A 114254-nucleotide genomic window follows, 5' to 3' on the forward strand; every position below is an offset into this window, starting at 1 on the left:
CGTACGATCATGACTGGGCAGAAATCGCCCACCAGTTCATGACGAAACCTCCCGAGCTGGGCAGTCTCACTGACCTGATAGTTGATGAGGGACAGGACCTCTCGCTGGGATTCTTTCGTATAGCCCGCTTCGTTGCCAAGAACATCACCGTGTTCGCCGACGAGAACCAGCAACTGCTCGAGCACCACACAACGCTGCGCGAGATCAAAAAAGCGATAGGAGCGTCCGAGCATCTTGAACTGCGCCGCAACTACCGCAATACCGCCGAGATCGCGGCAGTTGCTGCCAAGTACTACTCAGGAGCGCCGACCGGAATACCCGATCCTCCTGAGCGTCACGGTGACACGCCAACACTGAGGGAGTACGCGAATCTCAACGAGTTCGTCGAGTATGTAGCACGTTACGTGAAGGCGCGCACCAATCTCACAGTCGGGATCGCCTGCCCGAACCAGTCGGTCCAGAAGAAACTCTTCAACCGTTTGACAGCACGAAAGCTACCTATCCCGGTCCAGATGTACCTCTCCAACAATCGTGCTCATAGCGTCCTGAACTTCGGCGCACCCGCAGTCACCCTTGTGCATTACCGATCACTGAAAGGGTTGGAGTTCGATACCTTGTTCGTGCCAGAACTCCAACAGGTCACGATGGATCCGACCTCAGCCTCGACCCGCATGACCTTCTACGTCGTGATGTCCAGAGCGCGGGACGAACTCCACCTCTCATGGAGTGAATCCACCACCGCGCCAGACATCGTGGCTGACTTGAAAGGCTTGGTGCAGCTGAAGTGACGAACGATGATCAGTTAGACCTGGACGGCGTCGCAGGCAGCAACCGCGACCGGCCAGATCAGACTCCCACGGGCAGTCTCCGCGACGACTCACTCGAGTCGCCCGACGTGTATGTGGTCGCCGCACCGCAGCCGTTGACCGCCGATCAGGAGGTGGACGACAAAAAGACAACTTCTGACAACACCTCACCGGCCTCGGCCGACCAAGAGCAGTCGAGCGTGCGCGACGAAAGGCGCTCAGAGCTAATCGAATCGAAATCGGGCTCGCTGTTCTATCTAACTAACAGGATGAACCTCAACGGCGTGCTCAGCTCGCGGATGGTGGCTCCGATCGCCTCTTTCCAGAAGTACTACTCAGATCTTCTCGAACTCTGCCCGGGATGGGTGCCGCTGCTAACGGCCCCGCCACCTGTCGAACTCGTCGAGCGAGTGACGGTTGAGCGCGGAGCCGGGGCGCCCGTCATTGTCGAGTTTTCCGAGTCAGCGCTCCGAGGCGTGCCGCGCACCCAACCAGTTACATACGTGCAGGCCGCTCTGCTCTCCGATGCCACAGACATACACTTTCGGGACAAGCGAAGCCTTCGTGAGCACCAAGCCCGCGGATACGACAATGTTCACCCGCATGAGGACCTTCTGAAAGTCACCCCAGAACTGTTTGCGGCCAAAATAACTGAGGCAGTATCGATCGATGCGCCTGCAACACAATCCGTAATCGACTGGCAGCGCCTCGACCGAGTACGCGGGGCTATCAGCGCGGTTGTAGCTGCGGCCGATAGTGGTGAGGCGCTCGCCATCGCGGCAGCCGCCCTCGGAGCCCATGACTTGCCAGCCGACGTCACAATCGCGCCATGGCTCACTTGGAGCGCGCTCACCGGGGGCCACAGCGCCGTGGAAGGCGCGGATTCTCCACCAGCGGAGGCGGATTGGCTCGTCTTTCAATCGGCGTACAAGCTACTTTGCGAACAGGACCAGTCTCAGGCTTGGAGTCCATCGACAGTGCTCACCGATGTCAGCCGTGGGGTCATCGAAGCACATGCCACCGATGAGACCCGAGCAATCATCAATCGGAATCTGGAATACATTCGTCAGGTCATCGAGGTTGAGCGAGAGTTCGAACCGTTCCGCAGTACCGGCAGTCCTAACGTAGCCGCGAAGGGATTGCTGATGGCCCTGCTGCGTCCCGACCTCGGGCAGCTTCTGGCATGGCCCATAGAAGAATCAGGTGCCGACGAGCTCACGCGATCGGTGGCGGCGATAATGGCCGGCTGCTTACGGGGTGTCGCGCGAGAATCTACGACGTTCCGAAATGAGGCGCTCGACGACCTGACGGCGGACTGGGCCGTAAAGCAGGTAACCAGCCCGGCAGCGGGTTTCGGGCCAGCAACTTTCAGCTTCGACGACTCCAAAACTTCATTGGCAATACACGACCAGGAGCTGCGGACAAGCCCACCCCTCGTTCCCAATCCTGCCTTGCTCTATCAGAGCCTGAGCGAGGAGAAGCGATCATCAGCGCGTGTTAAGGTCTCGCGGCAGATGAATTGGCCTGTCGATCTGGTCATCGATTTGCCCGCGCAATCGGTTGTAGAACAAGAGGATTCGACGATCAGGATCACAAGCAATGCTCCTGTGACGATAACGAAATCAGTAAACGAAAAGACCTTCGTCGAACGCTTACGCCGGCTCACCGGTCGAGCGCGCAAAGCTGTCAACGTAGAACTCTCACAGCCAGACTGACATCATCTGTTCGGCGTCCTTGCGGGCCTTGCTGTCGGTCTACGACGCATCGCGTATCGCGACAAAGGCTCTCAATAAGCCCCTGGGGACCGCGGATACCCTTGAAAAGCAGTAGGTTCCAAGTGGCACTGACCCTTAAGGCTTCCCCGAAGCTCGTAGAATCCGTTAGATTGCGAACCGAATCGGAAGAGTCGGGCGAGAAGGTACTGCTGCTCGTAGTATTCGGACGCGGTGACTTCGTTTTGCGAGATAAAGAAAGGCGTGTGGCGCGAATGCACCGTCGTTTTGACCTCGATGAAGCGTTCGGCTCCATCATTGTCAAATGACCGCACGTCGTAACCCAGACCGTCACCTACCGTCTGCGAAACATGTTCAACTCTCCGCGCAAGGTCGCGAAGGCCAAGTGATTCCAGTCGCTGCTTCTCATAAGCCACCACTGCTTTCTCGCCGTTTAGCCCGAGCCGACGGCTACTCGCATCTCGTGACGCATAGTCCCGCTTGAAACCTGTCTTGCGCGGCAGCCAAGAGGATCTCTCAGGGGGATCGAATTTCGGCGGATCAACCCGCGTGAGGTCGACGACCGAAACAGACGCACGCGAAATAAGTTCGTCAGCACAACGATTTTCGAGCAACTCTATCTCCGAGTCAGCCGTCAGCTGTCTTACCACTTCATCCCTTAACCCGGCCTGAACGTTGCTCAGCGGCTTGTAACCGTCGATGAATATCCAGCCGCTCTCGGCGAGTACCGCACTGATGTTCTGGTATTTGCGCTCAACCGCGCCCGGGCTTCGATCGTCAAGAAGTCCTCGGAGCCTCGCATTTTCGTGCTTCTTGATGTAATCCACGCCGGCAAGCTCCAACTTAAGCATGGACAGATAGCTGGCGACGGTTGCCTCATTTTCCGCCTGAGACCAATTTCGTTGTGGGGCAGTCATACTCTCCTTCGCATCACCTCGTGGAATGCTGGCTGTTCCCGACCGAACATGTAATCGCATCCACCTCTTTCAACTCCCTCGGGATACGCCATGCCGTTGTGACACCTTCCCTTCTGACCCACCGATGGCAAGCCACTCAGAGTAGTCGCCTACACGCCCGTCGGTCCCTTCGCTGGCGGCAGACTGTTTTTTGGTCGATCCACAATAGGCTTATTGGATTTGCTGTCTTTGGCTTTGAATTGGACGACTCGCCCGTCGCCGGTTCTTGCCGTTGCGGGCGCGAAGATCGTGAAAGCGAGGATGATCTGTTCTGGCTGTTCTGTCGTCGTGATCGGATAGAGCAGGATTGCACCGCGGTCATCGGCGACATAAGAATCGATGCACGCGTCGCCATAGGTGGCAATGGCGCCAGCGACGCGCGCGGCGGCGAAACGGTGCTTGGGGTCGCTGATCGCACCAAAGAGCGGGTCTCGGCGACGTTGACGTGAGAAGACAGAGCGCTCGCCGATTACGTCGAGCGCTTGATGTGCGTTCCGCTGCGGTGCGATGAGCACCCAGTCGTGCACAAGATGCGGTGTGATCTCTTTCAGGTAGGCGAGATCGGGCCGGAATCGATCCCCTTCCCAGATCAGCTGTCGAAGGACCTCCAAGACCGCGGTCGATGACTCGATGCCGATGAATGCATCAAATTGTCCTGCAGCGGTTTTTTCCGCCACGGCCGGGAATGCCAACGTCTCCGCGGTATCGGCTTTGCCGAACAGCGGCGCCGCCACGGCGTAGTTTGCGGCGATTGCCTGGGGATCTTTGGGATAGGCGGTCGGCTCGATGGGTTGGCCTGGTGAGCGGCGGATGACCAGTTCCGCGTTGAACATTTTACTGGGCGCTGTAGGCGGGATGAGGTGCTGGCTAACCAGTGGAGGTATGTCGCGGGGCGTGATCTGGCGTTTGCCGTCGACCGGTTTGCTGTAGCGCTTCAACTCGTCGCGGAATGCCCGCTCGTCCAGCTCTGCGGCGGTGAACATCTCGTAGAGGTCGTGGGTCTTCTTGCCCTGTTGCACGGCGCGTCCGATAAACAACCGCACCAGATCGGTATAACCGCGCCGGAAGCCGAACCAGCGACCCATCTGTAAGAGAGCGTCGGCCCAGCCGGTGCGGCGCAGGTAATACGAGATGGTCAGGCCTTCGACGGTGAAGCCGCGGCTGAGTTTTGAGCCACCGACCAAGATTCGCCATACGGGCTGTGAGAAGTCCAATTTTTCTTGTTCGATGGTCGTGTCGCTATTAACTACGAGCACGGGGTTGCCGTTGCTTTTTTGAATGTTCTGAAGGGCGAGACCAATATATTTTTTGAGCTGTTCGTAGTTGTCGGGAAAAGGCATTTTCGGTGCTCGCGCCTCGTGCACGGGACGGAAGTCATCCTTGAGCAAATCTGAGAGGCGGGTTTTGGACGATCCGTCTGCATAACCTGCGCCAGCCCATAGCTTTTTAATCTGGTCGGCCAGAGCGGACATATCTTTCATCTTGACCGACTGATGGACGAGCATGGTGTGGTGCTCGAAACGTAGCGATGGTTTTCTGTCGGCTCGGAAAAGTTTGATGGCGCCGGTAAGTAAAAACGCGTCGAGTGCGCGCCTTAGTTCGGCTTCCTTGTCGTCGACAGTCTTGCCTTTGAGGTCGCGCACAAACGCTTTCTCATTAGAATTCGCGTAAGTTTTGTCGCTCTCATGCTCAAAGACGACGTCGAGGTCAAGGAAGTCGGCGCCGCCCATGTAATCGGCGGGACGGTCCAGACCGATCAGAAAATTTGTGGGGAAGATGTCGTCGATGTCGCTAGGGTCGACGAATACGTTGGCGAATGGTGTTGCGGTGTAGCCGATGTACTGTGCTCGCGGAAGTAGATTGAGCAGGGTGGTAATCTGTTCGTTGATCGCGGAACGATCCGGTTTCTCGTCTGCCCAATCGTCGGGATTAGTGGTGTTCAAGGAAGCTTGGTCCGACTCATCGTCGATAATAAGCGCGGGAATTTGGCTCAGGTTCATTTGAATTGATTTGAGATTTTTGTTCAGGTCTTCTAAAACAAATTTGTTTTTTTTCACCACAGCTAAGCGGGCGCTGCTGTTATAGAGGTTTTCTTTAGCGTAGAGTGGTTGCTGTTTGTAGGGTTTCTCGAATTCGAGGGCCGTGATACCTGCTTTGAGGTTTCGGTAGTCTGATCCGTGAGATGTCAAGCGTATGATGTCGGGGAATCCGTGTTGCGACGGCCTGAAACCGAAGGTCAGAAATTTCCCCGCAAGACGGTCGGGATCGGTGAGGTAGTCGACGTCTTTAGAGTCGTCCAGAGTTGCGGGATCAGCACCCAAATAGATGTTGTCGGTGCCGACCAATTCCTTATCAAGTCGGCGCTGCGTCTGCTGTCGGAGGATGTCGGTCATGCCTGCGAGGACAATGATCAGCCGGTAACCCGCGTCGATGGCTTTGGCGATCACTCCGGTGTAGTTGGCTGTTTTGCCGCTTTGTACGTAGCCGACAACGATGCCCTTGGCTTTTTGTCCTTCTGCTGGGTTGGTGGGGTCGGCGATCTGGCCGACGACATCTGACGTGGCCATATCGAGCTTACTAACGGCCTCGGCGTCCCAGCCGTGACTGAGCAGATATTTCCGGTAGGCGTCCCAGTAAAAGGTATGTGCCGCTTGGACTTTGGTGGTGTACCACGGTGCGATCGCCTGGTTTGTGATGACGATCGTCTCGTTGCTGATGCGCGGAAACACTTTGTCGAACGCCGCAGCGGTGATGTTGTCGAGTCCGAGGAGTGCGTAAACGCGGTCGCGGCGTTCATCGCTGTGGGCGGCGGTGTCGTCTGCCCAGGCGGGCGACTCGTCGTTATCCCAGACCGCGATAGCCATGTGAAGCAGTGTGCGCAGTTTGTCATCGATCCCGGCGGAGTCGAGGTAGTCGATGAGCGCCGCCGGCGAAACGTCAGGAGGCGGCGACCCCTTTCTGGCGTGAAACTCCGCGGTCTGGGTGAGCGATTCAGGTTCCTCGCCGTCCATGCTTTTGACGGCTTTGAGGTAGGCCTCGCAGAGGTTCATGGGGAGCTCTTTTTCTCAGTCAGGGCGTGTAGCACGTGCGGCGCATCGGGCGCCGGCGGCAATCCGTCCAGGCGGACGGTGTAAGAGATTTGCTCGACTCGATTCTCGGCTACCCCTGCGCCGGTGAGGCTTTCGGGCGTGAGCCGCGGAAACGTGTCGTCGACTCGGTAGCAGGCGGGCTGCGTGCGCAGTGTGAGTAGTTGGAAGGTGTTCGTGGGCTGGGTGTGACGATATTTCGCAGCAGAGATGCGCTTTTCGAATCGTGCCCGAAGTTCTGCGGGTAGCGCGCTGGAGATGCGCGCGATGAGATCGGGAAGGCGAGTGCCATCCGCTGCGCCGGCTCCTGTGACCTGTATCGACAGAAGCCAGAGCGGGCGCTTTGCGGTGGGCACCAGCTGGGTTATTGATCCGATCCAGTGCCGTCGTGTCTCGGCAGTCGTGGTTTTGACTTCGACGTCGTCGTCGACGAGTCCGAAGTCGTGTTCGTCATGCTCATCTCCTCCGCGCCAGGAATCGAGCGCGGTTAAGGCATCGGTCTGTTCGATAAGTGTTGCCAGGGTGAGTAATTCGCCCCACAGGCCGATCTCAGCGCTGTGCGGCATCCGGGACTGGGTGCTGAGAAGCTCGTGATAGGACGTGAGCGCGGTGTGCACCGCGTCTCCGAAAGTCAATGAATCGAGCTGCACAAGGTCGGCGACCTGACACAGCAGTGGGTAGCTTTCGCGGAAAAAGCCGGCGCCGCGCACACGCAGGAACGACCAGTGGTGTCCTTTGTCGAAGCGCCGGCCGGTATCGATGTGGACATAGTCGGCGATATCGGGGGGTTCCACTCCGTCCCAACTGATTTCGAGGCGTAATTCCTCATGAGCCGGGTCGGTGATCAGGCGTGTGTCGGGCGACCCTTCGATGATGTGGGCCGATAGTGCCTGTGTTGCAACGTATTCATCGAGAATCTCAAGTGGAAGGTGTCGCGCTGGATTCGTCACGGCAGTTCCTCCCGGGCGGCGGCGGTCAGTAGCGCCTGCCACAGCTCGAGACTGTCGCGTTCTTCGGCGCCGAGGCGTGAGCCGTGGAAGAGTCGCTCGACGAGAAGGAACAGCAATGTTTTGATGACCGGGTCATCGTTCAGTGACGACCGTTCTTGGTTGCCGGAGGGCGGTTTTCGATAGTTCTTATTCAGGCGGATGACGCTGTTAACGCGGTCGATCGAGAAGAACGTGTCATCGGGAAAATTCTCCCAACGCAGATCGACCTGAGCGAGACCGGGGATGGATTTCAGCTCGTGCTGAAAGGCTGCGCGTAGCTTTGGGGGCACGCCCTTGCCGAGCGGCGCGATCGGCGCGCGCTGGCGGGTCCGTTTGTTCGCCTGCCGGAAGGCCTCCGACGCCGCATCAACGTATTGTTCTAGGGTTGTGCCGTCGGAGGCGAGCGCGACCTGCATGGCGGTGGTGAATGCCGCCGCTGTCTCCACCCTTGTTTTCTCCGGATTCATCAGGTAGACACCGGAGTTCACGAATTTGTCCTCGAGGTCGATTCGAATTCGGGCCAGTTGCAAGGCTTTGCGTGGCACTTCCAGACCGTTCCAGCCACCGGCTTGAACAAGTCGGTCGCGGCGGTACAGGTAGAGGCCTTGGTGTCGCTCAGGCGCTTCGCCGAACAGACGAAACTGCGGTAGCTGGGAGCGGCCAGGCCAGATGTGGCACATCGCGCGAAGTGCGGTGCCCTGGATTTTTCCGCGGAGTTCCTTCGGGTAGGCGGTCCGACCGGTGCGCGGGTAGTCGAACGGATCGATGGGCTGGACCTCCATGAGAGGGCCGGTATCGCCGGAGCGCGCGTCTTGGACCTCAATTCCGATTCTGAGGCCCGAGCCGTTGATGATCCGATGGAAAATCAATCCGAGGTGCTGTTGAAGGCGGTTGAGCGCATCATAGATAAACCGTTGGGCAACATCTTGATTACTGCCTGACGGCACGCCTCTGAGCTGGTCCCACCTAACGACGGTGCGCATTTTGCGACCTTCGAATGGCCACGACTTGCTCAGCTCGTGTTCGCAGAATACGGCGTCGACGACGTCGATGGTGAACGATTGGCTGGCTTTGGCCTGGAGCCAACGCCGACCCACCGGGTCTGATTTCTTAGCGTGTGAGATCAGCGTCAGACTGTCTGCTTGCGAGAACGACGCGGCTTTAAGCCCCAGCCCGAAGTGGCCGAGCTCGGACTTTCCGTAGCGTCGCACACCGCCGAATCTCATAGCCGGATCGATGTCGGTTGCGCTGATGCCGCGTCCGTTGTCGACGATGTACAGCGAGGTCAGCCGATGCTTGTTGATCACGAATCGAATAAGGACTGCGCTGGCGTCGGCGTCGACGGAATTGTCGACGAGGTCGGCGATAGCGGTCTCGAGCCGGTGGTTACGGCTGATCGAGTCGACGACGTGGGGGTCCGGGGGAAGCCGGTGTGAGCCGCTGATGGGTATGTCGCGCTGCCAGTCCGGCTCGGAGGGCTGCGAAGTCATTCATTTGACTCAAGCACGCTAGTCCTTGTGGATGCAAGGACTTCCTCGCCGATTACGCCGTGCATCAAGGATCTGAACGCCATGATGATCCGGAACTCCGAGGCCTCTGTAACGCAAAGCCCGAATGTCTTCGCGTCTCGCTCTCTAGAAGTTGGTCATCGATCACCAGCCGAGTGATGAAGTTAGTCAAGGATCCGTCCTTGCCGCATCGCCGTGGCCAAGTGAGCTCATCAGCTAGCCCCGCCTGGATCTGGCAGGCGCGCCCCAATGTTTGGTCTCGAACGTTAATCGGAACTAGCAATAGGGATCGCGTGACACGGGCCGCACTCAATTGTCATAGTTTTTCCGGACGGTAGCGAAAGGACGAACGATTGACCAGGTGGCAGTGGGAGAAGCAGAGTCGCCGCTACGGCAATTACGGCAACGCCAACCAATGGACCGTGAATGCAGGTTTCGCCTCGCTGGCGCGCGAGAGCGCTCAGAACAGTAATGACGCCCGAATGGACGGATCGAAGGCGGAGTTGGTCTACACGTTCTTGATGCTCTCCGGTAAGGCGCGCACCCGCTTCGAGGAAGCACTGCGATGGACCACCGAACTCAGGCCCCACCTGACCGCGATGGCGGACGCGTCGGAGGGCGCGGTCACCGCGGGCCAGCTGCAGTCTGGACTCAAAGCTGTCGAGTCGTCGGATTCTCTTGCGCTGCTGCGTATCTCGGACTACGGCGCTCGGGGCTTGACCGGCCCCGAGTTCGCCGAGGGCGACGTCGCCGATTACGGCAACTTCATCAAGTTATGCCGCCTCGACCTGTACAGCGGCAAGGACCGAGCCGCCGGCGGATCGTTCGGCCTTGGCAAGGCTGTGTACTGGCGGTTCTCACGGCTGCAAACGGTTTTATTCAACTCCACGATTTCGGCCGCTGAAGCAGTGGATGGAAAGTTTCGTAACCGACTCATCGGCGTCAATCAGGGGGTGGTCCACCAACTCGACGGGGTGAATTATCAGGGCCGCGGGTTCTTCGGGGCTCCGGACGGCAACGGTGACGTCGCCTCGATCTGGCAGAACGACGACCTCGTCGCGCGGTTGCAGCTGGGCCGCACGGACGATCGTCCCGGCACGTCGGCCTTGCTGCTGGGTTTCTACGATCCCGACGAACCCGAGAAAGGTCTCGGCGACATTTCCGAGTTGAGGACGTTCGCCAAGAACCTCGGCGATGCGCTCGAGGAGGATTTCTGGCCGCTGCTCACGCGAGGACGCCTGACAGTCCGTATCGAGGTCAGCGACGGTGAGAAGTCCGTTTACGAGCGGACAGTGGATCCTGAGGACCGGTACACGGAGTTGACGCGCGCCTTGCGGAAGTTCGACTCCGGCGTCGTCGCCGACGAGCTGGATCAGGTCGGCGACGTAGTCGTCCGCGATGTGCCGATCACGGTGTCGGCATGCACCGACGCCCACGATCGCCACCCCAGTTTCGAGCACATAGCCAAATTGGTCGTGACATTGTCCGACGACCAACCGGACTCGCTGGAGAACAAGGTCTGCCTGTTGCGCCAGCCCGAGATGGTGGTCCAGACCATCGAGAAGAGCTTCGAGGGACGCACCTATCACGCATTCCTGTTGGCGGGCGCGGCAATTCACCCCGACAACCCGTCGTTGAATGAATCGCGGGCCGATGACTTCCTCCGGTTCGCCGAGCCACCGGCGCATGACCAATGGATCCCGCGCAGCGGGCGTAATAAGACCTCGCAGGCCAACCTGACCGCGCATTACCGGGCACCGTGGATTCCTAACCTTCGCAACATCCAGACCGCGATCCTCGATCGGTTGTTCACGCTGTTCGGCGCGCCTCCGGTGGCCGAAGACCAGCCTCCGAAAGCCATCTTCAATAACCTGGCTTTCCTGCGTGGCGACGCGGGTACCGGTGGACGCGGTGCCGCGGCGCCCCACAAACCCGATGTCCGGATCCAAAGCGCGCGAGTGGTCGACGGGGTCTGGCAGATTACGTTCGAGTTGCGGGCAAAGAACCGTCCCCAGGGCTGGGTAATAATCCCCAGACTGGCGTTCGTTGGTCTCGACGGGGGCCACGTCGACATCGGTTGGCAGACCTTCGACGTAGATGACCATGGCGAGGTGGATGAGCGGGGCGCCGTGATTCTGCGCGGCAGACCTCGGGGACGGATTCTGAATGCCACGGTGCGCGCGATGAGTGTGAGTGACCTGCCGATACCGGCGGCCGAATCGGCTATCGATGTGCGTGTGGCGCACGCCGACATCGCGCCCCCTGTGCCCGCTAACGGCGAGGCAGCCCAGTGACAAGGTTCGCGTGGCCGTCTTACCAGGATCCGTGGGAATGCATCGTCACCGGCATCGAACTCGATGGCACGGCGGGAGCAATCGAGATCAACGGTGACCACTTTCGCATTGATGCCTACGATGCGCCCTGGCAGCTGGCCGAGCTGGAAGTGGAGGTCTGCACCGGTGAGGCTCCGCCAGCCGGTCTAGCCGAGCTCAGAGCCCACGTGCTGCTGTCGTGTCCGGCCACTCAGGTTCGCCGTTCGTATCCGCTCACACTCAAGAGCACCAACTCGAACGTGACATTCACCGGGACACTGCGGATTCCGCGCAACGCGGTCGCTGGCAAAGCGGTTCTGACGGGTCAAGTCGTCGGCTCCTACGACGGGCGTGCGCGGGTCGTGGGGTCGACAGTCCCCTGGGGCTTGATCGTGGATAAAAGCGAGGCGCCTGAGCGGCCGGGGGTGCCGCCATTGAAGACGGTCTGGATCGACTTCGCGGACTCCGACTCACCCGCCGAGGCGCGCAGGCACAGCGAGGCGCACGCCTACGTAGATGTCGCGGCTTCGCCGCCTGTGCTCTATCTCAACAAGGGCATCGACGGGCTGCAGCTGCTGATCCTGTCCAACTCCGCCAAACTCGAACGGCGCCGACACCGAGACCTGCTGGGAGCGTCGATCGCTCGGTACGTCGCCGGCGCGTTGTTTCGTGCCGCGTCCGAACAGGTGATCGCTGACGGCCCGGACGAGCGGCCCGACGGGCCCGCCGATCGTGTGTTGCGCGATATGTGCGAGGCGGTCGCAGCGGAACTTACGGCCACCGAGACGGTGGGCGATCTGTACGAAGCCCTCGCCGAACTGCGAGAGGGAACTGCGGTCACCGCCTCGTTCTGGGCCGACGTCGACCTGGCCTTGGACCGCATGACCGGGCTGTCCGCGGCGATCGCCCGGATATGTGAGGAGGTCAAGCATGTCTGAGGTTCTACGCCTACTGCCGCGGAAGTTGGACGCCGATGAGCGCGCCGAGATCCTCGCGGACCACGAATCCGAACGGCTCTCGACACCGGTCGATCGGATGACCGGGCGCCCACCCGAGCTGGACAATCTCGACTCCTTGATGTCGTGGACTCATGAACGTCAGCGGGAGGCGGCGTGGCCGGATCGCGCTGTGAGCGATCGCTGGTTGGCGCCACGCATACACCACGCACTCAGACTCTTTCGCAACGAAGCCGCCGACCGCGGGGTGTGGCAGTGGGTCGCACTGCGCTACCCCTGGTACGTCGAATGGCGATGGAGCGACGCCAGCGCCGTCGTGGCCGAGGACAGGTGGTGGGGTCCGATTCACAAACAGGCGTTCGCCCGGCTCTGGTGGGGCGGAGAGATCTTTCGCGACGGCGCCGACTACCGCCCCGTCGAGCGCGCGTTCGTTCTACAGGACCTGCCCAACAGCTACCTACACCGCCCGGTGGTCCGCTGCCGATCGCTGGCGCTAGCGATCGTCGATCGACTGCACGATTCGCCGTCGACCAGCTCGCGGCAGGTCAACAAACTGGCGCGGACCCTCAACCTCGCGACGGCCGGATCGCCCCCTGAGGCTGAAACCGGCTATCAGAGCGACGATCTGGATTCTTACACCACGTGGGTGCTCTCCGAAAAAGACAGCGTCGCCGACTGGAACCCGCTGCCCTCCGGACCACCCGCCAGTGACACCACGGGGGCGTCTCGATCTGGTGGCGGCACCGTCGTCGATCGCGGATGGAAATACGCGGGCCTTCCCCAGAGCTAGCCGCGACGGTCGGGCCAATCTAGGTGGCCCTGCGGGCGTGCACGAGATCGCGAACTCTCTCGGCCGCCTGCCGCGGGTCTTCGTGTTCCCAGATACGAACACTGACCCACCCCGCCGCTAGCAGCTTGCTGTCGGTGTCGCGGTCGCGCGCTCGATTGCCGGCGACCTTATCCGCCCAGAACTGCGCGTTGGTTGCCGCAACAGTGTGGTGAGTTGGGCAGCCGTGCCAGAAGCACCCATCGAGGAATACCGCCACCCTGGCCCGGGTGAAGACTAGGTCGGCGGTACGTCTCACGGATGCCAGAGGACGGGCCGATACTCGGTAACGCAGTCCGAGCGCATGCACTGCGCGCCGCAGTGCCAGCTCAGGTGCGGTGTCTCTGCCCCTGTTTGACTGCATGCTGGCTCGCACCGCCGGCGATCGAGCCCACGAGTCCGCCACACGGCCAGATTAGAGCGGCGCGCCAAGCGTGTGCTGTCGGTGGGTTTGAATACGATACGGGCGTGGTGAAACGGTTGACGATGATCGACCTCTTCGCAGGTTGTGGCGGCATGACCGCCGGTTTCGTCGCGCACGACTTCGACCCGGTGCTGTCCGTGGAATTCAATCTGCATGCGGCCGCGACGTACGCCGCCAACTTCGGCGAGGACCACACGATCTGGGGCGACATCAAGTCGATTACCCGAAGCCAGATCCCAAGCGCCGACGTGGTGATTGGTGGACCTCCGTGCCAGGGATTCTCCAACCTTGGATCGAAGGACATTGACGACCCGCGTAATCAGCTTTGGCGCGAGTACTTAAGGATCGTCGGCATCGCCAGGCCGAAGGTGTTCGTCATCGAGAATGTCGATCGCTTCAAGAAGTCGCCAGAGTTCGCACTCCTGCTCGACGAGACGGAGAACGGTGCCCTCAAAAACTACACGTTGAGTTACGACCACCTGAACGCAGCCGACTTCGGTGTCGCCCAGCGGCGGATCAGAACCATCGTTATCGGTTCCCGTATAGGCCCTATAGAACTGCCGAAGGCTACCCACGCCAGGAATCCAGCTGCAGATTCCGCACTCCGGCGGTGGAATGGCACTAAGACGTGCATCAAGGGGCTGCCAGCCCGACCTTCAACCACCAGCTTGCCCGCAAGCACTACCAAGTTCTTCGGGGAGACAGTTCCCGGCATCTTCAAGGGACGCGACCTGCACATCGGCCGCAACCCGACGCCGCTGTCGCTGCAACGTTACGACCACGTTCCACCCGGTGGTGGGCGTTTCGACGTGCCCGATCACCTCCTGCCGCGATGCTGGCGCGAGAAGCGTACCGGCACAACGGATGTGATGGGTCGGATGCAGTGGGACTTCCCGTCGCACACGATCCGCACCGAGTTCTACAAGCCCGAGAAGGGTGCGTACCTTCACCCGCAGTGGGATGCGCGCGGGCGCAACCGGGTGAACCGGCCGATCACCCACTTCGAGGCGGCGCGACTGCAGGGATTCCCCGAAGACTTTTTGTGGTGCGGCAGCAAGATTGAGATCGCACGCCAGATTGGCAACGCGGTGCCGGTCGGCCTGGCCGATGCCATCGCGAAGCACCTCAAACCGCACCTATGAACCATCCGCGTCGTCCTCGACTCGACATCGGGTTTCCGCCCTCTGGCGACGCGCAACCCGATCCTGACTTGGAGCGGGTTCTTCACTGGTTCGCCGAACGACCCGACTGCGTAAGCAGATTCGGAATGTGCATTCGGACTGCACTCGATGAGGTAATTGATACTCCACGAACCCGGCGGTGGGATCTGCGGTCATGCGGCACTCAGGAAATGGCCTACGTCGGGGTGAAGCTTGAGCACGTCATCCGGGAAGAATTCGACCTTGGTCGGGTTCAGCCGAGGAAGCCTGATTACTGCATCGACGGCGTCTATGTCGACTGCAAATGGACAAAAGACTGGGGAAAATGGTCGATTCCGACCGAGGCCATCGGGCACATCTGCTTACTGGTCTGGGCGGCCGATCACGACCTTGAGATGGCGGTGGGACTAGTCCGCATCAGACGTGAGACGCTCACTGCCGGCAAGGGAAATAAAGACAGCAAGCGGAATATCAGGGCGGCAGCGAGAGACGAGATACGTTGGCTTACAAAGTCGAAGCTGCTCCCTGAGAACTTCATCCTGCATCTCCCGTCGCGAGATCGCGACGCGATCCTGAGTCACCGCGGCGGCGATGCGCGGGCGAGGGAGCTTTTCTCACGATGTGACGGCGTAATCATCAGGCGCCACACCCTGGAGTCGATTGGCCAGCAACGCGATGATATGCGCCGATTCAGGGGAGAGACCCGACGGCAGTTACGCGAAGACGGCTTCGAAGTCTTGAACGGGCACTGGAAGCCCAATCGAGCTCTAGCGGCGAGGCTCGGTGGCCCGGTTCCAACGAATAGTGACGAGTGGGTTTGTCTGCACGCCGATGGCTCGTCGCAACGTCGCTGGGAAGCCAAGCAGGCTGCGCGCAATGGAGCGGTGCGTTCAGATTTCAGTGACTCCCAAGAACCGAAACTCTTCAATCAAGAGTAATCGCCCAGAGCTTCCTGGTCGTAGTTAAACTGGACCAGGTTCGCTCCGAATGACCAGTCACCCACTCACCGACCAACCCTCCCCCGCCGCCACCAAGAGCATGAACGTCCGCTCCCCCTTGCCGGCCTTCGTCGTCAGCGTCAGCGGGTAGTACCCATCCCGCACCGACTCCGCCACCTTGATCGTCACCGTCGACGTTCCGGCCCCGTCGTCAGTGAATTTGCCCGACACCGACTCCACGGAAATGCCACGCTCAGAGGACTTTCCGCTGATCTGGTAGTCCGCCGGTCCGTCGATCATTCGCTGCACGTTGACCGTCACATCCGTCGACGTACCGGCGTCCATCGCGACCACCGAAGGCGAGACGTTGACCGTCACTGCCAGACTCCCCGCACCGAATGACGGCGGCGCTGAGGAAGCGGAAGTCCCCCACGACTTGTTCGGCTTCGGCGACAACGAAAACGCCAGCTCGCCGCCGCCAGCAAGCAGTAACTCCGGAAGATATGTCGTGTCGGTCGACCGACCGTCAATGTGCAGGCCGGAAATGTATTGCATCCGATGATGCCCGGACGCGCCGGGCGCGGAAACCCGGATGAATTTGTGTGCGGGCAGCGCGATTTCGACCTTGTCGAACAGCGGTGTGTTCACCGTCAACACGGACGTTCCAGGGACAAAGGGATACAGGCCCAGCGCCGACCAGACGTACCAGGCCGACATCGCACCCAGATCGTCATTGCCGGGCTCGCCGTCAGGCGTCGGACTGAACAGCTCGCTGCGCACCTTATCGACCAATTCCTGTGTCTTCCAGGGCCGCTCGATGTAGTTGTACAACCAAGGTACCGAGAAGTTCGGCTCGTTGCCGGCCCAGAGATACGGCTCCACCGGGCCGACATTCAGCTTCGAGGTGAAGGTGTCCAGTCGCTCCGAGACAGCCGAAGGCCCGCCAAGAGCGGTCACCAGGCCGGCGACATTCTGGGGCACGTACCAGACATACTGCTCGGCGTTGCCCTCGTCGAAACCGACCTGGCTGAAGCAACCCTTCCCCGGCGGCACCACCGCCGGCCCCTCGGGGAAGAAGCCCAGCGAGTTGCGTGGCTGGATGGAATGCGTGGTCGGATTAAACAGGTTCTGCCAGTACTGCGAGCGATCCTGGAAGTCGCGTGCGGCATCGGAATCGCCCAGTGCAGAGGCGAATTGAGAAATTGCGAAGTCGTCGACCGACCACTCCAGCGAGATCGACGCCGCGGGGAACGACCCGTGGCACGACGACGACGGCAACGGCAGATACCTGCGCTTCAGATAAATGTCGACCGCCGGCCGCTCGACGTAGCCGTTGCGGCCAACCCCGCCTTCGGTCGCCGCGTCGAGCATGAAGTGCAACGCCCGCCGGACGTCGAAGTCTTTGGCGCCGAACGCATAGAAGTTAGCGATCAGCGGCACCACGCTGTCACCGGTCATCTCCGCAGTCGCGGTGTTGGCCAGCGCCCACCGCGGGAACGACCCACTCTGCTCGGCATCGTTGACCAACGACTGCGCCATGTCGCTGGCCTCGCGCGGAAACACCATCGCCTGCAGTGCCGCCACCCCGCGGTAGGTGTCCCAATCGGAATAGTTCGCGTATTGGGTGTGGTCCGGCGGCACCTGATGGATCTCGCGGTCGAACCCGATGTAGCGGCCGTCGACGTCGTTGAACGTGTTGGGGTTCAACAGCGAATGGTAAAGCGCGGAGTAGAACGTGACGATGTCGTCTTCGGTGTAGCCCGCGACCCTGATCCGTGACAGCGCGTCGTTCCACTGCCGCGATGCAGCGGCGCGGATGTCGTCAAAACCGGCCGCTGCCTCGTCGAGATTCTTGCGGGCCCCGTCAATGTCAACGTACGACAACGCCGTTCGCACTTCCAGATCAGAACCGGCATCGAACTCGACATATCCGCCGCTGGATCCCTGGTAGCTCGAGTAGGCGCTGCGGCCCTCGGGGAAGACGTCGTAGCCATCCCAGGTGCCGAATGCCTTGAACGGCTTGCTGAACTTCATCACGAAGTACACCGTGTAGACGTTGTTCTTGCCGCAGAAGCCACCGCTGGTCGCCGATCCGGTGATCGTGGCGTTATCGTCGTCGATCTTGATGTTCGCGGCTGAGGTGCCGCCGAGCGAGCCGCCGGGTTGCACGAAGAACCGGGCCGCACGACCGCTCGGATAGTGGAACCGCCCCACGCCGGTGCGATTGGTGGCGGTGAGCTCGGCCGTCACACCCGCGGACGGCAGGCGGACCGTGTAGTAGCCGGGCACGCCGCGCTCGTGTCGGTCGTGCGCGATCTCCTCCGAAGCCTTCCACGGTTCCGAGCCGACGGGGCTGGTCGTCGGCAGCATCGAGATGTCCCCGAATGCCGGGCAACCCACCGAGGCGTGGGTCATGCTGAACCCGCTCGCGCGCCCGTTGGAGTGGCTGTAGCCGGCGTAGTTGCCGACGGTGTCCGGCGAATACTGGACCATCCCGAACGGCACCGACGGACCGGGGAAGTTGTTGATCTCGCCGACGGTTTTGCCGCCGTTGCCGGTGCCGATCAGGGTGTCGACGTGCTCGACCGGGTTGGCCACCATCGGCGGCGGCTCGTACGACGTGGGTGTAGCGCTCACCAGCATCGCGCTGACCAGCACGGCAGCAGCGATAAATGCCACGGCACCTCGACGTGACCGCATAACCGAATTCTGCTCCTTGGCGGCCGCTTCGTGTGGGAGGCAGACCGGTGGGGCGACCCAACCAAGCAGTGCAGAATTCACGTCGTGTCGGGACCGAACACAACGACGCGGGCGTAGCCCCCAACATGGACGCGCCTGACTATCCGGTCACGAACTGGGATTACGGGGTAACTAAATGAGGAAAGATCAAATCGCCCTCGCCGCGGAACTTCTCAACATGGATCCGGTGCTCGCCGAAAGCCGGGCCTACGACGCGCGGGACGGAATTATCAGAGTCTCCAGCGACATTCGAGGTCTGGGATCTGTACTCATAGGCCCTGATCTGTCGGCGATGTTTTTCCCGTCGTCGGTATTCCCGGAGCAGGCACTCGAAATTTGGGACACGGGCAAAAGGACACCGAGAGAATCCTTCGACGTCCTGCACGTTGGCCGAGACGGAACGCGCAGGCCGCCCAGTCGGGGCTAGGGACGACCCTCTGCTGAACACCGTCTAGCGGCGGTGGCGGCCGATGATTGGGCAAGGTGGCCACGTCGAAGCACCACTTCGGCCGGCAATCGCGCGCCCCGCCTGAAGGCATGAAAGTATCCGAATATGCGATCAAACATCACCCGGGTCGGCGCGCTGCTGGCCACCTTGATGCTGATCACGTCCTGCGGCGGTAACGACGAACCGGCCCCGGCGCCGAAAGCGCCTGCGGCACCGGTCTTGTCGCAGTCCGAGGCCACCGACATCGCGACTGAGGCCTACGCCTACGCCTATCCGCTCGTCACGATGGAATACACCCGCCGCGAATTCACCAACGTCCCCGCCGGCGAGGACGCCCGCGCTCCGATGGGCCAGTTCGCCCGCCAGCGCACCTACCCGACCGCCGCCTCCCACACCACCGCCGTCCCCAACGCCGACACCGTCTACACGCAGGCCTGGTTCGATGTCTCGAAAGAACCCTGGATCGTCACCGTCCCCGATATGGCCGACCGCTACTTCCTGTTGCCGATGTTGGACGCCTGGACCAACGTCTTCGCTTCGCCGGGCACCCGCAACGGCGGCGGCAAAGCCCGGACGTTCGCGATCACCGGCCCCGGCTGGCACGGGGCCTTACCGAAGGACGTGCTGGAGTACAAGTCGCCGACGTCGTTGGTGTGGCTTCTCGGCCGCATCTACTGCTCGGGCACCCCGGAGGATTACGACGCGGTGCACAAGCTGCAGGACGAGATCACGGCGACTCCGCTGTCGTCGTTCGGCAAGCCCTACCTGCCGCCGATCCCCCAGCTGACCGCATCGGTGGACATGACGACGTCAGTCCGCCAACAAGTGAATGCCCTTGGCGCGCCCGAGTTTTTCAAACTGTTCGCCCGCCTGCTCAAGACCAACCCGCCGGCCGCGGCCGATGGGCCGATGGTGGCCAAGCTCGCCAGAATCGGCATTGCCCCGGGACAGGACTTCGACCCGTCCAAGCTGCCCGCCGATGCGAACAAAGGCCTGGCTATGGCGCCAAAACTCGGACAGGACAACATCTCCGGCTGGCGCGAAGACGGCGTGGTCGCCGGTGACTTCGTCTTCAAGAACGGCTGGGCCTACACGATCAAAGCGGGCAGCTACGGCACCAACTATCGCCAGCGGGCCTTCGTCACCCAAGTCGGCGTCGGCGCGAACCTGCCCGAGGACGCCGTCTACCCGACCTCCGACGGCCCCGACACCAAGCAGAAGTACAGCGGCGCAACCAAATACACCATGCACTTCGACAAAGGTCAGCTACCGCCGGCGCGCGGATTTTGGTCCTTGACGATGTATAACGGCGACTACTTCTTCGTCGAGAACCCGCTCAACCGCTTCACGCTGAGCCCGCGCGACAAGCTGGTGCCCAACCCGGACGGCTCGACCGACCTCTACATCCAGGCCGACTCCCCCGGCCCGGACAAAGAGGCCAATTGGCTTCCCGCACCCAAGGATCGGTTCTCGCTGATACTGCGGCTCTACTGGCCGACCGAGAAGAAGCCGTCGATCCTGGACGGGACCTGGCACATCCCTCCGCTGAAGCCAGTCCCCTAAGACACTCGGGCGTCGACGAATTCGTTGCCGGGCACCAGATCGGCCACCGCATCGTCGGCGCTGCGGCCGTAGCCGGCCATCAGGTCGGCAGCGGGCGTCACAGTCACCTCGAAGCCGTGGCGGGCGAACCACTCGCCGACCCGTTCGCGGTCTTCGAAGTACCACAGCTCGTCAGTCCTGGGCACCTCGCGGTCCGTCTCCGTTTTGGCCAGCACCTCGCGCACCCGATCCATCCGCTCGCGCCGCTTGGCCCGCAAATCCTCGTCGTTGAAGGTCGGCCCCAGCGCCTCGACCGCTACCCGGCTGCCGGGAGCCGCCAGGTCGGCGATCCGCTCGAACAGCAGCTCCTGTGCCGCGTTCGGCAGGTACGGCATCAGCCCTTCGGCCGACCACACGCTCGGCTGTGACGGGTCAAAACCGGCCTCCAACAATGCCTTTGGCCAGTCGTGGCGTAGGTCGACGGCGACGGCAGTCCGGTTCACGGCCGGCTGCGCGCCAAGGTCGGTCAGCGTCGACAGCTTGAAGTCCAGCACCCGGTCCTGATCCAGCTCGTAGACCGTCACGCCGTCGGGCCACGGCAGTCGCCACGACCGGGCGTCGAGCCCCGCGGCCAGAATGACGGCCTGCGTGATGCCCGCCTCGGCCGCGTCGAGAAAGAACGTGTCGAAGAACTTCGTCCGCGAAGCCATGTAGCCAACCATCGCGTCCATCTGCAGCGGCAACTCGGGCACAGCCTCGACGACCTCGGCCGGTAGCTCTCCGCCGGCGTGCCAGTTCCACACCCCGTCGCCCGCGGCGTCGAGAAAGACCCGCGCGTACGGGTCCTGGATCAGCGGATCGGCCCGCTCGGTCTCCGAGGCGCGCGCCGATGCCACCCCCAGTGCCGTCGCGCCGACGCTTTCGGTGATTTCCCAGGAGTCGTTGTCCGTTCTCGCCATGACTCGAAACTACGTGAGTCGGCTAGGTAGTCGCTGTGCGTTGTCCCGGCAGCCACATCGGTCACTGGCTCTGGGGTGGGCAGCTCGGGCTGGTAACGACCTGGTGATATCGCATGTGAGCACGATTCCGGAACACTGTTGTGCCCGGACCCTGATGCGCAGGTGACAGCTGTGACTCAGCATGGCATCGAAGCGGCCCGCGACCCCCGGCAATCCGGCTATCGGCGGAGGTCACCGGTTATGTTGTCCGCGGAACGCTGACAGACGCCGGAGGTCGCCTCAAAGCATGCACGTCGACGGTCGCGAGGTCAGGGTTTCCGGCAGCCTGCTGCAGCCGCTGACTCGCCGTACCAACGACATGCTGCGGGTGGCCCTGTCGGGCGCGCTGCTGGCGGCCGTCATCACCAGCTCGCTGATCACCCGTACCCGGTGGGACGGGCTGGAGATGTCCATCTCCCGGATCATCGGGGTGCTGACGCCGACCCAGTCCGACATCGTCTACCTGGTCTACGGCCTCGCGGTGCTGGCGCTGCCGTTCATGATCCTGTTCGGTCTGATCCTGGCCCGGCAGTGGCGGCTCCTCATCCCCTACGCCGCCGCGGCCCTGATCTCCGTGCTCGCGCTGTCCATCACCGGCACCGGCCTGGCCGCGCCGCGGTGGCACTTCGACCTGAACGAGCGCCTGCGCACAGTCCTGGCCCAATTCCTCGACGACCCGCGCTGGATCGGCATGCTCGCCGCCGTGCTGACGGTGTCGGGACCGTGGCTGCCGGCCCGCTGGCGGCACTGGTGGTGGGCGCTGCTGCTGGCCTTCATCCCGATCCACCTTGTGGTCAGCGCGATCGTGCCGGCCCGCTCTCTGCTGGGTCTTGCGGTCGGCTGGTTCGTGGGAGCGCTGGTGGTGCTGGTCAGCGGGACGCCGGCACTCGAGGTGCCGCTCGACGGCGCGGTACGGGCGATGGCCAAACGCGGCTTCGCGGTCGACGAGCTGCGGGTGGTCCGCCCCGCCGGCTCCGGCCCGCTGGTGCTGTCGGCCGTCACCACCGACCCGGACGAGAACGCCGTTGTCGAGATGTACGGGCCGCATCAACGCAGCGGGGGCGCGCTGCGGCAGGCGTGGCGCATCATGCGGCTGCGCGAGAACGAGACCGCTCCCCTGCAGGCCTCGATGCGACGCGCTGTCGAGCACCGGGCACTGATGGCCATCGCGATCGGCGACCTGGGTGTCGCCAACACCACGACGATCGCGGTCGGCACCCTGGACCGGGGCTGGACGTTGTATGCGCACAAGCGAATTCGCGGCGGCCCGCTCAAAGAGTGCTACAGCTCGATACCCGCGGCCGAAGTGTGGGAGTCGCTGCGCAAGCTGCAGGACCATCAGATCGCGCACGGCGATCTGCGCGACAAAGAAATCACCGTCAGCAACGGCGCGGTGTTCTTCGGCGGCTTTGGCAGCGCGGAATACGGTGCCACCGACAACCAACTCCAGGGCGACATCGCCCAGCTGTTGGTGACGACGACCGCGCTGTACGGCGCCGAGGAAGCCGTCGCCGCTGCGATCGAAGTGCTCGGCCGCGACACCGTGTTGACCGCATCCAGACGGCTCACCAAAACGGCTGTGCCCAAACACGTCCGGAACTCAGTCAACGACCCGAAATCCGTCATCTCACGCAGCCGGGCCGCGGTGATGCGCCAAACCGGCACGGAGAAGATCAAATCCGAGACGGTCACCCGGTTCTCCCGCAGCCAGCTCATCCAGTTGGTACTGCTGGTCGCGCTGGTGTACGTCGCCTACCCGTTCATCAGCACGGTGCCGACGTTCTTCAACGCGCTGGGCAAGGCCAACTGGTGGTGGGCGCTCCTCGGTCTCGCCATCTCGGCCTCCACGTACGTGGGCGCCGCGGCCGCGTTGTGGGCCAGCGCCGACGAGTCGGTGAACTTCTGGCGTCTCTCGATTGCACAGGTGGCCAACACTTTTGCGGCGACTACAACGCCGGCCGGCGTCGGCGGACTCGCGTTGAGCACCCGCATCCTGCAGAAGAGCGGGCTCAGCACCACCCGTGCCACCACCGCCGTCGCGCTGCAGCAGTCGATGCAGGTGATCATGCACGTGCTGCTGCTGATCCTGTTCAGCACCGTCGCGGGCGCCGGAACCGACCTGTCGCACTTCGTGCCGAATTCGACGGTGCTGTACCTGATTGCCGGCGCGGCACTGGGCCTCGTCGGCGTATTCCTGTTGGTCCCCAACCTCCGGCGCTGGTTGTCGACGGCGGTGACACCGAAGCTCAAGGAGATCACCACCGACATCGTCGAGGTGGCGCGCGAGCCCAAGCGGATGGCGTTGATCGTGTTGGGCTGCACGGGGACGACCCTCGGTGCGGCATTGGCGTTGTGGACCAGCGTCGAGGCGTTCGGCGGCAGCACGAGTTTCGTCACCGTCACGGTGGTGACGATGGTCGGCGGCACGCTGGCTTCGGCCGCTCCGACGCCCGGCGGGGTCGGCGCCGTCGAAGCGGCCCTGATCGGTGGCCTCGCCGCGTTCGGCGTCCCGGCGGCCGTCAGCGTGCCTTCGGTGCTGCTGTATCGGGTCCTGACCTGCTGGTTACCGGTCTTTATCGGCTGGCCGGTGATGCAGTGGCTGACCCGCAACGACATGGTCTAGCTCACACCATGGCTGGAATTACCCGCCGGTAGGTTAGTCTGGTCTCAACGTCGGCATCATCAGCACGCTGACACGTCGTGGACTGCTCCGACATTCCATTCCAAGCTTTCTCGCGGCGATCGATTTTGCCCACCGGCAATCTCGCCACCTGTATTTCCTGATGCCCCGAAAGGCACTGTCTCACAATGACTTCTGTCTCCTTCGCTGAACTCGGCGTGCCCGAGCGACTGATCAGCAACCTGTCCTCGCGCGGTATCGACGCGCCCTTCCCGATCCAGATCGACACCCTGCCCGACACGATGGCCGGCCGCGACGTGCTCGGCCGCGGCAAGACCGGTAGTGGCAAGACACTTGCCTTTTCGATCCCGCTGGTCACCCGCCTCGCCACGGCGAAGCGGCGGCCCAAGTATCCGACCGGCCTTGTCCTGGCACCCACCCGTGAGCTGGCCACCCAGATCACCGCGGCGCTGGAGCCGCTGGCGGCCAGCTACGGCCTGAAGGTCACCACGATCTTCGGTGGGGTGTCGCAGACCCGCCAGGAATCCGCGCTCAACGGCGGCGTCGACATCGTCGTCGCCTGCCCGGGTCGGCTGGAAGACCTGATGCGCCAACGGCTGATCAGCCTCGACGCGGTCGACGTCACGGTTCTCGACGAGGCCGACCACATGGCCGACCTCGGCTTCCTGCCGGGTGTCACCCGCATCCTGGCCGCGACGCCGCCGAGCGGTCAGCGCCTGCTGTTCTCCGCGACCCTGGACAACGGCGTCGACAAGCTGGTCAAGCGGTTCCTGCGCAACCACGTCATGCACTCCGTCGACGAGGCGAACTCGCCGGTCGCGGAGATGACCCACCACGTATTCCACGTCGAAAGTGTCGGCGCGAAAACCGAATTGGTGCACCGCCTGGCCTCCGGCACCGGCCGTCGCATCCTGTTCATGCGCACCAAGCACCAGGCCAAGAAGCTGGCCCGCCAACTCACCGAGTCCGGGGTGCCGTCAGTTGACCTGCACGGCAACCTTTCCCAGCCGGCCCGTGACCGCAACCTGGCCGCCTTCGCCTCCGGCGAGGCCCGCGTGCTGGTGGCCACCGACATCGCCGCCCGCGGTGTGCACGTCGACGACGTGCAGCTGGTGGTCCACGTCGACCCGCCCGCCGAGCACAAGGCATACCTGCACCGCTCCGGTCGTACCGCCCGCGCCGGCAGCTCCGGCGACGTGGTTACCGTCGTGCTTCCCGACCAACGCCGCGACACCTCCGCGCTGATGAAGCGGGCCGGTATCGCTGCCCGCCCGCAGCAGGTGACCGCGGCGTCAGAGCCCGTCGCGCAACTGGTCGGCGAAATCGCCCCCTACCAGGCCCCATCCCCCAAGCCGGTGCAGGCACAGCCCGCACAGCGGTCTCAGCAGCGACGCCGTCCGAACCGCGGCGGCGAGCGGGCCAAAGCCGCTCACAGCGGCCAGCGTGCAGGCGGGCGTGGCCGCCGCAGTGGCGCCGGCGCGGGAGCGTCACGCCGCACCGCCTACTGAGACCTGTTTCGATTGTTTCAATAGGTGAGGGCTGCTGGTAGCCTGGAGTCGTGTCCACTACCGTCGCCCCGTTGGTTCGCCAGGTCGCCGAACGTGCCCGCACCGAACCCGGTTTCGCCGAGGTGCTCGACGCCATCCTCGGCGCACCGACCACCCCGCACGGAACCCTGCAGCGTGTCGCCGCGAAAAGCCTGAACGAAGAACGCCGTGGCGCACTCGTGCGCGAATTCGTCGAGGGCTCGCTGGCGACGCCGAAGGTGCAGCAACGCCTGGCCCTGCAGTCGCCGCAGGCCGTGCATCGGCTACGCAGCCGGGGCAAGCTGATCGGCTCGGCGGTGGGCAACCAAACCTACTTCCCCGCTTGGCAATTCGATGCCGACCGGGTGCGCACGGATCTGCCGCGCATCCTCGACCTGCTGTCGACGTTCACCTCCGACCCGCTGGCTGCTGACCGGATCATGCGGCTCAAACACGACGACCTGGGCGGCTCGTCGATCGCCGAGGCGCTACGCCGGCCCAAGAGCGTTGACGCCGCCTGGCGGATGCTCGCCGGCATCGGTGCCTGACCTTTCCGCCGGCTATCGAAAGCCGCTTCCCGACACCCGACCGGTCGGGCTGCGACGCCGTCGCGTGGACGCCGGCACCGAATTGTGGCGAGTCGAAGCGGCACCACCCGACCAGTGGACCTGGGCTGGATTTCCCTCAGCCCGTTACCGGTTCGACCCGGAATCCGGTGCTTTCCGAACCCGTTATGCGGCAAGCGCTCTCGTCGGCGCATTCCGCGAGCGCTACCGCCCCACCGGTCTGATGATCCCCGCCGACCATGCCGAGCACCGGCTGGTGCGGCTCGTCGCCACCCGGCACCTGCGGGTGCTGGACCTGCGCACCGAAGCCAACCTCGACATCCTCGGTCTCGACGACCAGATCAGCACCGGCCAGCACGAGGACGTGTGGCGAACCTGCAATCGGCTCGCCGACGCCGTCAAGCGGTGGTGGCCGCCTAACGACGCGGTGGACGCGGTGGTCTACCGACCGCGCACCACGCCGGAGACGTCGATCAACTACGCGTTCTTCGCCCTCGAGCCGTTCACCGTCGAGTCGTGGCCGCTGGCCGAACGCACCGAGGTGCTGACCGATTTGGTCCTGCGGCACGGTTTCACCATCGGCTGGGAGCTACCGTGAAGGCATGACCGAGCAGTCCAACCCGATCACCCAGTCGCACCCGCCGAAGGCGTTTATGCGGCTGGTGCTGAATCCGATTCTGGCGCGCCTGCTGCACACTCCATTCGCGGGCCCGGCGCGCACCCAGTTCATGGTCGTCGACTTCACCGGCCGTAAGAGCGGACGACCGTATTCGCTTGTGCTGAGCGCACATCTGATCGACGGCATCCTCTACGCGATGACCGGGGCCACCTGGAAGGCCAACTTCCGTGGTGGTGCTCCAGCGCGGGTGCGGTTCGACGGCGCGACGACGGCGATGCAGGGCGAGCTGATCACCGATGCGGCTCACTCCGCCGACTTGTACGCCCGCTGCGCCGAGAACTACGGCGTCAAGCGAGCCGAGCGGGTGATGGGCATCGGGTTCCGCGACCACCGCATGCCGACCCGCGAGCAGTTCGGCGAGGCGGCCGCAACGCTGGGGCTGCGGGCGATTCGGTTCACTCCTGCGTCCTGAGGTGACCGAGTGTCGATGTGCCCACCTCTGAGCGACAAACTCGGCAGGGGTGCGCGGTTGTCGCTGTGAGGCGGGCACATCGAACACCCCGACCTCGCTGTTACTCACGTGGCGGATGCGCCTGCTGCGGCGTAGGTCGATGTGACCACCGCCGACGAAGGCACCGCCGCGCGCACCGCAGATACGCGATCAACGGGCACCAACGCGATCACGCAGCCGCCGAAGCCGCCGCCGGTCATCCGGGCACCCAGCGCACCGGCGTCCACCGCGGCAGCGGCGATCGAGTCGATATGCGGGGTGGTGATGGCGAAGTCGTCGCGCATCGACGCATGCGACGCGCTGAAAATCCGGCCGGCCTCCGCGTAATCCGAATCACCCAACGCCGCAACGAAGTCCAGGACGCGTCGGTTCTCGGTCAGCACATGCCGCGCGCGGCGGGCATCGACGGGATCGCTCACCTCGGTAAGAGCTGCGAGGTCGTTGACCTCCCGCAGCGAGACGACACCGAGCTGCGCGGCCACCCGCTCACACGACAATCGGCGCGCCGCATATTCACCGCCGACGTGGCCGTGCCGCTCCCGCGAATCGATCAGCAACAACTCGACACCGCTCGACAACGGGTCGAAGCCGACCGGTGAAACGGTCAGGTCGCGAAAGTCGACCAGCAGCGCCGTCGACGCCGCACCGAACAGCGACGAGATCTGATCCAGCAAACCCGTTGGGGCGCCGACATACTCGTTCTCAGCACGCTGGGCCAGCCGGGCCTGTTCCATCCGGTCGAGGTGCGGGGCCAACGCACCCAGCACCGCGCACTCCAGCGCCGCCGAGGACGACAGCCCCGAGCCCATCGGCACCTGGCTGGTGATCGACATCGTCCCCCCAGGCACCGGATGTCCGGCGCTACGCAGCGCCCAGACCACGCCCGCCACGTAGGCCGCCCACCCGGTCACGTCCGCGGGTTCGGTAGTCAATGGAATCCGGACCGCGCCGTCGGCGAGGTCGCTGGACACGGTCAGGGCACCGTCGCCGGAGGGCTCGAACACCACAAACGTCCGCTCCGGCAACGCGATCGGCAACGACCAGCCGAGGTTGTAGTCGGTGTGCTCGCCGATCAGGTTGACCCGACCCGGCGCCGAATATCGGATCGTCATGCAAGGTCACATAGCCGGGCGGCGACAGCCTCAGGCACCACGTCGGTGATGAACGCGTCCATCGCCGACTCCGACGCCGCCAGATACTTCAGCGCGGTGGCGCTGCGCCGGATCGACATCAGCTCGACGTGGAAGTAGCCCTCGCGCAAGGCAGGCGTGTCCGAGTATTGGTGCAGCGCCGAAATGTAGGGCAGCGGGCCGGCGTACATCCGGTCGAAGCGGCGCAGGATGTCCTGGTAGAGCGAGGCGAAGTCGTCGAGTTCGGCCTCGGACAAGTCAATGAGGTTGTGCACGAACCGGTTCGGGTAGATGTGTACCTCGACCGGCCAGCGCGCGGCGAACGGTACGAACGCGGTGAACAAGTCGGTTCGGGCCACGATCCGGCTGCCGTCGGCGACCTCGGCGGCCAGCAAGTCGGCGAACAGGTTGCCACCCTGGTGCGCAGCGGCCTGCTGCATCATCGCCGCCGTCCGGGGTGTCAGAAACGAGTAGCCGTAGATCTGGCCGTGCGGATGGGCCAGCGTCACGCCGATCTCCTCGCCCCGGTTCTCGAAGCAGAACACCTGCTGCACAACCGGCGACGCCAGCAGGGCCGCCGTCCGGTCCCGCCAGGCGTCGACCACCAGCCGGGCGTGCGGCTTCGGTAACGCGGCGAAAGAACCCGTGTGGTCGCTGGAGAAACAGATCACCTCACAGCGCCCGACCCCCGGCAGCGGCGTGAAACCGTCCGCGGCCGAGGCGGGAGCCCCCGCGCCGGACAGCGACGGGAAGCGGTTCTCGAAGACCACCACGTCGTAGTCGGGTGCGGGCACCTCACTGGTCAGCCCCGTCGGCCCCGGGCAGAGCGGACACTGGTCCGGGGGCGGCTTGTAGGTACGGTCCTGGCGGCGCGCGGCGATGATGACCCACTGCCCGGTGCTCTGGTCGAAGCGCAACTGCGACTGCCCCGGCTCGAAAGGGGACAGCGGCCGGCGGTCGGCAACTGGCGCCGGGGTGCGGCCGGGCAGTGAGAAGAACAACAACTCACGGCCGTCGGCCAGCGTCGCTCGCGTGCTCATCGCGTCCCATCTTGGTCGCTGTGCCAGAGTCGAGTACGACAGACACGCGATTCGCGTGAGAGAGGCTGGCCACGGGTGTTCGGTGATGCAACCGCGCGGTACCGGCGGGCGCGCAACTGGGCGATCGGGTCCGATCCCGGGCTGCTCCGGCTGCGGATGGCCGCCCGCACGACCGCCGCGCTGGGCACCTCGCTGCTACTCCTGTTCCTGCTGGCGAAGGCAACCGGACAGCCACTGACGGTGGCGCTGCTCGGCGCGGTGATCACGATGATCTCGGCCCGCTCGGTGAACGAAACCGATCCGCGCCGCCAGCTCGTCACGATGGCGCTGCTGCCGCTGCCCGCCGCGCTCACGATCACCGCCGCGGCACTGGTCACACCGCATCCGGTGGTGGGCGACGTGCTGTTCGTGGTGGTTGTGTTCGGTGCGGTCTACGTGCGCCGTTTCGGCCCGCGCGGGACGGCGCTGGGCATGGTCGCCTTCATGTCGTACTTCTTCTCGCTGTACCTGCGGGCTCAGTTGTCCGAGCTGCCGTGGCTGATCGGCGCGACGGTGGTGGGCACGCTGTGCAGCTTCGTGTGGAGCACCTATCTGATGCCGGACCGGCCGAAAAGCGTCCTGCGGGAAAGCATCCGGTCATTGCGGGCGCGGATGGCGATCGCGGTCGACACCACCGCCGACGCCGTGCGACTCGGCGACCCGGACGAGCGGCGTCAGCGCCGGCTGCGAATTCGGTTGCGCCGCCTCAACGAGACGGCATTGGCGGTCCAAGCCCAGATCGAAGACCGCGTCAATCCGGGCGTGTTGTGGCCGGGGGTCAGCGGCGAAGACCTCGCACTGTGGCTGTTCGACGCCGAACTCACCGTCGAACGCCTCGCGACCGCGGGCACCCGCGCTGCGTTCGCCGACCTGCCCGCCACCACCCGGACCGAACTGGCGGACACCGTCACAATGCTGGCGCGGGCGATCCGCACGCCGCACACCGAAGGGCTCACCCAGACCGCGCACGTCGCTCGCGAGCAACTCGATCGGGATCCGGACGACGTGCCGGTGCGCCGCGTCGCGCTGGCCATCATCGACACCGCCAAAGCCACCGCCGAAGTCCGCAGGCGCATCGACGGAATCGCGACCGAGATGCCGCCGACCGACAGCCCCGCGCTGCCCGAGACGCGGCCGCAGCACGGCATGCTGCCCTCCACCCGGCAGGCCGTTCAGGTGGCGGTCGCCGGGGCGTTGGCCATCATCGTCGGCGAGATCGTCTCGCCGTCGCACTGGTACTGGGCGGCGATCGCCGCGTTCGTGATCTTCGCCGGCACCAACACCTGGGCCGAGACTCTCGACAAAGGCTGGCAGCGACTGCTCGGCACCGTGCTCGGTGTGCCCAGCGGGGTGCTGGTCGCCACCCTGGTGTCCGGCAGCAAGATCGCATCGCTGTCGATGATCTTCATATGTCTGTTCTGTGCCTTCTATTTCATGAAGGTCACCTACAGCCTGATGACGTTCTGGATCAGCACCATGCTCGCCCTGATGTACGGCCTGCTCGGCGAATTCACCTATGGGTTGCTGGTGTTGCGGATCGAGGAGACGGCGGTCGGTGCGGTCATCGGGATCGCGTCCGCGATCCTGGTGCTCCCGATCAACACCCGAGCCAAGATTCGCGGCGACGCCCATACCTTCTTCCTCACCCTGTCCGATCTCGTCGAGGCATCGGTGGCCAGTCTGCTGGGCACTCCCGCGCCCGCCAGGCTGACCGAGACAGCGCGTCAGCTCGGTCGCGACCTGCAGCAGTTCCGGATCACCGCCAAACCGATGAGCACCGGCATCGCCGGACTGTCCGGCCGCCAGACCATGCGGCACGGCGTCCGGATGCTCACCGCGAGCGATCGCTACGCGCGAATCCTGGCTCGCAGCAGCGAGTTACACATCGAAACGCCCCTTGAGCTGACGGAGGCGATCCGGGCGGCCGCCGGCCAGATCCGCCGCAACATCGACGTGTTGGTCACGGCGCTGGAGTTCGACGAGCCCGCGAACGTTTTCCCGTCGACCGACTACATCGACGCCGCGGAGACACTCGCCCGCCACGACGTCGACGATCCGCTGGCACCGCAGCACCGACGGCTGATGAACGCACTGCACGCCCTGCGCCAGCTGGACCGGGTCGTCATCAACGCCGCGATCGACTTGGGCGCCCACAACGGCGTCCTGCTGCCGCTTCAAACCGCTTGACGATTAAGGAAATTCAATACCGCATCGGCGAACAGGTCGTTACGATCGCCGGCGACCATGTGCCCGGCACCCTGCACGTCGACGAATTCGACCTGCGGGAAGCGGGCCAGAAACTCCTCGGCGCGGTCCTGGCTGACCAGGTCGCTGACTTGACCGCGCACCAGCAGCATCGGCACGCAGCCGGCCAGGATCGCCTCGACCGCGTTGTTCATCCGGTCGACATCGGTCAGCTCGTGGGGTGGCAGAGATGCATTCTCGCTGATGAACTTCGGGTCCCAGTGCCAGTACCAGCGGCCGTCGCGGTGCCGCAGATTGGTGCGCAGCCCGTCGAGGTCGGACGGCCGCGGCCGGTGCGGGTTGTACTCGGCGATCATGTCGGCCACTTCGTCGAGCGAGGAGAATCCGGTCTGCATCCGGTCGGCCATGAAGTCGTGAATGCGACTGGCGCCGGACTGGTTCATGTTGGGAACGATGTCGACCAACACCACCGCACGGGCGATACCCGGCGAAAGCTCGCCCGCCAGAAGCATTGTGGTGAACCCGCCCAACGACGCACCGACCAGGACCGGTTTCGGGGGAAGCCGGCGCAGCACCTCCTGCACGTCGCCGGCGAAGCTGGTCAATCGGTAGTCACCCTCGTCTGACCAATCAGATTCTCCGTGACCGCGGAAGTCGAGGGTGACCGCCTGCCAGCCGCGCCCGGCGACCGCGGCAGCCGCCTTGCCCCACGAGCGCCGGGTCTGCCCGCCGCCGTGCAGGAACACCACCGCCGGTGTCGCCGGATCCCCGATCCGGTCGGCGACGATCCGGGTGCCGCCGACACCTGACGTGGTGAAGGTTTCAGGCGCGAGCGTCACGTTCGTCCCTTTCCCGCAGCTGCTGGCCCAATGCCCGGATCTCGCCGCGCAGATCCTCGATGTGCGCGACGGTGGCCGCTTGCATCGTGGACTCCTCCTCGGCCACCCGCTGGATGATCCACGACGCGAGCGCGGCGGTCACGACCCCGACCAGGCTGATGCCGCCGATCATCAGCATCACGGCGATGACGCGGCCGGCGTTGGTGATCGGATAGAAGTCGCCGTAACCAACCGTCGTCACCGTGGTGATCGACCACCAGATGGCCTTGCCGAACGAGTCGATCTTCGCGCCGGGCAGGTAGCGCTCTTTGTCGAAGATGGCCAGTGACGCGCTGTAGATCAACAGCACCACACCGGACAGGGTGTAGACGACGATGCGGCCGCGAAAGGCATCGCCGACCGCCCGCTGCATCAGTTCGATCAGAATCAGCAAGCGCAACAGGCGAAGTGGCCGCAACAGCGGCAACGTCACGATCGCGAAATCCAGGAGATGCCGCCGGAACCAGTGCCACCGGTTCGGCGCGAGGTAAAGCCGCACAACGTAATCCGCCATGAACAGGCCCCAGATGGACCAGTCGGTCGCCCAGAGCACGCGGGTGGTGAGCCCGTGCGGCTGGACCAGCACCTGAATCGAGAAGATCACCAAGAAACAGAATGCGGCGAAGGCCAGCGGCCACTCGGAACGCCGCTCCCAACGCTGCAGGTTGGCCTCGGTTCTCATGACGCGAAGTATCGCCGGTGGGCTCAACTGTTGTGCGACGATCCCGGAAAAACGCGTGGGCGAACATGCTTAGCGTGATGCGAAGTGTCGCGGGTGGTTCCGACATCAACCCCGATGTGGTGGAGAGACGCCAGCCGACTTGGTAACGTCTTCACCGGTTGACACTCCAGCCTCACGGAAACGTCACGGTGGCGACGCGATTTCCCCGCCGACGAGCGCCTAAGCGCCGATGTGGACCGCAAACAAATTCGGGTTCTACTTTGCGCTGGGAGTCGCATAGTGAGCCGCTTCACCCAAACCATGTTCGACAACGCTGAGAGCAGCCCGCAGGGCCTGATCACCGGGGAGCCGGACGCGCCCGTCCGCCACACCTGGCGCCAGGTGCACCAGCGGGCCGGCCGGGTGGCAGGTGGCCTGGCCAAGGCCGCCGTAGGCCACGGCGACGCGGTCGCCGTGCTGGCCGGAGCGCCGGTCGAGATCGCGCCGGTCGCTCAAGGCATCTGGATGCGGGGCGCCAGCGTGACCATGCTGCATCAGCCCACGCCGCGCACCGACCTGCTGCGCTGGTCCGAGGAGACGACAGCCGTCATCAATCTGATCGGCGCCAGGGCCGTGGTGGTGTCCGACCCGTTCATGGCCGCGGTCCCGCTGCTGGTCGAGCGGGGCATGCAGGTGCTCACCGCCGAACAACTACTCGACAGCCAGTCGATCGGGCCCGTCGAGACCGACGACGACGACATCGCGCTGCTGCAGCTGACGTCCGGCTCGACCGGGTCGCCGAAGGCGGTCCAGATCAGCCATCGCAACGTCGTGGCGAATGCCGAGGCGATGTACGTCGAAGCGGAAGTCGACCCAGACCTCGACGTGATCGTCAGCTGGCTGCCGTGCTTCCACGACATGGGCATGACCGGCTACCTGACCGCGCCGATGTACTTCGGCATCGAGCTGGTCAAGATCACCCCGATGGACTTCCTGCGCGACGCCTTGCTGTGGGCCAGGCTGATCGACAAATACCGGGCGACCATGACGGCAGCCCCCAACTTCGCCTACACCCTGTTGGCCAAGCGGCTGCGCAACCAGGCCCAGCCTGGGCAGTTCGACCTGTCCAGTCTGCGATGGGCACTGTCCGGCGCGGAGCAGGTCGAGCCGGCCGACGTCGAGGACCTGTGCGAAGCCGGGGCGCCGTTCGGGCTACGCCCGGAGGCGATGGTGCCCGCCTACGGCATGGCGGAGACGACGGTTGCGCTGTCGTTCACCGAGTGCGGCCGGGGATTGCTCGTCGACGAAGTCGATGCCGATTTGCTTGCCGCGCTGCATCGGGCGGTGCCGACGTCACGGGGCAAGACCCGGCGGTTGGCGTCGCTGGGCCGTCCACTCAAGGGGCTGGAGGCACGGATCGTCGATCAAAGCGGCATGCCGCTGCCCGCCCGCAGCGTCGGTATCATCAACGTTCGAGGGGAGCCGGTGACGCTCGGCTACACCACGATCGACGGTTTCGTGTCCGCGCAGGACCACGAAGGCTGGTATGACACAGGCGATTTGGGCTACCTCACCGAGATCGGCGATCTGGTGGTGTGCGGTCGGCTGAAGGACGTGATCATCATGGGCGGGCGCAACATCTACCCGACCGACATCGAGCGTGCCGCCGCTCGGGTCGAGGGGGTCCGGCCCGGCTGTGCGGTCGCGGTGCGCCTACAGGCCGGCCATCCGCGGGAGACTTTCGCGGTGGCCGTCGAGGCCACCGTCTGGGACAACCCGGACGAGGTGCGCCGCGTCGAGCGTCAGGTCGCCCACGAGGTGATCGCCGAGGTCGACGTACGGCCCCGCAACGTCGTCGTGCTCGAACCGGGAATGATCCCGAAGACGCCGTCCGGAAAACTGCGCCGCGGCCACGCGTTGACCTTGGTCACCTAGGTCGAGCGGTCGATGAGAAGCTTTGACGCCCAACCGGGCCGGATCACCGAAATGTCCAGCGCTCAAAAGGGTTCCGACGAACTCGATTTGCACGCCGGGCTGCGCGGACTGGCCCGGATGGTGGCGGGCGCCCGCGACGTGATCGAGTTGCTGTGCCAGGTCGCCGAGTTCGCCGCCGACGCCATACCCGGTGTCGATGGCGCCGGGGTCGCACTGGTCAACGACGGCAAAGGGTTACCGGTACTTCAAACGGCCTCTGCCACGGCCGGATTCGTCCACGAAATCGATTCATTCCAGTACAACGAGTTGGGCGAAGGCCCGTGCGTCACATGCATCCACACCGGACGGACCACGGTCAGCGGATCGCTCGCGGCCGACGACCGCTGGCCTCGTTTCGGCGGGCGGGTCGGACGGATGGGCGTGCACTCGGCGCTGTCGTTGCCGCTACTGGTCGGCGAGCAATTGATCGGGGCGATCAATTGCTACGCCAGGAGCCACGATGCGTTCGGCGAACATGCCATCCAGCTGGGCACTCAGTTCGCCGAGCCGGCGGCGGTGTCGATCTACAACGCCGAACTCCTGGCCGAGGCACGAGCACGCGCCGAGAAATTGGAAGAGGCCTTGGACAACCGCGCGGTGATCGACCAGGCGATCGGGATCGTCCGCAGCCGGACGGGCGTCAGCCATGAGGTGGCGTTCAGCCGCCTGGTCCAGATGAGTCAGAACGGCAACCTCAAGCTGAGGGTGGTTGCGGCACGATTGGTCGAGGACGCCGTGCGACGCGCGCAGGCACGCCGGACTCAGTCGTGAGCCAGCTGACCGAGTCTCCGCAATAGCACCGGGCGCGCGCCGGGTTCGGACATCAACTGTCGTGCCAGATCGGTGAGGTGTTCGTTGTGGGAACGCGCGTATCTGCGCAGCAGCGAAAATGCTTCGTCCACCGAGATGTCGAGCCGTTCCCGCAGAAATCCTTTGGCCTGCTCGACGACGATGCGGTTGGTCAGCGCCGACCGCAGCTGCGGTATCACCGACGCGGGTGTGGGCGGGTGCTCCTGCAGGATCGCCACGCATGCGACGTGCGCCAGCGTCTGGCTCACCAGCAGATCGGATTCGTCGAGTCGGCCGGCGTGATTGCCGAACAGGCCGAGGGAACCCAGGACGATTCCGGCGGCCCGCATCGGCACGGCATGCACCGAGACAATGCCCGCTCCGAGCGCGGCCGGAACGAATTGCGGCCACCGCCGGGATTCGGTGCGCAGATCCGCCACCGAAACCGGCTGGCCGCTCGCGAAACACTCGACGCAGGGACCCTCGTCGACCTGCAACTGGAAGAGTTCCAGCTCACGGGTCTGGCTGGACGTCGCGGCCAACAGCCGAAGCTGCCCGAGCGGATCGGCGAGCAGGAACCCCGCCGTTCCGACATTCAGCAATTCGGCGCAGCGTTCGGTGAGTTCGGTCAATAGTTCGACGATGTCGAAGTCATCGAGCAGGCTGTCGACGAGTGAAACCACCGCGTCGAGCACTCGGGCCTCACGAGGTTGATCGGTCATGTCGCCCTCCTTAACGGGCTAATCGGCATCAAGACGCAACCTTCGATCCAAAATGTCGCGCGCGACATCGGTGGCGCTGCGGCCGGTTGCGTAGGCGTGCGCGCGAAGACGCACCAGCGCCTCCGCAGGTTCGATCTCCAACTGTGCGACGAGCATGCCGGTGGCCTGGCTGACCTCCGTGCGGCTCAATGCGTTGAACTCGGCCCACGAGCTGCTGGTCGGGTCGTTGACCGCGTCCTGTAAATCCGCATCCATCAAGTCGAGCAAAGGGGCCCCCGCCAATTCGGCGGCGACGATGGCGCCGGCCAGTTCCTCGCTGCGCAACTCACCGGGTTGAACGCGGAAAAGGTCAAGAGCGCCAACGAATTCGCCGGCCAGCACGACCGGAATGGCGAATACGCCGCGAATCTTGTAGTCGAGCAGCGCCGGACGGTACAGCGGCCAGCGAACGTTGCTGGGCTTGGCCAGGTCAGCGATCAGGATGGGGCCGCGCGTGGTGACGGAGTCCAGGCAGGGCCCCTCACCGATGGTGAACTGGAGTTCGTCGTAGACCCGGGCAGCTGCGCCGCTGGAACCCAGCGTTCCGCTGGCAACTCCGGAGAACACCAGCGAAATGGCCGCTGCGTCAATGCCGAACAGCATCACGCAGGCCTCGCACAGCGAGTCGGCCGCGGCTAAGCCTCGCCGGCCGTCGACGGCCGCGCGTAATTGCTCGTCGATCGCCACATTTAGCCGAGCGAGGATCGGGCGGCGATCGGCATGCCCGAATGTCGAAGTGGCGAGGTCATGACTCCACCATTCACTAGTTGGCGTCGATTTGCGAACATCGGCGCAGTCAGCCCGCTAGCCGATCGAGACGAGTTGATCGATCGAGTCGATCGGCAGATCACCGTTCACGATGGCGATCACCGCTAATTTGTGTAAGACAATCGCCCCGCGGTGGTTGTCCAGGAAGGCGATGTCAGCAGCGTCGCGCCCGGTGGCGATGCGCACCAGCGATTGCCGGGGGGCCAGTAGGGTTCCGTCGACCACCCGCCACTGCCCGCCGACGAAAGCCTCGGCCACCGCGTGAAAATCCATCGGATACAAGCCCGGCGCGTACACCGACACCGCCCGGGCCGGGATCTTGACCGCTCGAAGCAGAGCCACCACCAGATGCGCGAAGTCGCGGCAGACCCCGGCTCCGGCGAGAAGAGTCTCCACCGCTCCGTCGATCGGGTCGCTCGAGCCCGGCACGTAGTTCAGCCGAGTGCCCACCCAGAGCGACACTCGCTCCAGCAGTGTCGTCGAATCGACGTAGCTGCCGAATTCCGTTCCGGCGAAACCATAAAGCTTGTCGGCCTCGGCGTAGCGGCTCGGGCGCAGATACATCGACAGGTCGGCTTCGGTGACCGGCGCCGGATCGGTCCGGCCGACGATTGTCGCGGCATAGTCGACGGTCAGGTAGCCGACCGGGACTTCCAGTTTGTGGATGCGGTTGCCGTGGGTTCCGCTGATCTCCAGAGCCTGGACCGGCTTACCGTCCAGCATGAACGACAACCGTTCTGACACTTGGGTATTCGGGTGCGGAGCAACGGCGATCTGAAATTCCAACGTCGTCGGATCGGTGATCTCGACCTCGAGTTCGGCGGCCACCTCCCGTTCGAGCTGGCGGTCCATCAGAAATTCCTTGTCCTCGAAAGTGATTAGGTGCCGTCGCAAAATCGCCGCTGGCTGAGAGCGTTCCCCTGCCGAGAGTACACGCGCGGTGTAGCGTCGAAGGAGTCGGCGATTCTTCGCACACGACCGGTTGAGATTGTGTCGTCGCCGATCTGAATTATCTGGTCGATTCGCGGCCAAGACAGGAGCGTCGCATGACGCTACGAGATGCCCGAAACGTACCCGATTCCGCCCACGCCGGGCCGCAGAACACTCCCCGCCTGCGCCTGAAGCCGAAAGCGCCGAGCACCGGCCATGTCGATGGCGCGTGGTGGCCGCACAGCGACGACCTCGCCGTCGAGCTCCCGGATTTGTTGGCAGTACTGTCTGTGCGCCTCGGCCCGATCGAGCAGGTCACCTACAACTTCGCGGATTGGGCGGCGGCACCGGCCACCTTCTCGACCGGCGGGGTCACGGTCAGGCTCAGCGGTTTCTACCAGCAAGAAGGCAACACCATCGAGGTCATCGGCGCCGATCGAGCCAAGATCGTGCTGCTGGTGGTGGCGAGCCGCACCGAACCGGAGCATGCACACGACATCCTGATGTCGGCCGCGACTCCTCAGGACGAGTCGACCGTCGACGGCTTGCTGAACGACTAAGCCCGCGCCTGCCCACGCCGGCCGGCGTGTGTGGCCATCTCGGTGACAACCGAACGGCCTTGTCCGCGTGGTGATTTGCGCGCCGCATCGACCAAGGCGCCCAGCGCTTCGACAATTCCGGTCGCGATCTCGTGGACGGCGGGCACATTGTCGGGACATACGCACACACTGAGATGCAACTCGTCGCCGTGGGTGGTCGGCGTGATGGTCAAACCACAGCCCCGGGCCAGGGGCGTCACGGTGTGCATTCCGACCACCTCGGCACCGGCACAGTAGGCGGCCAGCGGCTCGTCCGGCACCGGCAAGACACTTCCGTGCGAGAGCGGCGTCAGTCGTTGCAGCACATCCAATTTCCGCACGATCCGCATCCCGGCGTTCAGCACCGGCAAGGGGACCAGCGTCGCGATGGCTCCGACGTCGACGCTGAGACGATTTCCGCCCTCTTCGTCCGGAGCGGCGGTGTTCAGACTCTCGGTGGCGGAATGCAGGTTGGTCAGCACTTCGACGGGATCACCCAGCTGCACCGGCACCCAAATCTGGGCGGCGGACTGTGGCAGCGGCATCCACATCACCAGCGGGTGGTCGGGCACCGTGCCGTGCCGACGCAGCCACGCGCGTAACGACAAGGTGCACGCGGCCAGCAGGACGTTGGTGACGTCTCCGCCGAAGGCATTGCTGACCGTTTCCAGATCGGCTTGCCGGGCCGATGCGAATGCCACCGCGCGGCGATCGGTCAGGGGCGCGGTGAAAGCGTTGTCTGCGGGTCGGGCCCGCACTGGCAGCACCGCGCGGAACTCCGAATCACGTTCGGCGACAATGTGTTTGTCAGCGGGTTGATGACCCCGGGCCGAGCGCGCCGTACCGGCGAGCGTCTGGGCGACCAAGAGCACACTCTTGATCTGCAATTCGATGACTGCGGCGATCGCCTCGGCGGCCAGTTCGCCCATCTCGGGATTGTCCGCATTCGGCTGGCTGGGCTGATCTTCGCTGCCGTCGTCCAGCGGCCGGGAACGGAGCAGGCGTGACCAGATCAACGCGACGTCGAGTCCACTCTCGGACAGCACCGACGACAGCCGCAGCACCAGTGCCCAGCGGCCGGCCGGTAGGCCGTCGACACTCCATGCCTCCCAGAGGATTTCAGGTCGATCGGGCGATTCGATACCCAGGCGGGCAATTAGTTCGTCGAATTGGCGTTGACCACCGGGCGCCTCGAGGGTGGCGCGGTGGATCTGCGATGAGGGGTCGTACTGATCGATCTCGGCCCAGTACGGTGGACCCACGCCGAGCGGCCTGGTCACCCGCCGGCTGCGCAGACCGGTCAGCCGCGGGAGGGCCGAAGCGACCAACTGCCCGAGCAGCTCGTGGCTGAGGTGATCGGCCGGCTCCATGACGACGAACGAAACGGTAGAAGCATCGGTTGTCGACTTCTTCTCAAGAAGCCGTAGCGCGTCGACAGCCGATGACCGGACAGTAGTCAGAAAACTTGCGGGCACATCGACCAGACCTAGCAGACGGCGCTTCCCAATCGAGGCTCGCTTGGCACGCCGTCAAGACCGGACCAACACTACGCTTGTCCGGACTAGAAGGACACTCGAGATAGATCTCTGTTCAGAGAAAGGAATTCTCGGCGGTCAGACCGCGCTCGGGAAACGCGCCCAGCGCGAACGTCTCGGCGTTACCCAACCCACTACCGCCGCCGACCGGATCGTCGATATGCACCAACAGGTCTCGCAGCTGATGCAGTTCCCGGGCTCTCTCCGGCTGGTCGCACTGCGTGACGTGGCTCCCCTCGACTTTGAGGTCGCCGACCCATTGCCCGTACACCCAGTCGTTCCACCCGTAGTAGCCGGCGGTGCCGAGATGGAATCCGCCCGGGCCGGCTGCGCGGACGCTCAGCGGACGCTTGGATCCGTCGGTGTCGATCAGGGTGATCGTGCCATGGGTGAACCGGCGGTTGTCGTCCTGGAAGTGCATGTCCTGCTCGACTGACGGGAAGCGGTGTGAGCTGCCGTCGGGATTCTGTTGCTCGGCCTGGCAACGTATTTCGGTGAATCCGTCGCCGCGCTCTTCCTGATACATGACGAACAGCGAGTAGGCGGACCCGTCGGGCCGGGTCAATGTCATCGGTAGCCACGTCATGAACATCTGTTTGATCTTGCGACTACCCCGGGGCAGGCCCGGTATCGGCTTGCCGATCCCGGGTCGCAGACCCCAGGAGTGGTCGCGGATCGAGATCCATTGATCCGCTGCGATTTCGGTGCGCTCACCCTCGACCTCGACCCAACCGTCCGCCACGCCCACCTGGTGGTAGCGCAGGATGTTGTGCGACACGCGGTAGCCGTCCGGGCTCCGATCAGGCCAGGGGTCCTCCAGTGCAGCGTCGAAGCTGCCGCGCAGCTCGACATCGAATGCGATCGGCTGGTGCTCGTTGGCGTCCAGGCTGATCCGGATCGCCCGCAGCGGTTCGACCACCCGGTAGTGAATCGGCCCGACCTCGGTGCCGGCCGGCGACGACGACAACCGGCGGCCCGCCCGCACCGTCCACTGCTCGGTGCCGCGGCACACACCGGCGGCGCCGTCGAAGACACCGCGGTTAGTGTACTTCCCGATCCCGAGGACCACCTGCAACGAGTTGTCGCGAGCGTGCGCGATGGTCCAGATTTTCTCCGTCCACGACGGGTCCGACTGGCTGACCGTGGCGAATGTGTCAACGATCTGATGGGTGAGCAGCTCATCCTCCGGCACCAGAGCGCCGTAATTCGTTGACAGCAAATCGTTTACCTTTCCGACGGAGGGAAGTACCGGGTCATGTCGACACCGTCGGCGTATTCGCGCATCCAGGTGTCGGCCCACTCCGGCAGTGGCTGATCAGCGGGGTCGTGATGCGGTGTCTGCGACAGCAACAACCGCCATGTCATGGCAAGCAGCTGGCGGGTCGGCACGGTGGCGAAAAGATTCGGCGCACCCGGGCGCCGGGCCCGCCGGCGACGCCCCCCGAGCCCGCGATTCCGCAGCTCCCCGTACAGCAGCTCGATCGAGAGCAGCTCCTGCGCTGAGGCACCGCGATCCTCGAACGGGACGACGTCATCGAAAGTCTTTGCTATCGCCGCGGATACAGCGCCGACATGGTCGAAAGTGGCCCGGATGTGCTTGATCCGGTACCAGGGGTTGGGGTTGATCTGCCGACAGAGGATCAACCCGGAGCTGCGATGTTCGATCTCTTCGACGAAGTGCCACGTCATCAACGAGGCAACCCGCTGATCACCCGTGCCGAACAGCGAATCCCGGTTGTCCAGAATCACTTTGAACAGCGGAGTGAATGTCGCCTCCAGGTTGGCGATGTAGGCGGCGTGGAATTCGATCGGGCGTTCCGCCAGCAACTGGTCGTAGGCGCGGCAGGCGTCGACGTAGCACTGCTCGAGATCGGGATAACGCTGCACCAGAGCGAGCATGTGCTTGCGGTGCGCGGAGGCGTGTTGCGCCTCCTGCCGCAGGAACGCCTCGGCCTCGGCGGCGACGGCAGGGTCCTGCTGCAGAGTCTCGTGAGCCCGGCGGACGACGTTGACGATGTAGCGCTCGAACGGCACGGCGATGAATGTGAATGCGTTGCAGAACAACCCGAAATTTGGGTTGTCGGGTTGCCACATGAACGGCACGCTCGCGTCGAATTCCCACGGGATCTTGCGGATCACGAGGTTGGTCACCGTCGCTACCTTCCAATCGGCCAGGGTCAGCGGTAGGGTCAGTGTGACATTTGGCCCCCTGAATGTAAAGGACACGATTGTGGCTTCCGGGCATGCCGTCGACGCCGAGCAGTCGACGCGGCGGCGCATCCTTGCCGCCACCTTCGTCGTGTTGGCGCGCGATGGCCGTCGACGGCTACAACTGTCCGACGTGGCGGCCCAGGCCAAGGTGTCGCGACCGACGCTGTACCGCTACTTCGGCTCGAAAGAGGGCCTGCTCGAGGCGTTTGGCCTTTACGAGCAGGACAACTTCGACGCCGGAATCGCCACCGCGATCGCAGGGTTGAGCGGACCGGACCGGCTGGACGCCGCGCTGCGCTTCGTCGTCGACTTCCAGCACAGCTACTCGCTCGGTTCGCTGGCCGAGACGGAGCCCGAACATGTGCTTCAGCAGATGAAACGGGTACTGCCGATCATGCGAGACCGCATCGCACGAATCATCGGCGGCGAGCACGCACAGGTCGCAGCGGCGGCGGTGGTGCGAATCGCGGTGTGCCACTACGTGATCAGCGACGATACTCCTGAGGGCTTCCTGGCCGAGTTGCGGCATGCCGCCGGGCTGGGGATCAGTCACGCTCGCGCCTCGGTCTGAAGCAGGTCCAATCGTGTTGCGACAGAGCGCAAATCGGGCCTAACGGCCGAGCCAGCGTCCGATCTTCTCCGCGACCAGCTCGGGTTTTTCCAGATGCAGAAAGTGGCCGACGCCGTCGATGATCTCGGCGACCGATCCCGCGGCCGGGAAGTACTGGCCGAGGTCGCCGAGCAGGTCGACGCCGACCGCCCCGTCGTTCGCCCCGTGCAGATACAACGTCGGCAAGGGGGGCAGCTGCATGGTGGCCAGCGTTTCCGCCTCGGCATTAGGGTCGGCGAATTGCGGGTTGAACGACGCGCGGTAGGGCCCAACGACATTGGCGATGTTGTCCGCGCTGACACGCTTACGCAGTTCGGCGATGTCGTCGGTCGCGTCGTACCCCGGCGACCAATCCGCCCACAGCGACTCCCAGAAGCCGGGTGCCAGCAGCGCCACCTCGGCCATGCCGACCTGTTGGATGAAGTAGATGTAGAACGACCGCTTGAGCTGGGCGTGGGTGAACAATCCCCCGGCCAGGGCGGCAACCGGTGGAACGGCAAGGGCGACAAAGCGACTGAACGCATTCGGGTCGGCGCTGACGACTCCGTAGCCGGCCTGCGCCCCCCAGTCGTGCCCGATCAGGACTGCGCGGTCGTCGCCGTCGTAGTGCCGACGGACGTCGAGAACGCGGCGAACGTAGGTTCCCGTGCTGATCGGCTGGTCGGTCGGTGCGTCGTAACCGGGTAGCCAGGGCGCCGCCACCCGGTAACCGCGTCCGGCGAGCTCGGGCCCGAGATGACGCCACGTGAAGGGGGTGTCCGGGAAGCCGTGGACCAGCACCGCCAGCGGCAACGACGTGTCCTCGATGGCTCCGAAGGTGAGCGTCTGCGGCGAAGTCACCCGGCGAGCGTATTACAGCTGCGCGCCCTGACGTAAAGGTTCGGTCATTTACATCCGACCGGCCATATGTAAATCTGAACGGCATGGCGGGAATCGCACTTGTCCAACGCGACCTGGCGGACACCCGGGCCCGGCTCGAGACGTGGTTCAGCCACCGGAGCGCTGCCGATGCGACGGTCTCGGAGCTCAAGGCAGCGAACCGCGCGGCCGGGTGGTCCAGCGAGAGCTTGGTGTTCAGCGCCGACGTCAACGGCCGCACCACCGAGTACGTGCTGCGGATCCCGCCCACCGGCGGCGGGATCTACCCCGAGTACGACCTGGACGCACAGACCCGCACCCAGGAATTCCTGCACGAGCACGGGATCGCGACGCCGTCGCCAATCCTGTACGAGCCCGACGAGTCGTGGATCGACTCCAAATTCCTGGTCATGCCGCGCATTGTCGGACACACACCGTCGGATACCACCTACGCCACCCGAGGCTGGCTGCACGACGCCGGACCGCAGGTGCAACGCCGCGCCCACGACTCGTTCCTGGAGACGCTCGCCACGCTGCAACGCGTGCCGGTCGACGAGGCGAGCTGGCTGCACCGCCCCACCGGCACAGGCGTTTCCGCCGAGCTGGCCTGGTGGCAGGAGTACGCGGCCTGGGGCACCGACAACCAGACGCCGGACGTGATGACCGAGGCATTCGAGTGGCTGCATCGCCACCAGCCCGACGACGAGGGCGACGCCGCGGTGTGCTGGAACGACGCTCGGTTGTCCAACGCGATCTTCGGCGACGACGGACAGATCGTCGGCGTGCTGGACTGGGAGCAGGCGTGCCTGTGCCCGGCCGAAACGGACTTCGCGTGGTGGCTGGCTACGCGCCGACAGATGTTGGAGGTCAACGGGATTGACGCCGACCCCGAACTGCCTGGCTTCGACAGCCGCGAGGTCCTGATCCGCCGTTTCGAAGAGATGATCGGCCGCGAACTGATCGCCCTCGACTGGTACGAGATCTTCGCGATGGCCCGGATGGGCTGCTGCATCCTGCGCACCCAGGCGCTGCTGCGCAGTATCGGCCAGGGCGACCACTTTCTCACCCGGGCGCCGATTCTGCCGGCATGGACCGTCTCCGCTGTGCACGGATAGCGACGCAGTCTCACCCGCCACACGCACCTGGTCCAGGGGCACAACCATTTTCGGAAACGTGACCACATGCGATATCACTCCGGTCGGTGATATCGCCTGTGGTCATGAATCAAAAAGTCACTGCATCCCTACTCACGGGTGCTCTTGAGGCTGCTGTGACCGACGGTCTACAACCAGGGCGGCACGATCCATTCGCCGTACGGGGCAACGGCGAGACGGTCGAGAATCCCGGCATCGTCGAAGGCGACGCCGACTTCTCCGACCCCCTCGCTGAAATGCGCCCACCCGTCGACGTGCGCGGGAATGACCAGCCGGGCGCCCAGCACCTCCGCCGCGGCGGCGGCCCGCTGACCGGTCAGGGTCAGCGGGCGCCCGCGCTCCTTGGCCGGAACCTTGGCGGCGCCGGCGAAGATCACCGCGACGTCGACGCTGCCGACCCGCTGCGCGATCTCATGGACCGCGGCGACCGACGCGTTGTCACCGCTGAGGTACACCGTCGGCAGTCCGGCGCCCGAGAGCACGAACCCGGTCACCTCACAGTTGACGTGACCATCGGCGTCGCGCACCCCGTCGGCCGGACCGTGTACCGCCGGAACCGCTTGCACTGTCATCGCTTTCACGCCGTCACCGGCGGGTAGCTCGAACGTCGCGAACGGCTCGAGACCGACGGCCGTCGAACCCAACCGCGAGGCCGCCCCGGGATTGGTCAGCACGAGCGGCGCCGCGAGCGCCACCCGACGGCCCTCGTCGTCGAAGTTGTCCGGATGATTGTCGTGGCTGACCAGCACCGCGTCGACGGGCCCCAGCGCCTCCGGCTGCACCGCGGGCCCGACCAACTTCTTCAGGTAGTCGTGCGGGCCGGGCTCGTCGAACGTCGGGTCGATCAGGAATCGCCGGCCGCCGAGATCGACGACCGTGGTGGGGCCACCGAGGACGCTGAATGCGACGTCACGCCGTCGGGCATCTACGCGAGTGCTCACGACATGGACTGTAGAGGCACTATGAACTAGTGGACATCTACGACGTCATGCGGACGACGTTCGCGGCGCGCGAATACACCGGCGACCCCTTACCCGACGACGTGCTGGAGCGGATCCTCGACAACGCACGCTTCTCGCCCAGCGGGGGCAACCGCCAAGGCGCGCGGGTGATCGTGATCCGCGACCCTGCGACCCGGGAAGCGCTCGCCGAGTTGTCGATGACGGGTGCCCGCCGGTATGCGGCTCAGGTGGCTGCCGGAGAGAGTCCGTGGAATCCCCTGCATGAGCCGGGCCCGACGGCTGAAGAGATCGCGGGTACCGAGGTGCCGGCGCAGTTCACCGTGCCGTTCGTCAAATCCGATGTGGTTCTTGCGGTCTGCGTCAACCTCGAGGTCGTTGCGGCGATGGATCAATACCTGGACCGGGTCGGGGTGATCAGCGGCGGATCGGTTTATCCGTTGGTGTGGAACATCCTGCTGGCCGCACGTAACGAGGGCTTCGGCGGCACCATCTCGACGATGGCGGTTGCCGAGGAGCCGCGGGTTCGCGAATTACTAAGCGTGCCAGCGACATACGCCATCGCGGCGTTCCTGGCGCTCGGCAAGCCGGTCAAGCAGCTGACCAAACTGCGGCGGGCGAGCGTCGCCGACCTGGCCAGCCGCGAGCGGTTCGACGGCGAGCCGTTCGAGGTCTAGTCGGCGGCCACCTCGGCGAGCTCGTCGAGTTGTTTCACCGGCTTCTTCTTCGCCGGCGCCTTGATCACCGGCGCCGGCTGATGCCCGTTGGAGGGCTTGCCCGTCGGCTGCCCTGCGGCGACGGTTTCGATCGCCTTCTCGGTGTACACCCGGTAGCCGAAGTTCGGCTCGTAACCGTGTATCTCCTTGGTGTCCAGGTCGCGCATGAATTGCAGGATCTCGCGGCTGAACACCTGACCCGGCACCAGCACCGGGAAACCCGGTGGGTACGGCGTCACATAGGTCGCCGACACCACATCGACTCCGGCGTCCAGCTTTTCGTCGATCTGCTCGCCGCTGAGGTATTCGCAGTTGGTGTCGTCGTAGGACAGGTAGAAGGCGCGGCGCACATCGCCCTCGGGTGTCGGCTCGTCACCGCTGTGATCCCGGAACGCCGGATGAAATCCGCTGAAATTGCACAGCGGCACCGGGCGTTCGGTCAGCCGCCAGACCGCCTGCTCGAAATGCTCACGCTCGCCCAGGCTCATCTCCGAGATGGCCTGGTCGAGCTCGGCGGCGATGCTGACCAACACCTCGACCAGAAACGCGACCGAGCTTCGAGTGGTGCCGATGTTGGTCATGAACAGCACACTGTTGCGCGACGTCTTGTTGATCTGGATGCCGTAGCGGTCCATCAGCTGCTCGCGTTTGAAGGTGTCACCGTCGTAGCCGGTTCGCCCGATGGACAACGTGATTCGCGAGGGGTCGAGCACGAACTCGTCGTCGTGCCAGGCCGCCATCATGTTGCGCAGACCGGAGCGCAACGGCTGGTCGATCGCCGTCGGGCGGAACTGGTCCGGGATGAGGTGTGACGTACCGAGGCAATTCATGTACTTGCTCAGCAGCGGATGGTTGTCGATCGCATCGCGCAACTGCATCGCGTTCTCGATCTGACGCTGCACCAGTTCGGCGCCCTCCAGGGCGACCTGGCGACGACCCAGGTCCAGCGACGCCAGGATCTGATAGTTCGGCGAGGTCGAGGTGTGCGCCATGTACGCCTCGTGGAACGGCACCGCGACCTTCTGGTCGAAGTCCTGGTCGAAGACGTGGATCATCGACCCCTGCCGCAACGAGGTCAGCGTCTTGTGTGTCGACTGCGCTGCGTACACCCGCACCCGGGCCCGGGCCGGGTCGGGCAGCAGGCGGCGGTCCAATAGGTCGTCGTCACTGGGGTTTTCGGCGGCCTGCTGAGCCAGGTATGTCTCGAACTGCGCCTTGTACTCCGGGCTCTGCAGCCGCTCACGCACCGCCGCCGCCGACGCCATCGCGGTCCGGGTGCGATACACCGGGTGGAACCGGGCGAACGCGAACCACGCCTCGTCCCAGAGGAACACCAGGTCGGGCTTGATCGCGAGGCACTCTTCCATGACGCGCTCGACGTCGTAGACGATTCCGTCGAAGGTGCAGTTGGTCAGCGACATCATCTTGACGCGATCGAGTTTGCCGGCCCGCTTGAGCGCCAACAACTTCGACTTGATCTCGCGCAGCGGCACCGCGCCGTACATGGAGTAGTCGTTGAGCGGATATGCCTCCAGGTAAACGACACTCGCGCCGGCCATCATCATGCCGTAGTGGTGCGACTGGTGGCAGTTGCGGTCCAGCAACACGATGTCGCCGGGGGCCACCACCGCCTGGGTGATGATCTTGTTGGCCGTCGAGGTGCCGTTGGTGACGAAGTAGGTGTGCCGCGAGCCGTAGGCCTTCGACGCCAGCTGCTGTGATTCGCGCAGCGGGCCGGTGGGTTCCAGCAACGAGTCGAGACCACCACACGTCGCCGAGGTTTCGGCCATGAAGACTTCCAAGCCGTAGAACCCGACCATGTCTTTGATCCAGTGCGAGTTGACGATCGACTTGCCCTGCGAGATCGGCAGCGCGTGGAAGACACCGGTGGGGCGGTGGCTGTACTGCTTGAGCGCGCTGAAGAACGGGGTGCGGTAGCGGGCCGCGACGCCGTGCAGGATCGACAGGTGCAGTTCGAGCATGCCCTCGCGGGCGTGGAACACCCGGCGGAAGTACTGGCCCAGCCGGCCGGCGATGTCCTCGACGTCGATCTCGGTCATCAGGTAGAGGTCGAGTTCCGGCCGTAGCTTGCCCAGCGAAGTCGCCAGGATCTGGGCCCGCTCTTCGGGCGAGTAGTGGTCGACCAGGTCGTGCAGTACGTCGGTGTCGACGAACTCCGACAGCGACGACAGGTCGCGGGTCGATTTCGCCGAGAAGCGCCGTCGGATCACCACCGCCTGCAGATTCACGTTGAGCCGCGCCGCGATCAGCGCCTCGTCGCCGCTGGCCACCACCACCAGCTCGTAGACGAATTCGTCGTCGGGACGGCGCCACTTGCGAACCTCGTTGCGCAGCGCCCGTTCCTGGGCTTCGGTCATCTTCTCGACCACCAGCACCTCGAAGTAGGGGCGGTCACGCTCGATGTCGGCCTGACCCTCGAGCTGGCGCGGGTCGGACGGAAACATGTCCAACTCGTCGGCGCCGGCGTTCTCGACATCCCCGGAGCGGTAGGACTCCTGGGTCAGCGCACGATTGATCCGCGCGACGGCCTGGCAGAACTTGTCATGGTTGCCTCCGGCGAAAAGCCTTTGCACACGGGCGAACTGGGGCGAACCCGGGTAGGCCCAATACGGCTCCAGCGAGCTCAGGCGGGTCAGCAATTCTTGGCACGCCGCGACGCACTTCTCTTTCAGCTCACCGCCGGTGTCCGGACGGGTCAGCCGGTCGGCGGCTTCCTCCAGTCGGCACCAGGAGTCGCTGCGGACCTGCCACAGACTGTTGTACGCACGCAGGTGTTCTGTCATGGCGGACCTTTCGGAGAACGTCAGGTCAAGGTTCGCAGAAACAGCCCGCTCGCCGGTGGCCGGCAAACTAACAGTGGGCGTCCGTCATGTGATGCGTGGACCCGGCCGGCGCAACCCGCCGACATGCGCGTCCAGCTAGGGTTCTCCGCATCACCCGGAATCTCCCTGTGAGGACGACCATGTCGCTGCCGACAGTGCCGCAACGCCCGCTTCCGCCGGTTCATCATGTGTGGGTCGCGGGCCCCGGAGATGGGCGACGGCTGTATCGCACCACGCTGATCCGAACCAGCGGCCTGCGCCGCGTCGGCATCCTGTGGGCGCTCAGCCTGGCGTTGATCGTCGTCTCGGTGGTGCTCGACCCCGCCCGTAACCTGGCCTGGCTGATCTTGGTGATCCTGTTTCCGGCGCTGTTCGCCTTCCTGCTGTGGCAGCGCGGCAAGGCCCAGGAGGCGATCATGACGCCCGGATCGGTGTGGGCCACCGGATTAGGCGCCAACGAGTTGTTGATCGTCACCCCGATCAGCACGCTGGTGATCGACTATGCGGCGCTCAAGCCGCTGTTGGTGTCCGGACCCTCGGTGATGGTGCGAACGCGCTACGGCCCGAGCACGACGGCGCTTCCGCTGGAACTCTTTCCGCCCGATGCGCTGGCGTTCCTACATCAGCGGACCGCCCACAACGCGTAACCGCCAACCGGAGTCGAAACGTCATGGAGATCTGGGAACTCGTTGCGCGCGAGCAGATTCGCGACACACTGGCGCGGTACAACTGGTCCGGCGATGCCGGTCGGCTCGACGATTTGGCCGAGACCTTTTGCGAGGACGGTGTTTTGGAGATCCGCGGCTTCGAGCCGCTGCGGGGGCGGGCGGAGATCGTGAGTTTTCTCGGCGGGGTCACCGGCAACGTGGCGCTCAGCGCCGACGTCAAACCGATCGTGCGGCACAACGTCACCAACGTGCTATTCGACGACATCAGTCGCAAGCGGGCTCAGGTGTCCTGTTACTTCGCCGTGGTCACGCATATCGGCCTGGACCACATCGGCCGATACCGCGACATCCTGCTGCCCGACGGCGACACCTGGCGGATCAGCCACCGCAAGGTGTCCACCGACTGGGCCGCACCGACGTCGGTGATGGCCCAGCCTCGGCGCTGAAACACTCAACGCCCGATCAGACGTCGTGAACGCCGATCAGCCCGTCCTGGACCGCGCGGGCGAACAGCGCCGCCTTCGACGGAGCCGAGCGGTCGATCTCGCGGTAGCGCCGTCGGATTCGCTGCAGATGCGTTCGGACCGTGCTCGGTGCGATGTGCAGTTCCCGGCTGACCGACTCCTTGTTGTCCGTGCGCAGCCACGCGGTGAGCACCCGCCGCTCCTGGGCGGTGAGTTCGGGACGGCCCCGTTGCCGGGCGCCGCGCTCGGCGTCCGCCGCGAGCGGTCCACGAGACTTCACCTCACGGAGGGCGGCACTGATGGCCTCGATGAGGTGCTGGGGCGACTCCGATTTCACGATGTAGTCCACGGCGCCGGCGTCGAGGCAATTCAGGATGACTTCCGGGGACGCGACGCGGGAGTACACCACGACCCGGTGTCGACGCCTGCACAACTGTTGTAGGCCAACGTAATCGGGCCGCTGCTCGCCGCACTCCGGGTCGTAGACGATCACGTGGGGTGTGCCCGAGTCAGACGGATGTTCACCGAGGAAATCCGCCGCCGAGGGATAGGCGTGCACTGTGCCGGCGGGGATCGCTGCGTCGGCAACCCAGCGCACGATGCCGGCGCACACGACGGGGTGGTCGTCGATCACCACCAACGCGACCATGCCGGTCATCCAACTCCTCGGATCAAAGCTCCGGAATTCCGGATCATATGTGTCGGGTGCGAGTTTAGAGGCGCACTCCGACAAGGTGGGCGGATGTGTCGCAGATCGTCGGCATCATGGTGTGGGCGTCGGGGCACGGTCGCCGTCCGGACGCGCCCGTTCCCCAGGCCCCGAGAATCGGTTCGGCCCCGCAGCGGAGACATATGCTGCGGGGCCGTTATCCTTCGACCTCGGTGGCAGATCCAGGATTCGAACCTGGGTAGGCGTTAGCCGACGGATTTACAGTCCGCTCCCATTGGCCGCTCGGGCAATCTGCCGTGTATTACGGGTAGCTAGCCTACAACGAAGATGTACTGAGACAACAAACGGCCAACATCGATGGAAGGAGACGTATCCGATGGCAGATTCATCGTTCGACGTCGTGAGCAAACTCGACCGCCAGGAAGTCGACAACGCGCTCAACCAAGCCGCCAAGGAACTCGGCACCCGGTTCGACTTCCGCGGCACCGAGACCAAGATCGCCTGGAAAGGCGAAGAGGCGATCGAGCTGACCAGCTCCACCGAGGAGCGGGTGAAGGCCGCGGTCGACGTCTTCAAGGAGAAGCTGATCCGGCGCGACATCAGCCTCAAGGCCTTCGACGCCGGCGAACCGCAGGCCTCCGGCAAGACCTACAAGGTCACCGGAACCCTGAAAGAGGGCATCACCAGCGAACACGCTAAGAAGATCACCAAGCTGATCCGCGACGAGGGCCCCAAAAGCGTCAAGACCCAGATCCAGGGCGAAGAGGTCCGGGTGAGCAGCAAGAGCCGCGATGACCTGCAGTCCGTCCAGTCGCTGCTGAAGGGTGCCGACCTGGAGGTCGCGCTGCAGTTCGTCAACTACCGGTAGGCCCTCGCCCGATCAACCGGTCGGTGCCTAATCTGGTGACGTAGGTAACAGCCGAAGTGAGGGGCAGCGATGACCGTGACGCCACCAGACATCACCGACGTCGACGTCGTCATCATCGGCGCGGGCATCTCCGGGCTCGGCGCCGCGTACCGCATCACCGAGCGCAACCCGGGAACCAGCTACGTCATCCTCGAGCGCCGCGAGCAACTCGGCGGCACCTGGGACCTGTTTCGCTACCCCGGGGTCCGCTCGGACAGCAGCATCTTCACGCTCTGCTTCCCCTGGGAGCCCTGGACCAAGCAGGAGCGGGTGGCCGACGGCGGAGACATCCGCGACTACCTGACCACCACGGCGCACAAGTACGGCATCGACGAGCACATCCGGTTCGGCACCCACGTCCGCTCGGCGGACTGGGATTCCAGCAGCGACACCTGGACCGTCACCGCATCCCAGAACGGCACGGAAAAGACCTTCCGCGGCCGCTTCGTGTTCTTCGGGTCCGGCTACTACAACTACGACGAGGGCTACACCCCGGACTTCCCCGGCCTCGGCGAATTCAGCGGCACGGTCGTCCACCCCCAGCACTGGCCCGAGGATCTCGACTATCGGGGCAAGAAGATCGTGGTGATCGGCAGCGGCGCGACCGCGATGTCGCTGATCCCGTCACTGGCCGAGCAGGCCACCAAGGTCACCATGCTGCAGCGCTCGCCGACCTACCTGTTCTCCGCCGCCCGCAGCAGCGGCGCGACAAACCTCATCCGAAAGATTCTGCCGCGCAGGCTTTCTCACTCGTACGCACGGCAGAGCAACGCGTTGATGGAAGGCGTGATCTGGTTTCTGGCCCGCAAGACGCCGGGCTTCGTGAAGTGGTGGATCCGTCAGATCGCGGTGCACTATCTGCCCAAGGGTTACGACGTGGACACCCACTTCAGACCCCGCTACGACCCCTGGGACCAGCGGCTGTGCCTGATTCCCGACGCCGACCTCTACGTCGCGATCGGCGACGGGCGGGCCGAGGTGGTGACCGATCACATCGACCACTTCGATTCCACCGGAATCGCTTTGACGTCGGGCCGGCATCTGGACGCCGACGTGATCGTCACCGCGACCGGCCTGCAGCTGCAGGCGCTCGGCGGCGTCACGGTGTCGATAGACGGCGGCGAGGTCAAACCGCAGGACCGCTTCGTCTACAAGGCCCACATGCTGGAGGACGTGCCGAACCTGTTCTGGTGCGTCGGATACACCAACGCGTCATGGACGTTGCGCGCCGACATGACCGCCCGCGCCACGGCAAAGCTGTTGGGGCACATGGCCTCACACGGCTACACCCACGCCTATCCGCATCTGTCCGGCGAGCCGATGCCCGAGAAGCCGGCCTGGGACATTCAGGCCGGTTACGTGCTGCGGGCACCGCACGCGTTGCCCAAGTCAGGCATCAAGCGGCCGTGGAACGTGCGGCAGAACTACTTCGCCGATGCGATCGACTACCGCTTCGACCGGATCGCCGAAGCGATGGTGTTCGGCCGAGCCGAGGAGAAATCCGCACTGGCCGGATGACTGCACAGGGGTGAAGTGACATGTCCGGTGGGTCCGTGACAAGCTCCGTCCCGTGACGGGTCTGTCTGTTGCGGATATCGACCGCTGGAAGCCCGGCGACGTCCGCGAGGTCTTCCACGCGGCGCGCAGCCGCGCAGAGGCCAACCAGCTGGCCCGTGATGGCCTCGCCACCCTGCCCGCATTCCAGACGTGGGGCGGGGTCGCGGCGGAGGCGGCGAAGAACTCCGTCGAGCAGACCCGCAAGGACCTGGACAAAGACGGCCGGGAGGCGCTTGCGGTGGCGATGGCCGCCGACCGGGCCGCCGACGGCATCGAGGCGGTCAAGGCCAAGCTGCAAGCGCTGCGCGACGCACTCGGCGACGGGCTGACCATCGACCCGGTGGCCAACAAGATCGTGGCCACCCCGGCGTTCAAGGGCAGCGCACACATGCTCGCGGACAAACTCGCCACGTTCCAGCCGCAGCTCGACGCGATCGTCGGCCAGGCGACCGTGCTGGACGAGGATCTCGCGCAGGCGATCGACATGGCCGACGGCGATGTGCCCATCCCGCATGCGACTCCGACGATCGATCGCGTCGGCCCCGACGGGCTGACGCCCGATCAGATCGCGAAGGGCGCCGCGCAGGAGAAGAACCAGCGCGACGCGTTCAAACAGGTATACGGCCGAGATCCGGTGTCGGCCAACGACTGGCGGATGGCCGAGGGACTCGACCCGCACACCTACGATCCGCGCTATGGCGGGTACGAGTCCAATGTCGTCGTCGGTCGGTTCAACCCGATCCCGGGCGGGGGCGTGTACCGGCAGAACATGTACATCCCCAGCGCGGAGGTGCAGAACTTCGAGTTCAACGATCGCGTCAACCCCCACATGGTCGGCGACAACAGGGGTCCGTCCCCGTTCGCTCCGGCAGAATCATCGCGGGTCAGCATGTTTGTCGACATGGAGCACGGGATCATCGTCGCTCGCCAGAATCCGACGATGTCGACCGACGGGTTCGACAAGGGCACCGGCAAGCCAGTGGTGAGTGCACTACAAGCCGCCGACGGTTCCCTGATGATCAACTACACGGCCGCCGACCCGTTCGAGCCGGGAATCGCCAAGCCGTTCGTCAACGTCAACGGAACGATGAACATCGTCCCGCACGCCGACGGCACCGTCGCCATCGGCGGCGACATCACGCCCTATCCCAGCACGGAGGGATACCAGTTCAAGCCCGACGGCACAATCACACAACTGTTCAACCAACAGGTGACGACGAATCAGCTTGGACCACTGACACTTCCGCTGCCAGGCAACCACGTCGGAGCAGACTTGCCGGACCTGCCGCGGCCGTGGGCGCCGCAGATGCCCGACGGGTTGCCTCCCGATGCGCCGCGCCTGACACCCACTCAGCGGTTGCCCGGGACCACCCTGATGCCGGCGCCGCACGTGCCGCAGATCTATACCCTCCCGCCGCCGTTCGTACCCCCGCCTCCGGTCGCCGCTCCCCCGCTGCCCGTGCCCACCCCGCCGCCGCTACCCGCGCCACCCTCCTGACAGAAAGCGCTGCCGACCATCAAATCGATCAGGATGTCGCCGCAAAACTGGGCACTCGCAACGTTTTTCATTCCCATCGCATCGGCTATCGCCTACGGGGTATGGCTCGTCGTCAGTGGAGCGGACCTGGCGCACTCGATCCATGCCGAGAAGGCTGTTCGCGTCGGCACACTGGCGGTCTTGGCCGTCGTCTTCGCCGCGATACCGCGGGCGTGGGCGCGAGCGATTGCGGTCGCATCCGCGGCGGCGCTGATTCTCATGCTGGGCGTGCTCGCGCTTGACACGGTCAGGCTCCGATGACGGCGCCGAGCTACTCGGCCTGGTCACCCGCCGTCGCGATCGCCGGCGCGTTGGTGGCCCAGTCGGTGCCCGGCTGGGTGACCTTGATTGCCTGGGGGTTGGCGGTCGTGTGCGCGCTGCCGTTCGCACGATTTCGACTCGTCGTTCCGCTCGCGCTGCTGACCTGGGCTGCGGGCTGGCTGACGTCGTTCGCGGTGCGGATCGGCGAGTCGGGCGTGATCGGCCTGTTTTTGGTGAAGTGACAATACGCCGATAGCTGGTAAGAAGTGTTCATGGCACTGCGGGTCAACCTCGAACACCTTGCGACGTCGGCGGTCCAGGTCACCGGTCACGGTGAAGACCTGGCGACCTCGCACCTGTCCGCCGATGACCGGATCGCCGGTGCTCAGGGCGGCTGGACCGGCCGCTCGGCCGAGGCGCTGGCCCGTCGGACTCCGCAGTGGACGGGCAATTCGACGGCCCTGGTGACGCAGCTCGGTGACCACGCGCAGCACCTGTCGACCTGCGGGCAGGCTTTCGCGACGATGGAATCGCAGCACAGCCAGCAGGTGGATGCACAGGTTCGGCCCTAGGCAGAACTTCTCGCCAACCGCCGGTAAAGATCAGGCGGCGGCAATACGCTGGTCGTCATGGCAGCTACGCGCGAACCGAACGTCGTCGTTCTGGGTGGAGGCTCCTGGGGCACCACCGTCGCATCGATCTCCGCACGACGGGGCCCGACACTGCAATGGGTGCGTTCGGAAGAGACCGCCAAGGACATCAACGAGAATCACCGCAACACCAAATACCTCGGTGAAGATCACGAGTTGACCGAGAGTCTCCGCGCTACAACTGATTTCGCCGAGGCCGCCCAATGCGCCGACGTGGTCGTGATGGGAGTGCCGTCGCACGGGTTCCGCGACGTGCTCACCGAGTTGGCGGCCGAACTGCGACCCTGGGTGCCGGTCATCTCCTTGGTCAAAGGCCTCGAACAAGGCACCAACATGCGCATGTCGCAGATCGTCGACGAAGTACTGCCCGGGCACCCGGCCGGCATTCTCGCCGGGCCGAACATCGCCCGCGAGGTGGCCGAGGGTTACGCGGCGGCAGCCGTGCTGGCCATGCCCGACCAGCATCTCGCGGCGCAGCTCGGTCAGCTGTTCCGCACCAAGCGTTTTCGCGTCTACACGATCGACGATGTGCTCGGGGTGGAGATGGCCGGTGCGTTGAAGAACGTCTACGCGATCGCCGTCGGCATGGGCTATTCGCTGGGCATCGGCGAGAACACCCGGGCGATGGTGATCGCGCGGTCGGTGCGCGAGATGTCGAAGCTGGGCGAGGCGATGGGCGGACAACGCGACACCTTCGCGGGACTGGCCGGCATGGGCGACCTGATCGTCACCTGCACCAGCCAACGCAGCCGTAACCGGCACGTCGGCGAGCAGCTGGGCTCAGGCAAGACCATCGACGAGATCATCTCCTCGATGAACCAGGTCGCCGAGGGCGTCAAAGCCGCCAGCGTGATCATGGAATTCGCCGACAAGTACGGACTGAACATGCCGATCGCCCGCGAGGTCGACGGCGTGATCAACCACGGCGCGACCGTCGAGGACGCCTATCGCGGACTGGCAGCGGAGACGCCCGGCCACGAGGTGCACGGCTCCGGGTTCTAGTCACAGGTCGAACAGGCCGAGCGGCGGCCTACCCGCGAGCTTCTGCACAACCCACTGATTCATCGACACGTTCTGCTCGGCGGCTTCCACGGTGAGCCGCGAGTGCAGCATCGGCGATGTTCGCACCAGGAATCGTCCACTGAACGTCCGCTCGGTGAGTGGTGGCGGGACATCTCCCTCCCGATCGGCGAGGTATTCGTCGACGGCATGCTCGATGCCGGTCATCACTTCCGAGGCCGTCGCCGCCCGGTGGGACAGCCAGGGCAGTTCCAGGCAACGGCCGACGTATTCGCCGAATTCAGAACACCATTCGGCACGGTAGGTGTAGTGGTTCACCCGTTGGGTGATATCACCTGAGCTGCCGGTTCGTCAGTCACCCTGTGCAGAAGGTTCGCCGAGTCACACTGGCCTCGACTGCACCGAGACTCCGGGGTGATCCGTTTTTGCAAATCGACTCGCATGCGATATCACCAAGCCGACCGTGATATCGCGGGTGGATACGATTTCGAATCCACTGCTCGACTCGCTGACAGTGACCGCTGAGCCTGGTGTGACTGTGTCCGAGCGTCGACCGCGACCACTGCGCGGGTGAGCTAGCCGCGGGCCATGTCTTCCAGCCGACGGATGCGGTCGGCCATCGGCGGGTGGGTGGAGAACAGCGAGCCGATCTTCTCCCCGGCGCGGAACGGGCTGGCGATCATCAGATGTGCCTGGGCGGCCAGCTTCGGCTCCGGGGGCAGCGGAGCGGCCTGCACGCCGCCGGAGATCTTGCGCAGCGCCGACGCCAGCGCCAGCGGATCGCCGGTCAGCATCGCACCGGACTCGTCGGCCTGGTACTCCCGCGAGCGGGACACCGCCAACTTCACCACCGTCGCCGCGATCGGTCCCAGCATCGAAACCAGCAACAGCGCAAAGGGATTGCTGCCTTCGCGGTTGTTGCCGCCCATCATGCCGGCGAACATCGCCATGTTGGCCAGCGCGGTGATCACCGAAGCCAGCGCACCGGCCACACAGGAGATCAGGATGTCCCGGTTGTAGACGTGCGACAACTCGTGGCCCAGCACCGCGCGCAGTTCACGCTCATCGAGGATGCTCAGGATTCCCGTCGTGCAACACACCGCGGCGTTGCGCGGATTACGGCCGGTGGCAAACGCGTTGGGCGCGGCGGTGTCGCTGATGTAGAGCCGGGGCATCGGCTGGTGCGCCGCGGTGGCCAGCTCGCGCACGATCCGGTAGATCACCGGCTCCTGCACCTCCGACACCGGCTGCGCGTGCATTGCCCGCAGCGCCAGCTTGTCGCTGTTGAAGTAGGTGTAGACGTTCATGCCGATGGCGAACAGCACGGCGATGAACATCACGCCACGGCCGAACAGACTGCCCACGAACACGATCAGCGCCGACATGCCAACCAGCAACGCGAACGTCTTCGCCGTGTTGTGATGCGGATGCCAGGTCATCAAAAAATTCCTCCTATGACCGGCTGCGAACAGCCGGGGTCTCCCCCATCTAACGCCGAGGAGGCGCGGCAGAGTTCCGCACGATCAGCCGTGTCGGTGGATTGTGTAGTCGACCAGCGTGGCCAGCGCGGTACGCCCCGGGCTCTCGGGCAGCGCGGCCAACTCTTCGCGAGCCCGATCGGCATACTGGGCGACCATGTCCTTGGCCTTGGCCATGCCCGGCGAGGCCCGTAGCAGCCCGAGCGCCTCGGCCAGCGCCGCGTCGTCGTCGATCGGCCCGGCCAGCAACTCACGCAGCCGGTCGGAGTCGGGTCCGTCGTCCTGCAACGCGTAGAGCACCGGCAGGGTGTGCACGCCCTCGCGCAGGTCGGTGCCGGGCAGCTTGCCCGACTCGTCGGGATCGCTGTCGATGTCAATGATGTCGTCGGAGATCTGGAATGCGGTGCCGACCAGGTCGCCCAGCCGGCTGAGCCGCTCGGTCTGCTCCTCGTCGGCGCCGGAGAACATCGCGCCGAATCGGCCGGCCGCACCGATCAGGCAGGCCGTCTTCTCGTGCACGACCCGCAGGTAGTGCGCGATCGGGTCGGCTTTGTCCGCGGCCCCCTGGGTTTCGCGCATCTGCCCGGTCACCAGCTGGGCGAAGGTGTCGGCGATGATCCGCACCGCGTCCGGGCCCAGCCGCGACACCAACCGGGACGCCGTCGCGAACAGGTAGTCGCCGGCCAGGATCGCGACGTTGTTATTCCACCGCAGGTTGGCACTGGGTGCGCCGCGGCGGACTTGCGCCTCGTCCATCACGTCGTCGTGGTACAGCGTCGCGAGGTGCACCAGCTCGATGACCGCCCCGGCGATCGCCACGTCGTCACTGTCGGGCCGCGGGCCCAGTTGCGCCGACAGCACCGCGAACAGCGGCCGGAATCGTTTGCCACCGGCTTCGAACAGATGCAGCACCGCGTCCGTCATCAGGTCATCTGATCCGCGGAGCTCGGTTTCCATCAGTTGCTCGACGCGGGCTACCCCGTCCCGCACACCGGTGGCGAATGCAGCGTCACCGAAGGCACTGAGATCAATGCCCGCCACCACAGTCGCCGGAGTCCTCACCTGACCAACATACTGGTGAACATGGACTCCCATGCCGACGTGGTGGTCGTGGGCGCCGGCCCGGCCGGCTCAGCGGCCGCCGCCTGGGCGGCGCGCGACGGACGCGACGTGCTGGTGATCGACGCCGCCAACTTCCCGCGCGACAAAGCCTGCGGCGACGGGCTGACGCCGCGGGCGGTCGCCGAGCTGGAACGGCTCGGACTCGGCGAGTGGCTGGACGCCCGGATCCGGCATCGCGGCCTGCGGATGAGCGGGTTCGGCGGCGCGGTCGAGGTCGAATGGCCCGGCCCGTCGTTTCCGTCCACCGGCAGCGCGGTGGCCCGCGTCGAGCTGGACGACCGGATCCGCAAAGTCGCCGAGGAATCCGGCGCCCGCATGCGGCTCGGTGTCAAAGCCGTCGGCGCCAATCACGATTCCTCGGCACGGGTGACGTCGGTGACGCTGTCCGATGGCAGCCAGGTCGGCTGCCGCGAATTGATCGTCGCCGACGGGGCCCGGTCCACCCTGGGCCGGGTGTTGGGCCGGCGCTGGCACCAGGAGACCGTGTACGGGATCGCGGCCCGCGGCTACCTGGCCACGCCACGCAGTGACGACCCCTGGCTCACTTCACATTTGGAGCTACGCTCGCCCGACGGCGCGGTGCTGCCCGGTTACGGCTGGATCTTCCCGCTCGGCAACGGCGAGGTGAACATCGGCGTGGGCGCGCTGTCGACGATCAAACGACCGGCGGAACTCGCCCTGCGACCGTTGATGTCCTACTACACCGACCTGCGCCGCGAGGAGTGGGGCTTCGAAGGCCATCCTCGGGCCATGTCGTCGGCATTGCTGCCGATGGGCGGCGCGGTATCCGGTGTGGCGGGCCGCAACTGGATGCTGATCGGTGATGCCGCGGCCTGCGTCAACCCGCTCAACGGAGAAGGCATCGACTACGGCTTGGAGTCCGGCCGGTTGGCGGTCGAGATGCTCGGCTCCGGCGATCTCTCCAAGGCGTGGCCGCATGTGCTCCAATCCCATTACGGGCGTGGGTTTTCGGTGGCCCGCCGGCTCGGCCTGCTGCTGACGTTCCCGCGCTTCCTGCCGGCGACCGGCCCGATCGGGATGCGGTCGACGACGCTGATGGGCATCGCGGTGCGGGTGATGGGCAACCTGGTCACCGATGAGGACGCCGACTGGGTCGCCCGGGGGTGGCGCGGTAGCGGACGAGTGTCGCGGCTGCTGGATCGCCGCAAACCGTTCAGCTGATCGCGTTGCGCAGCAACGGCAGAACCTGGTGGCCGATCCTCGACACCTCCGACAAGTACGGGGTGTCAGAGAGTACGAAGTGCTTCACCCCGAGGTCGGAGTATTTCTGCAGCGCGGCCGCCACCTCGTCGGCTGAGCCGACCAGCCACGTGGTCCCGGCGCCCTCGCCGCCGTACTTGCTCGGCGTGGTGTAGAGGCAGGAGTCGAGCACTTCTCCCCGGCCGGCGAGATCGCTCAATCGTCGCTGCCCCTCTGCCGAGGCCGCGTTGTGCAGCGCCAGCACCGAAGGCTTGCCGGCCAGTTCGGCGACCTTCGCCTCGGCATCGCGCCACGCCTCTTCGGAGGTGTCGCGGACCAGTGTCGTGATGCGCAGCCCGTACTCCAGCGGATCGTGCTCGCGTCCGAGCTTCTCGGACAACGCTTCGAGCCGTTCGATGCGCTCGGCGATACCGTCGAGCGGCTCGCCCCAAAACAGTTGCACGTCAGCCTCTTCGGCGGCGACTTCCTCGGCGGCCGCCGATGCGCCGCCGAAGTACAGCGGGGGGTGCCGGCCGTCACCGAAGGGTCGCGGCTGCAGCGTCGAGTGTTCGACGGAGAAGTACTCGCCCTCGTAGGTGACGTCCTCTTCGGTCCAGAGTTTGCGGACCAGCTGTAGGAATTCCCGTGTCCGGTCGTAGCGGCTGGACTTGTCGAGGTCGACGTCACCGTAAGCCAGCACGTCGTCGGCGCCGGTGACCACGTTCACCAGCAGCCGGCCCTGGCTGAGCTGGTCCAATGTGGCGGCCGCGCTGGCGAAGTGCGCGGGATGCCAGTAGCCGGGACGGATGGCGACCAGCGGCGCGAACGTGGTGGTCCGGGCGGCGATCGCGGTGGCGATGGTGAACGAGTCAGCCCGCCCCCAACCGGCGCCGATCAGCGCGCCGCCCCAGCCGTTCTGCTCGGCGCGCTGCGCGAGTTCGGCCGAGTATTCCAGGCTGCCCCAGCCGTCGACAGTGTCATCGCCCCGATGACCGGACAGCACAGTATTCGGTATGTACCAGAGAAATTCGCGGCTCACCGGGCCCGATAGTTGCATACGCCAACGCCCCGGACCAGACCGAGAATCAACGCGAATGAAAGTCAGTGCAGGGCTTTGTACGCGGCGTGCAGGGCCACGATGCCGCCGGTCAGGTTGCGCCACCGCACCGCCGACCACCCGGCAGCGGAGATCTGGTGCGCCAGATCAGCCTGGTCGGGCCAGGCCCGGATCGACTCGGCCAGGTAGACGTAGGCCTCCGGGTTGCTCGACACCGTGCGGGCCACCCGCGGCAGCGCCTTCATCAGGTATTCCTTATACGTGGTGGCGAACAATCTGCTTGTGGGCGTGGAGAATTCGCAGACCACCAGGCGCCCACCGGGTCGCGTCACCCGGGCCATCTCGCTCAGCGCCCGTTCCCGCTCGGCGACGTTGCGCAACCCGAAGCTGATCGTCACCGCGTCGAACACGTTGTCCGCAAACGGCAATCGAGTCGCGTCGCCGGCCACCTTGGGCACCTTGCGGGCATGACCGGCGCCGAGCATCCCGACTGAGAAGTCCGCCGCCACACACCACGCTCCGGACGTCGCCAACTCGACCGTCGACACCGCGGTGCCGGCAGCCAGGTCCAGCACCGTCTCCCCCGCCCCGATGTCGAGCGCCTTGCGGGTCGCCCGACGCCAGTACCGGTCCTGGCCCAGCGACAGCACGGTGTTGGTGATGTCGTACCGCCGCGCGACGCCGTCGAACATCGACGCGACCTCACGGGGGTCTTTGTCCAGCGTGGCGCGGTTCACGCCTCGAACCTACCTGTCGCCGGGAATGGTCAGCCGACCTGTGCGTTGCACTGCGTCATGGCTGAAAAAGTTTGGTTCATCACCGGGACATCGCGCGGCTTCGGACGAGAGTGGGCCATCGCGGCCTTGGAGCGGGGCGACAAGGTCGCCGCCACCGCCCGCGACACCGCGACGCTGGACGATCTGGTGCAGAAGTTCGGCGACGCGATCCTGCCGCTCAAGCTCGACGTCACCGACCGCGCGGCCGACTTCGCCGCCGTCAAGCAGGCGCACGAGCACTTCGGACGCCTCGACGTCGTGGTCAACAACGCCGGCTACGGCCAGTTCGGCTTCGTCGAGGAGCTCTCCGAACAGGACGCCCGCGACCAGTTCGAGACGAACGTGTTCGGCGCGCTGTGGGTCACCCAGGCCGCACTGCCGTACCTGCGGGCGCAGCGCAGCGGCCACATCATCCAGGTCTCGTCGATCGGTGGCATCACGGCGTTTCCGAACGTCGGCATCTACCACGCCTCGAAGTGGGCGCTGGAAGGCTTCTCGCAGTCGCTGGCGCAGGAGGTCGAATCGTTCGGAGTGCACGTCACACTGATCGAGCCGGCCGGGTTCTCCACCGACTGGTCCGGGTCGTCGTCGCGGCGGGCCGAGGAGTTGTCGGACTACGCCGAGGTGCACAAAGCGACCGAGGAGATCCGCAGCACGCGGTGGGCCGCACCGGGCGACCCGAAGGCCTCCGCGGCGGCCGTGCTCAAGGTCGTCGACGCCGACCAGCCGCCGTTGCGGGTGTTCTTCGGCGAGGCGCCGTTGGGGTTGGCCAAGGCCGACTACGAGCAGCGGCTGAAGACCTGGGAGGAATGGCAGCCGGTCGCCGAGTTGGCGCAGGGCTGAACTACTGCCCCAGCGCCTGCTGCCGGCGTGCCATCCGGGCGCGGGCAATAGGTGACAGCACCGCCTCGTAGTGGCCGAGCAGCTCGTCGCAGATGGCGGGCCAGCTGCGCTCGAGGATGCTCTTGCGCGCGGCCACCGCGTAGCGCTGCCGGTCTTCCAGCAGGTGCGCGACGGCGTTGGGTAGTTGCGCCTCGAATTCCTGGACTCCCAACAGCAATCCGGTGCGCCACGGCGTCACCAGGTCGCGCGGTCCGCCCGCGTCGGGCGCGATCACCGGCAGTCCGGACGCCAGCGCCTCCTGCACCACCTGGCAGAACGTCTCGTGCTCGCCGGCGTGGACGAAGACGTCCATGCTGGCGTACGCGGTGGCCAACTCCTCGCCGTACAGTGCGCCGGTGAATACGGCTGTGGGCATTGCTGATTGGAGTTTGGCGCGGTCCACACCGTCACCGACGATGACGACCTGCACGTCGCCGGCGGCGGCCAGCGAGGTGAGCCGCTCGACGTGCTTCTCCGGTGCCAACCGGCCGACGAAGCCCACCACCGGTTTGCCGTCCGGTGACCACTGCCGGCGCAGCGTTTCGTCGCGCGCCGAGGGCGCGTAGCCGATCATGTCGACGCCGCGGGCCCACTTGTGCACTCGCGGAATGCCGTGCTCGACAAGGGATTCCATGGTCGCGGTGGACGGGGCCAGCGTCCGGTCGGCGAGTTTGTGCAGGTGCCGGAACCAGGCCCAGGCGGCCTTTTCGGTGATGCCGATACCGTAGCTGGCGGCGAATCCCGGCACATCGGTCTGGTACACCGCCACCGCGGGCACCCCCAGCCGGCGGGCGGCCTTGACGCCACCCCAGCCCAGCAGTGCCGGCGAGGCCAGGTGCACGACGTCGGGCTCGAATCCGCGCAGTACCCGCAGAATTCGCGGCATCGGCAGACCCAGTGGCAGCGTGGTCACCTTGGGGAACATCCACGACGGGACGCGGTGGACCCGGATACCGTCGTAGAGACGGTCGGCCGGTTCCTCGCCGTGTGGGGTGTCGGGCGCGATGACCAGGGCCTCGTGGCCGGTGCGCCGCAGATGCTCGAGCGTTCGGATGACGGAGTTGCTCACGCCGTTGACGTGCGGGAGAAAAGATTCCGCGACAATCGCTACTCGCACGCTGACTACGGTCGCAGCGTCGCCTGTCGTTATGGTTACCGACGGGCGTACACGACACGAACTCTCACCCAAAGGGGAATCAGACAATGCGGTCCTACCTGGGCGTTGTGGCCACGATGCTGGGTTTGGTGATGTTCACCACCGGCACCGCGCACGCCGATGTGCCACGAACGTTCGACGCCAACGGGGTGCTGGTCGGGTCGTGGATCGCCCCGGTGCAGTTGGAGATCTTCTGCGAGCCGCAATGCCCGTACTGCGCGGAGTTGCAGAACACCGACGGTGACAAGTTGGCCGCCGCGTTGACCAGCGGCCGGCTGGCGATCACGTATCGGTGGCTGACGTTCCTGAACGGCAGGCACCACAACGACGTGTCCACCGGACTGGTCAACGACCTGTTCCTGGCCGCCGACCCGGCGACACCGCCCGCGGCGTATCAAGCCTTCGTGCAAGCCCTTTACCGTCATCAAAGCGCCGGCGGCCCGTCGCGCGACACCGTCGCGGCGCTGGCCCGCGAGAGCGGACTACCGGATGTGGTGGCCGATCGCATCGCGGCCGGCGACGACGCGGTCGACACCGTGGCGGTCAACGGCGCAAACATGGCTCGCCTCAAGGAGGAGAGCCCGGAGAACCCGGGTACGCCGACGATCTACAACCTGAACACCAGAAGCGTTGTCGACATTCAAGATCCGGGCTGGCTGGACGCGCTGACCAACTGACGGTCCAGCCGCTTGTCCATCCACGCGAGACCGGTCAGCGCCGCGGCGCCGATCAGCAACCCGAACACCGCGATCGAACCCGCCGGGATGATCGCCAGCTTGGCGTTACGGTGTTGCACGCGAACCAGATTCGGGTTGCGTTTGTCGTACTCGACGTAAATCCGCATGCCCGTTGCCAATTGGGACGGGTACAGCACACCGAGTTCCGGTCGGTAGGTGACCCGGTCCGGGGTGACGAACTCGATGGTCGAACGCCGCGGGCCGGCGTCGAGCACCTCGGCCTCGGCCACGCCCATGTTGTGGGTGATCGCGATGTCATTGCGCACCGCGCCGGCCACCAGCAACAGCGACTGCAACGTGACCAGGCTGACCAGGATGAGCACGCCGATGCGGGCCAGGCGCACCGCACGATGCCCACGGGTATTGGGGAATTCGCCGCGGCGGCCGTGAATCAGTATGCGAGTCCACGTTTCCAGCGCTGCGACGGCACCGGCCACTCGCGTCACAGAGCAGCCTTGATGGCCGCGTGCAGCCCTCGCAACGACGACCGGTCGGCCTTGACTTCCAGCACCCGCATCCCGGCGGCCGGCTCGTCGAGCACCGCTGCCAGGTCGCCGAGCTCGATCTGCCTGCTGTCGATGTGATACGCCCGGCACAACGCGCCGACGTCGACGTCGTGCGGGGTGCCGAACACCCGCGCGGATACGTCGGAGAACCGCGGGTCGCCCTGCTCGAGCAGTTCGAAGATGCCGCCGCCGTTGTCGTTGGACACCACGATGGTCAGGTCCGCGGGCACCGGTTCGGTCGGCCCGATCAGCAGCCCGGAGCTGTCGTGGACGAAGGTCAGGTCGCCGATCAGCGCGACGGTTCGGGGAGTGACGCCGCCGTCGCGGCTGCCCGTCCTCTCGTGCGCGAGGGCCGCTCCGATCGTGGTGGACACCGTGCCGTCGATGCCGGCGACGCCGCGGTTGGAGCGCACCGCGATGCCGTGCGGGTTGAGCCCGACCAGTGCGACGTCGCGGACCGGGTTGGACGCGCCGAGCACCAGCTGGTCGCCGGGCCGCAGTGCGTCGGCCACCGCGGCGGCGACATGCAGGCCGGTGGTCAACGGGTGCGCCGCGAGCTGCTCGCGCACCGCCGCCATGGCGTGATCGTGGAGTTCGGCGCAGCGACTCAGCCAGGCGGGATCCGGCGTCCCGCTGGTGACGGCGCGGGTGCCGGTGGCCTGCGAGTTGCCCGAGACGTCCGGCCAGCGCGGCCCGGTGGTCAGCGCGTAGACCGGCAGCGACGGGTCGGCCAGCAGCGTCGACACCGGCCGGTGCAGGGTCGGCCGGCCCAGCATGATCACCTGCTGCGGGCGCAGATGCGGCAGCGCCAGGGGGTGCAGCGGGTTGGCCGCGGGCGGCGCGGTCGGCTCGGCGACGGTCGGCAGCGCGGCCAGTTCCGGCCGCACACCGGCACCGTGGCCCGCGATGACGACCGTGTTCAGGGTCAGGTCGATGTCCAGCGGCTGGTCGAAGGTGACCGTCGGGGTGTAGGTCCACGGCCGGCCGTCGGGTCGTCCCGGTGGGACGGCGCCCGGCTCGGTATCGGGCACCAGCGGCTCGCGCAGCGGGATGTCGAAATGCACCGGGCCGGCGTTGGCGCTGCGGGCCCCGGTCGCGGACACCAGCACCCGGCAGACGGCGGATCGCCAGGTCGCGTTGAGCGCCTCCATCCGCGCCGGGACATCTTCGGCGAGGCCGAGGCTGATGGTGGAGCGGACCTGGTTGCCGAAGTACCCCAGCTGTTCCATGGTCTGGTTGGCCCCGGTACCGAGCATTTCGTAGGGCCGGTTGGCCGACAACACGATCAGCGGCACCCGCGCGTAGTTGGCCTCGACCACGGCCGGGCCGAGGTTGGCCACGGCGGTGCCGGACGTCATCGCCACGCAGACCGGCCGGCCGGCGGCGATCGCGAGGCCGATGGCCAGGAATCCGGCGGTCCGCTCGTCGATGCGGACGTGTAGGCGGACCCGGCCCTCGCGGTCGGCGTCCTGCAGCGCGAAGGCCAGCGGGGCGTTGCGCGAGCCCGGGCACAACACGACGTCGCGGACACCGCCGCGGATCAGTTCGTCGACGACGACGCGGGCCTGAGCCGTCGAGGGATTCACCAGTTCAGCCTACGTTGGGCGACGATGCGGACCCGAAGGGTCGGCTGAGGAGCCCAACCATCGGGCCACGTTGGGTCGGCTGAGGAGCGCGTTGCCGACTGTGGCTTGTGATCGCGGATCCAGAGGAATAGCGCACAGAAGCTGCACACCCGACCCGGGGCCTCAGTACCCCATGCTGCTGAAGAATTTGAGAATCGCGGCGTTGACCACCTCGGGCCGTTCCAGGAATCCGAGGTGCCCGGTGTCGGCGATCAGCTGGTACTTGGCGCCAGGGATGGCGTCGGCGACTTCCTTGCCCAGCTGCGGCGGCGTCACCACGTCGTCGGCGAAACCGAGAACCAGCGTCGGCGTGTGGATGCCGCCGTACGAGGGCAGGTGGTTGCCCTGCGGCGAGATCGCGCCCTGACGGATCAGCCCGGGTGTGATCTTGACCGGCCAGATGGTGAACATGCTGATCCACTCGGCGACCGCCTCGTCGTTGCTGAGCGTCTTGGGTGAGAAGCTCTCCAGCAGCCGGATCTTGGCGTCGTAGGCGGTCGGGATCTGCACCCCGGATGCGGCCAGCTCGTCTTCGGCGGAGCGGAAGAACTCGCGCGCCTTGTCCAGCCGTCCGCGGGTGGCCATCAGAACCGTCTGGGTCACCAGATCCGGCCGGGCCAGCATCAGCTCTTGGGCGATGAACGAACCCATCGACACGGCCACGATGCGCACCGGCCCGATGCCGAGCTGCTCGATCAGCGCGGCGGTGTCGGCGACCATGCTCTCGGTGGTGAAGCCGTCGGCACTCGCCGTCGCCCCCGACCCTCGGTTGTCGAAGGTGATGACGCGGTAGCCGGCGTTCAAGAAGGCCGGAACCTGATTCAGGTGCCAGGTGCGTCCCAGTCCGCCGCGGCCGGCGATGAAGAGGACTGGCTCCCCCGTCCCGTTGTCGTCATAAGCCAGGTTGATCACGACGACGAACCTACGCGACACCACCACGTTGGCAGCATTTGGCAGTCCGCGGCGTCGTGCTGGCAGCGGGTTCGGGCTTTGACTGGGCGCATGACCCAACTGACGCTCACGCAGGCAACCATCGAATACCAGGAGTTCGGCCCGCAGGATTCGGCGTATCCACCCGTCGTCTTCGTGCACGGCGTTCTCGTCAACGGCGAGATGTGGCGCGATGTCGCCGAAAAGCTCGGCCGACTCGGCTACCGGTGCATCGTGCCGACCTTGCCGCTGGGCTCGCACACCATCCCGGTGACCGACGCCGGGGTGCTGTCGCTGGACGGTGTCGCGGGAATAGTCAACGACACGATCGCGGCCCTGGGCCTGTCCGAGGTGACGCTGGTCGGCTGCGACACCGGCGGCGGGATCTGCCAGCTCGCGGTCGACGCCCGGCCGGAGCAGATCGGCCGGCTGGTGCTGACCAACTGCGATGCCTTCGACCAGTGCCCGCCGTTCCCGTTCAACACCGTGTTCGGTTTGCTGCGCGGGCCGATCTCGATCAAGACCATGTTCTCGCTGATGCGCCCGGCAGCGGTGCGCAATTCTTCGCTCGGCTTCGGCCTGCTGGTCACCCGGCCCGACGCGCGGGTGACCGCCGACTGGCTGGCGCCGTGCCTGAACGACGTCCGCATCCGTCGTGATCTGGCCGCCCTGCTGCGTCAGATCGCGGTCACCGACCTGACCGACGTCGCGAACCGGCTGACCCGGTTCGACAAACCGGTCACGCTGGTCTGGGGTCAGGGCGACGTGGTGTTCAAACCGAGCCTGGGCCGACGACTGGCGGCGGTGTTCAGCAACGCCAAGCTGATCGAGGTGCCGCGGGCGCGAACCTTCGTCTCGATGGACGAGCCCGACGCGGTGGTCGACGCGATCGCCGGCTAGCGGCGGGCCTTGTCGCGGGCCGCCGACAGCGCACGGTCCCACAGCAGCTGCGTGCCGGCCTTCAGCGTCGCCGCGACGGGGGTCTCGCGGGCGAGCCTCGCGGTGGCCAGCGCCTTGGTCTTCGCCGACGCCTTGGACATGTGGCCGGAGTCGAACGGCGGCTGGGGGTCGTATTCGATTCCCAGCTGGATGGCTTTTGCGCGGTCTTCCCCGGCGATCTGGCCGGCCAGCCACAGGCCGAGGTCGATGCCGGCGGAGACGCCGGCGCAGGTGACAATGTTGCCTTCGTGCACCACCCGCTCGTCGCCAACGGCGTTGACGCCCAACGACTTCAGCAAGGGCAGCACACACCAGTGTGAGGTGGCGCGTTTACCGTCGAGCAGGCCGGCAGTCGCCAGGATCAGCGATCCCGAGCAGACCGACGTCGTCCAGGTAGCGGTCTGGTGCGCCTGACGCAGCCAATTGAGCAGCTTCTCGTCGCGGGAGTGCTCGACCGTGGTCATCCCGCCCGGCACCAGAATGAGGTCCGGAGAGGGTGTTTCGTCGAACGAGTGGGTGGCTCCGATGACGAGGACGCCCGACTCGGCAGTGATCGGGCCGGGCTCGTGCCAGACGAACCGGATCTCTGCGCCGGGTAGCCGTTGCAGCACCTCGTAGGGTCCGACGAAGTCCAGTGCGGTGTAGCCGGGGTAGACGACGATGGCGATCTGGGTCATGCGAACGCCTTTCGGTATTGGTCGGGCGAAACGCCGACACGTCGGATGAAGTTGCGGCGCATGGTTTCCGCGGTGCCGAAGCCGCACCGGTTGGCGATGGTCGTCACGGTGTCGTCGGTCTGTTCGAGCTGGCGACGGGCGGCCTCGGTGCGAACCCGTTCGACGTAGGCCCCGGGCGCCTCGCCGACTTCGTCGGTGAACACCCGGGTGAAGTGCCGGGGACTCATCGCCGCCAGGCGCGCCAGGTCGGCGATGCTGTGCGCCCCACCGGGTTCGGACTCCACGGCGGTCTGGACGGCGCGGATCGGCTCGCGTTTGGCGCGGGCCACCCAGACCGGCGCAGCGAACTGGGTCTGTCCGCCGGGCCGGCGCAGATGCAACACCAGCCAGCGCGCCACCGTCTGCGCGACCTCGGTGCCGTGGTCCTCTTCGACCAGAGCGAGCGTCAGGTCGATGCCGGCGCTGACCCCGGCGGCGGTCCACACCGTCGGCGAACTGCGGATGAAGATCGGGTCGGGATCGACCACGACGGCCGGGAATTCGCGAGCCAACTGATCTGCGTAGGCCCAGTGCGTGGTCGCCCGGCAGCCGTCGAGCAGGCCCGCCTGCGCGGCGAGGAAGGCGCCGGTGCACACGCTGACGACGCGACGGGCGTGCGGTGCCGCGGCGACGATCCAGTCGACCAGCCTCGGGTCGCGCCGGTCGCCGCGGGCGCCGCCGCCACCCGGAAGCAGCACGGTGTCGACGTCGTCGGTCGGATCGGGCAGCGGCGCGGCACCCAGGGCCAGCCCGGTGTCGGTGGATACCGGCTGCGCGTCGAGCGAGACCACTTCCGGCGCGTAACCATCCCGGCCCTGGGCGGCCAGCACTTTCGAGGCGGCCGCGAACACCTCGAACGGGCCGACCAGGTCGAGGGCCTGCACCCCCGGGAAGCCGACGATCAACACCTTTTGTGCCATGGCTGTCAGTGTTGGCGATCAGACCCCATGTCGTCTACGCCATGCACCCCACAGATCAGGACAACAGCGGGAAACAGGCCCTGACCCGGTCGATCCACCACTGTCGGCGGTCCGGAGCCGCGGCCAGGGCATTCAGCCGGGCCGGGTCGGGCGCGACCGGCCCGACCGGCAGATAACCATCGACCGGCTCGACAGCGTCGGCGATGTCCTCGACGAACAGCCGCCCGGTGCCCAGCCCGCAGGCATGCTGCACCGTCGGCAGCGCCGCGGCCGCGGACAGCCCGATCGCGATGCCGACCGCGGAGTCCAGCGCGCTGGAAATCACGACCGGGATGTCGATCTGCTCGGCGATTGCCAGTAGCGCTGAAATACCGCCCAGCGGAGCGACTTTGAGCACCGCGATGTCCGCGGCCCCGGCGCGGACCACGGCCAGCGGGTCGCCGGCCTTGCGGATGCTCTCGTCCGCGGCCACCGGCACGTCGACCCGGCGACGCACCTGCGCGAGTTCGTCGACGGTGGCGCACGGCTGCTCGAGGTATTCCAGCGGGCCGAGCGCCGCCGCGGCCTCCACCGCCTGCGCGACGGTCCAGGCGCCGTTGGCATCGACCCGCACGATGGGCACCAGCGCGCGGACCGCGTCGACCCGGGCGACGTCGTCATCGAGAGTCTGACCGGGCTCGGCGACCTTCACCTTGGCGGTCCGGGCGCCGGGGAACCGGGCCAGGATCTCCCCGACCTGGGCCGCCGGGACGGCCGGCACGGTGGCGTTGACGTCGATGCGGGTTCGTCGCGGCGCCGGTGGCGGACGGTAGGCCGAGTCGATCGCGGCGGCCAGCCAGTGCGCGGCTTCGGCGTCGCCGTACTCCAGAAACGCGCCGAATTCACCCCAGCCGGCCGGGCCGTCGATCAGTGCCACCTCGCGGGTCGTGATGCCACGAAAGCGCACCCGCATCGGCAGCGACACCACGTGCACGCGGTCGAGCACATCGTCCAGCGTCGGCGTCACGACGCGTGGACCTGGCGGCCGGCCAGGAACGTCGCCAGCACCTCCAGATCGGCGATGTCCTCCGGCGGTACCGTGCGTGGATCAGCGGACAGCACAACCAGATCCGCGTACTTACCGACTTCCAGCGAGCCGATGATGTCGTCGGCGAACACCTGCCAGGCCGCGTCGATGGTCTGCGCGCGGATCGCCTGGTCGACGGTCAGCCGTTCCTCGGGGCCCAGCACCCGCCCGCTCGGGGCCTTACGCGTGACGGCCACGCTGATGTTGCGCAGCGGCTCCTCGGGCGTCACCGGCGGGTCGTTGTGCAGCGAAATCCGCATCCCGGTGGCGACCGCGGAACCCGCTGGCATCCAACGGTTTCCATGCTCGGGACCGAAAAGACCGTCGACGATCACGTCGCCCCAGTAGTGGATCTGGTCGACGAAGATGCTGCACGTGACACCCAGGTCGGCGGCCCGCTGCAACTGCTCCGGGCGGATCGCGCCGACGTGTTCGAGCCGCAACCGGTGATCGTCACGCGGGTTGCGTTGCAGCGCTTGCTCGTACACGTCGAGAATGGTGTCCACCCCGGCGTCGCCCTGCACGTGGCACGCCATCGGCCAGCCCAGCGGGTAGTAGGCGCCGACGATCTCGGTGAGCTGCTCGGCGGTGTAGTTGGCGCAACCGCACGAGCCCGGCGTCACGCCGATCGCGCGGGTGGCCGCGGTGTCGAGGTAGGGAAACGACAGCGCGATGTTGCCGATCCACGGCGAGCCGTCCACCCAGATCTTGATGCCGACCTGGCGGACCATGTCGTCGCCGTCGCCGGGGGTCGCGGTGCTCGACATCTGCGGGTTGGACATCTCGTAGGTCCGCAGCCGCACCGTGAGCGCGCCGCGCAGGCCGTCGAGAAGCGGCTGCAGGGCCGGGTCGAAGGCCATCTCGGAACAGGTGGTCAGCCCGGCCCGGTTGAGCCGGGTGCACTCCGCCAGCAGCATGGCCGGGTAGTCGCTCGGCGAGATGGCGCCGCTGAGCAGTGGGAAAACCGCGCCGGTTTCCTCGGCGCTGCCGTCGAGGTCGCCGTTGGCGTCCCGCCCGTACTTGGCGCCCTTGGGATCGGGGGTGTCGCGACTCAGCCCGGCCCGCTGCGCGGCGGGCGAGTTGAAGTACGCCTTGTGACCGGAGTTATGGATGATGACCAGCGGATTGTCCGGTGCGACCTGGTCCAGCCAGCTCAGCGTCAGCTCCGGCAGGCCGTCCTGCAGCAGCGGATCCCAGCCGTTGAGGTAGGCGCCGTCCGGGCCGCGGTGGGCCACCTCGCTACGCACCGCGGCGACCACCTGGTCGGCGTCGCGCATGGTGACCGGCCTGATGTCGACCAGCCGATCGGACAACGCAATGGCCTCCATCAACGGATGGCCGTGCGCCTCGACAAAACCCGGCATCACGCAGCCGGCGCCGATATCGATGGTCCGGGTCGACGGGCCGACCAACGCCGCCACCTCCGACCGGCTGCCTACCGCGACGATCCGGCCGTCGGTCACCGCCAGTGCCTCCGCGGTGGGCCGGGCGTCATCGACGGTCAGGACGGTTCCGTACATGACGACATCTGCGGCGGCCATGCGCAGAAATACTAGTGACTTCAGGGGGTAGCTGACACGAATTGGAACACGTTCTAGTCTGACCCCATGACGGACGATCTGTTGCGCAATCCGACCCACAACGGCCACCTGCTCGTCGGCGCCCTGAAGCGCCACAAGAACCGGCCGGTGCTCTTCCTCGGCGACACCACGCTCACCGGCGGTCAGCTGGCCGAGCGGATCAGCCAGTACATCCAGGCGTTCGACGCGCTGGGCGCCGGCACCGGCGTCACCGTCGGCCTACTCTCACTCAACCGGCCAGAGGTGCTGATGATCCTTGGCGCCAGCCAGACTCAGGGCTACCGCCGCACCGCACTGCATCCGCTGGGCTCGCTGGACGACCACGCCTACGTGCTCTCCGACGCCGGCGCGACCGCGCTGATCATCGACCCCAACCCGATGTTCGTCGAGCGGGCCCTCGGACTGTTGGACAAGGTCGACTCGCTGAAGCAGATCCTGACCATCGGCCCGGTGCCGGACGAGCTGAAAAACGTTGCGGTGGACCTCAATGCGGAGGCCGCGAAGTACTCGTCGCAGCCGATCACCGTTGCCGACCTGCCGCCGAATCACGTTGGCGGCCTGACGTATACGGGCGGCACGACCGGCAAGCCGAAGGGCGTGATCGGCACCACCGGCAACATCGCAACGATGACGCAGATTCAGCTCGCCGAGTGGGAGTGGCCCGAGCATCCGCGCTTCCTGATGTGCACGCCGCTGTCGCATGCCGGTGCCGCATTCTTCACGCCCACCGTGGTCAAGGGCGGCGAGATGGTGGTGCTGAGCAAGTTCGACCCGGCCGAAGTGCTGAAAGTCATTGAAGAGCAGAAGATCACGGCGACCATGCTGGTGCCGTCGATGCTCTACGCGCTGATGGACCACCCGGACTCCAAGACCCGCGACCTGTCGTCGTTGGAGACGGTGTACTACGGCGCCTCGGCGATCAACCCGGTCCGGTTGGCCGAGGCGATCAAGCGGTTCGGCCCGATCTTCGCGCAGTACTACGGCCAGTCCGAGGCGCCGATGGTGATCACCTATCTGGCCAAGGCCGACCACGACGAGAAGCGCTTGACGTCGTGCGGGCGGCCCACGCTGTTCTCCCGGGTGGCACTGCTCGGCGACGACGGCAAGCCCGTCGCACGGGGTGAGCCCGGCGAAATCTGCGTCGCCGGGCCACTGTTGGCCGGCGGCTACTGGCATCTGCCGGAGGCGACCGCCGACACGTTCAAGGACGGTTGGCTGCACACCGGCGACATGGCCCGCGAGGACGAGGACGGCTTCTACTTCATCGTCGACCGGGTCAAGGACATGATCGTCACCGGCGGCTTCAACGTCTTCCCCCGCGAGGTCGAGGACGTGATCGCCGAGCACCCGTCGGTGGCCCAGGTCTGCGTGGTCGGCGCGCCGGACGACAAATGGGGCGAGGCCGTCACCGCGGTCGTGGTGCTGCGCGAGGACGCGGCCCGCGACGACGCCGCGATCGAGGCGATGACCGCCGACGTCCAGGCCGCGGTCAAGGACCGCAAGGGTTCGGTGCAGTCACCCAAGCGCGTGGTGATCGTCGACGCGCTGCCGCTGACCGGGCTGGGCAAGCCGGACAAGAAGGCCGTGCGGGCGCAGTTCTGGGAGGGCGCCGGCCGAGCGGTCGGCTGATTCCCCGGCCGAGCGCTCCGCCAGCCGCACACTCGACGCCGAACGCTCCGCCAGTGGAGCGCTCGAGCTGCTGGGTCCGGACTAGATCCCGACGCCGCCGACTTTCTCGATGCGGATATGGGTGACGTACCCGGGCGGAGTGTCCTTGGGCGGGAAGACATTCGGGTCGAGCAGCGCCTCGGACAGCTCGGTGAGCAGTTCCGGAGCGCCACCGTCGACGACGTGCGCGGTGCCCTGGATCGTCAGGTAGGGCCGCAGCGTCCTGCCGATGTCGCCGGGTTCGACGATCGTCACCGCGACGCGGGGGTCGCGACGGACGTTGCGCATCTTCTGATGCACGGAACGGTGAGCGGTCACCAGCTCGTCGCCGTCGGGCGTCGACCGAAACGCCACCCACACCAGGCTGACCTGCGGGCTGCCGTCGGGATTGATCGTCACCAGAGTGGCGTCCTTGCCGGCGCCGATGAAGTCGCGGGCCGCGTGATCGAGTTCCATGCCTGCTCCAAGCGCATTCAGCCGCTCGCTATTCCGGCCACCAGCAGGTCCAGCAGACGACCGGTCTGCTCGGGTGAGCCGCTGGCCAGGAAGATGCCGATCAGGCTCGACACCACGTCGTCGGCCGGCACGTCGGCCCGCAGGCTGCCGTCGTCGACGCCGGCCCGCAGCAACAGCTCGACGGCGCCGACGATGCTGTCCCGGGTTTCGTTGCGCGCCACGGCCCCGGAGTCGAACATCGCGTGCAGCGATTCGGCCATGCCGCGCTTGGCTGCGACGAAGCTGGCATAGCGGTCCATCCATCGGCGCAGCGCGGTCGCCGGCCGATACCGTTCGAGCAGGCGCCCGGCGGCCTCAGCGACCTCGGCCAGCTCGGTCCGGTAGGTCGCTTCGACCAGCGCGTCCCGGGTGGGGAAATGGCGGTACAGCGTGCCGATGCCGACACCGGCGTCTCGGGCGATCGACTCCAGCGACACCGGCCGGCCGTCGGCAGCGGTGAAAGCCGCGGTCGCGGCCTCGAGCAGCTTCTCCCGGTTGCGTCGAGCATCGGAGCGCACAGGTCCAGCCAAAGCGGAGGTACCTCCGTTTCTGCTACTGTCGACTAAACGGAGGAACCTCCGTATCTCTGCCAAGTGTCTCACGACAGGAGCACCATGACCGACAAACTCGGCGGCACGGCCACCATCGGCACCCATTCGGTGGCGCGGGTCGGCTACGGCGCCATGCAACTCTTCGAGCCGGCGCTCGACGACGCGGTCGCCGTGCTGCGTCGCGCAGTTGAGTTGGGCGTCAACCACATCGACACCGCATCGTTCTACGGCCCCGGCGAGGTCAATCGCCGGATCCGCGCGGCACTGCAGCCCTACCCCGACGACCTCGTGATCGTCAGCAAGGTCGGCGCCCGCTACATCGGCGGCGACGGGCCGGTGCCCCTCGGTCCGGCGCAGCGACCCGCCGACCTGCGCGCCGCGGTCGAAGACGACCTGAGTCAACTGGGCCTGGACCAGATCCCGATCGTCAACCTGCGGCGTCTCGACCTGGGCCCCGGGATGAAGGCCGAGGGAGACCAGATCGTCGACCTCGACGACCAATTGGCCGAGATGACCGCCCTGCGCGACGAGGGCAAGATCGGCGCGATCGGGGTCAGCAGCGTGCCACTGGAAGTCCTGCAACGCGCCCTGCCCGTCGGCATCGCCTGCGTGCAGAACTCCTACAGCCTGATGGACCGCTCGCAGGAGGACATGCTCGACGTCTGCACCGCCGAGAACATCGCCTGGGTACCGTATTTCCCGCTCGGCTCGGCGTTCCCCGGCTTCCCGAAGGCGTCGGAGCATCCGGTGGTCATCGAGATCGCCGACGAGCTCGGCGTGACGCCGTCGCAGGTCGGCCTGGCGTGGCTGTTGGCGCATGCGCCGACCACGTTGCTGATTCCGGGCACGCGGTCGATCACCCACCTCGAGGAGAACCTCCGCGTCGGCGACGTGACGTTGAGTGCCGACGCGCTGGCCCGCCTGGACGCCATCACCGCGCCCGGAACCAGCGCGCTGCCGGACGGCATCGAAGGGTTCGCCGACCACGGCTGACGAGTACCGTCGCCGTATGAGCAAATCGGTCCGCCCGCCGTGGTGGCTCAAACCGGCGAACAAGGTATTCATCCGAATGTCGCGGCTGGGGTTGAATTTCGGCGGCGAGAGCCCGGTGGTGTTGACGGTCCCCGGTCGCAAATCCGGGCGTGAGCGATCGACGCCGGTCACACCGATGACCGTCGACGGCCGGGAGTACGTGGTCGCCGGCTTCCCCGGTGCCGACTGGGTGGCCAACGTCCGGGCCGCCGGTGAGGTGACCGTCGCGCGTGGACGCGACGTGCGGCGGGTCAGAATGGTCGAGTTGTCCGCCGACGAAGCCCGCCCGCTGCTGCGGGTGTTCCCCGAAGAGGTGCCCACCGGTGTCGGTTTCATGAAGCGGGCCGGCCTGGTCACCGAAGGCCGGCCGGAGGAGTTCGAGGCGCTGGCCGGCCGCTGTGCGGTCTTTCGACTGGATGGAACTCGATAACCTTGTCTGACAATCTTTTTCACACCGATCAATGGAAGCCGGTCGACGGGTTCGCCGAGTTGACCGACATCACCTATCACCGTCACGTCGCCGACGCGACCGTGCGGGTGGCGTTCGACCGCCCCGAGGTGCGCAACGCGTTCCGGCCGCACACCGTCGACGAGTTGTACCGCGTGCTGGATCACGCCCGGATGTCGCCGGACGTCGGCGTGGTGCTGCTGACCGGTAACGGCCCCTCGCCCAAGGACGGCGGCTGGGCGTTCTGCTCGGGCGGCGATCAGCGCATCCGCGGCCGCAGCGGCTACCAGTACGCCGAGGGAGAGACGGCCGACACGGTCGACGCCGCGCGGGCCGGCCGGTTGCACATCCTCGAGGTGCAGCGGCTGATCCGGTTCATGCCGAAGGTGGTGATCTGCCTGGTCAACGGCTGGGCCGCGGGCGGCGGGCACAGCCTGCACGTGGTCTGCGACCTCACCCTGGCCAGCCGCGAGCACGCCCGCTTCAAGCAGACCGACGCCGACGTCGGCAGCTTTGACGGCGGCTACGGCAGCGCGTATCTGGCCCGCCAGGTCGGCCAGAAGTTCGCCCGCGAGATCTTCTTCCTGGGCCGGCCGTACACCGCCGAGCAGATGCATCAGATGGGCGCGGTCAACGCCGTCGTCGACCACGCCGAACTGGAGACCGAGGCGATCCAGTGGGCCGCCGAGATCAACGCGAAATCGCCTCAGGCGCAACGGATGCTGAAGTATGCGTTCAATCTGCTCGACGACGGGCTGGTGGGCCAGCAATTGTTCGCCGGCGAGGCGACCCGGTTGGCCTACATGACCGACGAGGCCGTCGAAGGCCGCGACGCGTTCCTCGAGAAGCGCCCGCCCGACTGGACGCCGTTCCCGCGCTACTTCTAGGCGTCGATCTGGGCCGAGTCCATCACCGTCGAGTCCCACCAGCCTCACCTACAACTCAGCAGGTCCATGTTCGACTTGCCCACCTCCGAGCGAAAATGTCTAGGCAAACGACGAGTTGTCGCTCAGAGGTGGGCATTCGAACATCGGTCACAGTCGGCGCCGAACGCGCTCAGGCGTGCCACCTAGACTTCCGACGTGAGTTGGAACCCGATTCGACGACTGGCCGAGCAGATCACGCTGGCCAGCATGCGCCCGCCGCTGGTGCCGCGCCTATTGCCCAGCACCACCCGCATCGACCTGACCGGCAAGCGCGTCCTGCTGACCGGGGCATCGTCCGGGATCGGTGAATGCGGCGCCGAGCAGTTCGCCCGCCAGGGCGCCACCGTGGTCGCGGTGGCCCGGCGCAAGGATCTGCTGGACGAGGTGGTCGGCCGGATCACCGCCGCGGGCGGCGACGCGATCGCCATTGCCTGCGACCTGTCCGACCTGGACGCAGTCGATGCGCTGGTCGCAGACGTCGAGGAGCGTCTCGGCGGCGTCGACATCCTGATCAACAACGCCGGGCGATCCATTCGCCGGCCGCTGGCCGAGTCGCTGGAACGCTGGCACGACGTCGACCGGACCATGCTGCTGAACTACACCTCGCCGCTGCGGCTGATCCGCGGCATCGCCCCCGGCATGCTGGAGCGCCGCGACGGGCACATCATCAACGTCGCGACGTGGGGCGTCTTCAGCGAGCCCTCACCGCTGTTCGCCGTCTACAACGCCTCGAAGGCGGCGCTGTCGGCAGTCAGCCGGGTGATCGAAACCGAGTGGGCGACAAAAGGTGTGCACTCGACCACGCTGTACTACCCGCTGGTGGCCACCCCGATGATCGCGCCGACCAAGGAGTACCAGGGCCTGCCGGCGTTGACGTCCGAGGAGGCCGCCGGCTGGATGATCGACGCGGCGCGCACCCGCCCGGTCCGGATCGCGCCCCGGATGGCGATCGCCGCGCAGGCCATCGACACCGTCGTGCCGGGATTGGCGACGACGGCGATCCGGCGTCAGCGGCTCCAGCCGAACCAGACGGCGTGATAGACACGACAGCATGGAGATACTCGCCAGCCGGATGCTGTTTCGGCCGGCGGACTATCAGCGGTCACTGACCTTCTACCGGGATCAGCTCGGGCTGGCGATCTTCCGTGACTACGGCGCGGGGACGGTGTTCTTCGCCGGCCAGTCGCTGATCGAGCTGGCCAATCACGGCGCCGAGGAGAAAGCGGCCGTGCCATTCCCCGGCGCGCTGTGGCTTCAGGTTCGCGACGTGGTCGCGACGCAGGCCGAGTTGGAGGGCAGGGGCGTCGAGATCGCCCGCGAGGCCCGGCAGGAACCCTGGGGGTTGCACGAGATGCAGGTGGTCGATCCCGACGGCGTGCTGCTGATCTTCGTCCAGATTCCGCCGGAGCATCCGCTGCGCCGCGATACCCGCGGTTAACGCCGTGAGCTGGCAGGTAAACCCCAGACGAACATCTGACGTCTAGTGCGATATACCTTTGTTTTGCGACGCTGTTCTTTCGACAAGCGGTCCCTCCTACCTACAGAATTAGCCCCGTGAATCTTCAGCTGTTCCTTCTGATCATCGTCGTGATCACCGCCCTCGCTTTTGATTTCACGAACGGGTTCCACGACACCGGGAACGCGATGGCGACTTCGATCGCCAGCGGGGCGCTCAAGCCCAAGACAGCGGTGACGCTCTCGGCGGTGCTGAACCTGCTCGGGGCGTTCCTGTCCACCGCCGTCGCGGCGACGATCGCCAAGGACCTGGTCAACGGTCACCTGGTGACGCTGCAACTGGTGTTCGCCGGGCTGGTCGGCGGCATCGTCTGGAACTTGCTGACCTGGCTGCTGGGCATTCCGTCCAGCTCGTCCCACGCACTGGTCGGCGGCATCGTCGGCGCGATGATCGCGGCGGTCGGCGGCCACGGGGTGATCTGGACCGGGGTCGCCTCCCGCGTGCTGATCCCAGCGCTGGTGTCGGTGTTCGTCGCCGGAATGGTCGGCGCGGTCGGCACCTGGCTGGTCTACCGGATCAACCGCGGCGTCCCGGAACAGCGCAGCGAAGCCGCGTTCCGCCGCGGGCAGATCTTCTCGGCGTCACTGGTCTCGCTGGCGCACGGCACCAACGACGCGCAGAAGACGATGGGCGTGATCTTCCTGGCGCTGATCTCCTACGGCGCGGTCAGCCGCACCGAGACCCTGCCGCCGTTCTGGGTGATCCTGGCCTGCGCATGCGCGATGGCAGCGGGCACCTACACCGGCGGCTGGCGGATCATCCGGACCATGGGCAAGGGCATCGTCGAGATCAAGTCGCCGCAGGGCATGGCGGCCGAATCCTCTTCCGCCGTCATCATTCTGCTGTCCGCGCAGTTCGGCTACGCGCTGTCGACAACCCAGGTGGTCACCGGTTCGGTGCTCGGCAGCGGGGTCGGCAAGCCCGGCGCCGAGGTGCGCTGGGGGGTGGCGGGACGGATGGCCGCCGCGTGGCTGATCACGCTGCCGTCCGCCGGCCTGGTCGGCGCCCTCACCTACTTCATCGTGCACAAGATCGGCGGCTACCCGGGCGCGATCATCGGCTTCGCGCTGCTGGTGGCCACCGCGTCGGTGATCTACGTGAAGTCGCGCAAGAACAAGGTGGACCACAACAACGTCAACGCCGAATGGAAGGGCGACCTGACCGCCGGGCTCGACGAGCACGGCAAGCCCGGCCTGGCCGGGGCCCCGATCGGCAACGGTGAAGTCTCCGGTGTCGCGCCGCACTCCGAGGTGAAGAAAGCAGGCACGCGATGAGCCACTGGTTCAACTACGAAGCGTCGCTGAAGATCCTGTTCTTCGGCCTGCTGCTGGGCAGCGGACTGCCCACGATTTTCGCGATCGCGGTGCGGGTCGGCTCGACAGGCGCCGGCGTCCAGGAGTCCGGGGGCGCGGCCGTCGCGCAGAGGAACCCGGCGCTGGCCGCGATCAGCTACGCGCTGTACGCGTTGGTGCTGACCGCTGTCGTCGTCGGCGTGCTCTACATCGCGCGCGAGTTCATCGGCGTGCATACCGGTCTTTACATCCTGGGAGCCAAGCCCGCGTAGCATCGGAAGCTCATTCCGTTTGTAGGCATAGCGACCGTCCGGCGGGGGAAGTGCACACACCGTGAACCGATTCCTGACCTCCGTTGTGGCCTGGTTACGCGCCGGCTATCCCGACGGCATTCCGCCGACCGACTATGTCCCGGTGCTGGCCCTGCTGTCACGCCGGCTCAGCAACGACGAAGTCAAGCTGGTGGCCCGCGAACTGATCGCGCGCGGCGACTTCGACCACGTCGACATCGGCGTGCTGATCACCCAGATCACCGATCATCTGCCGGCGCCAAACGACGTCGAGCGGGTCCGGGAACGGCTGGCCGCCAAAGGTTGGCCGCTGGAGGACGCCCGCGACGGCGAGGAGCCCAGATAGCCGTCCTGCGGGCCTTTTCCGTGGCGCACGGCTCAGCGGCCGGCCCCCTGCTGGCCGCCCTGGACGAGGTGCTGCACCACCGGGCCCCCGCGCTGCTACCGCTGGGCGCCGACCAGTCGGACGCGGCAGCCCTGCGGGTGGGCGAGCCGATCGACGACGACGTGGCGGTGGTCGCGACCACCTCGGGCACCACCGGCTCGCCCAAGGGGGCACTGCTCACCGCGGCCGCGTTGACCGCCAGTGCGGTGGCCACCCACCGGCGGCTCGGCGGGCCCGGCCGGTGGCTGCTGGCCCTGCCGCCGTATCACATCGCCGGCATCCAGGTGCTGGTCCGCAGCCTGCTGGCCGACTCCGACCCGGTCGAACTGGACGTCTCGGCCGGCTTCGACATCAGCCAATTACCCTCTGCCGTGGACGAACTCGGTTCGGGACGGCGTTACACCTCGCTCGTCGCCACCCAGTTGGCCAAGGCACTGGGCGACCCCGCCGCCACCGCCGCCCTGGCCGCCCTGGACGCCGTGCTGCTGGGCGGTGGCCCCGCTCCCGGGCCGGTTCTGGCCGCGGCGGCGCAGGCCGGGATCAGCGTGGTCCGCACCTACGGGATGAGCGAGACCGCCGGCGGCTGCGTCTACGACGGCATTCCCCTCGACGGCGTGCGGCTCCGCCTCGACGACGGCCGGATCGTCCTCGGCGGCCCGACCCTGGCCAAGGGCTATCGCAATCCGCCGGACCCCGATCCGTTCGCCGAAGCAGGCTGGTTTCGCACCGACGACCTTGGCGTGGTTGACGATTCGGGAGTGCTCAGCGTGCTGGGCCGCGTCGACGACGCGATCAGCACCGGCGGGCTGACCGTGTTGCCGCAGCCGGTCGAGGCCGCGCTGCGGACCCATCCGGCGGTGTCGGACTGCGCGGTGTTCGGGCTGGCCGACGAGCGGCTCGGTCAGCGCGTGGTGGCCGCCATCGTGCTGGCCGACGGCTCGCCCACCCCCTCGGTCGAGGAGCTGCGGGCTCAGGTGACGCGGACCCTGGACCACACCGCGGCGCCGCGGGAAGTGCACGTGGTGGACGCGCTGCCGGTGCGGGGTATCGGCAAGGTCGACCGGGCGGCGCTGGTCCGCCAGGTCGGAAAGGGCTTGTCCTAGCGGCGCTTATGCGCCTCGCCCGGCACAGCGGATGACATAATGCCCTGGTGAACCGGTCCGACGTCATCGAGTGCGCGCCGTCGACCGGACTTTCGAGCAACGGACGAGACGATGCATCGCCACATCATTGTCAGCGGTGACGATTCGCTGGCGACGACGATCGCCGACGAGCTGAAAAATGCCGGCGCGACGGTGGTCCGGCTGGTCAACACCGAAGCGTCCGAAGCCGGGGTCGCGCGCGAGCTCACCCTGGCCGAGGTCTCGCACGCGCTGGCGGTGGTCTGCGCCGGTGACGACGACGCGGTGAACCTCGAAATCGCACTGCTCGCACGGAAAGCCAACCCGAACGTGCGCGTGGTCTCCAGGGTGGCCAACGACGTGCTGCGGGAAGCGGTGGCCAACGACAACGGCGCCGGCGCCATCCTCGACGTGGCCGAGATCGCCGCGCCGGCGGTCGTCGAAGCCTGTCTGTCGCAGGCGACCCACGATTTCGACGCCGCCGGGCTGACCTTCCTCGTCTCGGGCAAGACCGCGTCGCGCGAGGCGACGCTGCGCGAGCTCTACGGCGACCTCGCGCCGGTGGCGATCATCCACGGCGACAACTCCCCCGACCCCGGCGAGCTCGAGATCTGCCCCGGCCGGGACCGGCGGGTGCACGCCGGCGACTGGACCATGATGATCGGCACCGCCGACGAGCTGGCCGCCCAGGGCATCAAGGTTCCCGGCTCGTCGCGGTCGCGCTCCCGTCGTACCTTCTTCCGGCGGGTGGGCGACGTGGTCCGCGGCGTGGTCAAGGACTTCAACCCGACCTTCTACCCCGTGGTCGGCGCGACGTTGATGGTCCTGATCACCGCGACGTTCGTGCTGCGATTCGGCTACCGTCCACCGCCGAAGATGGGCTGGGTCGACGCGTTCTACTTCACCATCGAGACCATGACCACCACCGGCTACGGTGACTTCAGCTTCGTCAATCAGCCCACCTGGCTGCGTACCTTCTCCACGCTGTTGATGTTCAGCGGCGTGACCACGACTGCCCTGCTGGTCTCCTTCGTCGCCGATGTATTGCTGTCCCGCCGTTTCGTTTTCGCCTCGGCCCGGCCGCGGGTCGGCCATCTGCGCAATCACATCGTGGTGGTCGGGCTCAGCGGGCTCGGCATGCGCGTCATCAAGGACCTGGTCGGCGCCGGGCATGACGTCGCCGTCATCGAGCAGGACGAAGAGAACCGCTTCCTGTCCGCCGTCCGCGACCTCGACGTGCCGGTCATCTTCGGCGATGCCACCCTGCGCCAGACCCTGCAGTCGGCCCGCGTCGATCGCGCGCGGGCGGTGGCGGTGCTGACCCGCAACGACATGATCAACATCGAGACCGGCATCGTGCTCGCCGAGATGCTCGGCAAGAAGACACCGACCCGCGACCATTGGACCGACATCCCGCTGGTGCTGCGGGTCTACGACCGCACCCTGGGTTTCGCGGTCGCCCAGCGGTTCGGCTTCGAGAACGTCCGCTCCACCGTCGAACTGGCCGTGCCGTGGTTCATCGGCGCTGCCATCGGCCTGCAGGTGTTGGGCACGTTCTCGGTGGGCCAGAGTTCGTTCGTGGTGGGCGGCATGCAGGTCGCCGCCGGCAGCGAGCTGGAGGGGCTGCGGATGTTCGAGCTGTCCACCCAGGCCCGGGTCATCGCGATCGTGACCTCCAACGGTTTGGTCAAACTGCACCCGCGCCGCGACGCCCGGTTGCACGCCGACGACACCGTCTACCTGGTCGGCCCCTACCGCGAATTGATCGAGACGCTACGACGGGGACGTCCACCCCGCCAGCCGGGCGCCGACGACGGGCGCAAACCCGCGGCCCGGGTGGGCTGACCGGCTACGCCTCGTCGAACGGGTTCGGCATCCCGGTGTGGGACAGGCACTCCTGACAGGAGTGCTCGGTGGCCACCCGGCCGATCGCTTCGCGGACGAGCTTTTTGAACGGCTCGATGTTCTTGGCGAACACGTCGATGACCTCGTCGACCTTCACACCACCGCCCGCCTCGATCCCGGCATCCAGGTCGGTGACCAAAGCGATTGCCGCATAGCAGATTTCGAGCTCGCGGGCCAGGACGGACTCGGGGTAGCCGGTCATGTTGATCAGGGTGAAGCCGGCCGCGGCGAACCACTGACTCTCCGCCCGGGTGGAAAACCGCGGACCCTCGATCACGACCATCGTGCCGCCGTCGACCACCTCCGGCAGGCCGGTCGCCGCGGCACGCAACGTCGGGCAGTACGGGTCGGCGAACGCCACGTGCGCGGCACCGGAATCGAAGTAGGTGTCGGCGCGATGGCGGGTGCGGTCGACCAGTTGATCGGGCACCACGACGGCTCCCGGGCCGTGGTCGGGGGTCAGGCTGCCGACCGCGCAGGGCGCGAAGACCTGGCGGACACCGAGTGCGCGCAGCGCCCACATGTTGGCCCGGTACGGCACCTTGTGAGCGGGATAGCGGTGGTCGACGCCGTGCCGCGGCAGGAAAGCCACCTCGTGCTCTCCGATGGAGCCGACCGTGAGCGGGCCGCTGGGCTCGCCGAACGGGGTGTCCAGGCTGACACTGCGGGCCGCCGAGTCGAAGAAGCTGTAGAAACCGCTACCGCCGATTACTCCGATCATCTGCGCCGCTCCTCCTCATCGCTCCGCTCTGCATCGTCACCGGCGGTCACCCGGCCCATTGTTGTCGGCGGGCATGAAACGATTGCAAGGTGGCCAGCCTTTCGCAGTGGATCGCCGGTGCGCGACCGCGAACACTCCCCAATGCCATTGCCCCCGTCATCGCCGGCACCGGCGCGGCCGCCTGGTTGCACGGCGCCGTGTGGTGGAAGGCACTGCTGGCACTGGCCGTCGCGGTCGCCCTGATCATCGGGGTCAACTTCGCCAACGACTACTCCGATGGGATTCGCGGCACCGACGACAACCGGGCCGGTCCGCTGCGCCTGGTGGGCTCGCGACTGGCAGCGCCGCGAACTGTCCTTCTGGTGGCGGTGGCCAGCCTGGCCGTCGGCGCGGCGGCCGGGCTCGCGCTGGCACTGACGAGCGCGCTGTGGCTGATCGCGGTCGGGGCGCTGTGCATTGCCGGGGCCTGGTTGTACACCGGCGGCTCGAAGCCCTACGGCTACGCGGGTTTCGGCGAGGTCGCCGTCTTTTTGTTCTTCGGTCTGGTCGCGGTGCTCGGCACCCAGTACACCCAGGCGTTGCGAGTCGACTGGGTCGGCGTGGTGCTGGCGGTGACGACGGGGGCGTTGTCGTCGGCGGTGCTGGTGGCCAACAACCTGCGCGACATCCCGACCGATGCCGAGTCCGGCAAGATCACCTTGGCAGTCCGGTTGGGCGACAAGGGAACACGCGTCTTCTACCAGCTGCTGCTGGCCGGCGCCGGGGTGCTGACCCTGGTGCTGACCGTGGCGACGCCGTGGTGCGCGCTGGGCCTGCTGGCAACGCCGCTGGCGATGCGGGCGGCGAAGCCGGTGCGGACCGGGCAGGTCGGCCCGGCGCTGATCCCGGTGCTGCGCGACACCGGATTGACGATGCTGGTCTGGTCGATCGCGGTGTCCGCGGCGTTGGCCCTGACCGCCTGAGCTCACACCGACTGTGCAGCTTCTGACCGCGTTCCAGGCCGTTTCGCACCCGTACCCCGCACACTCGGCGGGCGGCGTCACTCCGTGGGTGGCAACTCTTCGCCACGCAGCCGGGCCTGCAGCTGTTCGCGGTCGTGGCGGCGGCGCGCGGTGGCTTCCTCCAGGCCGGCGGTCGCCCGTCGTCGCAGCGGGGCGAACAACCACATTCCGAGCGGCATCGCGATGATCAACGCGAAGAGCAACGCGACGATGATCGGGAACTCGTGCACCCCCAGTACGCGGCCGATCCCGAAGATCGCGCCGGCCAATGCGGCCACCAATGCCAGGCGGGCCACCACGTAGAGCACGATGCTGAGAACCGCGCGACCCGCCGAGCTCTGTCCGTTTGACACAGTGCGAGCCTAGGTCGCCGCGTATATTCGGACCAAGGAGGTGTTGAGTGCTGTATCTGCTCCTGGTCTTTCTGCTCGGATCACTGGTCTACGTCGGTTGGCGCGCGGCACGCGCGCAGATCAACCGGCCGAAGAGCCGTGTCATCGGCCCCGACGACGATCCGGACTTTCTCTGGCGACTCAGTCACGGCGACAACAACCCGCGCTAGCGCTCAGGCTCGACTAGATGAAGTGCTCGTTGAACCGGCGCTGATCGTTCGGAAAACCGTCTGCGACAACCGCTGCCAGCTCGATGAGCGCTTCCCGGGTCTCCCGCTTCAACAGGTCCAGGTTGATCTCGGCGCCTTCTTCGAGGTGCGGGTCGAACGGCACCAGACGCACCGCCCGGCAGCGCCGTGAGAAGTGGTCGACCACTTTCTGCATGTCGACCTTGCCGGAGCGCGGGCGCACCGCGTTGATCACCGCGATCGAATTGCTGACCAGCTCCTCGTGGCCGTGCGCGTCGAGCCAGTCCAACGTCGCCGAGGCGCTGCGGGCGCCATCGATCGAGCCTGAACTGACCACAACCAGCGCGTCGGCCTTGTCGAGCACCGCTGTCATCGCGGAGTGCAGCAGCCCGGTGCCGCAATCGGTCAGCACCAGGCCGTAGAACCGCTCGAGGATCTCCAGCGTCTGCGCGTAGTCGTCGGCGCTGAAGGCCTCCGACATCGCTGGATCGCTTTCGGAGGCAAGCACTTCCAGTCGGCTGCGGCCCTGCGAAGTGTAGCTGCGGACGTCGCTGTAGCGCTCGATGCCCTCGGCATCGCGCAGCAGATGGCGCACGGTGGCCGGAGTCTCCAGCGGCACCTTCTGGCTCAGCGTGCCGCGATCGGGGTTGGCGTCCACGGCCACCACCCGGTCGCCACGGATCGAGGCGAAGGTCGCGCCCAGGGTGGCGGTGACGGTGGTCTTGCCGACGCCGCCCTTGAGCGACAGCATCGCGATCCGGTAGCACCCGCGCAGCGGCCGGTTCACCTGGACGGTGAGGTCGTTGTAGCGGATCGTGCGTTGGCTCTCGCCGACGTTGATCAGCTGGCCCGACAAGCGGTACAGCCATCGACGCCAGCCCTCCGTCGGCGCGGGCTTGACCTGGCGCAGCAGGGTGCTGGTGGACAGTTCCGGGTAGCGCGACGGCGGCAGGTTGGGCTGCTGTGGCGCCGGTTCGAATGCGGGCGGCGGTCCGCCGTAGTTGCCGTAGACCCGGCGGGGCGCATCGTCGGATTCGACGACGCGAGGCAGCCCTTGGTACGGCGTCTCGGCCCAGGCACGCGGTTCGACCCGGGTCTCGGGCATGGGCGCGTTCTGCGTCGGCCCTTCGCCGAAGCGGCGCTCGGTACGGAATCCGGTGAACGCCCGAGTCGGCGGCTCGGGAGCCGGCGGCGGCGGCGCGTGCGGCGGCAGTTCGGTCGTCGGATGCTCTCCGCGACGGCCCGCGTTCGGGTCGTGCGTCGGATGGTCAGACACGTGAAATATCCCCTCGGCGCGACCCTTGGGCCGCTATCGACGAACAGTTCTGGTCATCGAACATATCGCAGGGCCTTGTGAACGCCTGTGAGCTGCGGTTACCCCACTCCGGCGTAGGAGTGCAGGCCAACGGTGACCAGGTTGACGAAGAACAGGTTGAACACCATCGCCACGAATCCGACCACGTTGATCCAGGCGGCTTTGCGGTCCCGCCAGCCGGCCGTCGACCGGGCGTGCAGGTAGGCGGCGTAGACCACCCACGCGATGAAGGCCACCGTCTCCTTGGGGTCCCAGCCCCAATACCGGCCCCATGCCTCCTCCGCCCAGATCGCGCCGAAGATGACGCCGAAACCGAACACCGGGAAGCCGAAGATCGTGGTCCGGTAGGCGATCCGGTCCAGCGTCTGCGCATCGGGCAGCCGCTGCACAAGCTGGGCCACCGTGCCGGCGGTGCCCGGCTCGCCGAGCCGCGACGTGCGCAGCAGGAACAGGATGCTGGCCACCCCGGCCACCATGAACACACCGGAACCCAGGCTCACCACCGACACGTGAATCGGCAGCCAATAGGACTGCAGCGCGGGCATCACCGGCGCGGCGTTGGTGTAGAGCCAGCGTCCGGAGACCGTCAGCAGAATCAGCACCGGCAGCAGCAGGAAGACCCAGAGCGGACGGTATTGCGGCCGGCGCAGCACGATCGCGCCGGCGATCAGCCCGCAGAAGCAGGTCAGGTTGATGAACTCGTACATGTTGCCCCACGGCACCCGCTGGGTGGCCAGGCCGCGCAACACGATGCAGGCGAACAGCAGCGCGATGCCGGCGTAGACCAGCAGCAGCCCGACTCGTCCGACCCGCTCGTCGACCGGGCGGCGCGGGGTCTCGGTCACCACGCCGGGGGTCGCGCTGTCCGCACCCACGCCGACCAGTTCGCGGTCGTCGGCGCGGCTGCGGGTGTAGGCGAGTTCGACGGCCAGCAGCAGCAGCGCGACGACCATCATCACCACCGCGGAGGTGAACGCCCAATCGGAGTTGCGCGCCAGACCGAGATGGATGTGCGTGGTGTTCATGGGGAGCTCCTTCCGGTGGCGATCGGCTCGGCAGACGCGACCGTGAGCCCGTTTTCGAGTCGCTCGACCAGCCGCTCGAATTCGTCACCCCAGCCCGCGTTGTCGGTCCGCGCCAAACCGCCTACCTGGACATTCACGGTACCCGGCGATTCGGTCCGCAGCCGAACCCAGATCCTTCGCCGACGCACCAGCAACGACACCACCAGCCCGGCCATCATCGCCATCGCCGACACCAGCACCCAGATCTGGCCGGGGTCGTGGGAAACCTGCAGGTTGACGAACGGCACGGCGCCGTCGAAGCGGACGATCGTGCCCGCCGCCGGCCCCTGGTCGATGCGGACCTGCTGTCCGACCCGCAGGTTCACCCGCGCGGCCCGGTCGATGCGGTGCTGGTCGATCAGGCGGGGGTCGAGGGTGTACAGCGATTGCGGCCGGCCGCTGTCCAGGCCGGTGTCGCCGGTGTAGATGTCGACCGCGACGGCGGGTGCGATCAGCGCCGGGAAGCTCGACGAGAGCAGCGTGCCATCGAGTTGCTCGGTGGGCGCGAGCAAGCCGGTGATGGCGATCTGGTGTTTGCGACGTTGGACGGCGTCGGGGTACGTGCCGGCGGGCGGGTCGATGCGGGCGACGCCGGAGGACAGCAACGTCGTCGCGTTGTCGGGCCGCCACTGCACGGTCGAGGTGCGCACCTGCCCGTCGGGGAAGACGACGCTGAAGGTCGGCGCGTAGCCGTGGCCCTGGAGGTACACCCGGTCGCCGCCGACCCGCAGTGGGTGGTTGACTTCGAGCCGGTAGGGCCGCCAGCTGCCGCCAGTCAGGTCGCGGCCGGACTGGTAGTCGATGTCGGCGGCGAACGACGTGGCCTGTCCCGACGGCAGATACTTGGCCTTGAAGTCGTTGACGCGCAGGCAGATCGGATGCAACGAGGTGCCGTCGACGGTGTTGCCGGCCCGGAACGAGTCGAACGCGGCGGGCGATGCCGAGCAGAAGCCGGGTCCGCCGTCGGCGATGACGACGACGTTGCCCTCGTAGCCGAACAGTTTGCCGGCGGCCACCGCGACCAGCAGACCCAGCAGCGAGAAGTGGAAGACCAGGTTGCCGAATTCGCGCAGATAGCCTTTCTCGGCGGAGATTTCGATGCTGTCGCCGCGACGGACGGTTGTGCGCCAGCCACGCAACCGTTCGGTGATGGTGGTGGCGACCTCGTCGGCGTCGCCGGTGACCGTGGCGACGGCATGCTTGGGCAACCGGGTGAGGTTGCGGGGTGCCGGAACCGGCGTCGCACGCATGCTCCGGGCGTGCTCGATCATCCGCGGGGTGAGGCAGCCGAGCAGCGAGACGAACAGCAGCGTGTAGATCGCGGTGAACCAGAAACTGCCGAAGACGTCGAACCCCTGCACTTTGTCCAGCAGCGGGCCGAGTTTCGGGTGTGACGCCAGATAGTCGTCGACCTTGCCGGCGTTGAGGCTGCGCTGCGGCAGCAGCGCCCCCGGCATCGCGCCGAGCGCCAGCAGGAACAGCAGCACCAGCGCGGTGCCCATCGAGGTCAGGGCCCGCCAGGTATTGCGGGCGTAGGCCAGTAGCCGGCTCAAATCGGCAACCTCACATCCGAGACGAACCCGTCGCGCAGCCAGGAGACGAACTCGTTCCATCCGCCGCTGACCAGCGCGACCCCCACGGCGATCAGCAGGACGCCGCCGAAGATCTGCAGCGCCCTGGTGTGCCGGCGGAGCCAGCCGAGGCCGGCGACGGCCGACGCTGAGCCGAAAGCCAACAGCACGAACGGAATTCCCAGCCCCAGGCAGTAGGCGATCACGAGCACGATCCCCCGGGCCACGCTGGCGCCATCGGTCGCCGACGCGACGCTGACCACACCGGCCAGCGTCGGACCCAGGCACGGCGTCCACCCCAGCGCGAACACCGCGCCCAGTAGCGGCGCACCGGCCAACGTAGACAGTTGCCGCGGCGCGAAGCGGAACTGGCGCTGCAACGCGGGGACGTAACCCACGAACACCAGCCCCATCACAATGGTGATCGCACCGCCGACCCGTTGCAGCACAAGCTGATTGGTGATCAGCGAGCTCGTCATTCCCAGCACCGCGACGGTGCCGAGCAGAAACACCACGGTGAAGCCGGCGACGAACAGCGCCGCCGAGCCCGCTACCCGCCACCGGGCCCGCGCCGCGGCGTGATCGGCTTCGTCGACACCCACCACCGCGGCCAGATAGGACAGGTAGCCCGGCACCAGCGGCACCACGCAGGGCGACGCGAACGACACCAGGCCGGCCAGCACCGACACCGCCAGGGCCAGCAAAAGTGGCCCGGCGGTTGCGGTTTCGGTGAAGCTCACTTTTCGGCCGCGATTCTCTGCACGACCGGCTGCAGATCCTCGGCCAGCAGCTCGCGCAGGAACACCGCGGCCACCCGATGGCTGCGGTCCAGCACCAGGGTGGACGGGATGACCGACGTCGGGTACTTGCCGCCGAACGCAATCATCGTGCGCATCGCCGGGTCGTAGATCGACGGGAAGGTGATCTTGCGGTCTTTGACGAAGTCCTGGGCGGCCTCGCGGTTGTTGTCGCGAACGTCGATGCCCAGCATCGACACCCCGTTGCCGCGGCTGGCGTCGTACACCTGCTGCAGCGCCGGCGCTTCGGCGCGGCACGGCCCGCACCACTGCCCCCACACGTTGATCACCACGACCCGTCCGGCGTAGGGGCCGGCGGGGTCGTCGATTGAGATGTTGCGGGCCGGGTCCATCAGTTCCGGCCCGCTGATCGGGCCCGGGCGACCGCGTTGGCTCGGTGGGTTGTAGTAGATGTCGGTTTTGCCTCCGGGAGAGACGAATTCGAAGGTGCCGCCCTGCGCGACGGCGTCATCACCGGTGGAGCAGCCGACCAGCAGGCCGGCCGCCACCGCGGCGACGATCGCCAGCTTGGTCAACTGAGTACCGGCTCGCTGTACTGCACGTCGACCAGCCGATCGCCGTCGAAGACCAGCGACGTCACCGAGCCCACCGCGCACTCGCGGCGGCGCGGGTCATGCCACAACCGCTTTCCGGTCAGCGAGAGCCGGCCCGTCCACACCGGGAGCTGATGGCTGACGCAGACCGCCTCGTGCCCGGTGGCGCGCGCCCTGGCCTTGCAGATCGCGGTGGTCATGCGGGCCGCGATCAGCTTGTAGGGCTCGCCCCACGACGGGGTGAACGGGTTGCGCAGCTGCCACCAGAATCGCGGGTCGCGCCAGGCGCCGTCGCCGGGACTGACCCGCCGGCCTTCGAAGAAGTTCTCTGACTCGATCAGGTCGGGGTCGGTGTCGACGGTCAGGTTGTGCTTGGCCGCGATCGGGGCGGCGGTCTCCTGTGCCCGTTGTAGCGGCGAGGCAATGACCGCGACGATGTCACGGTCGGCCAGGGCATTCGCGGCAGCCTGGGCCTGTCGATTTCCCTTGTCGGACAAGCGGAATCCGGGCAGCCGTCCGTAGAGGACGCCGTCGGGGTTGTACACCTCGCCGTGGCGGATCAGGTGGACTCGGGTCTGCTCGGACATCAGCGGGTGGTCTCCTTGGCTGCGGCCGCGGCGCCGGCGGCCGCCGGAAGCGCGTCGGCGATCCGGGCGAACGCGTCGTCGTCGAGCGCCGCCGAGACGAACCACGCCTCGAAGGCACTGCAGGGCGGATACACGCCGCCGTCGAGCAGCGCATGAAAGAACGGTGCGAAGCGCCAGGTCTCGCTGTTGCGGGCCGACGCGAAATCGGTGACCGGCGCGTCGCCGAAGAACACACTGAGCATGTTTCCGCCTCGCGGAATCCGATGTGGTACACCGGCTTCCGTCAGGGCCCCGGACAGTAGGCCGGCCAGCCGGTCGGCGTTGGCGTCGAGCGCGGCGTAGACCTTCTCGTCGGCGGTCCGCAGCGTGGCCAGGCCGGCGGCCACGGCGACGGGATTGCCGGACAGCGTGCCCGCTTGGTACACCGGCCCCAGCGGAGCAAGCCGCTGCATCACCTCGGCGCGACCGCCGAAGGCCGCGGCGGGTAGTCCGCCGCTCATCACCTTGCCGAAGGTGAACAGGTCGGCGTCGACGGGATCGAGTCCGTACCAACCACTTCGGCTGACGCGGAATCCGGTCATCACCTCGTCGACGATGAGCAGCGCGCCATGCGCGGCGGTGATCTTCCGCAGTCCCGCGTTGTAGCCCGCGGCGGGCGGGACGACGCCCATGTTGCCGGGGCTGGCTTCGGTGATCACGGCGGCGATCTGCTCACCGAACTTCTCGAAGGTCTCGGCGACCGCGTCGAGATCGTTGTACGGCAACACAATGGTGTCGGCGGCGGTCGCACCGGTGACACCGGGCGATGACGGCAGGCCGAGTGTCGCCACACCCGAGCCGGCGTCGGCCAGCAGTGCGTCGACATGGCCGTGGTAGCAGCCGGAGAACTTGACGATCTTGGCCCGGCCGGTGAATCCGCGGGCCAGTCGGACCGCGCTCATGGTGGCCTCGGTGCCGGAGTTGACCAATCGGATCAGGTCTACCGGCGCCACCCGGTCGATGATCTCGGTGGCCAGTTCGCTTTCCGCCGGCGTCGGCGCCCCGAACGAGAGCCCCTTGGCCGCGGCGCGGGTGACGGCGTCGACCACCGACGGGTGCGCGTGGCCGAGGACCATCGGACCCCAGGAACAGACCAGGTCGACGTAGCGATTGCCGTCGGCGTCGGTGAGCCAGTAGCCGTTGGCCTCGGTGATGAAGCGCGGGGTTCCGCCGACTGCGGTGAACGCCCGCACCGGCGAGTTCACCCCGCCGGGAATGACCGCGCTGGCGGCCTCGAACAGCGTTGACGAGACATCCGTGCGCAGCGACGATGCGGGCTGCGAAGCGGCCCGAGGAGAAGCCGCGCGAACTGGGCGATGCACGTCTTCCAGTGTCCCAGCCGTGGGGACCGCGTCGACTACAGGGTGTAGTTGTTCATCCGAACGATCTCAACTGTCACATCAGCCCCGCGGGGGGTGGCCGATCATTCGTGGACGTATCCACCGGCGGTCTCGGCCACCGAATACGTCGCCGGCCGCGCCACACATGCCAGCCGCCGCTCGTCTGCGACGATCGCCGCAGCTTTGGCGTCGAAGGCCGCCTGCTCGAGCTCGCGCCGGCAGAAGTCGGCGACGATCAAGCCATTCATCTTGGTGCACCACGCCACCACCGACTCATCGTCACTGGCTTCGGCCCCGGCCTGCAGCAGCGCGTGCAGACCTTCCAGCTCCGCGGCCGCCAGCGACTTCAGCGGACAGGGCGCATCGCTCGCCCCGTCGACGCGCACCCCGGTGGTGACCGAGACCAGCTGGATGACCAACGCGTCCGACACACCGGACGCCCAGCGCGCCAAGCCCGGATGCCGCGACCGGGACAGCTGAGCGCAGATTCCGAGCAATGTGGAGGTGGCCACTTCGGGCAAACCGTGAACAGCGGGATACGTCATTGTGATCCTCCTCATACTGGTGATCAGGTATTCGGAGCTGGCATGTGCTCGGACGGACGCGGCCTCCAAGAATCTGCTCACAGTTTGAGGCCGTCGAAGGACGGGAATCGTCACCGTCGTCCGCGAAGGCCGCTCGGCAGGCCCGGCATCTGGACGCGACCCCAAGGAGTTGTCTGTGCCCGCCAGTCTCGGCTACGCAGCGCCCGATGCGAAGAGCGACAGCTTCCAAACCTTGGGACCGCTGCCGCACGACGACCTCACCGAGACGTTCTGATGACCGCTACGGCACACCACGACCTCGTCGTCATCGGCAGCGGTTCGGGCAACATGGTGACCGACGATTCGTTCAAGGATCTCGACGTCGCCATCATCGAGGACCGACTGGTCGGGGGGACCTGCCTCAATTTCGGCTGCATCCCTTCGAAACTGCTCGCCTACACCGCTGAAGTAGCCGAAACAGTCTCCAGTGCCGGCGCTTTCGGCATCGACGCCGAGCTGCGATCCTTCGACTGGGCCGAGGTGCGCGATCGCGTGTTCGGCCACACCGACCACGTGTCGGACGGCGGGCGTCGCGGCCGGGAGAAGTCCGACTGGATCACGCTCTACGCCGGTCACGCGCGGTTCACCGGCCCACGTCAACTGTCGGTCGACACTGACGACGGGCAGTCGGTCGAGATCACCGCCGATCGCATCGTGATCGCCTGCGGCGGAAGGCCGGTGGTCCCACCGGTGGTCGCCGAATCGGGCCTGCCGTACGAGACGTCGGACACCGTCATGCGGATCGACGCACCACCGAAGCACCTCGCCGTCCTGGGCGGCGGGTACATCGCAGCCGAACTCGCCCGCGTGTTCGCCACCGCCGGCAGTCGCATCACCATCATCGAGAAGGGTGAGCACCTACTCGGCGGACCGCAGGACGACGCCATCCGGATCGCCTTCACCGACCTGATGGCGCAGCGCCACGACCTCCGACTCGGCGCCGAGCTCACCGAAATATCAGGCGAGCCGGGCGATTTGGTCCTCACCCTGGATGACGGCAGTACCGTGCGGGCCGACATGTTGTTGGTCGCCAGCGGCCGTACCTCCAACGCCGATCACCTGAACGTCGATGCTGCCGGCGTCGACACCCACGACAGCGGCCGCGTCACAGTCGACGAATTCTGTCGTACCTCGGTCGAGGGCATCTTTGCCCTCGGCGACGTCAGCACGTCGGTACCGCTCAAGCACGTCGCCAACCGTGAGGCCGAGGTCGTGGCCCACAACCTGCACAACCCGAACGACCTGCGCCGGATCGACCTCGACCATGTGCCGTCGGCGGTATTCACCGACCCGCAGATCGCATCGGTCGGCCGTACCGAACGGGATTGCCGCGATGCGGACGTCAAATATGCTGTGGGCAGGGTTGATTACAGCGATGTCGCCTACGGATGGGCGTTGCAGGACAGCACCGGATTCTGCAAGGTGATCGTGGATGAGGACACCGATCTGATACTCGGGGCGCATATCATGGGCCCTCAGGCGTCCACCCTGATCCAGCCACTGGTCATGGCAATCGAATTCCAGATCACCGCGAGCGACCTGAGCCGACGGCCGTTCTGGATACATCCGGCGTTGACCGAGGTGGTCGACAACGCGCTACGAAACGTCGAGGCGGCATGATGACATCGACTCCCCAGGTATTCGTTCTCTTCGGGGCCAGAGGAGATTTGGCGAAACGCAAACTGTTTCCCGGCCTGTACCGTCTCGCCAGCGCCGGACGGCTGCCCGAGGACTATGTGGTGATCGGTTCGGGTCGCCACTCACCGGGGTCCGACGACGAATTCCGCGAATCGGTCAGGTCGGCCCTGGACGACTTCGTCGACGACGTCGACGAAGCAATCGCGGACGAGTTCCTGGGTCGGCTGTCGTTCACGACCTCGAGCGCCGATGACGGCAGTGATCTGGCCGAGGCAGTGCGAGCGGCCCGTGAGCGTCTCGGCGACGAATCACGCACGCTGATCTACCTTTCCGTGCCGCCGGACGCAATGCAACCGATGATCGGGATGCTCGCCGAGCAGGATCTGACCTCCGGTGCGCGCGTCGTGGTCGAAAAGCCCTTCGGGACCGATCTGGAATCGTCTCGCGAACTCGACGCGGCACTCAAAGAGGTGCTGAGCGAAGAGCAGATTTTCCGGATCGATCACTTCCTGGGTAAGGAAGCCGTGCAGAACATTCTGGCGCTGCGATTCGCCAACGACGGGGTGATCGAACCGCTCTGGAACTCAACGCATCTGGAGTCCGTCCAGATCGACGTCCCGGAAGCCGGCGGCATCGAAGGCCGCGGCACGTTCTACGAGTCGACCGGCTGCTTCCGCGACATGATCTCGACCCACCTCGCCCAGGTGCTCGGATTCATCGCGATGGAGCCCCCCGCGAGCCTCGACTCAGTGGCGGTCCGTGACGAAGTCGCACGAGTCTTCGCCGCGCTGCAGCCGTTCGACCCGGATCGGACGATATTCGGACAGTACGAGGGCTACCGCGCCGAGGACGACGTGTCCGACGATTCGTCAGTCGAGACGTTTGTTGCGTTGGAGGCCGTCGTCGACACCGAGCGCTGGCGTGGCACCCCGTTCTATCTACGCACCGGAAAAGGTATGGCCGACACTCGCCGCACCGTCACGCTGACCTTCCGCGGGCAGAAGACAAGCTACTTCGGCGATGACGCGCGCACCCCCAACAAGCTCGTCCTGGAACTCAGCGACTCGCCCAGCGTCCAATTCGGCCTCAACGCAAAGCGACCCGGTCCCGATCTCGATGTCATGCCGGTACACATGCTGCTCGACGTGGCCGAGCAGGACCCCGAAGACACCCCGCTGGAGGCCTACGAACGGTTGCTGTTGGACGTCATGCGCGGCGACCAACTGCTGTTCACCCGCGCCGATGAGGTCGACCGCATTTGGCAGGTGTGCCAACCGATTCTCGACTCGCCGCCGCGGGCACTGCCTTACGAACAGGGCACCTGGGGACCCGACGAAGCGGGCGGCCTGCCCGGCCCAACAGGGTGGCATCTGCCCGATGAGTGAACGTCGGCTCAGCATCGCCGATCACGGCCTCATCGGTGATATGCGCACCTGCGCACTGGTGGGCACCGACGGCACCATCGACTGGTTCTGTGTCCCACGCTTCGACTCGCCGAGCGTGTTCGGTGCAATCCTCGATGAGGACAACGGAGGCAGTTGGCGGTTCAGCCCGATCGGCGACGTGACACGGACTCAGCAGTTCTACCGCCCCGACACCGCCGTCCTGATCACCCGCTTCCTGACTCCGCACGGCGTGACCGAGGTCAACGACTTCATGCCGGTAGCCCCGGACGGCGCCGGTGGCGATCGGCAGCGACTCGTTCGCCGCGTTCGCGGGGTGCGGGGAACCACCGACCTGCGGATGGAATTGGATGCGCGGCCCGACTATGCCCGGCAGTCGTGCACCGTCGAATCTCTCAGTGACACCAGTGTTGTGCTGACCGGTGGGGACGTCCGACTGGGGCTTGCCGCCACCGTCCCGTTGACCGTCGACGGCGACACGGTGACGGCCGATCTCCGCCTCTCGCAGGGCCAGACCGCCCGTTTCGTCCTCGAAGTGCTGGGCGACGGCGACGAGCCCTCCGCGGACGGGATCTGCTCGACCGACACCCTCTTCGAAAGCACGACTTCCTTCTGGCAGCAATGGATTTCGCAATCCAACTATGTCGGCCGGTGGCGCGAGACGGTGCACCGTTCGGCCATCACGCTCAAACTCCTCACGCACTCACCCAGCGGCGCAGTGATTGCGGCCCCCACCGCGAGCCTGCCTGAGCTCATCGGCGGCGAACGGAACTGGGACTATCGATACGTCTGGATGCGCGATGCGGGATTCACCTTGTACGCGCTGCTGCGCCTGGGCTTCGTCGACGAGGCCCGCGCGTTCATCCGGTGGCTGTCCGAACGAATGGGCACTGCCCACGGCGCAGACGGTGAGCTGGGGCCGCTGCGGGTCCTCTACGACATCGACGGCAACCTGCCAGCGGAGTTCGAGCTCGAACACCTGTCCGGACACCGTGATTCGGTGCCGGTGCGCGTCGGCAACGCGGCCGCCGACCAGCTACAGCTCGACATCTACGGCGACCTGATCGACTCGATCTACCTGTTCAACAAGTACGGTCCGGGCATCAGCGACGCGGCGTGGCGCGACGTCGTCAACGTCGTGGACTGGGTGATGAACAACTGGGACCGTGAGGACGCCGGAATGTGGGAGGTGCGCGGTGAAACGCGCGCGTTCACCACGTCACGGCTGATGTGCTGGGTGGCTTTGGAGCGCGCCATCCGCGTCGCCCGCCAGCGGGGCCTGCCAGGTGACATCGTGGCGTGGTCGCGCGCTCGCGACGAGATCTACGAGCGCATCATGACCCGCTGCTACAACACCGATAAAGAGTCCTTCACCCAGACGGAGGACGGCGACGACCTCGACGCGGGAGTGCTGCTCATGCCGATGGTGAAATTCCTGTCGCCGGCCGACCCGAAATTTCTCAGCACGCTGAAAGCCGTTGAGCAGGAATTGGTTACCGACAGTTTGGTGTTCCGGTACAACCCCGAGAGTGACGGCTTGGACGGCGAGGAAGGCACCTTCTCCATCTGCTCCTTCTGGTACGTCGAAGCGCTCACGCGCGCCGGTCGACTGCTGGACGCGCAGATGGCCCTGGAGAAGATGTTCACCTACGCCAATCACGTCGGGCTGTACGCCGAACAGGTCAGTGCCACCGGCGATCAGGTCGGCAACTTTCCCCAGGCCTTCACTCATCTGGCGCTGATCAGCGCGGCGATCAACCTCGACGACGCCTTGAAATAGCGGCGTTGTCGAGGCGGCGCCGGCGATCGGTGGGGCGTTAGGAGCTCACCGCGCCTCGCACGCCAGGCGACGCTCCTCGTCGATGATGGCCGCGGCTTTCGCATCGATCGCAGCCTGCGTGTACGTGCGCAGATAGAACTCGGCCACGATCAACTTGTCCGTGCGTGTGCACCAAGCGACGAAGTCGTCGTCGCCGCTGCCCGCCCCGGCCGCTACCGCCTGTCGGAGTTCGGCGAGTTCCGCGGTGTTCAGATCGGCAAGCTCGGCGCGCGAAATCGAGCCGGCCGACTCCGCCAGCCCCCGGCAGATACCGAACAAGGTCGTCACAGCGTCGTCGGGCTTTCCCTCGACGTGAAGATCGGTCATTGCTGTCCCCCCAAACCCTTTCGGGTACTCAACGCGTCGGCGTGTGGGCTGAAGTCGCTGGCACCAGCCCGCATGTCGCGCCACGTGGCAGTGTGGCGCGTGTCACATATATACACCTCAGCAGTACGGGTTAAACCCAAATACTTAACTAATTTGTTTACCTTCAGTCCCGCTAGCCTCGCTGGCCTCAGACGACACAGTGGGTCGCTCCGGGTGGCTTCGCCGGCGATCTCAGTGAAAGAAGTTCTTGAGGCGGCCCATGGGATGAGAGTTGGATGGCGGTATGCAACTACCGCAACGACTCGCCCGGTTCAACCGGCATGTCACCAACCCGATTCAGCGGATGTGGGCGGGCTGGGCCCCGTCGTTCGGCATCCTCGAACACGTCGGCCGGCGCTCCGGCAAGGCTTATCGCACCCCACTGACGGTCTTCAAGGCCGACATCGACGGCAAGCCCGGGGTGGCGATCCTGCTCACCTACGGCCCGGACCGCGACTGGCTGAAGAACCTCAACGCCGCCGGCGGGGGCCGGATGCGCCGCCACGGCAAGACCTTCGGCGTCGCCGATCCGCAAACCGTCAGCAAGGAGCAGGCGGCGACGCATGTCGGAGGCGCGACGCATCGCGTCTTTGCCAGGCTGCCGTTCGAACAAGCCGTGCTGCTGACCAAGACGGGCTAATCAGACCGGGCCGCAACCCGTTTGGTGATGAAGTACAGCCCGACCGTGACCGCCCAGGACATCAGGCTGAGCCAGAACTGCACTCGGGCCTCTGCGTCGAACGCCATCTGCACCAGCACTGCGGCGATTCCCGCCACCGTCAGGATCGACAGCACGGGGAAGAACCACATCTTCACCCGCAACGCAGCGGGTGGTGTCCTGCGCCGTAACACGATCTGCGACAACGCGATCACCAGGTAGACGAGCAACACGATCGCGCCCGAGGAGTTGAGCAGGAACTGGAACACGGTGTCCGGTGCTACGGCGGCCAGGATGACGCAGAGGAAACCCACCAGCGACGAGCCCACTATCGCCAGGTACGGCACGCCACTTCCGCTGACCTCGAGCAGCCGGGCCGGTGCCTCGCGTTGCGAGGCCAGCACGAACAGCATTCGAGACGCCGTGTAGAGGCCGGAATTCAGGCACGACAGCACCGCTGTCAGCACCACAGCATTCATCAGATGGTCGGCGCCCGGGATTCCGATCTGCTTCAACGCCGCAACGAACGGCGAGGCGCCGGCCTGCACCGAGTTCCACGGCAGGACGATCGTCAGCAGAAAGACCGATCCGACAAAGAAGATCGCGATGCGAGCGGCCACCGCGTTGGTCGCCCGCCTGATGGCACGTTCCGGGTCGGCGGTCTCGGCGGCGGCGATGGTCGCGATCTCGGCACCGATCATCGAGAAGATCACCACGACGATGGCACCGGACGCGCCGTGCAGTCCGTTGGGGAAGAATCCCCCGTGCGACGTCAGGTTGGACAGGTCGGCGTGCCGGTGCGGCCAGAGCCCGAAGGAATACGCCGAAGCGAGTAGCAGGAATGCCACGATGGCCGCGACCTTGATTCCGGCGAACCAGAATTCGAACTCGCCGTACGACGACACCGAGAACAAGTTGGTCGCCGTCATCAGCACCATCAAGAGCAGCGACAGCAACCACAGTGGCGCTGGAAACCAGTAGGTGATGACCTTCGCGCCGGCGACCGCCTCGAAACCGACGACGATGACCCAGTAGTACCAATACATCCAGCCCACTGTGAAACCCGCCCAGCCGCCCAATGCTTCGCGCGCGTACTCCGCGAATGAACCCGTTGAGGGGTTAGCGGTGGCCATTTCTCCGAGCATCCGCATGACCAGGATGATCAGCAGACCACACGCCGCGTAGGTGAGGCACGCCGCGGGGCCGGCCTTGCCGATGACGACGCCGGAGCCGACGAAGAATCCGGCGCCGATGATGCCCCCGATGGCGATCATCGTGAGCTGGCGCTGCGACAAGCCCTGGCGCAGTTGCGGTGTGGCGCTCATCGACAGATCAGGCCGAACTCAGCGCCGACGGCCGGCCGGGCACCACGTGCAGTACCGGGATCGGGTAGGCCGCCCGCACCTTGTCGACCATGCCCAGCCGCAGCCACGCCGAACGGGCTTCGGCGATGACCAGTTGGTCGGGCTGGAAGCGTCGCACCGCCGCGTCCAAAGCCCGCAGCGGCCGGTAGTCACCGAGTTCGCCATCGGCTGAGAGCCCGATACCGCGCATCGCGGACAGGATCGCGTCGAGCCGGTCGTGCGCGGCGGTGACGGTGGCGTCGAGGACGAACACCGGTCCGGTGCGTTCGGCCTGCCCGGTGTCGACGGGGTTCACCGGCACACAGATGAAGTAGTCGGCCCGCTGCTGGGCGTCGACACGGCGCAGTACGTCGAAAAGCTCACTCGTGGAGACGTTTTTGTTGGCCAACACCAGGACGCGCTTGGCTTTGCCGGTCGGTGTCACGACCGCCTCATGCTTCTCCGGTCTGCGCCACCAGCGGGGGACGAAGTACAGCGTCAGCACGACCACCCAGGACAACAGGCCCAGCCACAGCTCCATGCGGGCGCCTTGGTCGAAGGCCATCAGCACCAGGATGCCGACCAACGCCACCACGGTGAGTATCGACAGGCCGGGGAACAGCCACATTTTCACCCGCAACCGCCCCGGCGGTGTACGACGTCGCAGCACGATCTGCGACAGGGCGATCAACAGGTACACCGAAAGAACCAGTGAGCCAGATGATTTCAGCAGGAAGGTGAACACCGCATCGGGCGCCACCCAGGCCATCAGCACGCACAGGAATCCGACGATCGACGACACCAGGATCGCCGCATACGGCACGCCGCGGCGACCGACCTTGACCAGTTCGATCGGCGCCTCACCGCGGGCGGCCAGCACGAACAGCATTCGCGACGCGGTGTAGAGCCCGGAGTTCAGGCAGGACAGTACCGCGGTCAGCACCACTGCGTTCATGATGTGGCCTGCGGCGGGAATCCCCATCTGCCCCAACGCCGCAACGTAGGGCGAGACACCGGGACGCTCCGCATTCCACGGCACGATCACCGCGAGCAGGAACACCGAGCCGAGGTAGAAGATGATGATCCGGACGACCACCGATTTGGTCGCGCGTGCGACGGCGCGTTCGGGATCCGCTGTCTCGGCGGCGGCGATCGTGGCCACCTCGGCGCCGACCATCGCCGAGACCACCACCGAGGTGGCCCCGAATACCGTGCCGATGCCGTTGGGGAAGAAACCGCCGTGCGCGGTCAGGTTGCTGAAGTCAACGCCGCGCTGCGGCCACACCCCGAGAACGAACAGCGAACCGAGCGCCAGAAACACCACGATCGCCGCGACTTTGATTCCGGCGAACCAGAATTCGAACTCCCCGAAGGCCGCGACGGAGAACAGATTGGTCGCTGTCATAGCGACCATCAGGGTGCCTGACAGCAGCCACAGCGGTGCCTTGATCCAGTACGACAACACCGCTCCGCCGGCAATCGCCTCGAAGCCGACCACCACCACCCAGAAATACCAATACAGCCAGCCGACCGAGAAACCCGCCCAACCGCCGAGCGCTTGCCGGGCGTAGTCGGCGAACGAACCGGTCGACGGGTTGGCGGTGGCCATCTCGCCCAGCATCCGCATGACCAGAACGACCAGAACCCCGCAGATCGCGTAGGTGATGAAGGCCCCCGGCCCGGCCTCGCCGATGATGACGCCGGAGCCGACGAACAAGCCGGCGCCGATGACGCCGCCGAGGGCGATCATGTTCAGCTGTCGTTGCGAAAGACCCCGGCGCAGCGGCGCGGCGCCGCTCACCTCGTGGGACTCCGGCATGACGGGACGCTAGCACCTGGGCGGTGCGCCGCGCTCGACTCACACCGGCAGGGCGCGCAGCGCTACGGGCAGGCTGGGCAGGAAGTGCGTCGCGGCGAAGACCCGGATGTCGTCGTCATCGACCATGGCCTGACGGGCCGGCAACAACAACAACATCGCCGCGTAACGCAAGATCGTGTCAGCCAGCTCGTCGACCGCGTCGGCGCCGATTTGCTCGGCGAATCCGTCCGGGAAGATCACGCGCAGCGCGCCCGCCATCCGCTCGACAGCGGGATCCCAATGCTGGTTGGCCAACTCCAGCATCAGTCCCGGCTCGTCGGCCAGCATTCGGGTCAGCACCCGATGTTGACGGAAACGCACGATCGACAACGTGAACGCCTCGACGTAGTAATTCGATTGCGGCCGACGTCTTTTCAGCTCGTCGGCGATGGTGGCGAACAAGACCGCGTTCTCACGGTCGATGACGGCGGCGACCAGTTCGTCGCGATTGGAGAAGCGTCGGTAGATCGTGGTGCGGCTGACGCCGGCGCGACGGGCCACGTCATCGAGTGCGACCCGGCGAAAGCCATGCCGCTCGAACTCGACGACGGCGGCGTCGAGAATCGCGTTGGTCGCCGCGTCAGCCCCGGGCATAACCGCCACAGGCAAAACCGTTGTAGCGCCATCGCATCGGCAGATGGTCCCACACCCAGTTCACCGGCCGCGACCGCCATACCGCGGCGAACCGTTGATAGCGCCGCTCCTGACGATCACTCCAGGGCAGGCCGAGCAGCTCGCGGCCGCGCGGCGGCATTCCACCGGTGGTGAGAAAGGCGGCCACCGGGTTGAACACCGGCGCGACTAATCGCCACGCCAGCGGCGACACACCCTTGGGACGCGGAAAACCCTTGGTCACGTATCCCACACCGTATTTCGCGGTGGGGTGCGCGATCACGATGCGTTCCATCATGTGGTCCCAGTACTTCTCGAACTCGCGATAGTTCGCCGGCATCGGACGTTCGCTGACGCCGTAACGGCGGTACCACGTCTTCGACTCCAGATAGATCTGTTCCTTCTCCGCGTCGGTCAGACGCTTGACGAAGGTGTCGGCGAAGTAGAGCACCTGCTCGACGAAAGTGGCGTGCGCCCAGTAATAGGTCTCGGGGTCCAGCGCGTGATAGCGCTCCCCGCTGGGCATGGACCCTTTGATCTGGTGATGGAAGTCCCGCACCTGCTGGCCGGCGTTGTCGTCGTCGGAGCCGTAGACGGTCCGGAAGATCGGCGGCAGCGAGCGTTTGACCCGCGCCGACGTGTCGCTGAAGAACACCGAGTGGTCCAGCACGCCCTGCCCGAGTTCGGCCAGCATGTTCTGCAGCACCGCGGGGCGGGGCCCGATCAGGAACATCCGGTTGTCGCCGAAATAGCGCCACACCAGCGAGCGTGGCCCCAGCGGCAATGCGTCGTCGGCCGCCTCGATCGCAGCGGACTCACTCAGATCGGTCACTGGAACAGTGTTACATATTTCGAACTTTGTACCAACTCCTGCGGGCGACGCTCTACTTCTGCCGGAGCACCGCCACCGCCTTGGTGAGAAAATCTGCCAGCAGTTGAGGATCGGACTCACCGTCGACCACGACGGCCGTCTTGTCGCTCAGCGCGGCGGCGTACGTCAGCCGGTCGATGGACTTCGAGAATCCGGGTGTCGCGAAGTCCAGGTGCACCTTGACCGCGGAGGTCGAGGCACCGTCGATAGCCGGTCCGGCCATGACGTCTGCCGTTCCTCGCGCGCTGTCCTGCGATGTGAACGCGACATGGTTGCATCCGCCGCCCACGACAGGGTTCGGGATGACCTGAGACGTCTGCGTGGCGATGATCGTGACTTCTATTTGCGGACCGTGCGCGAGTAGTCCCTGCGATACCGCACCCGCCTCCACACCGGACGGCTTGAGCACCGTATTGCATTGGGGCGGATCGAAAGTGAACGAGAATTGTTTCGACAACCCGGCGATGCTGTCGGCCTGTTCTTTGGTGAGGGTGGTTCGCGGAATCTGGGTCACGGTGAACCCCGGCGGTAATTGGTTGGCCAGGTTGGTAATTCGACCGATGTCGTATCCACCGGGCGGTTCGGCAAGCACCGTCGACGACGGCTTCGCGGTGCTCGAGGTGCTGTGTGGACCATTTGCTTTTGGGCCGCCGGAGCCGCACGACGTCATGGCAACAGCGGCCAGCATCGCCACACCGAACCGGACCCCGACATTGGCGATGAGCATGGGCCGACCCTAACAACCGTCGCCGCCACCTGCCATTCACCAAGCCCGCAGCTCACACGTTGATTACGGTGCAGTACCGAAACGGCGTAGCTATTTCGGCGGCTCCGCTCCGCTCGGCATGATTGCGACATGCCTCAGCTGTCCCGTCGTGCTGCGCTGCGCATGGGCGTCAGCGCCGTCGCCGGGGCTGCGGGAATCTGGACGCTGGGCGCCGCGGTGGATCCGACCCGGGTGCCGGCCGATCCGAGTCCGTTCGACCCCGCCGCACCGCCCGCCCCGCCGGTCGCCGCGCCTGCGCCGCTGCCGACGAAGGTGTCCGGCTCATTCGTCTCCGCCGCCCGCGGAGGCGTGCTGACGAACTACATCATCGCCCGGCCGCCCGGTATTACCGGACCGCTGCGCCCGGTGATCGCCTTGCATGGCGTGCGCGGCAGCGCCAAACAGGTGATGAGCTTCGGCGTCGAACAAGCCCTCGCAGAACTGGCGAAAGCGGGCCGGCCACCGATCGCGGTGGTCGCCGTCGACGGCGGCGACAGCTATTGGCATCGCCGTGCCGGCGGCGAGGACGCGGGCTCGATGGTGCTCAACGAGCTGATCCCGATGTTGTCGACGATGAGCCTGGACATCACCCGCGTGGGCTTCCTGGGCTGGTCGATGGGCGGCTACGGCGCAATGCTGCTGGGCGCGCGACTCGGCCCGGCACGCACCGCGGGGATCTGCGCCGTCAGCCCGGCGCTGTATCAGTCGTACACCGCCAGCACCCTCGGGGCCTTCGACAGCTACGACGACTGGACTCGCAACACCGTCTTCGGATTGCCTGCGCTGTCAACGATTCCGCTGCGGATCGACTGCGGCAACGACGATCGCTTCGCACCGGCGGCGCACCAATTCATCGGCCAGCTCCGCACCCAGCCGGCCGGCGGATTCGGGCCCGGTGGACACGACGAGGCGTACTGGTCACAGCAGCTGCCGGGTGAGCTGGCCTGGCTGGCGTCCTGACCGGACTAGCCGCGAAAGCGCTTGAGCCGCAAGCTATTTGTCACCACGAGCAACGACGAACATGCCATTGCCGCGCCAGAGATCATCGGGTTCAGCAGGCCCAGCGCAGCCAGCGGAATGGCCGCGGCGTTGTAGGCGAACGCCCAGAACAGGTTGATCCGGATCGTCCGCAGCGTGCGAGCCGACAGTCGCAGCGCGGTCGGCACGGTGTGCACCCCGGTGCGCATCAGCGTGAGATCTCCGGCGTCGATCGCGGCGTCGGTGCCACTGCCCATCGCCATGCCGATGTCAGCGACCGCGAGCGCCACCGAGTCGTTGACCCCGTCGCCGACCATCGCCACGACCCGACCCTGGCGCTTCAAAGATGTAATGACGTCCGCTTTTTCGGTCGGCAGCACACCCGCGATCACGTTGTCGGGTGCGATCCCGACCTCGTCGGCGACCTGCCGGGCCACTGCGGCGCTGTCGCCGGTGAGCAACATCGAGGTGATGCCCATGGCCTGCAATTCGGCGATCGCCGCGGCGCTGTCGGGCTTGACCTGATCGGCCAGCGTGATCACCCCGCGGACCTGCCCGTCCCATGCCACCTGGACCGCCGTCTGACGTGCCGTCGGAGTCAGTAGGTCGACACCGGCCAGTGAACCGACCCGGGACACCGCGATCTCGACGCCGTCGACCACGCCGACCACGCCGGTTCCTGGATCGTTGGCGAAGCGGCTCGGGCCGTCGCCGATGGTCAGGCCGCGGCTGCGGGCGGCTGTCACGATGGCCGCGGCCACCGGATGCTCGGAGGCCGACTCGACCGCAGCGGCTTTGGCAAGCACCACGTCGGCGTCCTCCCCCGGCCGGGCGTCGATGGCGTGCACGGTCATCGCGCCGGTGGTCAGGGTTCCGGTTTTGTCGAAGACGACGGTGTCGACACCTTCGATGGTCTCCAGCAGCTTGGGGTCCTTGATCAGAATGCCCAGCTGGGCGCCGCGGCCGGTGCCGACCAGGATCGCAGTCGGAGTGGCCAACCCCAGCGCACAGGGGCAGGCGATGATCAGCACCGCGACGGCCGCGGTGAACGCCGCCGCCGCCGGCGCTCCGGCCAGCAGCCAGCCGGCCATCGTCGCTGCAGCGATCACCAGCACCGCCGGCACGAAGACCGCCGCCACCCGATCGGCCATCCGCTGGACGGGTGCCTTGTCGTTCTGCGCGTCGCTGACCAGTTTCGCCATCCGCGCCAACTGGGTGTCGGCGCCCACCTTGGCGGCGCGCACCAACAACCGGCCGTAGGTGTTCAGCGAGCCGCCGACCACGGTGTCGCCGGTGGTCACGTCGACCGGTGCCGGCTCACCCGTCATCGCTGAGGTGTCCAACGCCGTTGCGCCGTCCACGATCACGCCGTCGGTGGCTACCCGCTCGCCCGGTCGCACCACCACGATGTCGCCGACGCGCAACTGCCCGACCGGCACCTGAACCTCGTCGCCGTCGCGCAATACCGCGGCGTCCTTGGCGCCCAGACTCAACAGGGAGCGCAACGCCGCGCCCGACGCGCGTTTGGCCCGCGCCTCGGCGTAGCGGCCGGCCAGCTGAAACACCGTGACCGCGCCCGCGACTTCGAAGTAGACCGGGCCCGCGCCCCGCAGCACCGCCGCCGTCGACCAGAAATAGGCGGCCAGCGTGCCCAACGACACCAGCGTGTCCATCGTCGAACTGCGATGCCGGAGGCCGAGCAGCGCCAGGCGATGGAACGGGTAGCCGCCCCACGCGACGACCGGCGTGGTGAGCGCCAGCGCCATCCACTGCCAGCCGGCGAACTGCCAGCCCATCACCATCGACACCGCCACCACCGGAATCGCCAGCAGCGCAGAGCCGACCAGCCGCGTGCGCAACTCGTCCTGCGGCAGCTCGTCGGCGTGGGTGAACGGGTCGACGACCACCGAGGCGTGATAGCCCGTGGACTCCACCGCCCGGATCAGGTCGCCGGCCGACACCGCGGACTCGTGCTGGACGTGGGCGCGTTCGAGCGCGAAATTGACCGCAGCGCGCACGCCGTCGAGACGGTTGAGGGCACCCTCGATACGTACGGCGCACGACCCGCAGCTCATGCCCCGCAGGTCGAGGTCGGTGGTCGTCATGCCACCGGAGCGCGGCCGGCTCGTCGCAACCGCGCGACACCGACCACCGCCAGCATCCCGGCCAGCGCCGCCAACAGCAGGGCCACGAACAGCATCGACGGGTCGTAGGCCACCGACGTGGTCACCGGTTGATCCTTGAGGACGGGCGCGACGGCTACGGTGGATCGCACCGCCGACCAGCTGGCCACGCAACCGACGATCGCGGCACCGGCCAACAGCAGCTCAATGACCGCGCGAATGCGTTCTTTCACCAGTTCGAGCTCTCGTCGGAATGGTCATCCTCGGGCGGCTGGTCGGGTCCGACTCGCTCTTCGACCAGCGGAGTCAGCAGATTGCGCAGATGACGGTGCTTGCGCGCCCACGCCTGGGCGGTGCGGCCACCGGTGAGCCGCAGCCCGATGCCGGTGCGGCCCTTGGGTACTCCGGTCAGCTCGCCGAGCGCGCGGGCGGACTGCCAGCGCTCGAGGTCCTTCTTCGCCGCCATCGGATGGTCGGGCTCCGGGTACACCTTGACGATCTCGGCGACTCTGATCGTCTCGGTGCCTTGGCGCAGAGTATGCGGGGTCAGCACGACGGAAGTGTGAATCCGTGCCGCTTTGATTTGCAGCGCAACGAAACTCGAGATGATGACGAGGAAGAACAACGGTATCGAGACTTGCCAGCCGTTGCCGTTGGACTTCTCGATCCACAGCATGATCCCGGCCGCCAGCGGCCCGGTCAGCACCCAGTACCAACTGGCACCGACCTCTCGAAAGATCGGCGCCGCGTCAGTGTCCGTCCCCGCAGTCACGTCACCCATCATCCCCTGCTGAAAGAGTCGGCAAACCACCTGGGGTCATTAGATCGGGCCCCTCACCTGGTGAAGTATTCGTGCGAGTCCCTGCGATGCAGCAGGAACATTCCCCCGGCGATCAGCACCGACCCGGTGATACCGGTGACGCCGCACGCGACGGCCCACACCGGTGGCCAGGTCACGGTGAACAGGCGGATCCCGACGTAGACCACGGTCGCCATCGCCCCACCTGTCAAAATTGTTCGGGCCCAGCGATATCCGGCCCGCATCAGGATCAGAAAAGTCACCACGATCGCGCACATCACCGCGGTGAACAGTCCCGACCCGATCATCAGCGCCGGGGGGCCGTGGCCGTTCGACGAGCCGACGAAATCAGCGACGTAGCCGACCACCATCAGCGGCACGGCGACCAGCCACAGCCAAAAGCCGGTGTCGACGTCCACCGGCCTGGCCGGCGGCTCCTGCGCTTGGTCGGTGGGGCCCGTCACGACAACCAGTTGGCCGCGGCGACGGCCCAGTAGGTCAGCACCATGTCGGCGCCCGCCCGCCGGATGCCGATCAACGACTCGAGGGCGGCGGAACGCTCGTCGATCCAGCCGTTGGCTGCGGCCGCGGCGATCATCGCGTACTCCCCCGACACCTGATAGGCGGCGACGGGTACCGGCGACATTTCGGCGGCTGCCCTGACGATGTCCAGGTAGCTCATCGCCGGCTTCACCATCACGATGTCGGCACCCTCGTCGAGGTCGAGCTGCACTTCACGTAACGCCTCGCGGGCGTTGCCCGGCTCCTGCTGGTAGGTGCGGCGGTCGCCGATCAGGCTGGAGCTCACCGCTTCCCGGAACGGGCCATAAAAGGCCGACGCGAACTTCGCGGCGTAGGCCAGGATGATCACGTCGGTGTGACCGGCGGCGTCCAGCCCGTCGCGGATGGCCGCCACCTGGCCGTCCATCATCCCGCTCGGGCCGACCACATGGGCGCCGGAATCCGCTTGTGCGACAGCCAGTTCCACGTATCGCCGCACCGTGGCGTCGTTGTCGACGCGGCCGCGTTCGTCGAGGACGCCGCAGTGGCCATGGTCGGTGAACTCGTCGAGGCAGGTATCGGCCATCAGCACGGTCGAGTCGCCGAGGTCCTCGGTCAGGTCGCGCAGCGCGACGTTGAGGATGCCGTCGCGATCCGTGCCCACCGACCCAGTGGCGTCCTTGTCGTCGGCGCGAGGCACACCGAACAGCATCAGTCCGCCCACGCCGGCACTCACCGCCTCCGCGGCAGCCTTGCGGAGCGACTCGCGGGTGTGTTGGACGACGCCCGGCATGGACGCGATCGGCACCGGCTCGTCGATGCCGTCGGCGACGAACATCGGCAACACCAAATGCCTTGGCTCGAGCGATGTCTGGGCGACCAGCCGGCGCAGTGCCGGGGTCGACCGAAGCCGGCGCGGACGCTGCAGGGGCGCGACGTGGCGACCCGCTGCACCCGGCTCGGCCGCGCTTGCGATCGCCACGGTCTCATGGTGGCGACCCGCTGCACCCGGCTCGGCCGCGCTTGCGATCGCCACGGTCTCTACCGCCTGCGGCTCTTCTTACGCGGCGGCGGCAGCGCACCCTCGGCGCGCAGCCGGGCGGCGTGCTCTGCCAGCGCCTCGATCAACGGACCCACCGCGGCGGTCTCGGGCTGCACGTCGACACGCAGACCGAATTCGGCTGCGGTCTCTGCGGTTTTCGGCCCGATACAGGCGACGATGGTGCGTGCGTGCGGCTTGCCGGCGATGCCGACCAGGTTGCGCACGGTCGAGCTGGAGGTGAAGCACACCGCGTCGAAGCCACCGGTCTTGATCATCTCGCGGGTGGCTGCCGGCGGCGGGGCGGCCCGCACGGTCCGGTAGGCGGTGACGTCTTCGATCTCCCAGCCACGTTCACGCAGACCTTCGGCCAGCGTCTCGGTGGCGATGTCGGCACGCGGCAGCAGCACCCGGTTCACCGGGTCGAAAATGCTGTCGTAGTCCGGGAATTCGTCCAGCAGGCCCAGCGAGGACTGCTCGCCGGAGGGCACCAGCTCGGGGCTGATACCGAAGGCGCGAACCCGGTCCGCGGTCGATTCGCCGACGCAGGCGATCTTCACGCCGGAGAACGCGCGGGCGTCCAGGCCGAACTCGCCGAACTTCTCCCAGACAGCGCGCACCGCGTTGGTGGAGGTGAACACGACCCACTGGTAGCGACCGTCGACCAGACCCTTGACCGCACGCTCCATCTGGGCGGGGCTGCGGGGCGGCTCGACGGCGATGGTCGGGACCTCGATCGGCAGTGCGCCGTGCGCGGTCAGCCGCTCGCTCATCTCGCCGGCCTGATCCTTGGTGCGCGGCACCAGGACGGTCCAGCCGTACAGGGCGCGACTCTCCCACCAGTTCAGCTTGGCCCGGTTGGCGACGGTCTTGCCGATCGTCACGATCACCGGTGACGGGGCCGCGGCGTCGCCGCCCAAAAGCAGTGTCGAGTCGGTCAACCCGCCCAGCGTCGACTCCACCGACCGCTGCTGGCAGGTGGTGCCCGAGGAGGTCACCACGCACGGGGTGCTGTCGGCCAGGCCGTACTCGATCAGCGTGCGCGCCGAGTCGGCCACGTGCGCGGAGGTGGCCTGCAGGATCAGCGGACCCGGTCCCGCGGCCAGGGCACCCCAGTCGACGTTCGGGTCGCGGACGTCGGCGACGGTGTGCGAGGAGCCCAGAGGCAGACCCGCATAGGTCGGGACCGCGTCACTGGCGGACAGGCCCGGCACGATCTCGAAGTGCAGATGGCTGCGGGCCACGGCGTTCACCTCGGTGATCACCGAGTCCACCGACAGCGGGTCGCCGGCCACCAGCCGCACCACGTCGGAGCCGGTGCGGGCCTCGACGACCAGCGTCTTGGCCACCT

At 66.2% G+C, this 114254-nt stretch carries 109 protein-coding genes, 1 tRNA gene and 1 pseudogene (2 of these 111 cut by a window edge); 51 read left to right on the top strand and 60 right to left on the bottom strand.

Translation table 11 applies throughout. From position 1 onward, the window contains the following. Together ACZYW1_RS07430 and ACZYW1_RS07435 are read left to right on the top strand one after the other, a co-directional pair. Positions 1-788, top strand: the 3' portion of a protein-coding gene (locus tag ACZYW1_RS07430; RefSeq protein WP_463784536.1) for a DEAD/DEAH box helicase. 313 nt of this gene lie to the left of the window's left edge; the window shows 788 of its 1101 coding nt (coding positions 314-1101); its start codon lies off the left edge, out of view; its stop codon occupies positions 786-788. After that, positions 785-2521 carry a hypothetical protein gene (locus ACZYW1_RS07435; RefSeq protein WP_463784540.1) on the top strand — a complete coding sequence of 579 codons (1737 nt, stop codon included), beginning with the start codon at positions 785-787 and terminating at the stop codon, positions 2519-2521. Before ACZYW1_RS07430 ends, ACZYW1_RS07435 begins: the two co-directional genes overlap by 4 nt. A 71-nt stretch (positions 2522-2592) precedes the next feature. Here the strand turns inward: ACZYW1_RS07435 and ACZYW1_RS07440 are convergent, their stop codons facing one another. From ACZYW1_RS07440 to ACZYW1_RS07455, 4 genes are all read right to left on the bottom strand, one after another. Then, positions 2593-3456, bottom strand: coding sequence for a protein NO VEIN domain-containing protein (locus ACZYW1_RS07440; RefSeq protein ID WP_463784543.1), 864 nt, complete (start codon positions 3454-3456; stop codon positions 2593-2595). 149 nt (positions 3457-3605) lie between these two features. Further along, complete coding sequence (locus ACZYW1_RS07445; protein ID WP_463784545.1) at positions 3606-6545, bottom strand: Z1 domain-containing protein; 2940 nt, start codon at positions 6543-6545, stop codon at positions 3606-3608. Continuing rightward, positions 6542-7531 carry a PD-(D/E)XK motif protein gene (locus ACZYW1_RS07450; RefSeq protein ID WP_463784547.1) on the bottom strand — a complete coding sequence of 330 codons (990 nt, stop codon included), beginning with the start codon at positions 7529-7531 and terminating at the stop codon, positions 6542-6544. Before ACZYW1_RS07450 ends, ACZYW1_RS07445 begins: the two co-directional genes overlap by 4 nt. Further along, positions 7528-9060, bottom strand: a complete 1533-nt coding sequence (locus ACZYW1_RS07455) for an ATP-binding protein (protein ID WP_463784550.1) — start codon at positions 9058-9060, stop codon at positions 7528-7530. The genes ACZYW1_RS07450 and ACZYW1_RS07455 overlap by 4 nt, the downstream gene beginning before the upstream one ends. A gap of 371 nt (positions 9061-9431) precedes the next feature. Here ACZYW1_RS07455 and ACZYW1_RS07460 point away from each other — a divergent pair, with 371 nt between their 5' ends. From ACZYW1_RS07460 to ACZYW1_RS07470, 3 genes are read left to right on the top strand one after another with little or no spacing between them, the layout of a single operon-like run. After that, positions 9432-11372: a hypothetical protein gene (locus ACZYW1_RS07460; protein ID WP_463784552.1), complete on the top strand. Its 1941-nt coding sequence runs from the start codon at positions 9432-9434 to the stop codon at positions 11370-11372. Next, positions 11369-12328, top strand: a complete 960-nt coding sequence (locus ACZYW1_RS07465; protein WP_463784554.1) for a hypothetical protein — start codon at positions 11369-11371, stop codon at positions 12326-12328. Before ACZYW1_RS07460 ends, ACZYW1_RS07465 begins: the two co-directional genes overlap by 4 nt. Beyond that, positions 12321-13136, top strand: a complete 816-nt coding sequence (locus tag ACZYW1_RS07470; protein WP_463784556.1) for a DUF6339 family protein — start codon at positions 12321-12323, stop codon at positions 13134-13136. Before ACZYW1_RS07465 ends, ACZYW1_RS07470 begins: the two co-directional genes overlap by 8 nt. A 19-nt stretch (positions 13137-13155) precedes the next feature. Here the strand turns inward: ACZYW1_RS07470 and ACZYW1_RS07475 are convergent, their stop codons facing one another. Next, positions 13156-13536, bottom strand: a complete 381-nt coding sequence (locus ACZYW1_RS07475) for a very short patch repair endonuclease (RefSeq protein WP_463784558.1) — start codon at positions 13534-13536, stop codon at positions 13156-13158. A gap of 104 nt (positions 13537-13640) precedes the next feature. On the opposite strand from ACZYW1_RS07475, the gene ACZYW1_RS07480 reads away from it, so the two are divergent. After that, positions 13641-14738 (top strand): DNA cytosine methyltransferase, encoded by a 1098-nt coding sequence (locus ACZYW1_RS07480; protein ID WP_463784559.1) that lies wholly within the window; start codon positions 13641-13643, stop codon positions 14736-14738. 125 nt (positions 14739-14863) lie between these two features. Further along, positions 14864-15694 carry a NaeI family type II restriction endonuclease gene (locus ACZYW1_RS07485; RefSeq protein ID WP_463784561.1) on the top strand — a complete coding sequence of 277 codons (831 nt, stop codon included), beginning with the start codon at positions 14864-14866 and terminating at the stop codon, positions 15692-15694. 57 nt (positions 15695-15751) lie between these two features. Here ACZYW1_RS07485 and ACZYW1_RS07490 read toward each other — a convergent pair whose 3' ends face one another. Next, positions 15752-18394 carry a GH92 family glycosyl hydrolase gene (locus tag ACZYW1_RS07490; protein WP_463784563.1) on the bottom strand — a complete coding sequence of 881 codons (2643 nt, stop codon included), beginning with the start codon at positions 18392-18394 and terminating at the stop codon, positions 15752-15754. A 592-nt stretch (positions 18395-18986) separates the two neighbouring features. On the opposite strand from ACZYW1_RS07490, the gene ACZYW1_RS07495 reads away from it, so the two are divergent. Then, a complete protein-coding gene (locus tag ACZYW1_RS07495; RefSeq protein WP_463784565.1) occupies positions 18987-20444 on the top strand; it encodes a DUF1254 domain-containing protein in 1458 nt (485 codons plus the stop codon). On the opposite strand, the gene ACZYW1_RS07500 is transcribed toward ACZYW1_RS07495, so the two are convergent. Then, positions 20441-21382, bottom strand: a complete 942-nt coding sequence (locus ACZYW1_RS07500) for a class I SAM-dependent methyltransferase (RefSeq protein ID WP_463784567.1) — start codon at positions 21380-21382, stop codon at positions 20441-20443. The two genes, ACZYW1_RS07495 and ACZYW1_RS07500, sit on opposite strands and share 4 nt — an antisense overlap. Before the next feature lie 286 nt (positions 21383-21668). Here ACZYW1_RS07500 and ACZYW1_RS07505 point away from each other — a divergent pair, with 286 nt between their 5' ends. The 5 genes from ACZYW1_RS07505 (at position 21669) to ACZYW1_RS07525 (ending at position 27245) form a co-directional block, all read left to right on the top strand. Next, on the top strand, positions 21669-24044 hold the full coding sequence (locus ACZYW1_RS07505) for a lysylphosphatidylglycerol synthase domain-containing protein (RefSeq protein WP_463784568.1): 2376 nt from the start codon (positions 21669-21671) through the stop codon (positions 24042-24044). A gap of 185 nt (positions 24045-24229) precedes the next feature. Beyond that, positions 24230-25570 (top strand): DEAD/DEAH box helicase, encoded by a 1341-nt coding sequence (locus tag ACZYW1_RS07510; RefSeq protein WP_463784570.1) that lies wholly within the window; start codon positions 24230-24232, stop codon positions 25568-25570. 50 nt (positions 25571-25620) lie between these two features. Then, positions 25621-26136: a hypothetical protein gene (locus tag ACZYW1_RS07515; RefSeq protein WP_463784572.1), complete on the top strand. Its 516-nt coding sequence runs from the start codon at positions 25621-25623 to the stop codon at positions 26134-26136. Further along, positions 26129-26752: an RES domain-containing protein gene (locus ACZYW1_RS07520; RefSeq protein ID WP_463784574.1), complete on the top strand. Its 624-nt coding sequence runs from the start codon at positions 26129-26131 to the stop codon at positions 26750-26752. Before ACZYW1_RS07515 ends, ACZYW1_RS07520 begins: the two co-directional genes overlap by 8 nt. 4 nt (positions 26753-26756) lie before the next feature. Further along, a complete protein-coding gene (locus ACZYW1_RS07525; protein WP_463784576.1) occupies positions 26757-27245 on the top strand; it encodes a hypothetical protein in 489 nt (162 codons plus the stop codon). A 104-nt stretch (positions 27246-27349) separates the two neighbouring features. Here the strand turns inward: ACZYW1_RS07525 and ACZYW1_RS07530 are convergent, their stop codons facing one another. The 3 genes and pseudogenes from ACZYW1_RS07530 to ACZYW1_RS07540 all read right to left on the bottom strand — a co-directional run. After that, positions 27350-28396, bottom strand: coding sequence for a galactokinase (locus tag ACZYW1_RS07530; protein ID WP_463784578.1), 1047 nt, complete (start codon positions 28394-28396; stop codon positions 27350-27352). After that, positions 28393-29331 carry a galactose-1-phosphate uridylyltransferase gene (galT, locus tag ACZYW1_RS07535; protein ID WP_463787732.1) on the bottom strand — a complete coding sequence of 313 codons (939 nt, stop codon included), beginning with the start codon at positions 29329-29331 and terminating at the stop codon, positions 28393-28395. The genes ACZYW1_RS07530 and galT overlap by 4 nt, the downstream gene beginning before the upstream one ends. 36 nt (positions 29332-29367) lie before the next feature. Continuing rightward, positions 29368-29454 (bottom strand): annotated as a pseudogene (locus ACZYW1_RS07540) (galactose-1-phosphate uridylyltransferase); the annotation flags it as partial. Between the two features lie 156 nt (positions 29455-29610). Here ACZYW1_RS07540 and ACZYW1_RS07545 point away from each other — a divergent pair. Continuing rightward, positions 29611-31680, top strand: coding sequence for an FUSC family protein (locus ACZYW1_RS07545; protein ID WP_463787733.1), 2070 nt, complete (start codon positions 29611-29613; stop codon positions 31678-31680). Here ACZYW1_RS07545 and ACZYW1_RS07550 read toward each other — a convergent pair. Continuing rightward, complete coding sequence (locus ACZYW1_RS07550) at positions 31668-32537, bottom strand: alpha/beta fold hydrolase (protein WP_463784580.1); 870 nt, start codon at positions 32535-32537, stop codon at positions 31668-31670. The genes ACZYW1_RS07545 and ACZYW1_RS07550 overlap by 13 nt on opposite strands. Next, the gene (locus ACZYW1_RS07555; RefSeq protein ID WP_463784581.1) at positions 32521-33258 is read right to left on the bottom strand and encodes a potassium channel family protein; all 738 of its coding nucleotides are present in this window, start codon (positions 33256-33258) and stop codon (positions 32521-32523) included. The genes ACZYW1_RS07550 and ACZYW1_RS07555 overlap by 17 nt, the downstream gene beginning before the upstream one ends. A 279-nt stretch (positions 33259-33537) precedes the next feature. Here ACZYW1_RS07555 and ACZYW1_RS07560 point away from each other — a divergent pair, with 279 nt between their 5' ends. Both ACZYW1_RS07560 and ACZYW1_RS07565 read left to right on the top strand, forming a co-directional pair. After that, on the top strand, positions 33538-35172 hold the full coding sequence (locus tag ACZYW1_RS07560; protein WP_463784583.1) for a fatty acyl-AMP ligase: 1635 nt from the start codon (positions 33538-33540) through the stop codon (positions 35170-35172). Positions 35173-35184: 12 nt separating this feature from the next. Beyond that, positions 35185-35982, top strand: a complete 798-nt coding sequence (locus ACZYW1_RS07565; RefSeq protein ID WP_463784585.1) for a GAF and ANTAR domain-containing protein — start codon at positions 35185-35187, stop codon at positions 35980-35982. On the opposite strand, the gene ACZYW1_RS07570 is transcribed toward ACZYW1_RS07565, so the two are convergent. From ACZYW1_RS07570 to ACZYW1_RS07580, 3 genes are all read right to left on the bottom strand, one after another. Beyond that, positions 35973-36722 carry a GAF and ANTAR domain-containing protein gene (locus ACZYW1_RS07570; protein ID WP_463784586.1) on the bottom strand — a complete coding sequence of 250 codons (750 nt, stop codon included), beginning with the start codon at positions 36720-36722 and terminating at the stop codon, positions 35973-35975. The genes ACZYW1_RS07565 and ACZYW1_RS07570 overlap by 10 nt on opposite strands. An 18-nt stretch (positions 36723-36740) precedes the next feature. After that, positions 36741-37448 (bottom strand): GAF and ANTAR domain-containing protein, encoded by a 708-nt coding sequence (locus ACZYW1_RS07575; RefSeq protein ID WP_463784588.1) that lies wholly within the window; start codon positions 37446-37448, stop codon positions 36741-36743. A gap of 117 nt (positions 37449-37565) precedes the next feature. Further along, entirely contained in the window at positions 37566-38381 is an 816-nt protein-coding gene (locus tag ACZYW1_RS07580; protein ID WP_463784590.1) for a transglutaminase-like domain-containing protein, read from the bottom strand. Positions 38382-38575: 194 nt separating this feature from the next. Here ACZYW1_RS07580 and ACZYW1_RS07585 point away from each other — a divergent pair, with 194 nt between their 5' ends. Continuing rightward, the gene (locus tag ACZYW1_RS07585; RefSeq protein WP_463784592.1) at positions 38576-39019 is read left to right on the top strand and encodes a DUF5994 family protein; all 444 of its coding nucleotides are present in this window, start codon (positions 38576-38578) and stop codon (positions 39017-39019) included. Here ACZYW1_RS07585 and ACZYW1_RS07590 read toward each other — a convergent pair. The 3 genes from ACZYW1_RS07590 to ACZYW1_RS07600 all read right to left on the bottom strand — a co-directional run bounded on the left by ACZYW1_RS07590 (position 39016) and on the right by ACZYW1_RS07600 (position 42723). Continuing rightward, entirely contained in the window at positions 39016-40407 is a 1392-nt protein-coding gene (locus ACZYW1_RS07590) for a wax ester/triacylglycerol synthase domain-containing protein (protein ID WP_463784594.1), read from the bottom strand. The genes ACZYW1_RS07585 and ACZYW1_RS07590 overlap by 4 nt on opposite strands. Before the next feature lie 220 nt (positions 40408-40627). Beyond that, positions 40628-41791 (bottom strand): Rv3169 family protein, encoded by a 1164-nt coding sequence (locus tag ACZYW1_RS07595; RefSeq protein ID WP_463784596.1) that lies wholly within the window; start codon positions 41789-41791, stop codon positions 40628-40630. A 5-nt stretch (positions 41792-41796) separates the two neighbouring features. Next, complete coding sequence (locus tag ACZYW1_RS07600; RefSeq protein WP_463784597.1) at positions 41797-42723, bottom strand: metal-dependent hydrolase; 927 nt, start codon at positions 42721-42723, stop codon at positions 41797-41799. Positions 42724-42802: 79 nt separating this feature from the next. Between ACZYW1_RS07600 and ACZYW1_RS07605 the strand changes: the two genes are divergently transcribed. Then, positions 42803-43354 carry a TetR/AcrR family transcriptional regulator gene (locus tag ACZYW1_RS07605; RefSeq protein ID WP_463784599.1) on the top strand — a complete coding sequence of 184 codons (552 nt, stop codon included), beginning with the start codon at positions 42803-42805 and terminating at the stop codon, positions 43352-43354. 39 nt (positions 43355-43393) lie between these two features. On the opposite strand, the gene ACZYW1_RS07610 is transcribed toward ACZYW1_RS07605, so the two are convergent. Then, positions 43394-44233 carry an alpha/beta fold hydrolase gene (locus tag ACZYW1_RS07610; RefSeq protein ID WP_463784600.1) on the bottom strand — a complete coding sequence of 280 codons (840 nt, stop codon included), beginning with the start codon at positions 44231-44233 and terminating at the stop codon, positions 43394-43396. A gap of 83 nt (positions 44234-44316) precedes the next feature. Between ACZYW1_RS07610 and ACZYW1_RS07615 the strand changes: the two genes are divergently transcribed. Then, positions 44317-45366 carry a phosphotransferase family protein gene (locus ACZYW1_RS07615; protein WP_463784603.1) on the top strand — a complete coding sequence of 350 codons (1050 nt, stop codon included), beginning with the start codon at positions 44317-44319 and terminating at the stop codon, positions 45364-45366. Between the two features lie 167 nt (positions 45367-45533). On the opposite strand, the gene ACZYW1_RS07620 is transcribed toward ACZYW1_RS07615, so the two are convergent. Continuing rightward, a complete protein-coding gene (locus ACZYW1_RS07620; RefSeq protein WP_463784605.1) occupies positions 45534-46346 on the bottom strand; it encodes an MBL fold metallo-hydrolase in 813 nt (270 codons plus the stop codon). A 29-nt stretch (positions 46347-46375) separates the two neighbouring features. Here ACZYW1_RS07620 and ACZYW1_RS07625 point away from each other — a divergent pair, with 29 nt between their 5' ends. Beyond that, entirely contained in the window at positions 46376-47041 is a 666-nt protein-coding gene (locus ACZYW1_RS07625) for a nitroreductase family protein (RefSeq protein ID WP_463784606.1), read from the top strand. Here ACZYW1_RS07625 and ACZYW1_RS07630 read toward each other — a convergent pair. Beyond that, positions 47038-49884, bottom strand: a complete 2847-nt coding sequence (locus tag ACZYW1_RS07630) for an aminotransferase class I/II-fold pyridoxal phosphate-dependent enzyme (protein WP_463784608.1) — start codon at positions 49882-49884, stop codon at positions 47038-47040. The two genes, ACZYW1_RS07625 and ACZYW1_RS07630, sit on opposite strands and share 4 nt — an antisense overlap. A gap of 179 nt (positions 49885-50063) precedes the next feature. Between ACZYW1_RS07630 and ACZYW1_RS07635 the strand changes: the two genes are divergently transcribed. After that, positions 50064-50570: a hypothetical protein gene (locus tag ACZYW1_RS07635; protein ID WP_463784609.1), complete on the top strand. Its 507-nt coding sequence runs from the start codon at positions 50064-50066 to the stop codon at positions 50568-50570. A gap of 23 nt (positions 50571-50593) precedes the next feature. Then, the gene (locus ACZYW1_RS07640) at positions 50594-51037 is read left to right on the top strand and encodes a nuclear transport factor 2 family protein (RefSeq protein ID WP_463784611.1); all 444 of its coding nucleotides are present in this window, start codon (positions 50594-50596) and stop codon (positions 51035-51037) included. Positions 51038-51053: 16 nt separating this feature from the next. On the opposite strand, the gene ACZYW1_RS07645 is transcribed toward ACZYW1_RS07640, so the two are convergent. Both ACZYW1_RS07645 and ACZYW1_RS07650 read right to left on the bottom strand, forming a co-directional pair. Further along, positions 51054-51713, bottom strand: coding sequence for a response regulator (locus ACZYW1_RS07645; RefSeq protein ID WP_463784613.1), 660 nt, complete (start codon positions 51711-51713; stop codon positions 51054-51056). Between the two features lie 225 nt (positions 51714-51938). Continuing rightward, positions 51939-52021: transfer RNA gene (locus tag ACZYW1_RS07650), tRNA-Tyr, on the bottom strand. Positions 52022-52101: 80 nt separating this feature from the next. On the opposite strand from ACZYW1_RS07650, the gene ACZYW1_RS07655 reads away from it, so the two are divergent. From ACZYW1_RS07655 to ACZYW1_RS07685, 7 genes are all read left to right on the top strand, one after another. After that, positions 52102-52593, top strand: coding sequence for a YajQ family cyclic di-GMP-binding protein (locus tag ACZYW1_RS07655; protein ID WP_463784614.1), 492 nt, complete (start codon positions 52102-52104; stop codon positions 52591-52593). Between the two features lie 69 nt (positions 52594-52662). Continuing rightward, positions 52663-54150, top strand: a complete 1488-nt coding sequence (locus tag ACZYW1_RS07660; protein WP_463784616.1) for a flavin-containing monooxygenase — start codon at positions 52663-52665, stop codon at positions 54148-54150. A gap of 52 nt (positions 54151-54202) precedes the next feature. Continuing rightward, a complete protein-coding gene (locus tag ACZYW1_RS07665) occupies positions 54203-55687 on the top strand; it encodes a vWA domain-containing protein (RefSeq protein ID WP_463784617.1) in 1485 nt (494 codons plus the stop codon). Between the two features lie 33 nt (positions 55688-55720). After that, the gene (locus ACZYW1_RS07670; RefSeq protein WP_463784619.1) at positions 55721-55987 is read left to right on the top strand and encodes a hypothetical protein; all 267 of its coding nucleotides are present in this window, start codon (positions 55721-55723) and stop codon (positions 55985-55987) included. Further along, positions 55984-56229: a hypothetical protein gene (locus ACZYW1_RS07675; RefSeq protein ID WP_463784621.1), complete on the top strand. Its 246-nt coding sequence runs from the start codon at positions 55984-55986 to the stop codon at positions 56227-56229. The genes ACZYW1_RS07670 and ACZYW1_RS07675 overlap by 4 nt, the downstream gene beginning before the upstream one ends. Before the next feature lie 30 nt (positions 56230-56259). Next, on the top strand, positions 56260-56559 hold the full coding sequence (locus ACZYW1_RS07680) for a WXG100 family type VII secretion target (protein ID WP_463784623.1): 300 nt from the start codon (positions 56260-56262) through the stop codon (positions 56557-56559). A 57-nt stretch (positions 56560-56616) separates the two neighbouring features. Next, positions 56617-57639: an NAD(P)H-dependent glycerol-3-phosphate dehydrogenase gene (locus ACZYW1_RS07685; protein WP_463784624.1), complete on the top strand. Its 1023-nt coding sequence runs from the start codon at positions 56617-56619 to the stop codon at positions 57637-57639. Here the strand turns inward: ACZYW1_RS07685 and ACZYW1_RS07690 are convergent, their stop codons facing one another. From ACZYW1_RS07690 to grcC1, 3 genes are all read right to left on the bottom strand, one after another. Then, positions 57640-57975, bottom strand: coding sequence for a type II toxin-antitoxin system HicB family antitoxin (locus ACZYW1_RS07690; protein WP_463784625.1), 336 nt, complete (start codon positions 57973-57975; stop codon positions 57640-57642). A gap of 257 nt (positions 57976-58232) precedes the next feature. After that, positions 58233-59096: a zinc metalloprotease HtpX gene (gene htpX / locus ACZYW1_RS07695; RefSeq protein ID WP_463784627.1), complete on the bottom strand. Its 864-nt coding sequence runs from the start codon at positions 59094-59096 to the stop codon at positions 58233-58235. An 84-nt stretch (positions 59097-59180) separates the two neighbouring features. After that, positions 59181-60197, bottom strand: a complete 1017-nt coding sequence (gene grcC1, locus ACZYW1_RS07700) for a nonaprenyl/(2E,6E)-farnesyl/geranylgeranyl diphosphat synthase (protein ID WP_463784628.1) — start codon at positions 60195-60197, stop codon at positions 59181-59183. A 21-nt stretch (positions 60198-60218) separates the two neighbouring features. Between grcC1 and menJ the strand changes: the two genes are divergently transcribed. Further along, a complete protein-coding gene (menJ, locus tag ACZYW1_RS07705) occupies positions 60219-61439 on the top strand; it encodes a menaquinone reductase (RefSeq protein WP_463784629.1) in 1221 nt (406 codons plus the stop codon). On the opposite strand, the gene ACZYW1_RS07710 is transcribed toward menJ, so the two are convergent. Beyond that, positions 61432-62496, bottom strand: coding sequence for an LLM class flavin-dependent oxidoreductase (locus ACZYW1_RS07710; RefSeq protein ID WP_463784631.1), 1065 nt, complete (start codon positions 62494-62496; stop codon positions 61432-61434). The genes menJ and ACZYW1_RS07710 overlap by 8 nt on opposite strands. Positions 62497-62558: 62 nt before the next feature. After that, positions 62559-63251 carry a demethylmenaquinone methyltransferase gene (locus tag ACZYW1_RS07715; RefSeq protein WP_463784633.1) on the bottom strand — a complete coding sequence of 231 codons (693 nt, stop codon included), beginning with the start codon at positions 63249-63251 and terminating at the stop codon, positions 62559-62561. A gap of 57 nt (positions 63252-63308) precedes the next feature. Between ACZYW1_RS07715 and ACZYW1_RS07720 the strand changes: the two genes are divergently transcribed. Then, positions 63309-64133: an SDR family oxidoreductase gene (locus ACZYW1_RS07720; RefSeq protein ID WP_463784635.1), complete on the top strand. Its 825-nt coding sequence runs from the start codon at positions 63309-63311 to the stop codon at positions 64131-64133. A gap of 1 nt (position 64134) precedes the next feature. On the opposite strand, the gene ACZYW1_RS07725 is transcribed toward ACZYW1_RS07720, so the two are convergent. Continuing rightward, a complete protein-coding gene (locus tag ACZYW1_RS07725; protein WP_463784637.1) occupies positions 64135-65289 on the bottom strand; it encodes a glycosyltransferase family 4 protein in 1155 nt (384 codons plus the stop codon). An 86-nt stretch (positions 65290-65375) separates the two neighbouring features. Between ACZYW1_RS07725 and ACZYW1_RS07730 the strand changes: the two genes are divergently transcribed. After that, complete coding sequence (locus ACZYW1_RS07730) at positions 65376-66005, top strand: DsbA family protein (RefSeq protein ID WP_463784639.1); 630 nt, start codon at positions 65376-65378, stop codon at positions 66003-66005. On the opposite strand, the gene ACZYW1_RS07735 is transcribed toward ACZYW1_RS07730, so the two are convergent. From ACZYW1_RS07735 to ACZYW1_RS07745, 3 genes are all read right to left on the bottom strand, one after another. Beyond that, positions 65969-66481 carry a DUF3592 domain-containing protein gene (locus ACZYW1_RS07735; protein WP_463787734.1) on the bottom strand — a complete coding sequence of 171 codons (513 nt, stop codon included), beginning with the start codon at positions 66479-66481 and terminating at the stop codon, positions 65969-65971. The two genes, ACZYW1_RS07730 and ACZYW1_RS07735, sit on opposite strands and share 37 nt — an antisense overlap. A gap of 26 nt (positions 66482-66507) precedes the next feature. Beyond that, a complete protein-coding gene (menD, locus tag ACZYW1_RS07740) occupies positions 66508-68157 on the bottom strand; it encodes a 2-succinyl-5-enolpyruvyl-6-hydroxy-3-cyclohexene-1-carboxylic-acid synthase (protein WP_463784642.1) in 1650 nt (549 codons plus the stop codon). A gap of 162 nt (positions 68158-68319) precedes the next feature. Beyond that, entirely contained in the window at positions 68320-69108 is a 789-nt protein-coding gene (locus tag ACZYW1_RS07745; protein WP_463787735.1) for an alpha/beta fold hydrolase, read from the bottom strand. 90 nt (positions 69109-69198) lie between these two features. Between ACZYW1_RS07745 and ACZYW1_RS07750 the strand changes: the two genes are divergently transcribed. Further along, positions 69199-70026 carry an alpha/beta fold hydrolase gene (locus ACZYW1_RS07750; RefSeq protein WP_463784643.1) on the top strand — a complete coding sequence of 276 codons (828 nt, stop codon included), beginning with the start codon at positions 69199-69201 and terminating at the stop codon, positions 70024-70026. Here the strand turns inward: ACZYW1_RS07750 and ACZYW1_RS07755 are convergent. Genes ACZYW1_RS07755 through ACZYW1_RS07770 form a run of 4 tightly spaced genes read right to left on the bottom strand, consistent with a single transcriptional unit; the run spans position 70023 to position 74308 of the window. Beyond that, complete coding sequence (locus tag ACZYW1_RS07755; RefSeq protein ID WP_463784644.1) at positions 70023-70742, bottom strand: DJ-1/PfpI family protein; 720 nt, start codon at positions 70740-70742, stop codon at positions 70023-70025. The genes ACZYW1_RS07750 and ACZYW1_RS07755 overlap by 4 nt on opposite strands. After that, positions 70739-71701, bottom strand: a complete 963-nt coding sequence (locus tag ACZYW1_RS07760; protein WP_463784645.1) for a GlxA family transcriptional regulator — start codon at positions 71699-71701, stop codon at positions 70739-70741. The genes ACZYW1_RS07755 and ACZYW1_RS07760 overlap by 4 nt, the downstream gene beginning before the upstream one ends. Positions 71702-71756: 55 nt before the next feature. Then, the gene (locus ACZYW1_RS07765) at positions 71757-72707 is read right to left on the bottom strand and encodes an o-succinylbenzoate synthase (RefSeq protein WP_463784647.1); all 951 of its coding nucleotides are present in this window, start codon (positions 72705-72707) and stop codon (positions 71757-71759) included. After that, positions 72704-74308 carry an amidohydrolase gene (locus tag ACZYW1_RS07770; RefSeq protein ID WP_463784649.1) on the bottom strand — a complete coding sequence of 535 codons (1605 nt, stop codon included), beginning with the start codon at positions 74306-74308 and terminating at the stop codon, positions 72704-72706. Before ACZYW1_RS07770 ends, ACZYW1_RS07765 begins: the two co-directional genes overlap by 4 nt. A gap of 66 nt (positions 74309-74374) precedes the next feature. Between ACZYW1_RS07770 and fadD8 the strand changes: the two genes are divergently transcribed. Continuing rightward, entirely contained in the window at positions 74375-75976 is a 1602-nt protein-coding gene (fadD8, locus tag ACZYW1_RS07775) for a fatty-acid--CoA ligase FadD8 (protein ID WP_463784651.1), read from the top strand. 81 nt (positions 75977-76057) lie between these two features. Here the strand turns inward: fadD8 and ACZYW1_RS07780 are convergent, their stop codons facing one another. Next, positions 76058-76471 (bottom strand): PPOX class F420-dependent oxidoreductase, encoded by a 414-nt coding sequence (locus tag ACZYW1_RS07780; protein ID WP_463784653.1) that lies wholly within the window; start codon positions 76469-76471, stop codon positions 76058-76060. A 17-nt stretch (positions 76472-76488) separates the two neighbouring features. After that, entirely contained in the window at positions 76489-77028 is a 540-nt protein-coding gene (locus ACZYW1_RS07785) for a TetR/AcrR family transcriptional regulator (RefSeq protein WP_463784655.1), read from the bottom strand. A gap of 96 nt (positions 77029-77124) precedes the next feature. On the opposite strand from ACZYW1_RS07785, the gene ACZYW1_RS07790 reads away from it, so the two are divergent. From ACZYW1_RS07790 to ACZYW1_RS07835, 10 genes are all read left to right on the top strand, one after another. Continuing rightward, positions 77125-78054, top strand: a complete 930-nt coding sequence (locus tag ACZYW1_RS07790) for an aldo/keto reductase (RefSeq protein ID WP_463784657.1) — start codon at positions 77125-77127, stop codon at positions 78052-78054. A gap of 16 nt (positions 78055-78070) precedes the next feature. Beyond that, complete coding sequence (locus tag ACZYW1_RS07795; RefSeq protein ID WP_463784660.1) at positions 78071-78523, top strand: nitroreductase family deazaflavin-dependent oxidoreductase; 453 nt, start codon at positions 78071-78073, stop codon at positions 78521-78523. A 2-nt stretch (positions 78524-78525) separates the two neighbouring features. Next, complete coding sequence (locus ACZYW1_RS07800) at positions 78526-79428, top strand: 1,4-dihydroxy-2-naphthoyl-CoA synthase (RefSeq protein WP_463784662.1); 903 nt, start codon at positions 78526-78528, stop codon at positions 79426-79428. Between the two features lie 195 nt (positions 79429-79623). After that, positions 79624-80505 carry an SDR family oxidoreductase gene (locus ACZYW1_RS07805; RefSeq protein ID WP_463784665.1) on the top strand — a complete coding sequence of 294 codons (882 nt, stop codon included), beginning with the start codon at positions 79624-79626 and terminating at the stop codon, positions 80503-80505. Positions 80506-80518: 13 nt separating this feature from the next. Further along, entirely contained in the window at positions 80519-80905 is a 387-nt protein-coding gene (locus ACZYW1_RS07810) for a VOC family protein (RefSeq protein ID WP_463784667.1), read from the top strand. Positions 80906-81021: 116 nt separating this feature from the next. Then, positions 81022-82257: an anion permease gene (locus ACZYW1_RS07815; RefSeq protein ID WP_463784669.1), complete on the top strand. Its 1236-nt coding sequence runs from the start codon at positions 81022-81024 to the stop codon at positions 82255-82257. Next, positions 82254-82547 carry a hypothetical protein gene (locus tag ACZYW1_RS07820; protein ID WP_463784670.1) on the top strand — a complete coding sequence of 98 codons (294 nt, stop codon included), beginning with the start codon at positions 82254-82256 and terminating at the stop codon, positions 82545-82547. The genes ACZYW1_RS07815 and ACZYW1_RS07820 overlap by 4 nt, the downstream gene beginning before the upstream one ends. Before the next feature lie 61 nt (positions 82548-82608). Then, positions 82609-82911 (top strand): DUF3349 domain-containing protein, encoded by a 303-nt coding sequence (locus ACZYW1_RS07825; protein ID WP_463784672.1) that lies wholly within the window; start codon positions 82609-82611, stop codon positions 82909-82911. A gap of 68 nt (positions 82912-82979) precedes the next feature. After that, a complete protein-coding gene (gene menE / locus ACZYW1_RS07830) occupies positions 82980-84053 on the top strand; it encodes an o-succinylbenzoate--CoA ligase (protein ID WP_463787736.1) in 1074 nt (357 codons plus the stop codon). Between the two features lie 111 nt (positions 84054-84164). Beyond that, on the top strand, positions 84165-85916 hold the full coding sequence (locus tag ACZYW1_RS07835) for an NAD-binding protein (protein ID WP_463784673.1): 1752 nt from the start codon (positions 84165-84167) through the stop codon (positions 85914-85916). A 4-nt stretch (positions 85917-85920) separates the two neighbouring features. Here ACZYW1_RS07835 and ACZYW1_RS07840 read toward each other — a convergent pair whose 3' ends face one another. Next, on the bottom strand, positions 85921-86697 hold the full coding sequence (locus ACZYW1_RS07840) for an S-methyl-5'-thioadenosine phosphorylase (protein WP_463784675.1): 777 nt from the start codon (positions 86695-86697) through the stop codon (positions 85921-85923). Positions 86698-86786: 89 nt separating this feature from the next. Between ACZYW1_RS07840 and ACZYW1_RS07845 the strand changes: the two genes are divergently transcribed. After that, positions 86787-87659, top strand: coding sequence for a 1,4-dihydroxy-2-naphthoate polyprenyltransferase (locus ACZYW1_RS07845; RefSeq protein ID WP_463784677.1), 873 nt, complete (start codon positions 86787-86789; stop codon positions 87657-87659). Between the two features lie 77 nt (positions 87660-87736). On the opposite strand, the gene ACZYW1_RS07850 is transcribed toward ACZYW1_RS07845, so the two are convergent. Continuing rightward, positions 87737-88051, bottom strand: a complete 315-nt coding sequence (locus tag ACZYW1_RS07850; protein WP_463784679.1) for a DUF4229 domain-containing protein — start codon at positions 88049-88051, stop codon at positions 87737-87739. Between the two features lie 47 nt (positions 88052-88098). On the opposite strand from ACZYW1_RS07850, the gene ACZYW1_RS07855 reads away from it, so the two are divergent. After that, positions 88099-88260 carry a hypothetical protein gene (locus ACZYW1_RS07855; RefSeq protein WP_463784681.1) on the top strand — a complete coding sequence of 54 codons (162 nt, stop codon included), beginning with the start codon at positions 88099-88101 and terminating at the stop codon, positions 88258-88260. Positions 88261-88273: 13 nt separating this feature from the next. Here ACZYW1_RS07855 and ACZYW1_RS07860 read toward each other — a convergent pair whose 3' ends face one another. The 8 genes from ACZYW1_RS07860 to ACZYW1_RS07895 form a co-directional block, all read right to left on the bottom strand. Further along, entirely contained in the window at positions 88274-89554 is a 1281-nt protein-coding gene (locus tag ACZYW1_RS07860) for a MinD/ParA family ATP-binding protein (RefSeq protein ID WP_463784682.1), read from the bottom strand. 98 nt (positions 89555-89652) lie between these two features. Next, on the bottom strand, positions 89653-90618 hold the full coding sequence (gene ccsB / locus ACZYW1_RS07865; RefSeq protein ID WP_463784684.1) for a c-type cytochrome biogenesis protein CcsB: 966 nt from the start codon (positions 90616-90618) through the stop codon (positions 89653-89655). After that, positions 90615-92159, bottom strand: a complete 1545-nt coding sequence (resB, locus tag ACZYW1_RS07870; protein ID WP_463787737.1) for a cytochrome c biogenesis protein ResB — start codon at positions 92157-92159, stop codon at positions 90615-90617. The genes ccsB and resB overlap by 4 nt, the downstream gene beginning before the upstream one ends. Positions 92160-92206: 47 nt before the next feature. Continuing rightward, positions 92207-92968, bottom strand: a complete 762-nt coding sequence (locus tag ACZYW1_RS07875) for a cytochrome c biogenesis CcdA family protein (RefSeq protein WP_463784686.1) — start codon at positions 92966-92968, stop codon at positions 92207-92209. Then, on the bottom strand, positions 92965-93561 hold the full coding sequence (locus ACZYW1_RS07880) for a TlpA disulfide reductase family protein (RefSeq protein WP_463784687.1): 597 nt from the start codon (positions 93559-93561) through the stop codon (positions 92965-92967). Before ACZYW1_RS07880 ends, ACZYW1_RS07875 begins: the two co-directional genes overlap by 4 nt. Next, positions 93558-94166: a histidine phosphatase family protein gene (locus ACZYW1_RS07885; RefSeq protein ID WP_463784690.1), complete on the bottom strand. Its 609-nt coding sequence runs from the start codon at positions 94164-94166 to the stop codon at positions 93558-93560. The genes ACZYW1_RS07880 and ACZYW1_RS07885 overlap by 4 nt, the downstream gene beginning before the upstream one ends. Continuing rightward, positions 94166-95470 (bottom strand): glutamate-1-semialdehyde 2,1-aminomutase, encoded by a 1305-nt coding sequence (hemL, locus tag ACZYW1_RS07890; protein ID WP_463787739.1) that lies wholly within the window; start codon positions 95468-95470, stop codon positions 94166-94168. The genes ACZYW1_RS07885 and hemL overlap by 1 nt, the downstream gene beginning before the upstream one ends. Positions 95471-95628: 158 nt before the next feature. Then, positions 95629-96090 (bottom strand): hypothetical protein, encoded by a 462-nt coding sequence (locus ACZYW1_RS07895; RefSeq protein WP_463784692.1) that lies wholly within the window; start codon positions 96088-96090, stop codon positions 95629-95631. A 273-nt stretch (positions 96091-96363) separates the two neighbouring features. Here ACZYW1_RS07895 and ACZYW1_RS07900 point away from each other — a divergent pair, with 273 nt between their 5' ends. Genes ACZYW1_RS07900 through ACZYW1_RS07910 form a run of 3 tightly spaced genes read left to right on the top strand, consistent with a single transcriptional unit; the run spans position 96364 to position 100950 of the window. Continuing rightward, complete coding sequence (locus tag ACZYW1_RS07900) at positions 96364-97749, top strand: mycothione reductase (RefSeq protein ID WP_463784694.1); 1386 nt, start codon at positions 96364-96366, stop codon at positions 97747-97749. Continuing rightward, a complete protein-coding gene (zwf, locus tag ACZYW1_RS07905; RefSeq protein WP_463784697.1) occupies positions 97749-99152 on the top strand; it encodes a glucose-6-phosphate dehydrogenase in 1404 nt (467 codons plus the stop codon). Before ACZYW1_RS07900 ends, zwf begins: the two co-directional genes overlap by 1 nt. Beyond that, positions 99145-100950 carry a glycoside hydrolase family 15 protein gene (locus ACZYW1_RS07910; protein ID WP_463784698.1) on the top strand — a complete coding sequence of 602 codons (1806 nt, stop codon included), beginning with the start codon at positions 99145-99147 and terminating at the stop codon, positions 100948-100950. Before zwf ends, ACZYW1_RS07910 begins: the two co-directional genes overlap by 8 nt. Before the next feature lie 45 nt (positions 100951-100995). Here the strand turns inward: ACZYW1_RS07910 and ACZYW1_RS07915 are convergent, their stop codons facing one another. Beyond that, complete coding sequence (locus ACZYW1_RS07915; protein ID WP_463784699.1) at positions 100996-101316, bottom strand: hypothetical protein; 321 nt, start codon at positions 101314-101316, stop codon at positions 100996-100998. 283 nt (positions 101317-101599) lie between these two features. On the opposite strand from ACZYW1_RS07915, the gene ACZYW1_RS07920 reads away from it, so the two are divergent. Continuing rightward, complete coding sequence (locus ACZYW1_RS07920) at positions 101600-101995, top strand: nitroreductase family deazaflavin-dependent oxidoreductase (protein WP_463784701.1); 396 nt, start codon at positions 101600-101602, stop codon at positions 101993-101995. Here ACZYW1_RS07920 and ACZYW1_RS07925 read toward each other — a convergent pair. The 5 genes from ACZYW1_RS07925 to ACZYW1_RS07945 are packed head-to-tail and all read right to left on the bottom strand — an operon-like array spanning position 101992 to position 107424. Beyond that, entirely contained in the window at positions 101992-103338 is a 1347-nt protein-coding gene (locus tag ACZYW1_RS07925) for an amino acid permease (RefSeq protein WP_463784702.1), read from the bottom strand. The genes ACZYW1_RS07920 and ACZYW1_RS07925 overlap by 4 nt on opposite strands. A gap of 7 nt (positions 103339-103345) precedes the next feature. Further along, positions 103346-105157, bottom strand: a complete 1812-nt coding sequence (locus ACZYW1_RS07930; RefSeq protein WP_463787740.1) for an amino acid permease — start codon at positions 105155-105157, stop codon at positions 103346-103348. A 57-nt stretch (positions 105158-105214) separates the two neighbouring features. Next, positions 105215-105808 (bottom strand): TetR/AcrR family transcriptional regulator, encoded by a 594-nt coding sequence (locus ACZYW1_RS07935; RefSeq protein ID WP_463787741.1) that lies wholly within the window; start codon positions 105806-105808, stop codon positions 105215-105217. After that, positions 105795-106658: an oxygenase MpaB family protein gene (locus ACZYW1_RS07940; protein WP_463784704.1), complete on the bottom strand. Its 864-nt coding sequence runs from the start codon at positions 106656-106658 to the stop codon at positions 105795-105797. The genes ACZYW1_RS07935 and ACZYW1_RS07940 overlap by 14 nt, the downstream gene beginning before the upstream one ends. A 52-nt stretch (positions 106659-106710) precedes the next feature. Beyond that, positions 106711-107424, bottom strand: coding sequence for a DUF5642 family protein (locus ACZYW1_RS07945; protein WP_463784705.1), 714 nt, complete (start codon positions 107422-107424; stop codon positions 106711-106713). Positions 107425-107553: 129 nt separating this feature from the next. On the opposite strand from ACZYW1_RS07945, the gene ACZYW1_RS07950 reads away from it, so the two are divergent. Then, positions 107554-108423 (top strand): alpha/beta hydrolase, encoded by an 870-nt coding sequence (locus tag ACZYW1_RS07950; protein ID WP_463784706.1) that lies wholly within the window; start codon positions 107554-107556, stop codon positions 108421-108423. A gap of 5 nt (positions 108424-108428) precedes the next feature. On the opposite strand, the gene ACZYW1_RS07955 is transcribed toward ACZYW1_RS07950, so the two are convergent. The 6 genes from ACZYW1_RS07955 to ACZYW1_RS07980 all read right to left on the bottom strand — a co-directional run. After that, positions 108429-110546, bottom strand: a complete 2118-nt coding sequence (locus ACZYW1_RS07955; protein WP_463784709.1) for a heavy metal translocating P-type ATPase — start codon at positions 110544-110546, stop codon at positions 108429-108431. Next, positions 110543-110797, bottom strand: coding sequence for a hypothetical protein (locus ACZYW1_RS07960; RefSeq protein WP_463784712.1), 255 nt, complete (start codon positions 110795-110797; stop codon positions 110543-110545). The genes ACZYW1_RS07955 and ACZYW1_RS07960 overlap by 4 nt, the downstream gene beginning before the upstream one ends. Continuing rightward, positions 110794-111336 (bottom strand): DUF3093 domain-containing protein, encoded by a 543-nt coding sequence (locus ACZYW1_RS07965; protein WP_463784714.1) that lies wholly within the window; start codon positions 111334-111336, stop codon positions 110794-110796. Before ACZYW1_RS07965 ends, ACZYW1_RS07960 begins: the two co-directional genes overlap by 4 nt. 62 nt (positions 111337-111398) lie before the next feature. After that, the gene (locus ACZYW1_RS07970; RefSeq protein WP_463784716.1) at positions 111399-111827 is read right to left on the bottom strand and encodes a hypothetical protein; all 429 of its coding nucleotides are present in this window, start codon (positions 111825-111827) and stop codon (positions 111399-111401) included. Then, positions 111824-112840 carry a porphobilinogen synthase gene (gene hemB, locus ACZYW1_RS07975; protein WP_463787742.1) on the bottom strand — a complete coding sequence of 339 codons (1017 nt, stop codon included), beginning with the start codon at positions 112838-112840 and terminating at the stop codon, positions 111824-111826. Before hemB ends, ACZYW1_RS07970 begins: the two co-directional genes overlap by 4 nt. A gap of 65 nt (positions 112841-112905) precedes the next feature. Continuing rightward, positions 112906-114254, bottom strand: the 3' portion of a protein-coding gene (locus ACZYW1_RS07980) for a bifunctional uroporphyrinogen-III C-methyltransferase/uroporphyrinogen-III synthase (RefSeq protein WP_463784718.1). It continues 325 nt past the right edge of the window; only the last 1349 of its 1674 coding nucleotides appear in the window; the start codon falls outside the window, past its right edge; the stop codon is at positions 112906-112908.

This window comes from Mycobacterium sp. IDUB_36 (assembly GCF_055419225.1).

Excerpts from the sequence above, each read along its gene's own strand:
- ACZYW1_RS07440 (WP_463784543.1), bottom strand. The coding sequence starts at position 3,456 with ATGACTGCCCCACAACGAAATTGGTCTCAGGCGGAAAATGAGGCAACC.
- ACZYW1_RS07445 (WP_463784545.1), bottom strand. The coding sequence starts at position 6,545 with ATGAACCTCTGCGAGGCCTACCTCAAAGCCGTCAAAAGCATGGACGGC.
- ACZYW1_RS07455 (WP_463784550.1), bottom strand. The coding sequence starts at position 9,060 with ATGACTTCGCAGCCCTCCGAGCCGGACTGGCAGCGCGACATACCCATC.
- ACZYW1_RS07470 (WP_463784556.1), top strand. The coding sequence starts at position 12,321 with ATGTCTGAGGTTCTACGCCTACTGCCGCGGAAGTTGGACGCCGATGAG.
- ACZYW1_RS07475 (WP_463784558.1), bottom strand. The coding sequence starts at position 13,536 with ATGCAGTCAAACAGGGGCAGAGACACCGCACCTGAGCTGGCACTGCGG.
- ACZYW1_RS07485 (WP_463784561.1), top strand. The coding sequence starts at position 14,864 with ATGTGCATTCGGACTGCACTCGATGAGGTAATTGATACTCCACGAACC.
- ACZYW1_RS07490 (WP_463784563.1), bottom strand. The coding sequence starts at position 18,394 with ATGCGGTCACGTCGAGGTGCCGTGGCATTTATCGCTGCTGCCGTGCTG.
- ACZYW1_RS07495 (WP_463784565.1), top strand. The coding sequence starts at position 18,987 with ATGCGATCAAACATCACCCGGGTCGGCGCGCTGCTGGCCACCTTGATG.
- ACZYW1_RS07500 (WP_463784567.1), bottom strand. The coding sequence starts at position 21,382 with ATGGCGAGAACGGACAACGACTCCTGGGAAATCACCGAAAGCGTCGGC.
- ACZYW1_RS07505 (WP_463784568.1), top strand. The coding sequence starts at position 21,669 with ATGCACGTCGACGGTCGCGAGGTCAGGGTTTCCGGCAGCCTGCTGCAG.
- ACZYW1_RS07510 (WP_463784570.1), top strand. The coding sequence starts at position 24,230 with ATGACTTCTGTCTCCTTCGCTGAACTCGGCGTGCCCGAGCGACTGATC.
- ACZYW1_RS07525 (WP_463784576.1), top strand. The coding sequence starts at position 26,757 with ATGACCGAGCAGTCCAACCCGATCACCCAGTCGCACCCGCCGAAGGCG.
- ACZYW1_RS07530 (WP_463784578.1), bottom strand. The coding sequence starts at position 28,396 with ATGACGATCCGATATTCGGCGCCGGGTCGGGTCAACCTGATCGGCGAG.
- ACZYW1_RS07545 (WP_463787733.1), top strand. The coding sequence starts at position 29,611 with ATGGCCGCCCGCACGACCGCCGCGCTGGGCACCTCGCTGCTACTCCTG.
- ACZYW1_RS07555 (WP_463784581.1), bottom strand. The coding sequence starts at position 33,258 with ATGAGAACCGAGGCCAACCTGCAGCGTTGGGAGCGGCGTTCCGAGTGG.
- ACZYW1_RS07565 (WP_463784585.1), top strand. The coding sequence starts at position 35,185 with ATGAGAAGCTTTGACGCCCAACCGGGCCGGATCACCGAAATGTCCAGC.
- ACZYW1_RS07570 (WP_463784586.1), bottom strand. The coding sequence starts at position 36,722 with ATGACCGATCAACCTCGTGAGGCCCGAGTGCTCGACGCGGTGGTTTCA.
- ACZYW1_RS07580 (WP_463784590.1), bottom strand. The coding sequence starts at position 38,381 with ATGGACCGCCAGCTCGAACGGGAGGTGGCCGCCGAACTCGAGGTCGAG.
- ACZYW1_RS07585 (WP_463784592.1), top strand. The coding sequence starts at position 38,576 with ATGACGCTACGAGATGCCCGAAACGTACCCGATTCCGCCCACGCCGGG.
- ACZYW1_RS07590 (WP_463784594.1), bottom strand. The coding sequence starts at position 40,407 with ATGGAGCCGGCCGATCACCTCAGCCACGAGCTGCTCGGGCAGTTGGTC.
- ACZYW1_RS07615 (WP_463784603.1), top strand. The coding sequence starts at position 44,317 with ATGGCGGGAATCGCACTTGTCCAACGCGACCTGGCGGACACCCGGGCC.
- ACZYW1_RS07630 (WP_463784608.1), bottom strand. The coding sequence starts at position 49,884 with ATGACAGAACACCTGCGTGCGTACAACAGTCTGTGGCAGGTCCGCAGC.
- ACZYW1_RS07635 (WP_463784609.1), top strand. The coding sequence starts at position 50,064 with ATGTCGCTGCCGACAGTGCCGCAACGCCCGCTTCCGCCGGTTCATCAT.
- ACZYW1_RS07640 (WP_463784611.1), top strand. The coding sequence starts at position 50,594 with ATGGAGATCTGGGAACTCGTTGCGCGCGAGCAGATTCGCGACACACTG.
- ACZYW1_RS07645 (WP_463784613.1), bottom strand. The coding sequence starts at position 51,713 with ATGACCGGCATGGTCGCGTTGGTGGTGATCGACGACCACCCCGTCGTG.
- ACZYW1_RS07655 (WP_463784614.1), top strand. The coding sequence starts at position 52,102 with ATGGCAGATTCATCGTTCGACGTCGTGAGCAAACTCGACCGCCAGGAA.
- ACZYW1_RS07660 (WP_463784616.1), top strand. The coding sequence starts at position 52,663 with ATGACCGTGACGCCACCAGACATCACCGACGTCGACGTCGTCATCATC.
- ACZYW1_RS07670 (WP_463784619.1), top strand. The coding sequence starts at position 55,721 with ATGTCGCCGCAAAACTGGGCACTCGCAACGTTTTTCATTCCCATCGCA.
- ACZYW1_RS07675 (WP_463784621.1), top strand. The coding sequence starts at position 55,984 with ATGACGGCGCCGAGCTACTCGGCCTGGTCACCCGCCGTCGCGATCGCC.
- ACZYW1_RS07680 (WP_463784623.1), top strand. The coding sequence starts at position 56,260 with ATGGCACTGCGGGTCAACCTCGAACACCTTGCGACGTCGGCGGTCCAG.
- ACZYW1_RS07685 (WP_463784624.1), top strand. The coding sequence starts at position 56,617 with ATGGCAGCTACGCGCGAACCGAACGTCGTCGTTCTGGGTGGAGGCTCC.
- htpX (WP_463784627.1), bottom strand. The coding sequence starts at position 59,096 with ATGACCTGGCATCCGCATCACAACACGGCGAAGACGTTCGCGTTGCTG.
- menJ (WP_463784629.1), top strand. The coding sequence starts at position 60,219 with ATGGACTCCCATGCCGACGTGGTGGTCGTGGGCGCCGGCCCGGCCGGC.
- ACZYW1_RS07720 (WP_463784635.1), top strand. The coding sequence starts at position 63,309 with ATGGCTGAAAAAGTTTGGTTCATCACCGGGACATCGCGCGGCTTCGGA.
- ACZYW1_RS07730 (WP_463784639.1), top strand. The coding sequence starts at position 65,376 with ATGCGGTCCTACCTGGGCGTTGTGGCCACGATGCTGGGTTTGGTGATG.
- ACZYW1_RS07750 (WP_463784643.1), top strand. The coding sequence starts at position 69,199 with ATGACCCAACTGACGCTCACGCAGGCAACCATCGAATACCAGGAGTTC.
- ACZYW1_RS07755 (WP_463784644.1), bottom strand. The coding sequence starts at position 70,742 with ATGACCCAGATCGCCATCGTCGTCTACCCCGGCTACACCGCACTGGAC.
- ACZYW1_RS07760 (WP_463784645.1), bottom strand. The coding sequence starts at position 71,701 with ATGGCACAAAAGGTGTTGATCGTCGGCTTCCCGGGGGTGCAGGCCCTC.
- ACZYW1_RS07770 (WP_463784649.1), bottom strand. The coding sequence starts at position 74,308 with ATGGCCGCCGCAGATGTCGTCATGTACGGAACCGTCCTGACCGTCGAT.
- fadD8 (WP_463784651.1), top strand. The coding sequence starts at position 74,375 with ATGACGGACGATCTGTTGCGCAATCCGACCCACAACGGCCACCTGCTC.
- ACZYW1_RS07780 (WP_463784653.1), bottom strand. The coding sequence starts at position 76,471 with ATGGAACTCGATCACGCGGCCCGCGACTTCATCGGCGCCGGCAAGGAC.
- ACZYW1_RS07790 (WP_463784657.1), top strand. The coding sequence starts at position 77,125 with ATGACCGACAAACTCGGCGGCACGGCCACCATCGGCACCCATTCGGTG.
- ACZYW1_RS07795 (WP_463784660.1), top strand. The coding sequence starts at position 78,071 with ATGAGCAAATCGGTCCGCCCGCCGTGGTGGCTCAAACCGGCGAACAAG.
- ACZYW1_RS07810 (WP_463784667.1), top strand. The coding sequence starts at position 80,519 with ATGGAGATACTCGCCAGCCGGATGCTGTTTCGGCCGGCGGACTATCAG.
- ACZYW1_RS07820 (WP_463784670.1), top strand. The coding sequence starts at position 82,254 with ATGAGCCACTGGTTCAACTACGAAGCGTCGCTGAAGATCCTGTTCTTC.
- ACZYW1_RS07835 (WP_463784673.1), top strand. The coding sequence starts at position 84,165 with ATGCATCGCCACATCATTGTCAGCGGTGACGATTCGCTGGCGACGACG.
- ACZYW1_RS07840 (WP_463784675.1), bottom strand. The coding sequence starts at position 86,697 with ATGATCGGAGTAATCGGCGGTAGCGGTTTCTACAGCTTCTTCGACTCG.
- ccsB (WP_463784684.1), bottom strand. The coding sequence starts at position 90,618 with ATGAACACCACGCACATCCATCTCGGTCTGGCGCGCAACTCCGATTGG.
- resB (WP_463787737.1), bottom strand. The coding sequence starts at position 92,159 with ATGGGCACCGCGCTGGTGCTGCTGTTCCTGCTGGCGCTCGGCGCGATG.
- ACZYW1_RS07885 (WP_463784690.1), bottom strand. The coding sequence starts at position 94,166 with ATGTCCGAGCAGACCCGAGTCCACCTGATCCGCCACGGCGAGGTGTAC.
- ACZYW1_RS07895 (WP_463784692.1), bottom strand. The coding sequence starts at position 96,090 with ATGACGTATCCCGCTGTTCACGGTTTGCCCGAAGTGGCCACCTCCACA.
- ACZYW1_RS07900 (WP_463784694.1), top strand. The coding sequence starts at position 96,364 with ATGACCGCTACGGCACACCACGACCTCGTCGTCATCGGCAGCGGTTCG.
- zwf (WP_463784697.1), top strand. The coding sequence starts at position 97,749 with ATGACATCGACTCCCCAGGTATTCGTTCTCTTCGGGGCCAGAGGAGAT.
- ACZYW1_RS07910 (WP_463784698.1), top strand. The coding sequence starts at position 99,145 with ATGAGTGAACGTCGGCTCAGCATCGCCGATCACGGCCTCATCGGTGAT.
- ACZYW1_RS07915 (WP_463784699.1), bottom strand. The coding sequence starts at position 101,316 with ATGACCGATCTTCACGTCGAGGGAAAGCCCGACGACGCTGTGACGACC.
- ACZYW1_RS07920 (WP_463784701.1), top strand. The coding sequence starts at position 101,600 with ATGCAACTACCGCAACGACTCGCCCGGTTCAACCGGCATGTCACCAAC.
- ACZYW1_RS07925 (WP_463784702.1), bottom strand. The coding sequence starts at position 103,338 with ATGAGCGCCACACCGCAACTGCGCCAGGGCTTGTCGCAGCGCCAGCTC.
- ACZYW1_RS07935 (WP_463787741.1), bottom strand. The coding sequence starts at position 105,808 with ATGCCCGGGGCTGACGCGGCGACCAACGCGATTCTCGACGCCGCCGTC.
- ACZYW1_RS07945 (WP_463784705.1), bottom strand. The coding sequence starts at position 107,424 with ATGCTCATCGCCAATGTCGGGGTCCGGTTCGGTGTGGCGATGCTGGCC.
- ACZYW1_RS07950 (WP_463784706.1), top strand. The coding sequence starts at position 107,554 with ATGCCTCAGCTGTCCCGTCGTGCTGCGCTGCGCATGGGCGTCAGCGCC.
- ACZYW1_RS07955 (WP_463784709.1), bottom strand. The coding sequence starts at position 110,546 with ATGACGACCACCGACCTCGACCTGCGGGGCATGAGCTGCGGGTCGTGC.